This window comes from Streptomyces sp. NPDC001443 (assembly GCF_053597355.1).
The window spans coordinates 1-100486 of sequence record NZ_JBSFIA010000040.1; the positions used below are offsets into that span (position 1 = coordinate 1).

Below are 100486 nucleotides of genomic sequence, written 5' to 3' on the forward strand. Positions count from 1 at the left end.
GGGAGCATGCACCTCTGACGGATGTGCGCCCCCGGCAGACACCCGCGCATTCCGGACCCCTACACGGCTACACCACTCCACGGGACGCGATCCTGCCCAGCATGCCCAGTTCCGGATGCTCCTCGAGCTCGCGAAGCATCCGGAACATGGCCAAGAGAACGCTTCCCCACTGCTTCGTGGCACGCAAGCGGTTTATTCTCATTCCCACGTGAAACAGGACCAGTCCGGAATGACTCTGCCGATCAGGAATGGCTGCCGCATATCGGGTTTTGCGCTCACTCATCTCAGCCTCCCAGATATTGGCCGACTATGAGTCGCTTCATGCAACCCACTCTACTCAGAGCAGTCGCATCATGCGACTCAGGTGGCTAGACTGACGCTCATGCTGGGCAAGGATTTCTCAGACCAGACATGCTCGGTAGCGCGGTCACTCGAAGTGGTCGGCGAGCGCTGGAGCCTGCTCATCGTGCGTGACATTCTGCTGGGAATTCACCGATTCGATGATCTTGTCTCCAGCCTCGGGATCACCAGGACCGTCCTGTCGAACCGCCTGCACCACCTCGTGGACGAAGGCGTCCTGGAAAAACGGGTCTACCAGAATGGCCCCAACCGATCCGAGTACCTGCTCACCGACAAAGGGATGGGTCTGACACCGGTCATCGCCCACCTGATGTGGTGGGGGGACACCCACTATCCCGAGGCAGAGGGGCCGCCACGGGTCCTGCTCCACCACCCCTGCGGGGGCGCGGTGTCGGGCCGGTTCTTCTGCTCCGCCTGCGCGTCGCAGGTGGAGCCCGGCGAAGTGATGACGCGCTCCGGACCTGGTCTCCGCAAGGACCACGGCGACTGCGCCGAGAGGCCGCTTCCTCCCGTGGCTCGGACTGGAAGCGCTGCTGTCGAGTCATGAGCAACCTGGCGCCGGCCGCAGTAAGCAGTACCGTCGGGAGAAGGCCGATCGTGTCGATCACGACGTTCGGCTTGCGGCTCACGCTGTCACCTGAGACCTACTGATCACCTCGACTGCCAGGCCATCGCCGCCCTGAGCAGTCTTGCGTCCCGGCACCCGGTGTCGGAGCGCTGCGCTCGCCGGATGCGCGGGTCCCGCACGCCGACCTGCCCGGGCACCGCCCGCACGTGGACCGACCCGCCGCGCACGACCGGCGCCCTCCGGGATTCGGCTGGACTTTCAGAGGTCGACGATTCGCGCGATGAAGAACGCGGCAAACAGCAACGCCCCAAGAACGATCAAACCCAGCCAGAGATACGGATGCTCCCAGATGCCGCCATCCGGGCGTTCCGGGTGGGCTTCAGCCGTTGATCCCTCAACGGGCGGGGTCTCCGTGGGCCGATGAAGTGGTTCAGTCATGGCACATGCCGCTTTCATATGGCGAGGAACACCTGGGGAGAAGGGGCGCTCCCTTCCCGCTTCGATCCTCGGATGGCCGATCGTCCTGACCGCCAACCCGCCCGAGCCTCTCGGCCAGGTCCTTGGGTCGGCATCTGGGCACCCGCGCATGCGGGCTGAACCGGTGAAGGCGGAATCTCCTTACTCTCGGATAGTGCGCGCGTCGGGCGCCCCACTCGCCTTACCTTCGCGAGTACGTCCCCCGCAGGATGCACATGTGGCAAACCTGCAGTTCGGCTTTGAGAACAACGTCGGGAGCGGTGACCACGCGTGATCCTGCTGCAGGCACCCGATGGCGAGCCTGAGCGCGGGCCGACAGGCCCTGCCCACCCTCTCCCACCTCTGCGACGGCCAGTCCTGTGTCCAGCCCGCGGCCGGTTTCGGGATCGGCGCCACCCTCGTATACCGGTACGCCACCGAAGCCGTCGAGCTCCTGGCCGCCCTCGCCCCGCACTCGCCGAAGCCGTAGGGGCCGCATCGATGAAGGCCTCTGTGATCCTGGACGAAACGCCTCTGCCGATCGACCGGACCGCCGCCGACCGTCCCCTGCGCTCAGGCAAGCACAGGAAACCCGGCATGAACGTGCAGGTCACAGCCGATCCGAAGGGACGCCTCCTGCGGGCTTCACCGGCCCTGGCCGTGCCGTCCACGACATTCGGGCGGCACGCGGGCACGGCATCATCGACGCTCTCGCCGAGGCCGGCATCACCTGCTGGGCGAACCAGGGCCACCCGCCCGGCAGGGATCGGTTCGAAGATGCTGCGCCGGTACGCACGCCTGAGGGACAAGGGCTCACCACCCGGTTACGACGGACCTCCATCAAGCTGCCGCCGGATGCTCCCCTGCTCGACCCAGTCGGCGGCGTGGTGGCAGCTCACGCGGTCGCCGGCCAGCCTCACCAAACGCAGCACCGACCGGCTCACCGCGCTACTGACGGCGCGGCCGAAGCGGCTGCCGTAGCGTTCCTGCGCCAGCGAAAGGACTCATCGCCAGAATCGGATTCAACCTCCAACTGCTCAAACTCGGTTGTTGAAGATCTCTGGTCTGAAATTTTCACCGACCGATGAGTCGTTTCCCTGCCACATCCGTACCGCTGTGCGGCCGGGCCGCCCTCGAGCAAAACCCACGACCAGCAGGAGACACAGTGCGCGCTTCGCCACATTCAATGCTAGCGATCTTCGTGGGCGGCACTCTCAGCCTGACCCTCGCGGCGCTCGTCTACCCGAGCATGTTCGGACTGAATACAACCTCCAGCTCAACGGACCGGGTCATCGCCCAGACCCAGTGGGGCCCGCTTACCGAGAGTGACCGTGATTTCGTAGTCAAGGTGCGGGCGGCTGGGCTGTGGGAATACCCGGTCGGTCAGATCGGTCTGCAGCAAGGCAATTCGAAGGCGGTCATCACCGCAAGCCAGCACCTCATCGACGGGCACGCCGCGCTCGACACCACCTGCCGCAAGATCGCGCCGATGCTGAACATCACGTTGCCAAATATTGCGAGCCCTCAGCAGGAGGGCTTCGTGAACACGCTGAAGGCGGACAGCGGCGCGAAGTTCGACAGCGACTTCGCCAACATCCTGCGGATGACACACGGTTCCATCTTCAACACCGTGGCAAAGATCCGCTCCACCACCAAGAACACTCTGGTACGCGCCCTGGCCGACCAAGCCAACGACACCGTCCTGGACCACATTACCGTGATGGAGAAGACCGGTCTGGTCGACTTCGACCAGACCCTCTTCCAGCAGACCACTCCGCCGAAACTGCCCGCGACCGATGTGACCCCGCCGCCGCCGGTCTTTGGGCAGCCGACAGTGGTGCTCACCCCGCCGCCGACCGCCACTTCCACACCGGTGGCCATCGACGCCATCGCCGACGGTAACAGCGGGACCGGAAGGAGTGCGGCACTCGCCGACTCCAGCCCGACCGTGGGCTAGCTAGTGCTCCAGCAACGCTCCACGATCTGTCCTGTTCAGAGAAGTCGTCGAGAGCGTCATGGTCAGTTGGGGTGTCACAGGGCGGCTTTGAACGGGCAGCCCTGCCGGCGTGTCCGCGCTCCGCGTGCAAGACGGCGCGATGAGCAGTCTGTGATCCACGATGTACCGGGGCACACCGGGACCTCGAACCCGACGCACTCTGCTGCAGGTTCACGTCCAATCTCCCAGGACAAGAGGCCGGCGTCGGATACGCGACTGAATCGGAGGGCTGCTCGGCCGGGCCGCAAGAGCAGCCGGCGGATCGCCGCATGCGCACCCTTGCCGCAGCCGTCCGGCCCTATCCGGTCGAAGCGGCGCCCTGCTCGCCTGTGCGGCACTGCCGGCCCCCGTGCCGCACAGGCGAGCAGGGCATACAACGCATCCCAGGCAGATGATCCGGCCGTGGACTTCGCACAGGTGTTCACGGCAAGGTTGGTCAGCAATCAGCTGCTCCAGGACTGTCCGATCTTGGGCAGGCGGGTGGTGGCTTGTCGGACGAAGAGCTCCTCGTCGTCACGGCCGGGCCGGCGGGGACGCCCCCACCCGCTGGGCACCCAGGCAGGCCAGGCCGGTCGGGGAAGCGAGGGCAGCCGTGTGTTGCCCGACCCGGCACTGCCGTGGGTTCACTTTCGGCGAGGCGGCCGTCTGACTATGTCGCGCAAGAGGTCTGCGGTGTGCCGCTGTAAAGGTTGGCGTCGGCAGTTCCGCTGACGACGCTGCGCAGGTAATAGCCGCAGGTCGGACGGTGAGCGAAGTCGTAGGTGTCACCGGGCGACAGATGCCAGATCTTGTAGTCCCGGAAGGTCAAAGGAGTGCCAGCGCTCGCCTGCTCGGGCTGGTGATCGCCAAGGACGACATAAGCGTCCTTGCCGTAGAGCGTGCTGTGGCCGTCGGCACCGATGAGGAGGGATCCGCCCTCTTCGATCCCGACACCCCATGCCGACCCGTTGCTCGTGAGCCCGTCCTTGATGGCGCGGGCCACGAAGGCCATGGTGCGACCCATCCGGTCGCGTGTCACGAAGTGCGAGTCGTTGATGACGTTCTGGTAGTTCGGCCAGGCGAACATGCCGGTGGTGAAAGTGATGTAGCGGTTGTAGGGGTTGGCGAGCGCCTCGGAGCTGGTGACGCTGCCCTTGCAGGCGTCGTACACGAGAGGGCTGTTGATGTGCAGGCCTGCGCTGCCTCCTCCGGAGCCGCCGCCCTTGGCCACCACCAATTCCACGGACGCTTCGAGGGATGTGCCCTTCCACGCCGCGTAGCGGCACTGGTCGCCACCGGCGAAGTAGACGAACTCCGCGTTGCGTATGTCGGCGTTGACTTGTGCGTTGTTGCCGTCGCTTGCGGCCGTCAGCGTCCAGGTGGTGCAGGAGTTGACGCCGGAGAGCGTCATGATCGTGTCGCACTCCGGGGTCTTGCTTCCTGAACTCGGGGCTGATCCGGCGAGTACCACCACGTCGAGCGAGCCCGATCCGCCCCGGATGTCGTCGAGGGCGCCGGTCATCGAGCTGATCACCACGCTTCCGGAGCCGTTCATGGTGAAAGCGGGTCCGTTCCACGCGGGGCGGGTCACATCCGAGGTGCTTCCCAGACGGATGCGGCTCGCGGCGGCGTCGGCCGGGGGTGCCACGGCGGTGACGGCACCGGCCGCCATAGCCGCGGCGAGCGACCAACGGACCAGGCGGCGCATAGGGGTTGGGGGCATGCGCGCTCCAGGGGGTGAGGGCGGCTGGACCGCCGGGGAGCTGAGGACTGATTCAGAGATGAACCATGTGCGAACGGATGGTACAGATTCCCCCTCGAACCGTATAGATGTAAGACCGATCAGTCGGAGTGGTGGTCGTTTCGCTACTTTCTAGATGGTTTTTTCAGTACAAATCTGGGTGGCTCGCTGGACTGATGGTCGCGTTACTGGAATGTAACGTCTGATAGATCTAGCCAACATGCTGGTCAATCTGTAACTTCCTGGGCTGTCGACCGACGGAACTGTGCGTCGGTAACCATCCTGAGAGGTTCGAGGGCATGAACTCACGCCTGATTAGGTCCGCTGTCGCCTGCGCGACGGGCGCGGCACTGATGTCCGCACTGGCCGGCTGCCAAGAAGACCGTGCGGACGCCGCACCCGCGGGGCCGGCCACGGTTGCCGGCGTTCAGATCAAGCAGGACAAGAAGCTCCACGATGCGCTGCCCGAGGAAATCCTGCGATCCGGGACCGTCCGGGTGGCGACCGACATCCCCTACCCGCCGTTCGAGATGTACGTCAAGGAGGGCAGTCACGACATGACGGGCCTCGACTACGATCTCGGCCAGGCACTGGGGGCGAAGCTCGGAGTGAAGTTCACCTTCACCCCGCAGAAGTTCGACGGTCTCGTCCCCGCCATTCAGGCGGGCAAGTTCGAAGCCGCGATGTCGGCTCTCACCGACAACCGCAAGCGGCAGCAGGTGGTCGACTTCGTCGACTACTCGCAGTCCGGCTCCGGCCTCTTGGTCGCCGAGGGCAACCCGCAGAAGATCACCACGCTCGACGACCTCTGCGGCAAGAAGGTCGCCGTGCAGGCCGCCACCAACCAGCTCAAGCTCCTCCAGGACCACCAAGGCTCCTGCGGCAGCAGCAAGATGGACATCCAGACCTACCCCAAGGACTCCGACGCGCAGCTGGCGCTGCGCTCGGGCAAGGTCGTGGCCCAGGTCCTGACCAAGCCGGCCGCCGGATGGGTGGCGAAGACCGCCGACAACGGCGCCGCCTTCGACCTGGTGGAGGACCCAGCCGCGCCCGGTGGCTACAACGCCTCGCCGAACGGCATCGCCGTGTCCAAGAAGCTCCCCGCCCTGACCGCGGCCATTCAGAGTGCCCTTCAGCAACTCATCGACGAAGGAACGCTCAAGAAGATCTACGACAAGTACGGCGTCGCCTCGATCGCCGTCGAGCAGGCCACGAAGAACGCGGCGGTCGACTGACCGTGACGCACACCTCGACCATGCGCGACACCGCCGGGGCACGCTCCGGCTCCGACGCCCTTCACGTCGTACCTGTCCGACACTGGGGCAGGTGGGCCGGCTCCGCCGTGGCCCTTGCAGCCCTCGCGGGACTGATCGGTTCCCTGGCCAAGAACGACAACCTCCACTGGGACGTCGTAGGCAACTACCTCTTCCAAGGACTCGTCTTCGACGGCCTAGCGACCACCCTGTGGCTCACCGCGGCAGCCATGGCCATCGGGCTGACCATCGGCACGCTGATCGCGGTGATGAGACTGTCGTCGAGCCCCGTGCTGTACAGCCTCGCCACATTCTTCGTCTGGATCTTCCGCGGAACACCGCTGCTGGTGCAGATCATCTTCTGGGGCTATGCCGCCGCCCTGTACAAGTACGTCAAGATCGGCATCCCTTTCACCGACGTCACCTTCATCCAGACGGACACCAACAGCCTGCTCACGCCGGCCGTCGCCGCCCTGCTCGCCCTCGGACTCAACGAGGCCGCCTACGCATCGGAGATCGTCCGCGCCGGCATCCAGTCCGTCGATGCCGGCCAGAGCGAAGCCGCCCATTCCCTCGGCATGCGCCCGGCACTGACGATGCGCCGCATCGTACTGCCGCAGGCCATGCGCGTGATCATCCCGCCTATGGGCAACGAGACCATCAACATGCTGAAGATGACCGCTCTCGTCTCGGTGATCTCCGCTCACGACCTGATGTCCAACATCCAGGACGTGTACGCCCAGAACTATCAGGTCATCCCCATGCTCGTCGTCGCCAGTCTCTGGTACCTGGCACTGGTCACCGTGCTGAGCATTCCGCAGGCCTGGCTCGAGCGCAGATACGGCCGCGGCAGCGGTCACCCCGCGACATCCTCCCCCTTCCAGCGGCTGCTCGGCTCGACGGCCGGACTGTTCAACAGGGCCGACAGCAAGGACGCCGTCCGATGAACCACCCCATGGTCCAAGCCGAAGGCGTGCGCAAGCACTTCGGCAAGCTGGAGGTCCTCAAGGGCATCGACCTCACCGTCCGGCACGGCCAGGTCTGCTGCCTCCTGGGCCCCTCCGGCTCGGGCAAGTCCACCTTCCTGCGCTGCATCAACCACCTCGAGAAGATCGACGGCGGCCTGCTGACCGTGGACGGCGAACTCGTGGGCTACCGCAGGAACGGAAACGCGCTGCACGAACTGCGGGAGAAGGAAGTCGCCGACCGCCGCCGCGACATCGGCATGGTCTTCCAGCGCTTCAACCTCTTCCCCCACATGACCGCCCTCGACAACATCGCCGAAGCGCCCGTCAAGGTACGCCGAACCGGCAGGGCCGAGGCCCGTGAACACGCTCACGCCCTGCTCAGGCAGGTCGGGCTCGCGGACCGGGCGCACCACTACCCGTCCCAGCTGTCCGGGGGGCAGCAGCAGCGCGTCGCCATCGCCCGGGCGCTGGCCATGCGCCCGAAACTGATGCTCTTCGACGAACCCACCTCGGCCCTCGACCCCGAGCTCGTCGGCGACGTCCTCGACGTCATGCGCCGGCTCGCGGAAGACGGCATGACCATGATCGTCGTCACGCACGAGATCGGCTTCGCGCGTGAGGTCGCCGACACGGCCGTCTTCATCGACCAAGGCGTCGTCGTCGAGGCGGGCGACCCGCGCACGGTGCTGAGCGATCCGGAGCAGGAACGCACCCGGGCTTTCCTGTCCAAGGTCCTGTGAGCGCGCCCGCACGGCCCACGGCCCGGCCTGAACAGATGCTCGCCCTCGCCCAGGCACGTATGGCCGACTACCTCAGCGACCTGGCCGATCTCGTCGCCATCGACTCCGGGTCCCACAACCGTGACGGTGTCAACCGCGTGGCCGACTGGGTGCAGCGACGACTGCACCTGCTCGGATTCACCGTCGAACGCCAGAGCCCGGACCCGTGCCGCGGTGCGGCAGTGGGGGACGTGCTCATCGGCCGCAAGAACGGTTCCCGACCCGAGCACCAAGGGGGCAGCAGGATCCTGCTCGCCGGCCACATGGACACCGTCTTCGAGGACGGCGCCGCCGCCGAGCGTCCCTTCCGTGTACAGGGTCATCTCGCCCACGGTCCCGGTGTCAGCGACGACAAGGGCGGCCTGCTGGCCGGGCTGGCCGCAGTCGAGATCCTCGCGGCCCACGGCATCACGGACTATGCGCAACTGGTGTTCCTCGCGACACCCGACGAAGAGATCGGCTCACCTGGAAGCCGCCGCATCACCGAGGCCACCGCCCGCACAGCGGACGTGGCACTGGCCCTGGAATGCGCCCGCGAAAACGGAGACCTGGTGATCTCCCGCAAGGGCGTCGCAGACTTCCGCTTCACGGTCATCGGCAAGCCGGCCCACGCAGGAATCGAACCCGAACGCGGGGCCAGCGCGGCACTCACCGCCGCCCACCTCACGCTGGAACTCCAGAAGCTGAACAAACGCGGGACGAACACCACCGTGAACGTGGGGGTTCTGCGGGCGGGGAACCGCACCAACATCGTCCCGGCCGAGGCCGAACTTCATGTAGAGGTGCGGGCCGCCACCACCGCGGATCTCCATCGCATCACGGCGGCACTGCACCAGATGGCGGCCCACCCCTACGTACCGGGCACAGTCGTCCAGGTCGAGCAGCTCGACCTCTGCCCGCCCATGGAGAGCACACCAGAAGCACGGCAGCTGTTCGAACACGCCCAGGCCGCAGCAGCCGCACTCGGCGTCCGCGTAGGCGCGGCAGCAACCGGCGGTGTCGGCGACGCCAACCTCATCGCCGGCACAGGCATCCCCGTCCTCGACGGCCTCGGCCCGGTGGGTGGAGCGGACCACACCCCCGAAGAATGGCTCGACACGACCACCGTCGCACCGCGGACGGCGCTCCTCGCCTCACTCATCGCCGCCGTCGGCACCCGCCCATGAACACACAGGATCCGACCCTACGAAATCCATCACCCCGGGAGGCACGATGACCCCTCGACCGACCACCCGCCGAAGCGCCTTCATCGCCGCAGGAATCTCCTGCGTCCTCGCCCTGACCGCCCAGACCGCCCACCCTGCCGACCGTCCGTCAGCCGCGAGCGGATCCCTCGTCCTGGTGGGAGGCGGCCTGAGAGCCGACAACGACCAGGTCTACGGCGAGATCATCAAGCGGGCGGGGGGCGGCCAGGCACGCATTGGCGTCCTGACCGCGGCATCCGTACCCGAGAGCCAGGACCCGGATGCGGCCGACCCCGACCGGTGCAGCAACTCCGCGTGCAACGGCGCCTACTACGCCGACCTGTTCAAACAGCACGGAGCGGCGGACGCCCAATGGATCCCCATCGACCTCGACCACATCGCGGCCGCCGACGACAGCCGGGTCGTCGACCAGATCAACCACATGACCGGCTTCTTCTTCGGAGGGGGCGACCAGTACCGCTACATCACCACCCTGCTGCACGGCGCCGCCCACACCGACAGCAAGGCGCTTGCAGCCATCAGGAACAAGCTCCGCCACGGCGCCGTCGTCGCCGGCTCATCAGCCGGCGCACAGATCGCAGCCGGCGCCGACATGGTCACCGGCGGAGAGAGCTACCAGGCACTCCGTGACGGCAGCACACCGGGATACTTCGACGACCCGAACCGACTCGGCTACCTGCCCGAGGGCGGATTCGGATTCCTCAACTCAGGCCTCATCGACACCCACACCGGAACCTCCGGCCGCGAAGGACGCGCACTGCGGCTCGCCGCAGACACGGGCCACGACCGCGTCTACGCACTCGAAGAGAACACTGCCCTCATCGTCGACGATCCAGGAGGCCGGAACGAGTCCATGACCGTCGCGGGACCCAATGGCGTCGCCATCCTCGACCTTCGTAACGCACAGACCGACCAGACTGCCCCCGGATGGTCCCTGCGCGCCGCACGGTACAGCTATCTCACCGACGGAGACCGCTACAGTCCACGCACCTGGCACGCCCACCCCGGCCCGGGCAAGAACCCCCTGCGTCCCGACACCACCACGCCCGTCCCGCCCAACAACGACGTCTTCTACTCGCCCGCCGACCCTGACGGCACGCCCTACTCGCTGCGCACCACGGCCCGGGCCCTGGCCGCAAGCCGGGTCCAGCAGACAGCAACTGCCGCCACGTACGAGCACAATCCACAGTTCGTCGTACAGCTCGCCAAGAGCCGAGCTTTCACCATGTGGGCTGCCGAAGGCGCAGGCGCGCCGAGCCTGGTCGACATACAGATCACTGTCATGCCGCACGAGCTGTACTGACGCGCGGCCTTGCTCGCCTCACTCGGCTGATCGACAGCTGGCCGCCGAGTGCAGCGTGGCAGCAAGGGTAGTTACGGGCATGACAGATGCCCCCGAGTGCCGCGCTCCGCTCGTCGTTGCCGACGCAGGGCCGCGGGTAGGCCCATTCGTCGAGCAGACTGCGGTCGAAGCGTTCAACAATGCCATTGATCTCCAGCCGTCCGACGCAAGGTAAGTTCGCCGACCGCGCCAAGACCGCCAGCCAGGGCCAACCTCCAGGCGCAACTCTTCCGGTAGGGCCCGGATTTGTCGGTCGGGACTGCCTCCAGGCCGCTGACACCCGATGCGGCGAGAAGGACGGGCGGCCCGGCGCAGGCGGCGGACCGCTCGGCGCCGTGGATCTCGCCGCAGGCGCGGCGGGACAGGCCGACGTTCTGGGCATGGCCCAGGAAACCTATCGACTGATCGAGAGCACCGGGAACGTCGGCCGCAGTGCCCACTCCCGCTACAGCCAACGCAGAGGCTGCTGGCTGTCGTGGGAGGAATGGGCCGCCCCCGCCTACGACGTCACGCCCGACCGACTGGCGGCTGCCACTGCGGCGGCTGCGACGTCCCGCGCGTAGGAGACGCTGCTGCGCCAGCAGCCGGGGCAGCATTCGGCTGAGGTGACGGGAGCGACGAGGTACGAATGGTGAAGGAGGAGTCTTTATGCCATCGCACGAGACCATGCCGATGGAGTCGGTGTGGGACTATCCGCGACCGCCTGCTCTGCGCCACGACCCGAGACGGATCGTCGTCGAGTGCGCGGGCGAGATCCTCGCCGATACGACCCGTGCTTGGAAGATCATGGAGACCAGCCACCCGCCGGTGTTCTACGTGCCCCCGACCGACGTGCGCACAGACCTGCTGCGGTCTGCCTCCCACCACACCTGGTGCGAGTGGAAAGGCAGCGCTGACTACTTGGCACATCCTGGTGGGATCCCACCTTCGCGCCCTCGCCGCATGGAGCTACCCCGACCCGCGGCCGCCCTACGAAGACCTCAGAAACCACGTCGCCTTCTACGCGCCGGGAGAGTCGACCGCTGCAGCGTCGACGGCTACACGGTGCAGCCCCAGCAAGGCGACTTCTACGGAGGCTGGATCACCCCCGAGGTCCGTGGCCCCTTCAAGGGAGGAGCCCACACCCACCACTGGTGACCGGACCAACGCCCAGGCGCCTCTGCCACACTGCCCCGGGGCAGCGGCCGCCGGCTCGCCTCCGCAAGCAGCTCGCCGCGTTTTCCGACGTCCATGTCATCGGCATTCTGGTGACCAGTGGGCGCTAACGGTCGGGCGCGGCGGGGAAGAGACTTCGGCATGAGACTGATCAGCGACGGGCATGACCACCGGGGCGAGCAAGGGTGGCGGTGGTATGCCGGGGCCGCCGGCGCTGTGGCCGTGGCCGCGGTAGCGGGTTCGACGGCGGTCGATCCGGGAAGCACCTGGTACCGGGCACTGCGCAAGCCCGTGTGGCAGCCGCCGTCGTGGGCGTTCGGCGTGGTGTGGACACCTCTTTACGCCTGCCTCGCCTTCGCCGGCGGACGGGCGCTCACCCGGACCCACGGCCGAGAACGCGTGCAGATCGCTACCAGTTTCGGGATGAACCTGACGTTGAACGCCGGCTGGAACTGGCTGTTCTTCGGCCTGCGCAACCCCCGAGCCGGGCTGGCCGGCACGGCCTTGCTCGACCTCAGCAACGCCGACCTGGCCCGCCGGATCGCACGGGCCGACAAGATGGCGGGCCGTGCTCTGTGGCCGTACAGCGCATGGTGCGCCTTCGCCACCGCTCTGAATGCCTCCATCGCCCATCACAACCGCTGAGCCATCGCCGGCAGGCCGACACAGATGACCCTGCTGCCGTTCTGCACTCCGGACGACACACGCCGCAAACGGAAGCACTGATCCGCCGAGGGGACACCGTCGCGGGGTTGCGATTGAAGCCGCTCAGTGCTCGGCGTTCTCCACGGCCTGACTGATACCTTCGAGTGCCTCCCGAAGGCCCTGGTCGACTTGCCGGCCCTCGGTGCGGTCGGTGTGCAAGTCGATGCCAAGCAGGCGGGTTCCCCTTGTTCGCCATCCTCCACGTGCAGCCGGCCGCGGTAGTCGTGAGGGCCTGGAGCGCCCCACTCCAGGCTCTTGCCGCCCTCGTGCTGTTGCACGTCAGTCAGCCGCGGCATGCAGGCAGGCAGATTCTGCACGTCCGACGAACAGGAGAAGAGCCGGTCGGATGCCACACGCACGGTGATGCTGTCGCTGTAGTCGCCCATAGTCAGCCAGGTCCCAGGGGCCGATCTGACCAGTACGCATCGCACGGAACGGCCCCGGTGCCGGGCCCGTTGGGCGTGGCGGTGCACACGGCTCGACGTCTTTGGCCCTGGGCAAGTCGCTTCAGCCGATGCGCGAAGCCGACCCGCACGTGGCTGTTGGCGCTCGACTCGGAGAAGTGCCCGGCACGACGCCGACGCGCCCTGTCGCCGATGCGGGTAGGCGACCAATCCTCAGCTCACGCGGCCCCGGATTACACAGGGCTGTTCCGCCCCGCTGCACCCATGGGAGAGCCATTGTGAAGGAACCTGTATATATCGGCAGTAATCCAACTGCCAAACCTGATCTGCAACAGCTGCTCCATGAGGTCGCGCTGGGTGATCAGGAGGCTTTCGCCGCGGTATACGACGCCGTGGCCGGCTCCGTTCTCGGGGTCGCCCGGGCCGTTCTGCGTGATCAGGCGCAGTCGGAGGAGGTGGCCCAGGAGGTGCTGGTGGAGGTGTGGCGCACGGCCCCGCGCTACCGGCCCGAGCGGGGGACGGCCATCAACTGGATCCTCACCCTCGCCCACCGGCGGGCCGTGGACCGAGTCCGCTCGGTTGAGGCCGCGGCGGCCCGTGACACCAAGGCCGCGCTGCTCGATCATCAGCCGGCCTACGACGCGGTGACCGAGCAAGTCGAGACCCGGCTGGAGCAGGAGCAGGTGAGGCGATGCCTGCGCACCCTGACCGAGCTGCAGCGTCAGTCGGTCACTCTTGCCTACTACCGCGGGCTGACCTACCGGGAGGTCGCCGAGGCACTGGCCCTGCCGCTGGGTACGGTCAAGACCCGGCTGCGTGACGGGCTCATCCGGCTCCGCGACTGCCTGGGGGTGACCGCATGACCACGACCGATCTGCATGCGTTGACCGGCGCCTACGCTGTACACGCGCTGCACGGGGAGGAGCGTGCCGTCTTCGAGCGTCACCTCGCCGGGTGCGATGCCTGCCGACAGGAGGTCGCCGAGTTCACGGCCACGGCCGGGCGTCTGGCCCTGGCTTCCACGGTGCGCACGCGCCCCGTCATGCGGGAGGAGGTACTTCAGCGGATCACAACCGTGCGGCAGGTTCCGCCGGGTGCCGCACCGCTGAAGCGAGTACGCCTTGGTGCGCTGCGCGGTGGGGGCCCGGCCCGGTGGGCCCTGGCGGCGAGTGTGGCCGCCGCGGCCGCGTTCGGCGGCACGGCGGTGTGGCAGTACGAGCGTGCCCAGGACGCTCGGCACGAGGCAGCCCAGGTGCAGCGGCACGCCGAGGACCTGGCGGGGGTGCTGGCCGCGCCCGATGCCAAGTCGCGTTCGGCGAAGGTGGCGGGTGGCGCGGGCACGCTGGTGGTCTCCGCCAGCCGGGACCGGGCCGTGTTCGTGGCGTCCAAGATGCCGACGCCGCCGCCGGGCAAGGTATATCAGCTGTGGTTTGCCGATGGCGGGAAGATGCGCTCGGCCGGCCTGATGGACCCTGAGCGCAGCAGCCAAACCGTGCTGATGCAAGGAGCGGTCGACGGCGCCTCCGGGGTCGGCATCACGGTGGAGCCGGCCGGTGGATCGAAGCAGCCGACCCAGGCGCCGGTCGCCCTGCTCGGCGTGCCGGCGTGAGGGTGCGCGTGGGAGCCCGTCTGTGGGGCGGACTCCCACGCGGCTATGAGTGTCGGCGCGGTGGACGGGGAAAGAAACCGCTGGTGCGGGCTGCGTACGCGTCCCAGCCGGGACGGCCGGCCATGTGACGTTCCAGCAGCCGTTTCCCGCTCCCGTTGATCAGTAGCACGCTCATCACCAGCGGTGAGATGACGGACAACGCGGCGGCCTGCCATCCGCCGCATGCGACGAGGAACAGTCCCCACCACACCAGGAAGTCCCCGAAGTAGTTGGGATGCCGGGTCAGGCGCCACAGTCCTCGGTCCATGATGCGGCCCCGGTTGGCAGGGTCCGCCTTGAAGCGGGCCAGCTGGGCATCGCCGACGGCCTCGAAAAACAGCCCGACCGCCCAGGCGGCCGTGCCGACGAAGGCCAGGAGTGACAGCGGCCGCGGCGTGTACTGAGCTGCCTGCACCGGCAGCGACACCAGCCACACCAGTAACCCTTGCAGCAGGTAGATCATCCGTAGGGCGTACAGGTTCCGGTCGCCCCGGGCGCGGGTCAGCATGGCCTCGTAGCGCGGGTCCTCGCCGTGGCCGCTGCCCCGGCGCGCGATGTGGACCGCGATTCGCAGCCCCCACACCACGGTGAGACCCGTGACCAGCAGGCGCCGGGCGGGATCGCCGTGGCCCGCCGAGAGACCGAATGTCACCACGGCCACCGCGGCAAAAGTCAGCCCCCAAACAATGTCGACGACACGGTGCATGTTCAGGTTGAGGGCGATGGCGAAGGTGCCGAGCATGACCATCGCGGCGGTCAGCGCCGCCCATACAAGGTTGGCAGCGAACCCGTCCCAGGCGAACGCAGTCACCGCTGCTCCAGATGCCGGTACCAGCTGGCCGATTCCGCCCCGGTCAGACCACTGCCACCCGTGCCCCCTGGGCGTACGGCGAGGAACTGGTCAACCCCCATGCGCCGCTCTTCAAAAGCCAGGGCCCCGCCGACCAGGTACAGCCGCCACACGCGGGCCGTCTCCTCCCCCACCAGCCGGACGAAGTCCGCCCAGCGGTCCTCTAGCGTGTGGTGCCAGGCGTTGATGGTGCGCACGTAGTGCTCGCGCAGCGACTCCACCGAGCGGACCTCGAGGCCGGCCGCTTCGAGCAGCCCGACGGTCTCCCCCATCGGCCGCATGTGCATGTCCGGGGCGATGTACGCCTCGATGAACGCACCCCCGCCTGGCGCGGTCGCACCGCGGGACATCTGCTGGACCAGCACGCGTCCCTGGGGGCGGACCAGCCGGTGCAGGGCGGCGGTGAAGGCGGGGTATTCGTCGTCTCCGACGTGCTCGCCCATCTCGATGGTGGCGACGGCGTCGTAGGCGGAGCCGGTGATGTCCCGGTAGTCCTGGCACACCACCTCCACCCGGTGCTCCAGCCGCCGCTCGCGGACCTGCTCACGCACGTACACGGCCTGCTCCCGGGCCAGGGTGACGGCGGTGACCTGTGCCTTGTGTTCCTCCGCCGCGTACAGGGTCAGTGCCCCCCAGCCGCAGCCGATGTCCAGCAGCCGGGCTCCGGGCACGAGAGCGAGCTTGCGGCAGATCAGCTCCAGCTTGGCGCGTTGCGCCTCGGCCGGGCTGGCCTCGGGCTTCTCGTACGTCCAGTAGCCGCAGGAGTACGCCATCGTCTCGTCGAGCAGCAGACGGTAGAAGTCATTGGACAGGTCGTAGTGATGGCTGATCGCTGCGCGGTCGCGGGCCTTGCTGTGCAGGCCGCCGCGCAGCCGTGCCTGAGTGGTGGGGGCGGGCGGGCGCGGGCCGACGGCGCCGAGCCGCACCGCCTCGGCAACGGCGCGACTCCAGGCGGCCGGGGAAAGCCGGGGCGCGTGCAGGCCCCGCTCCCGCACGGCGGCCCACATGGCGCGCAGCCCCTGAGCCAGATCGCCCTCCACCTCGAGTTCACCGGTGACGTAAGCCTGAGCAAGGCCGAGTTGACCGGGCTGCCACAGCAGGCGGCGCAGCGCGCGCCGGGAACGCACGACGACCACGGGAGCATCGGCGGGTCCCGTCTCGCTGCCGTCCCAGGTGCGCAGCCGCACCGGCAGCGGCCCGCCGAGCGCGTCCTCGGCGAGGGCGGCGAGCCGGTGCGCAGCGCCGGTACGAGCGGGGGTGCGGGTGGTCGTCATCGCGCCGACCTCTCTTTGGTGAACAGGTAGTGCTGGACGTCGAGGTAGCCGGATCGGAAGCCGGCCTCGGAGTAGGCCAGGTAGAAGGTCCACAGACGGCAAAAGGTCTCGTCAAAGCCGAGGGCAGCGACCTCGTCGGCCTGGTCGGTGAACCGCTCCCGCCACAGCCTCAGCGTTTCGGCGTAGTGCGCGCCGAAGCTGTCCCGGGCGGCCACGTCCAGGTCCGTGTGCTCACGGACCGTTTGTTCGATGGCGTGTGTGGAGGGGATCAGGCCGCCGGGGAAGATGTACTTCTGGATCCACGTGTGGGTGTCACGGCTGGCCAGCATCCGTTCGTGCGGCATGGTGATGGCCTGCAGTGCCGCCCGGCCGCCCGGCGCCATGCGCTCGTCGAGGGTGCGGAAGTAGACGGGCCAGAACTCGGCGCCGACGGCCTCGATCATCTCCACACTGACGATCGCGTCGTACGTGCCGCGGGCCTCGCGGTAGTCACACAGCTCGATCGACACGCGATCGACGTACCCGGCCTCGCGTACGCGGTGCAGCGCCAGCTCACGCTGCTCCTTCGACAGGGTGACGGAGGTGACCTGCGCGCCGCGTCCGGCGGCCCGCAGGGCGAGTTCGCCCCAGCCGGTGCCGATCTCCAGCAGGCGGGTGCCCTCGCGGACGCCGGCCAGGTCGAGCAAGCGGTCGATCTTGCGGTGCTGGGCCGCAACAAGCAGTGACCAGTCCGCGGGAAAGCCCCGGAACACAGCGGCGGAGTAGGTGAGTGTCTCGTCGAGGAACAGCGCGAACAGGTCGTTGGACAGGTCGTAGTGGCGGCTGATGTTGCTGCGCGACCCGTCCGGTGTATTGCGCTGTGCGGGGGGCTGACGTTGCGCCCACAGGCCGCGCAACCGCTGCAGCCGGGGCGGGATCAGGTCGGCGGCGTGGGCAGCGAGCACGGTGAGCGCGCCGACCAGGTCCGGGGCGTCCCACTCGACGGCCATGTACGACTCACCGAAACCGATGAGCCCCCGGGTGCCGATGCGGGCACGGAACGCCTCCGGGTTTCGCACCTCTATCAGCGGGCCGCCCAGGCCGAGGGGGGTGCCGTCGGCGAACCGAACGCGCAGGGGCAGTCGCCGCAGGGCGCGTTCCAGTACACCCTGGGTGACGGCCCGAACCGGCCAGGACGCCCTGGGCACGGCGGCGACATCGGGCCAGCGGTCGGAATCGACGTGTGCGGTTCGATGACCGTTGGGGCGGTGGCGGGCAGCGGGGCAAGGTTCGACTTGGGTCATGACGCACTCTCCGGGGTGCGGCGGCCTGGGCGCGGCTGCACCGGCAGACCCCGCAGAAACAGGCGGATACCGTGGAAGCGGATGGCGGCCGACACTCTGAGGGTCGACCAGGGGTGGCGCAGGGCCACGCGCAGCAGAGCCGGGGCGGTTGCCTCGCGGCGCGTGCCGTGAACAGCTGCCGTGAAGGGCGGGCTGCCGGGCCGCTGCAGCTGTATCGACAGACGCAAGCGCTCACCGGGCGGTGGAAGCCGCATCTCGTAGCGGCCGTCCACCGGATTGAACGGCGACACGTAGAAGTCCTTGCCGACCGTGGCAGTGCCGGCCATGTCGGTATGCAACAGGTAGGCATGGCGCTCGCCGTAAGTGTTGTGGACCTCCGCCACCACACACCGCAGCGCGCCCTCGCGGCCGTGACACCAGTAGAGAGTCAGCGGGTTGAAGACGTGCCCCAGGATCCGGGCGTGGCCGAGCATCAGCACTTGGCCACCGCGCAGGTCGATGCCGTGCTCGCCGAGGAAGCCGTCCAGCGCGGCCCTGATCGACGGGGCACGCCCCGTGAAGTGGTCGCGGGGGCGAAAGCGGGCGAGCGGCCGGAGCGGACGCGGTAGCACGGGCAGGTCGTCGACGTCGACCAGCCACAGGTAGGTGCGGTGTCGCAGGGTGTAACGCTGGGGTGCCCGGCGCGCGTGGGTGATCGTGCACGGGTACAGGGCAGGTGTCCCCGACCGTGCCGGCCGCGGGGCTGACGCAGCGGTCACCAGCGCACCCCCAGGGCGGCGGCGGCCTCGACGCCGCTGCGGCAGCCGTCCTCGTGGAACCCCCAGCCGTGGTAGGCGCCCGCGAACGCGGTGAGGGCCGTGTTCAGTTCCGGCAGACGGCGCTGGGCGGCGACCGACTCGGGCGTGTACACGGGGTGTTCGTAGGTCATGCGGGCCAGCACCCGTGCGGGGTCGACGCGGTCCTGACCGCCGAGGGTGACGACGTACGTCTGCTCGGCGTCGAGGCGTTGCAGCCGGTTCATGTCGTAGCTCACCCGCACCCGGTCAGCCCCGGCCCGGCAGTCAGGCATCAGATAGTTCCAGGAGGCGCGGGCCCCGCTCGCCCGCGGCAGCAGCGAGGTGTCGGTGTGCAACAGGGTGGCGTTGCGGGAGTAGCGGAAGGCGCCGAGGACCTCCTTCTCGTCCGGGGTTGCGTCGGTGAGCAGCCGCAGTGCCTGATCGGGGTGGGTGGCGAGGACGACATGGTCGTAGGAGGCGGTGGTCCCGTCGTCGGCGGTTACGTCCACGCCGTCCGTGTGCCGGAGCACGGACCGTACAGGGGTGCCGGCGCGCACCTCGTGCAGGCCGGACGCGATCAGGTCGACGTACGTTCCCGAGCCGCCGGTGACGGTTCGCCACACCGGTGACCCGGTCACCGAGAGCATGCCGTGGTGGGCGAGGAAGCGGAACAGATGGGCCGCCGGATACCTCAGGGCCGTCTGCGCATCACACGACCACACCGCGGACACCACCGGCGTCACGAAGTGCGCCCGAAAGTACGACGCGAACCCGGCCCGGTCCAGGAAAGCGCCAAGCGTCAGCGTGTCGTCGGCGCCCGTGGCAAGGAGGCGCCGGGCGGCCCGATGAAAGCGCGGCACCTCGGCCAGCATGCGCAGGTACGGCCCGCGTAGGGTGTTGCGCGGCTGGGCCAGCAGTCCGCGAAGGCCACGGGCACCGGCGTATTCCAGATCGCAGCCCTCGCACCGCACGGACATGCTCATCTCCGACTCCTGCGTGGCGACGCCGAGTTCGCGGAAGAGGCGAAGCAGGTTCGGGTAGGTGCGGCGGTTGTGCACGATGAAACCGGAGTCGACGCGATGCGTACGTCCGTCGGACGCGGTCAGAGCGTGAGTGTGGGCGTGGCCGCCGAGCCGGCCGTCGGCCTCGTACAGGGTCACGTCATGGGCTTTGCTCAAAATGTGTGCGGCGGTCAGCCCCGCTACTCCGCTGCCGATGACGGCCGTACGGCGCAGGCTCTCCGCGCGGGTGACCTGCCCGCTCGGGGTCGCCTCGGACGGTCGTTCCATGGTGTTTTCTCCCTCCCCGACGGGTGAACGGCAAGCTCAGAGGGCTGGTATGCAGGCCTTGAGGTCTGCGGACCAGTCCTCTGACGAGGGGCACCCGCCCGGCCCCTGCCGGTGGGGTGGCTGGCGGATGCCCCGGTAGGAGGACGCGCGCCGCCCGAGTCGCTCCCGTCATGGCGACCGGGCAGGCGTGCGTCCTCGGCTCGTGGTGGTGTCAGCTCTTGGGCATCAGGACGGTGTCGATGATGTAGACGTTGGCGTTGGCGGTCTTGACGTTGCCGCAGACGACCTTGGCAGAGTCGTTGACCCTGTAGGACTCGCCCGAGCCGGAGGTCATGACCTTCGACTTCTCCAAGGTCGCGAAGGAGCCGTTCTCCAGGTCCTTGGGGGTGAGCTTCTGGCCGACGACGTGGTAGGTGAGGATCTTCGTCAGCATCGCCTTGTCGTTCAGGACCGTGTCCAGGGTGGCCTTCGGGATCTTCTTGAAGGCGTCGTTGGTAGGCGCGAACACAGTGATGTTCTGCGCGTTGTTGAGCGTGTCGACCAGGCCGGCCTTCTTCACCGCCGAAACCAGCGTGGACAGGGCCGGGTTGTTGGAGGCAGCGGTGGCGACCGGGTCCTCGGCCATGCCGTCGAAGGAGCCGGCACCATTCTTCGGCACGGCGGAACAGGCCGCGCCGAACGGCTGGTCCATGCTGCTCGCGGACGCCGTCGAGCCGCCCATGTCGTCGCTGCTCTTGGTGGCAGGAGCCGACGCCTTGTTCGAGGAGTCGGACTTGCCCGAGTCGCTGCTGCCGCTGGAGCAGGCGGTCAGAGCCAAGGGGAGGACGGCGGCCGCGGCGAAGAAACCGGCGGTACGGCGGATACGGGTGTTCATCATGTTCTCCTGTTGAAAGGTGCAGCCTGATGCGGTTGCGTTCGGGTGTTGCGAAACGGTGGTTCGGAAAGGGCACGGGGCCCTCGTGATGGGGCGGGTGGTGGTCAGTCGACGGTCACGACCACGGAGTGCCAGCCGCTGGCACCGTCGGGGATCGTGCGAGCGCGTTTATCGGTCTGCACGGTGCCGGTGCGGTCGGTGGCGCGGACGGTGAGGGTGTGGCTTCCTTTGGTGGCCTGCCAGGGCAGGGACCACTGGCGCCAGGTGTCGCGGGTGTCCTCGGCGGCCGGATCGGCTTCTTGCCAGGGGCCGTCGTCGATGCGGACCTCGACCTTGTCGATGCCCCGGTGCTGTGCCCAGGCGACCCCGGCCACCATCACCGTGCCGGCTTTCGGCCGGGCGAAGGGCTTGGGGGTGTCGATCCGCGACTCGGTCTTGATCGGGGCCCTGCGGGCCCAGCCCCGTTTGACCCAGTACGGGTCGTAGGAGTCGAAGGTGGTGAGCTCGATGTCCCCGATCCACTTGCAGGCCGAAACGAATCCGTATAGGCCCGGGACGACCATCCGGACCGGAAAGCCGTGGTCGAAGGGCAGCGGCTCGCCGTTCATGCCGAGGGCCAGCATCGCGTCGCGGCCGTCCATCAGGTCCTCGACCGGGCTGCCGATCGTCATGCCGTCCACCGACCGGGACACCAGCTGGTCCGCCGCACCTCCCCGGGACGGAGGCTCGATGCCGCACTCGGTGAGCAGGTCGGCCAGCCGTACCCCGATCCAGCGGGCGTTGCCCGCATAGGGGCCGCCGACTTCGTTGGAGACACAGGTCAGGGTGATGTCCCGCTCGATCAGCTCCCTGCGCAGCAGGTCGTCGAAGGAGTAGGTGCCGGGGCGGCGTACGCCCTTGCCGTGGATGCGCAGCCGCCAGGTGGTGGCGTCCACCTTGGGCACCACCAGCGCGGTGTCCACCCGGTAGAAATCAGAGTTGGGGGTGACGAAGGGACTGATGCCGGGGACACGCAGCCCGGCCCTCTTGGGGATTGGCTGTGCCGGTGACCCAGGAGAAGGAAGCACGAGCTTCTTACGGGATGTGACCGCGCCCTGGCCGCGCGAGGCGTTCAGGGACCGGCCGACCGCGCTCACAGCGGCGGAGGCCGCTGCCGCGGACGCGGCCGCGAGGACGAATCCCCGCCGATCCCATCCGACGGATGCAGGCAGACCGACTCCCGCACCATCGGCCTCAGACCCGGGTGTCGATGCTGGTGACCACCTCACCGTGGTCAGGCGGCCCGCCAGCGTGTACAAGAGCAGCGCTCCTGCGATGGCCCCGAGCACGGACGGGAGTGCGTCCGTAAAGCCGGTGGAGTCGGGTCGGCCGACGGCGGCCGCCGCGCCGACGACTCCGAAGAGAAGGACACCGGCGGCTCCGACCCGCCGAGACCGCACCGCCAGCGCACCCAACGCCAAAGCCAGCACGGTCAGGACGGCGAGGATGCCGAGCTGCAGTACGAGCTTGTCGTTCGTGCCGAAGTGGCGGATCGCCCAGTCCTTGACCGCAGGGGGCGTTGCGTCGATGGACGCCCCGCCCACCGCGATGACCGGACTGGACTGCGGCCGCAGCGATGCGGCGACCAGTTCGGCCACTGCCAGCGCGGCGAAGCCGGCCAGCACCCCGCTCAGCGCCCCCAGCATCACACGGGGCCAACCCGGCTGTCCTCGCTGATCCTTCTTTTCGTCCCTCACGGGGGGAATCCGGTTCTGCCCGCCGGACGGATTGGCCCCAGACCTGATCAGGTGAAAAAAGATCCCGGACCAATCCACGCCGCATTCCGTTACGGATTACCCAGTTGGGCACCGACACCCGTCGCCGTCACGCTGCGCCTGAGGCGGAGTCGTAAGGTGGCCAAGGCGTGCCTGAGCAGGAGCTCACCCACGCCCGGCCCGGCCGCCGCGTCACATGCCGGTGTGCCAGCCAGTGTCGACGCAGGCGTTGCCGAAGGTCGGGTTCAGCAGACCGATCACGTCGACGGTGTTGACCGGGATGTTGATCGGGATTTGCGCCACGTTGCCCGACAGCACGCCCGGCGCCCCGACCGCAGCCCCCTGGGCGTCGTTGTCCGCCGACGCGGCCGACGCACCGGCGAGCACCACCGCGCCCGCAGCTGCCATCAGAGCCGCACTCCGCATCACCCGAGACCGCAGATACGTCATGTTCACGCGCCTCTTCTCCTCGTTGCGGCGGCAGTCGCCGCCGGCTGGCCGCATGCCGCGACCGGACACCGGTAATGCAGCCGGCACCGCACCCGCACCCGCCTCTCCCCCACCGACGTCCCGCGCCTCGCCTGAGGCCACCTCGCGGACGGCGACTCGAGAGCTCGGCGGCCGCCGCAAATGCGGAACGGGTGTCGGTGGCTCATCAGGCGCTGCGGAAGTCGGCATTTATGGTCGGGGTGGTCGTCGCGGCGTTCCGGGGAGCACTTGGAGCGAACCTGGGCGCCGAGGCGGCCGGTCTGTCGGGCGACCTCGTAACAGCGGTACGCGGGCGGGCGTCATAGTCGGCGGGACCCTTGCCAGCGTCTGGCAGTGGCTGACAAGGCTCGTGGAGCTGCTGCCAGGCTGTTGAGTCCGCAGGCCGCTACCCTCACATCCCGATGTGTTCGTCAAGGTGTACTTCACGCCTATCGCTCTATGGTATCGGTGACGCAAACCCTGTTCTTTCGATAAGTCTTCACGTGAGTGCTCTGAACGGCGCTTTAAGGGCTTGGCCAGTTGCCTTGCATCTCCGGTCAGTGCGACGTAACCGATTCCGCCACGCTGCGACTGGACCGACGCTAGGCTGACCACCGCGATCCAGTCGAGCGTCGGCACAGAACCGCACCGCCTCGCCGAAACCGTGCAACTTCCGGGCGCAGCAGCCGGAAGGCGGCTCGCGCCACTGCGCCCAACCGGCTGGACCGCCCTGCACACGACGCCAGCACCGTGTCCGATTTTCGTCGGGCAGCACAGCACCACCCGTTCCGCATGAGCCGTCATGTCGTCGCGATTGGAAGTGCGCGTGTTCGATCCGGATGAGTCCCGCCCCGATACCCCGCACCTGCGATTTGCATCCGACGCGGATCTGTTGCGCCAGCTCGCCTTCGGCGCGCCCATCGCACCGGCGGCCCTGTCCGTGCTGCGGGAGCGGCACCTGCCGGCGCTGACTCGCTACGCGCGGCTTTGTGTGATCGACGACAGGTTCTCGGAGCCGCTCGCGCAGCAGTCCCTGTCCGCAGTGGCCAGGGATGCGCTGCGCGGCCGCCTGCCGTACAGGGCTTTGCGCCCCACCCTGCTGACGGTCGTTCAGGAGTACGCGGCCCAGTGGGGGCAGGACGAGCGCCTTGCCCGGCTCGGCCCCTCCTTCGTGCACTGGATCAGCGAGACGACGGACGGCGGCACGTTCACCCCGCAGGAACGCCTCGCGAACGACGCACTCGCGAGGGCCTTCAACAGACTTCCGGTGAGCGAGCAGGAGATCCTCTGGTACGCGGAAGTCGAGCGCGGCGGCCCGGAGACGGCCCTTCTCCATGCGGGCGGCGACGACTTCTCCTACCGCGTCGAACACGCTCTCAACGGGTTGCGCCGTACCTACCTGCAGGCCTACGCGACCACCAGACCCCTTGCCAGCGAGTGCCGCGGCTCTTTGCGCATCATCGAAACCCGCGCCCGAGGCAAAGGCGCCCCCGTCGGCACGGCCGACGAGCATCTGACGTGCTGCGTGGCGTGCGCTGCGGCCGTCAACGAGCTCACCACCCTGTACGAGCAGCCCCGCGCGGTGCTCGTGCCGGCGCTGATCGGCTTCGCGGGCCAGGACTATCTGCGTGCGGGGGTCGCGCCCAGGCCGCGGGCGGCCGGTTCCCGGAAAGCCGTCGCAGCAGTTCCTCCTGCCGGACGCCGGCTCATCGCCCTTGTGACGGCGACGGGCGTCGTAGCGCTCTTGGTAGCCGGCGCGGCCATCGGCCTGCGGCACACGGGCTACGACTCGTCCCGGCAGCACCAGCAGGCCGTCTCGCCCGCCCCGCATCCGCATACGCCATCCACACATCCCGGCAGGGACCACGACGAGGCACTTCCCGCTCCCAGCGAACAGCCCACCACGGCCGCACCGCCCCAACGGGACTCTCCGGCCGGAAGGCGGCCGTCGGCCGCGTCGTCGGCCGCGCCGGCCTCTGCCGCCCACTCGCCGGCGCCTGCGGCAGTGTGCGTCACTGCCTCCGCAGCATCGGGTGACGCCTCGGTCACCGTCACCGGATCCGGGTCCGTGTCCGTCTCTGCACACCAGCATTCCTCCTCCGGATCGTCCTCCTCATCGAGTTCCGTCTCGAGTTCGTCGGCGGGCGCAAGCGTTGTGGTGACCTGTGCCCGCGGGGATGCTCAGTGACCAGACCGATGCAGCAACAAGCTGTGCGCAGCATTCTCCTTGCCTGCCGTCCGCATGTGCGGCACTTCGTAGCCCGAGGGGGTGTTGCGTCGAGCGCGCAGTGCTCATGGGAGCGCTTACCCGGGGAGATCTTCGAAGTTGGGGTGACGCCCTGGAAGGGGCGTGGCCGGGTGCAGGAACGGGTCACCATGGCGAATGTCGCCCCCACAGCGGGCGTCTCATCGGCAACCGTCCCCTATGTCCTGTCGGGCAAGCGGGCCGTGGCACCGGCAACGCGTGCCGCGGTGGAACGTGCCGTGGCCGATCTGGGCTTTACGGGGAATCCGACCGCTCGCAGCACGCGGACCGGCCGTTCGAGTCTGGCGGCGCTGATCGTGCCCGACATCGCCAATCCGTTCTTCGCGCAGCTCGCCCCCACGCTGCAGGAACAGCTGCGCGGTCCGGGACTGCACCTGGTGGTCCGCGCTACCGGCGCACGCCGTGACGAAGAACGCGCGCTGTCGGCCGAGGCCGTCCAGCAGCGCTTCGTCGGCGTCGTGATCACGCCGTTCGGGCTGCTGCCGGGCTACATGCAGTCGCTGGCCGATGCCGGCATTCCTGCCGTCGTCAGCGTCGACGTCTCCTTCGGTCCGCTCGACCTGGTCACCCCCGACGCGCATGGCGCGATGCGGCAGGCTCTGCGGCGCGTGACCGCCGCCGGAAGGCGCCGCATCGCGATGATCGCGGGTCCTCAGGATGCGACCGGAGGAGACCCCCGTCTCGCGCTGCTGCGGCACCTGGCCCCGCAGCTCGGCACGTCCCTGGCACGGGAGCTGGTGATGCGCGGCGAACACACCGGGGAAGCCGGTGCCGCGGGCTTTGCCGAGCTGATGAACCGGCGTTACCGGCCGGATACCGTGTTCTGCGGCAACGACATGATCGCGGTCGCGGCGATGGAGGCGGCGCACGACATGGGCATCGACATACCCAGCGAGGTGGCGCTGGTAGGCCATGACGATGCTGCGTTCGCATCCCTGGTCCGTCCGGGACTGACGACGATCCGTCACCCCGCACGCGAGGTCGGTCTTGCCTCAGCGCACCTCCTCGAAGAACGGCCGGCGGGGCGCGAAGTGCCCCGCACCGTGCAGGTGCGGGCGCAGTTCGTCGCGCGGAGCTCCACCTGACCACCGTGGCGGGGCACCTATGGGCGGGCGTCGGTCGCAGGGCTGGCCGGGGCCACGGTGGCCGGACGCGATGCGGCCGGCGGTTTGGTGTTGGCCAGGCTCACGTCGCCGTCGTAGTGGGCCAGCAGCCGTCGGTCCATGACGCGGCGCCACAGCGGCGGGATCCAGGCGAGGACGATCATCGCCGCATATCCGGCGGGGAGCTGCGGGGCCTCGTCGAAGTGGCGCAGGGTCTGGTAGCGGCGCAGGGGGTTGGCGTGGTGGTCGGAGTGCCGCTGGAGTTGGAAGAGGAAGAGGTTGCTGACGGTGTTGTTGCTGTTCCAGCTGTGCCGGGGCGCGACGCGTTCGTAGCGGCCGTCCGGGCGGCGCCGGCGCAGCAGGCCGTAGTGTTCCAGGTAGTTCACCGATTCCAGCAGGCTGATGCCGAGGACCGCCTGCAGGAGCAGACAGGGCAGCACCATGAGCCCGAACAGTGCGGTCAGGGTGGCGAAGAGCAGCACCGTCAGTGCCCATGCGGTGAGGACGTCGTTGTGGAAGCTGAAGGTGCCTCGTCCTCGGCGCTGCAGGCGGCGCTGCTCCAGCAGCCAGGCGGAGCGGAGGCTGCCCACAACCGTCCGGGGCAGGAAGGCCCAGAAGCTCTCTCCCATGCGGGAGCTGGCGGGGTCCTCGGGTGTCGCCACGCGCACGTGGTGGCCGTGGTTGTGCTCGACGTAGAAGTGTCCGTAACAGCTTTGAGCGAGCGCCAGGCGGCTGAGGCGGCGTTCCGCCTGCTCGCGTTTGTGTCCCAGTTCGTGGGCGGTGTTGATGGCGACCCCGGCCACCACACCGGTGGTGGCCGCCAGCCCGATCGAGCCGGTGACGCCGAGGCCGCCGCCCGTCCACTGCCCGCAGGCCCAGACGAGGGATGCGAACTGCAGCGGCAGGTAGAGGTAGGTGCACCAGCGGTAGTAGCGGTCGCGCTCGAGGTGTTGCATGGCCGCCTCGGGAGGGTTCTTGCCGTCCACGCCGGTGACCAGGTCGAACAGTGGCACCAGGGCGAAGGCGAAGAACGGCCCCCACCACCAGAACGCCGTGATGCCGGTGGCGTGCACCAGGGCGCCGGCCTGCCAGGGCAGGGTCGGGACGGCGAGCGCCAAAGGCCACCAGAGGCGCTTGGGGTCCCGCCAGGAGACGTCGTCGGCAACAGAGCTCATGTGCCCACTCCTTCGTCGAGAATGCGCGCTTCCGCCCCTTTGGCCGAGGTGGGGGCGGAAGCACGCTGTGGGGGGCCTCAGACTGGCAGCCAACCAGAACGACTGACAAAGGCTGCGCAGTGTAAAAGTTTTGACAGTGCATCAGGCCAACGGAAGGATCGGACAAGGTGCAGCAGACAGGCAGGTCATGGCGGCAGGTTCTGCCGCCCGCACAGTCATCGGGCCACAGCAAGCAGCCGCCGGATTCGCCTCGTGTGGCCTGGCGCAAGGAGATGCGCAGGCGTGTGCTTGACGAGGCCTGGACCCTGGCGGCGAAAACCGGATGGGACCGGGTACGGGTGGCCGACCTCGCCCAGCGCGCCGAGGTCTCCCGCCCGTCCATCTACGCGGAGTTCGGTGACCGCGCAGGCATCGGGCAGGCCTTGGTACGCCGGGAGGCCGACCGCTTCCTCACCGGCCTGGCCGACGTTTTGGACCGCCACCGCACACACGTCGGATTCGCCCTGCAGGCCGGCGTCGGACACGCCCTGGCCGAGGCCGAGCGCAATCCGTTCATCGATGCCGTGCTCAGCGCCGCACGCGGAGGCACCGACGCCCTGCTCCCCTTCCTCACCAGCCGTCCCGAGCCGATTCTCGCCAGCTCCTGGACCCTGGTCGCCGCATGGCTGGGTGACGTCCTGCCCCGTGTCGAGGAGAGCCGGCGCGCCGACGCGGCCGACCTCCTGGTCCGCCTCACCATCAGCCACATGCTGCTGCCCCCACCCGACCCCGGCACCGCGCCGGCGCGGGTGGCACGGGCCGCCTGCGCCGTCCTGGGCATCAGACCGCGTCCGCTCACCGCATGAACTGACGGTTCATCACAAAGTTGACTCCGAGCAGCCTTTGCGGGCTGCCGGTCCCATCTGACATTGTCGTGAACGCACCAACAGCGCGCTTCCGTCGCGTCCCGGGCGGGAGCGACGGAAGCGCGCATGCAGTGAAGGACCCAGAAGCCCGGCACGCCCGGCCGACGACCTACGCCTGCCGTGCCCCCGCCGGCCACAGCCCTGTCACGCCTGACCATGCGCCGTTGACGTCTGCTCCTTCAGTCCCGCCGGAAGGTGAGCCATGCCGCGCCTCCTGCTCCGTGCACTGTCGGCCCTCGCACTGCTCCTCATCGCCCTGACGGGCGCCCCTCCCGCCGACGCCGCCCAGGCAACTCCCCGCCTCGCCGCCTCGGACCCGTCCTCGCAAGGCGCCTATCCCGTGGCCTACACCGACCTCACCGCCACCGCCTCGGGACGATCCTTCAGCGCACGGGTCTGGTACCCGGGCCAGAGCGCCGGAGCCGATGCGCCCGTCGCCGGCGGCGCCCATCCCGCGCTCGCCTTCGGACACGGCTTCTTCCAGAGTGTCACGCAATACCAGAGCCTGACCGAGCACTGGGCGTCATGGGGATTCATCACCGTGGCCCCCAAATCCCAGGGCGGCCTGTTCCCCAGCCACGCGGCCTTCGCCGACGACCTCAACGCGGCACTCACCTGGCTGACCGAGCAGAACAGCACCAGCACCTCCCGCTTCGCCGGCTCCGTGAACACCGATCGCCTCGCACTGGCCGGACACTCCATGGGAGGAGGCGCGGCCCTGCTGGCAGCCGCTCACAACACCGCGGTGAAAAGCGTCTCCACCCTCGCGGCCGCCGAGACCAACCCCTCCGCCGTCACCGCGAGCGGCACCCTGACCGCCCCCGCTCAATACCTGGGCGGCAGTGCGGACTCGGTCGCCGGAGTCGCCGGAAACCAGCAGAAGATGTACGACGCCAAACCCGCCCCCGCCCAGCTGCGCGTCATCACCGGCGGCTTCCACTGCGGCTTCGAGGACAGCTCGGGCTTCGGCTGCGACAGCGGAACCATTACCCGCAGCGCCCAGCAGAAACTGACCAGGGCCATCACGACCGCTTGGCTGCTCTACACCCTCGGCGACGACAAGACGTACTACGACCAGGTATGGGGTGCCGCAGCCGGCACCCTACCGGGCGTCGTCTACTCCGCGAAGCCCTGATGCCCGAAGGAGTCGCGTCGCAGAGGGAGACGCCCCCGCAGCGACCACGCACCGAACGAACGTGCCGTTCATGGTCTACAGCCGGTCGAGCGAGTCATGCGCTAGCCCACGCGGCGTGGGGAGCCTGCACCGTGGTGCACGTCGAACCGCCCCTGCCTAAGCGCTGCTCACATGCCACGGCGTCGTCGCCGGGCGGACGATCCAACGTGCTCGTCAAGATCCAGCACAGCGCGGGCCGAACAGCAGTGGCAGAGTCGTCCCACCGTGTCCCGCACAAGTCCGTTCCGCAGAACGCCCGGCGCCAGCACGCACCGGTACCGGCGCCCTGCGGGCAGACCAGGGCGACGGAACCGTCTCGGCCCTTCCCGCACGGGCGCTCACAACTAAACAAAATACAGTTCATTGCTGAACATTTTTCGATTCAACCTCTTCCTCTCACCTTCAGTGCGCCTCGAATTGTCATGTACGCCACAAAAAATCAGGCGTCATGAACTCCGGAGGCAACCATGAGGGGAAAGAACCTACTTCAAACACTTCTGTCAGCTCTTCTGCTGATCTTGAGCGTGCTCCTGATAGCCGAGCCCGCATCTGCGACCCCCGGGCCCTACGTCGCTGTCGGCGACTCGTACTCCGCCGGCGAAGGCTCGGGCGACTACACGAGTGACAGCGGGTCCTGCCATCGCAGTCCGCACGCCCATCCGCAGCTCTGGGCTTCCGCGAACAACCCCTCGTCCTTCGTGTTCGCGGCCTGCTCCGGAGCGACCACCCAGGACGTGATCAACAACCAGCTCGGAGCGCTCACCTCCTCCACCACACTCGTCAGCATCGGCGTCGGCGGCAACGACGCCAACTTCGCCGGCACCATGCAGACCTGCGTCCTGCAAGGCATCGACGCCTGCCTCTCAGCCGTCGACACCGCCAAGAACTACGCCAACAGCCAGCTGCCCGCGCGCCTGGACCAGATCTACTCACAGATCCGCAACCATGCCCCCAACGCCCGCGTCGTCGTCCTAGGCTACCCACACCTGTACAAGATCAGCGGCTCCTGCGCCTATGGCATCGGCGACACCAGCCGCACCGCCATCGACTCCGCCGCCGACACCATCGACACGGTCATCTCCACACGGGCCGCAGCATGGGGCTTCACTTTCGGCGACGTCCGCGGCGCCTTCACCAACCACGAGATCTGCTCCGGCGACTGGTGGCTCAACAGCACCGTGATCGCCCTCCACGAGAGCTACCACCCCAACGCCAAGGGACAGGCCAACGGCTACCTGCCGACCTTCTCCTCCGGAACGTGATCTGACCTCACCGACGTAACGCGGAGGACGGAGCCTTCCGGTCTCCGTCCTCATGGTTCACCGCAAATGCGCGACAGCAGCCCCACCCACGCAATCCCCCGGCGCCGGAAGGACCCCCGCGGGGGCGGAGGAGAGAGCATTGCACGCCTACCGCCTCCGACAGCGACCTGACGGCCCGTCGGAACATTGACACTGAGTATCCTTTGCGCCGTGACCTGTAGGGCTGGCATTGTCGTCAGCACTTGAAGGTGCGTGCTTCCGCCGGGTTCTAAGCGGTGCCGACGGAAGCACGCCCCTTCAGGCAGCGGGCACCTCACACCCATACAGCGGGTAGCGGGCTCAATCCCGTTCTTCCCTACGCTGCAATCACCGCAGCCCACCCGTGTTCACGCCGAAATAGCCCGGCCACAGAGATAATCCGACACCGGATACGTCTCCCCCTGCCGCAACCGCATCGGATCCACATGCACCCGCTCGGATCCAGCTCCTAGAGCGCCGTGCGACTTCATAACCTTTCGAATTTTTATTAGGACTGTCGAGTCTCGCCCGTGTTTCATGCGTATCGCTGTGCGGCCGAACCGCACGAGGCGGATCCATGAAGGACAGGGGACACGGTGCGCATCACACGGAAATCGATAGGGGCTCTCTTCATAGGGAGCGCCATGGCATTGACCCTCGCGGCACTCGCCTACCCAAGCCTGCTGGGTGACAGCACCACCACAGCTTCACCCGACCGCATCATTACCCAGACCCAGTGGGGGCCGCTCACCGAGTCGGACCGGGACTTCGTCGTGAAGGTGCGGGCCGCCGGGCTCTGGGAGTATCCAGTCGGTCAGATGGGTCTGCAGAAAGGCACCACGCCCGCCGTCGTCACGGCGAGCAGGCATCTCGTCGACGGACACTCCGCGCTGGATACGACGTGCCGCAAGATCGCACCCCTGCTCAACGTCGCCCTGCCCAACGTCGCCAGCCCTCAGCAGCAAGGTTTCGTCGCCACGCTTCAGGGCGACAGCGGCGCCCAGTTCGACGCCGAATTCGCCAACATCCTGCGGATGACCCACGGCTCGATCTTCAACACCGTGGCAAAAATACGCTCCACCACCAAGAACACCCTGGTACGCGCTCTGGCCGACCAAGCCAACGACACGGTGCTCGACCACATCACCGTGATGGAGAAAACAGGCCTGGTCAACTTCGACCAGACGCTCTTCCAGCAGACGACGCCGCCGAAACTCCCCGCCACCGACCTGACCCCTCCTCCCCCACAGCCGGGCGCCCCGATGGTGGTGCTCACACCGCCCGCGAAGGCCACTTCCACGCCCGTCACCATCGACGGGCTCACCGACGGCGGGGGTGGGAGTGGCGCTGTCACCCCCACCCCCGTCCCGAACCCGACAGGAAGCTGACGCGCTGTCTCGTCTTCGCTGCGGGACGCGCTGCGGCGGCGGAAGATCTGGGTGCCGGGCGCGAACCGGTGGCAGAACCCGGAGGGCGATCTGCCACCGGACTTCGAGGACAACCGCGATGTTCACTACGACGCGATCCGCCAGCCGCAGGACCATGGGGCGTTCATTGAGGCCCTTCAGAAGCGGCTGCGCGAGACCCTGACCCGCTTCGACACGGCGCTGGAACTAGGCACCACGGGCGGGGTGGACATCATCAAGAAGCACGGCGAGCAGTGGATCACGGTCTCTCCGCTGAGCAAGCAGGAAGAGCCGGAGAACCTGACGACGCGGGCGCGCCCGAACGCCCTGGCCAACGCGGCCTGCTGAGCGGCGTCGGGGTACAGCCTGAAGGCGTACCGAAGCTGCATGACGATCACACTAGGCATACCGAACCCGTGCCGCCACCGGGAACACACAAGCGCTCCGTCACCGTCACCGGGCACAGTCCGGCTCCGCCGGAACACCACCGCGACGCTCCGCGTCGCCACCACAGGATTCGCTTCACCCCCGGCCTGAAGGCCGGAGCACTGCGAATGAGTCCCGGTAGTGCGCGTGAGTACGCCAGGCTCGGCGCGCCTGCGGGGTGAGCACGGTCGTGTCGTCGATCAGCCACAGGTACAGCACGACACGTATCAGCGACCGTTGCGGGATGCCCCCGGCGGGGAACGCTCTCGAGCTTTGAGAAGTCTGGTGAACAACTCACGTTGCTCCGGGAAGAAGACTCGCGGATCACTGCCGCTACCGGGCATCGACACCCGGCGCGCCCGGGCACCTGCCGCGACTGGCAGGCACCGTCGAAGCGTGGGCGCGGTACCGGCTGGCGGCACAGGCCATCCGGATGAACTGGCCCTACGGACCCGCTGCAATCCACCTCGCAGATAGTTACGGCGTGCGCTGGACCTCGGTGACCTGGACCTCCTCGGTCTCCGGGGCGCCGAAGGGCTCCACGAAGGCGCCGTCGCGGGTGGCGGTGATCTCCAGGACGAGGTGGCCGCCCATGAAGCGCAGGTCGATCCGGGCGCGGGGCTCGCCGGCGCGCTGCGGCATGCGGTGGATGCACTCGGCTGGGTAGTCCAGACCGGTCAGCTTGACCTGCAGCGCCGGGTAGTCGGTGGTGGCGGTGCCGCGGAGGGCGGCGGTGATGCGGTCGGCGTGGGCGGTGCCCTCGCACGCCTCGATCTCGCTCAGCGGGACGTCGCGGGGCGTGCCGGTGCGGCCGGCGGGGGCGGTGGGGGCGGGCGGCTCGGGGGCGTCGGCGGGGAGGGGGACGGCAATGTCGCCGTGGGCGTCGGGGGTGCCGGGCGGGGTCTGGCCCGGCCCGAACCGCGGGGTCTGCGGGCCCTCCCAGCCGGGCAGGTCCTCGGGCCGGGGCGCCCCGTCGCCCGGGTCCTGGACCGGCAGGCCCTGGGAGGCGGAGGCGTCGCCCTTGTCTCCGAGGGTCTGGGAGGCGCAGTGCTGAGCGATGTCGCCGATCAGGTCGAGGAAGCGCATCTGCGGGTCGTCGGCGGCGGGCGAGGCCTCTCGGGCGGCCGGGGCGTGGGCGGCGGCGGGGGCCGCGGAGGCGCTGTGGGTGCCAGCGTCGGTGGGGGCCGGGGTGCCGCAGGCGGCAAGGGCGGCGCAACCGAGGGTCGCGGACAGCAGGGACTTGGTGAGGAAGATCGATCGCATGGCTGAATCATTGGGTCTGCGGCCGTTGCCCCACCTGAGTACCCGTGCTCACCTGCGACCGGGACGGATGCTCAACCCGGACCTGCCGATGGACGTGAGCAGCGTCGGGCAACTCCGCTTTCTTGCACGGGTTCTGGCCGCTTTCCCTGTGCGCGGCTGCGGAACGGCCGGGCCGCGGCTCCGGACTCCGCATCCCGGGCTCCGGACTTCGGACTTCGGACTTCGGCAAGGGCGTTCACGGCGCGGGGGGTCCGGCGGGTTCGGGCGCGGTGGTCCGCCGGGCCCAGGGGGAGGGGCCCGGGTCCGCCGGGTGCCGGGTGCCGGCGGTGCTGAAGGTCCGCCGGTAGTGGCCGGGGGTGGTGCCCAGGGCGGCGCGGAAGCGGCGGCGCAGGTTGACCGCGGAGGACAGCCCGGTCCGGGTGGCGACGGACTCCACCGGCAGCGCGGTCTCCTCCAGGAGGGTGCGTGCCGCGTCCAGGCGTTTGGCCAGCAGCCAGCGGCCGGGGCTGGTGCCGAGCTGCTCGGCGAAGCGGCGGGCCAGGGTCCGTCCGGACACCCCTGCCCGCGCGGCAAGCTGTTCTACGGTCAGGGCGCTGTCCAGGCGTTCGGCCGCCCAGTCCAGCAGGGGCGCCAGGGACTCATCCGCGGGGCGGGGCGCGGACTGGACGGCGTACTGGAGCTGGCCGCCCTCTCGGTGCGGGGCCAGCACCATGCCGCGGGCGACGCGGGCGGCGTGGGCGGCGCCGTGGTCGGAGCGCACCAGGTGCAGGCACAGGTCGATGGCGGCGCCGGTGCCGGCGCTGGTAGCCACGTCGCCCAGGTCGACGTAGAGGACGTCCGGCTCGACGCGCACCGCGGGGAACGCTGCGGCCAGCAGGCCGGTGCGGCGCCAGTGCGTGGTGGCGCGGCGTCCGTCGAGCAGCCCGGTGCGGGCGAGGGCGAACGCGCCGGTGCACAGGGACACGATCCGCGCACCGCGCCGGTGCGCGGCTCGCAGCGCCTCCAGGACGGGCGGGGCGGGCGCCTGCGTCAGCGGCTCCCAGCCCGGCAGGACGACGGTGTCGGCCCGCCCCAGCGCCTCCAGGCCGTGCTCGGCGAGCATCGCATAGCCGGCGGTCGTGGCGACCGGGCCCGGCTGCTGCGCGCAGACCCGGAAGTCGTAGCGAGGGGGGACCTCGGGGCGCTGCGTTCCGAACACCTCGGCGGCGCAGGCGAGTTCGAACGTCGACTGGGGTGCGTTGACCAGGGCGACCACACGGTGCAGGGGCATGGCAGGAAGATACCCATCAGTGTCAACCCGGACACTGGGGCCGAGGGCGGCACCGCGCCACCCTGGTCGCATGGACACCGACCCCGCCTCCGGCGCGCGCCCGCCCGTGCTCGCCCTCCACGTCGACGACCTCCCCGAGCGCCGGATCGCTCCCGGGATCGTGCGGCGCGACCTGCCAGCCACCGGCCGGGCCTGCGGCTGGCTGATCGACTTCGCCCCCGGGTCCCGGTGGCCGCATGTCGACACGCACGACGCGGAGGAGCGGTACTACGTGCTCTCCGGCGAAGTCATCGAGGACGGCCGCCGCCATGGGCCGGGGACCTACGTCGTCTTCGCCCCCGGCAGCAGCCACCGCCCCCGCAGCGAGACCGGCGCCCGCATCCTCGGCATCGACCTGCTCTCCCCCTGACCGCCCGCCCACGCCTCCCCTCCAGCCCGGCAACCGCGTGCGCGGCCGCCACGCCCGCACGCTCCCTCACGCCCCGCCACGCACCCCGGCGACCGCCGGGGTCCACGACGCCCCCCGGAGAACCCGTGACCGCCCCGGCACCGCCGGCACCGGCCGCGCAGGCCCCCCTGCCGCCCCTGCGCCACAACCGCGACTTCATGACCTTCTGGATCGGCGAGACCGCCTCCCTGCTCGGCACCCAGGTGACCAACCTGGCCCTGCCCCTGACGGCCGTCCTCGCCTGCCACGCCACCGACGAGCAGGTCGGGGTGCTGCGCTTCCTGCAGCTGCTGCCCTACCTAGGCCTGGCCCTGCTGTTCGGGGTGTGGGCCGACCGCCGCCGCAGGCGGCCGCTGATGCTCGCAGCGAACGCCCTCCGCATGGTGCTGCTGCTCCTGGTCCCCGTCCTGGCCTGGGCGCACGCCCTGACCCTGCCGACCCTGCTGGCCGTGGCGTGCGCGGTCGGCACCGCCTCGGTGCTCTTCGACGTCAGCTGGATGTCCTACGTGCCCACGCTCGTCGGCGACCGGCGCCACTACGTCGAGGCGAGCGCGAAGATGAGCGTCAGCTCCTCGGCGGCGGAGGTCGCCGGCCCCGGACTCGCGGGGGTGCTGATCGGCGCGCTGACGGCGCCCGTCGCCCTCCTGGCCGACGCGTTCTCCTACACGTTCTCCCTGGTCTCGCTGCTACTGATCCGCACCCGGGAGCCCGCACCCCGCCCGGCAGCGGCCGAGCGCCGCCTGTGGCGCGAGCTGCGCGAGGGCGTCGCCTACGTCTGCGGCCACCCGGTGCTGCGGCCCCTCGCCCTGGTAGCTCCCCTGTGCAACTTCTTCCTGGTGGCCGTGTGGACGCTGTTCCTGCTGCACGGCACCCGAGACCTGCACCTGAGCCCGGCCGCCCTCGGCACCGTCCTGGCGGGCGCGTCCGTGGGCGGACTGGCCGGCGGGGCGCTCTCGCGCCGCGCCGTCGCACGGTTCCGCCCGGGGGCGCTGTACGCCGTGTCGATGAGCGCGGTGTTCGCAGGGCCGCTGCCTGCGGCATTCGCCCACGGGCCTCGCCCCGTCGTGATAGCCCTGTGCACGTCCTCGTTCTTCCTCAGCTACCTCGGACTGGGCGTGGCGGGGGTGGTCATGGTGGCCCTGCGCCAAACCTGCACCCCGACGGCGGTGATGGGCCGGATGACCGCGTGCTTCCGCACCGCACTGTTCGGCGGCGGCTGCCTGGGCGGCCTGTCCGCCGGCGTGCTGGCGGGCCGCATCGGCAGCGGCAGCGCCCTGGTGTGGACCGCCGCCGGCTCCGCGGCGGCGGTCACGGCGGTCCTCTGCTCGCCGGTCAGCCGCCTGCGCGCCATGCCCTCCCCCACCGTGCAGGAGGACTGAATGCACCTCCAGGAGATCTGGCGCTTCCCGGTCAAGTCCCTGCGCGGCGAGCGCCTGCCGCACGCCCGGCTTACCGCCGACGGCGTCGCCGGGGACCGGCAGGTCCACATCCGCGGCCCCCGCGGGGTCCTGACCGCCCGCACCCGGCCCGGCCTGCTCTCCCTGTCCGCCACCACCGGCCCCGGCGGGGACGTGCTGATCGACGGCCACCCCTGGGACGGCCCGCAGGCCGCGGCCGCCGTCCGCGCCGCCGGCGGGCCCGACGCCACCGCGATCCGATACGGCGGCCCCGAACGCTTCGACGTCCTCAACCTCACCGTGGCCACCGACGGGGCCCTGGCGGCCCTGGGGCACGACCCGCGCCGGCTGCGCTCCAACCTGGTGATCGCAGGCGTGCCCGGCCTGGCCGAACGGCACTGGCCCGGCCGCACCCTGCGAATCGGCGACGCCGTCGTCGGCGTGCTGAAACTGCGCGCCCGCTGCGTGGTCACCACCGTCGACCCCGACTCGGGCGTCCGCGACCCCGGCGTCCTGCGCGACATCCACCGCCGCTACGAGGGCCGCTTCGCCCTGGACTGCTGGGTCGCGATCCCCGGCACCGTCCGCTCCGGCGACCCGGTCCGCCTCACCGACGAGGATTTGGACGCTCCTGCACCGGGCGGCTGGATCCTCGGCGCGCCCTACACCCTCCCGGCCGACTGAACACGAATCCGCCGACCGGTGGCCGTGGTCCCCGGGGAGGGCGGCACGTACAGGCGCGTTCCACACCGGGAGAACGGGGTTCTCCGGGGCCGCCCTCGACCCCGCATGCAGCGCGGCCCCGCGGGCGAGGGACCAGTCGGCGCCCGGTGCGGACAGCCCGGGACCGGGCCGGAACGGGCCCCTCACCGCCGCACCCCGAGGGACCCGGCGGCCCGCCGACGACAAGGTCGGCGGTCGGCGGGAGCGGCGGCGTCCCACCAGCCGGGATGGGGACGGTACCAGACGACGGCGTCGGCGAAGACCCGGCGAAGGGGGCGGCGGGGGCGGTAGCGGCGCGGGCGTAACCGGGTTGCCCCCGGCAGCAGTTGGAATTGTGTGACGAAAACCAAAAGCACGCCGAGGGCACCCGCCCGCTTGTCTGCCAGTGCCGCCTGCCGCTGTCCACGCGGACCGTCAACCACCTCGCCGATCTGCTCCGACATCACCTGACAGTGATCCGGTCCAGGTGGCGGATCCTGCCGCCCGGACGGATCGCGGTGATCGTCCTGGCCGTGCCGCGCCACGACCAGCGCCTGGCCGACATGGCCGGCGGCAACAACGTGTCCGAGTCCACCGTCCGCCGCTGGCGCGACGAGCTGATCGCCCTGCTCGCCGCCCAGGCGCCTCGCCTGGACCGCGCCCTGAAGAAGGTCGCCATGCAGGGCGGGGAGGTGGTCCTGATCGACGGCACCCTCATCGCCACCCAGCGCCGCACCGGGAAGGCCGACCGACGCAACTACTCCGGCAAACACCACCATCACGGCCTGCACGTCCTCGCCCTGACCGACGAGCGGGGCCGGCTGATCTGGATGTCCACTGCCCGGCCCGGCCGCGCCCACGACCACGCCGCCGCCCGCCAGGACCACATCCTGGCCCACCTGCGCGACGCCGGCCTCGGGGCCCTGGCGGACCTCGGATTCCGGGGTCTGGACAACGACGTACTCAACCCCGTGATCCTCGCCGGCTTCCACGCTACCCGCACCCACAAGCTCACCGTCGGCCAGAAGACCGCAAACCGCTTCCTCGCTGTCGGCCGAGCACCGGTCGAGCACGGCTTCGCCCACCTCAAGAACTGGCGGATCCTCACCAAGCTCCGCACCGATCCGGCCCGCGCCACCCACCTCCTGCGCGCCCTGCTCGTTCTGACGAACCTTGAGGTCAATCGTTGACAGATGGTGAAGTCCGACTTCCCCGATGGCGTCACACATCGCAGACGGGTGATGTCGGCGAGTTCAAAGGCGCCAAGAGTCCGGCATAGGGCAGCATCGGGATGCTGTCAGCGAAAGATGCAGGTCACACCGTGGGTGCCGGAGGTTGACCCGTTGCCCCGAGCGCACGACTGGGAAGGGGGCCAGGCGCTCAGCCAGGCCATGGGGGCCATGCTGACGGCTGCGTTGGCGGTTGCGCTCAGCCCCTTTCCTCTGATCGGCATCGTCCTGATCCTTTCCGGTGCGCATGGCCGCCGAAGCGGCCTGGTGTTCGCGGCTGGGTGGATCATCGGTCTCGCGATCGCGGCGACACTCGTCGCGGTGGTCTTCAGCGGGGCCGACGACCCCGACAGCACATCATCGGCGATCGCGGACTGGGGACGGGTACTGGCCGGAGGAGCGCTCATCGTGCTGGGAGTACGCAAGTGGTGCAAGCGTCCGCGAGCCGGTGAGCAGGCACAGCCGCCCCGCTGGATGGCCTCGCTCGAGGACCCCACGGCCGGACGGGCACTGCTCCTCGGGGCGCTGCTGTCGGGTGCCAACCCCAAGAACCTGGTCCTGACCGCGTCGGCCGCCACCTCGATCGTCGAGGCTGGTGCCCACGACATCGGCCTCGCCGTGGCAGTTGCCCTCTTCGTCCTCATCGCCTCCTGCACCGTGCTGGGAGCGGTCGGCATCCACTTCGCCGGAGGACAACGCGCCACGGCGTTCCTGGAGGGCGTCAGACAGTTCATGGTCACCAACAGCACCGTGATCACAGTGATCGTGCTGCTCCTGCTGGGCGCAAGCGTTCTGGGGGACGGGCTCTCCGGCCTCGGCCGCTGATACTTCCACGCGATCACTGTCGGTGGTGCCCGCAGCGCCTGCTGGAATGCCAAGCCTTCGGTCACGGGCGCGAAGCGTTGACGGGAACAGACAGACGATCCACTCCTCAAACTTCCGCCCACGACCAGGGTGAGCACCTCGCCAACCGGTCACGTCAGCCCTTTGGCCTGTGCCTTCAGGTTGGCGGAAGCTCAGTGGACCCCCATCGATGTCGTGCATCGCCACTGGATGCAGAACATCATGCGCTCCACCCGGTGAGCGATGCCTGACATCGTCACCACAACCAGGCATTGGAGTGCCGCACCCGGGACAGGGCACGGGCGTCGCGGCGCGCGGCCGCGTTGCCGATCCGGTTCTGCCTGGAGCGGGGCCGGTGCGACTGCGATGCGGCGAGGCGCCGGCGTCCAGCGTCCTGGAGTCGCCGCCGCTGCTTGCTCAGCTCCTGCTTCTTCGCTGCCTTCGTCTTCGGCTTCCGGGGCCGCTTCCAGATCGGATGCCATCCCAGGGGCTCATCGGGCTCGGGCTCCTGGTCCTCGTCGAGCGCGGCGGCCATCTTCGCGCGGGCCACGTGGGCGCGGGCGAGGGCCGCCTCGGGGTTGGGCTGTTCTTCCGGGGTGCTCACGCGACTCCTCCTGTGGTCCGGGCCGGTGCGGGCTGGGTGTGGAATCGGTGCGCTGAGTGATGGGCTCGCGCACCAGTCCGGCCTCCTTCAGGCGAGCCGGTGCGAGGTCGAGGAGACGGTCGGCACGGTCGCCCCCGGCGAGACGATTGCGGAAGTCGGCCAGCGCGCTGTGATGGAATCCGGGATCGTCCAGCTCCATGGCCATTGCATATTTGAAGTCGATGAGCGGTGCCGTTTGTCTCGCGGGCACCCCTGATTCCAAGGTGCTACTGGGATCTGGCCGCGGACGGAATTGTATGAGCTGGAGTTTGTGAGGCTGGTCAGACCGAAGAACGTGCGACGAACTCGGCCTTGATGTGCACCGTCTTGTGCACCTGCCGTCCGTTCAGGCGCTCAATGAGCAGTTGGGCGGCAGCTCTGCCGACGCTGGCCGCCGGATAGCGGATGGTGGTGAGCTGGGGACGTACGAGAGAGGCAAACGATGCGTCGTCGTGGCCGATCAAGGCCACGTCGGCAGGGATGTTGATGCCGAGCTCATTGGCCTTGTCCATCGCGCCGATCGCGATGACATCGTTGCCGCAGAAAATCGCGTCCGGACGATAACGACGGCTCATGAGTTCGCCGAATCCGGCTGCTCCTGCTTGCCTGGTGTGTTCTCCTCGGACAACGAGTTCGCGCGGTAGTGACATGCCGAACTGAAGGGCCAGAGCGTAAAGTTGCTCCAAGCGAGGGTCTCCCCCAGTGGCGTCTCGCGGGCCCGCGATCATGGCGATGCGTCGTCGGTTGGCTGCGGCTACTTCCTTCAGCGCACGCCTGATGGCGTTCCCTGCATCGGGAGTGACCAGGTCGATGGGACCGAAGGAAACGTCGGCACTGACCACGACAGGTATGCCGGCGCCCACAATCGGTTCGAAGTCGCTCGGCTTGAGCCGGAAAGGAGTGATGACCACTCCGGCAAAGCGCTGCTGCGTGGCTTCTGCGAGCAGCGCCTGCTCCTCCGCCCGGCGTGCACGGGTGTTGCAGACCACGACGTGCAGCCCCAAGCCGCGCAGTTCTTCTTCGAGGGTCGCGGCGAGCTGAGCGAAAAAGGGGTTGGCGATGTCGGGCACGATCAGCGCCACCAGGCTGGATCGGCCCGTGCGCAGGCTGCGGGCGGTGGCGTTGATCGTGAAGGAGAGTTCGGCAATGGCGGCTTCCACGGCGGCCCGGGTTTCGGGGGCCACCGGCCGTTTCCCGGAGAGCACGTAGGAGACGGTGGCGGAGGATACGCCTGCAACACGGGCGACATCGGCCATGGTGACCCGCTCCGTCACAGCACACGCTCCCTTCGGCTGCCGATACTTTACTTTACGTTTCCCCTGCTGGTGAGAGCGCTTTCCCGCTGGATCCGAAGGTCTGACCGGGGGTGGATCCCGTGTGGTGCGCTGCCGGCCGATGATGCGGGGGCACGGCCTGCGGGCGCCGCCTCGTCCCCGGCTGTCGGCAAAGCACTACGCGTCGGGGCCAGAGCTGTCGGTCTTGCGCAGACATACCAGAGCACTCGCGCAGTCTCCGGACGGCAGCTCGGGCAGCGGCAGGCCGAAGCTCATCAGGGTTCTTCCGTGCCATTGCTGTCCTGTCTCCTCGTCACGGTACAGGGCGTCCGCCTCCAGCCCGCGCAACCGCAGCGGAAGCTGGTCCAGGCCGAAGAGTGTGCTGGGCCGCCAGACGAGCACGGCCGCTCGATCAGCATGGACATACTGCACAGCTGTCAGCGGCCCTTCACCGGGCGCCAGGAGACGGAACTGCTGTCCCCGCTGGACAACAGGTCGAATGTGCTTGTAGACCCGGATCAGCTCGGCGGCTTCGGCGAGTTCGGCATCCGTCCAGCGCGTGAGGTCTCCCCCGATGCCGAGGACGCCGGCCATGGCACTGTGAAAGCGGAACCGCATGGGTACCGTCCGACCGGTCAGCGGATTGGGGCTGTCGGTCACCCATGCCGACATGACGTTCGCTGGGTAGAGCTGGCTGAAGCCGTGCTGGATGGTCAGGCGGTCCACGGCATCGGTGTTGTCCGAAACCCACACTTGATCGGTGCGGCTGAGGATGCCCGGATCAACCCGGCCGCCACCGCCTGCGCACGACTCGATGCGCAACTGCGGGAACTCCGAGCGCAGGCGGTCCAGGAGGCTGTACAAGCCTTGGGCATGCTCAAGGTGCACCTTCCGTGCGTCAAGGCCACCCGTACGAGTGGCCGCCTCGGTGAAGGAGCGGTTGAAGTCCCACTTGAGGAAGTCGACGCCGTTCTCTCGCACCAACCGGCGCAGCCATTGCAGGGCCCAGTCGGTCACCTCCTGGCGGGAGAAGTCGAGCACAAGCTGGTGCCGCAGCTCGGTGGAGGCACGGTCCGGTACGTGCAGCAGCCATTCAGGGTGGGCGCGGTACAGGTCGCTGTTGGCGTTGACCATCTCCGGCTCCACCCACAAGCCGAACGCCATCCCCAGACGATGTACCTCCTCTGCGAGCGGGCGCAGTCCACGGGGGAACTTTCTTGGGTGGGGGGTCCAGTCGCCCAGTCCGGACCGGTCGTCGTCCCGTCCTCGAAACCAGCCGTCGTCAAGCACGAACAGCTCCGCTCCCAGGGCGGCAGCGCGTCGGGCGAGAGCGATCTGGTTGTCCTCGTCCACCTCGAACGAGGTCGCCTCCCATGAGTTGTAGAGCACCGGACGCAGTTCTCCGGGGTGCGGGAGGACGTGGGCGCGAAGATGGTGGTGGATGGATCTGCTGGCTGCGCCGAAGCCGCCGGTGGTGTATTGAGCGAGACTGACCGGCGTGCAGTGCTGCTGGCCGGGCCGCAGCAGGAGTTCGGAGGCTCCATGTCCTTCGCCTGCCAGGATGCCGGTGCGGCCGGCGGCGGTCCGTTGCGCGGTGATGCGCCAGCTTCCGCTGGTTGCGAGTGCGACGAGCCAGACCTCGCCGTGTTCTTCACCTGTGTCGCCGGGGTCCACGGCGATCCAGGGGTTGGCGTGGTGTCCTGTGTGGCCTCGTCTGCTGCCCAACGTGGTCTCACCGACCGGCAGGGGTGATCGATGCAGGCGGCTCTCGGCCGACCAGCTGCCGTGGACGGCGCTCAGCCGCCAGTGGGGCCGCTGCGGGACGGGCCAGTGAGCTGAGGCGCCGCGGACGAGCAGTATGTCGCCGTCGTCCTCGGCGCCGGTGTGGAAGAACTCCACCCATCGCTGCACGACATCACCGCCGGCAGGCACACGGTAGTGCAGGTACCAGGCCAGCGTTCGGGAGCAGTCCTCTACAGGGATGACGACATGGTTGTCCTGAAGCAGCACTGGATTTTGTACTACGGCCTCGACCGGGCTGCTCCCGTCGGCGAAGCGCACTTCGAAAGCGGGTACGGCGAATCGGGCGCCGCCATCGACCGGGTACTCCTCTGTGCCGTCCAAGAGACCGGCGAAACTGTTGTCGTGCTCGCTCCACAGGGGCAGCGAGACGGCATCGGCGAGAGGAATCGGGAGCCCCCAGTGGACGTGTCGCACCGTTCCTGCGGTGCGGTCCACTCTGAACGCATAAGCGCTGTGGGCAGTGTTGAGGAGCACCGTGCCGGTGGACTCGTCGATCTCCACTGGGTTGGCTGCGACGTCGGAGGAAAATGTTGCAGTGGCGTGCATGGTGTGAGGTGACCGTTTCTGGCAGGTGTGAGGGCGAGGTCAGGCTGAGGCGGCGGTGGGGTCCTCACGTACGACGACCACTCCCCCGGGCGGTACCACGGCATGACTGTCGACCACTTCCGCGCCCGCAAGCCCCACTCCTGTCACCGCCACGCTGACCGTCTCCTGTGTGTGGTTGATCAGAAAGAGGTAGGAGTGCCGATGGCCGGCACGGCGTACCGCCTCCAGCCCGGGCGGCGCGACGACGACTGGAAGAACGTGTGCCTGCTCGCATACCTCGCGGACCACATCTTGCAGCGACTGGGCGGACAGACGGCCTCCTGCGTACCACGCTGTGCCGCGGCCGAATGAGTGGCGGGTGACAGCGGGGCCACCTCGGGCCGGGCCGCCATCGGTGGTGTCGGCGAAGCGCCGTACCGTCGTGCAGCCGCGTGGCTCGATGCGTTCCACCCATTGACGGGCGTACGTGCCGTCCTCGAGCCGGGCCCGATCGGATGAGCGCAGGGGCAGGAATTCGTCCACCATGAGTCCGAGGAGTTCACGCAAGGCGCCGGGGTGGCCTCCCAGGCGTACGCGATCGCAGTTGTCGACGACTCCGCTGAAACAGCCGACGGCGAGATGACCTCCTTGTTGCACGTATTGGGTGATGTTGTCGGTGTCGTCGTCGGACAGCAGGTAGAGGTTAGGAACGATGACGGCGCGATACGGCGCCAGATCGGCGCTGGGAGGCAGCACGTCGCAGGTGATGTTCATGCTCCATAGCGCCTCGTACCAGTCGCGGACGACATCGAGGTAGCGGAACTGATCGGAAGGACGGGCCTGCAGTTCCAGTGCCCACCAACTGTGCCAGTCGAAGAGTACGGCCACATCACCATGTACGCGCGTGCCCGTCACTTCGCTCAGGTGGGCGAGTTCCGCTCCGAGGGCGTTTATTTCCTTCCAGATGCGTCCCTCGGTTCCGGCATGCGGGAGCATCGCGGAGTGCCACTTCTCAGCTCCGGCACGAGACTGGCGCCATTGGAAGAACATCAGTCCGTCAGCGCCCCGGGCCAGGTGGGTCAGGGTGTTGCGTCGGGTTTCTCCGGGTTGTTTGGCCACGTTGACCGGCTGCCAGTTGACGGCGGAGGTCGAGTGCTCCATGAGGAGCCAGGGCCGGCCGGCGGCCATGCCGCGTGCCAGGTCGGCGTTCAGGGCCAGGTCGACGTGTCCGTGCGGGTCGGCCGCCGGCAAGTAGTGGTCGACCGACACCAGGTCGCATTCCGCCGCGAAGGCGTAACCGTCGACCTTCTTCTCGAGCGTGCCCATGACGTTGGTGGTGATCGGAATGTCTGGTGCGATGCGGCGGAGCACGGCCGTTTCCGCGAGGTGCCGGTGCAGTAGCGCGTCCGAGGAGAAACGCAGGTAGTCGAGTTCTTGTCCCGGGTTGCGGAACGCGGTGGTCTCCCGCGGTGGGTCGATCTCCTCCCAGTCGCCGTAGCGCTGGCTCCAGAAATCCGTTCCCCAGCTGTCGTTGAGCACATCGAGGCTCTTGTAGCGGTCCTGCAGCCAGCAACGGAAGGCGTCCGCGCTGTTGTCGCAGTAGCACAGGGCGTTGTGGTTGCCCCATTCATTGTGGACGTGCCACATCGCCAGGGCGGGGTGATCGGCGTAGCGGGACGCGAGTTCTCCGACGAGGGCGTCGGCTGCTTCGGCGTAGGCGGGGCTGCTGGGGCAGAAGACCTGCCGGCTGCCGTGGGCCAGTCGGGTGCCGGAGGCCGTGACCGGGCGGGCGTCAGGGTGCTTGCGGGTGAACCAGGGGGGTGGGGCGGCGGTGGGGGTGGCGAGGTCGACCGCGATGCCGTTGTCGTGCAGGAGGTCCAGTACTTCGTCGTGCAGGCTCCAGTCGTAGGCGCCCGGTCGTGGCTGGATGCGGGACCAGGAGAACACCCCGACGGTGACAAGGTTGACTCCGGCTTCGCGCATGAGTCGGACGTCTTCGTGCCATACCTCTTTGGGCCATTGTTCCGGGTTGTAATCACCTCCGTAGGCGATCCCGCCCAGCCTGCGGGTGACATCGTTCAGGGACTGGGTCACGATTTCACGGCTCCAGCGGCAAGTCCGGCGCGCCAGTAGCGCTGCAGGAGGAGGAAAGTGAGCACGATCGGCACGACGGAGATGAGTGCGCCGACGATGGTGAGGGTCTGCAGTACGGGCAGGCGGCTGGTCTGGGACTGCCAGGTGAACAGGCCGAGGGTGACCGGGTAGAGGCGCTCGTCCTGGAGCATCACCAGAGGAAGCAAGAAGTTGTTCCAGATGACGACGAACTGGAACAGGAAGATGGTCACCAGGGCGGGGGCCATCAGGCGCAGGGCGACGGTGCGGAAGATGCGGAACTCGCTGGCGCCGTCCAGGCGGGCGGCCTCCATCACTTCGTCCGGTACGGATTCGGCGGCGAAGATGCGGGAGAGGTATACGCCGAACGGGCTGACGATGCTGGGAAGGAACACGGACCAGAACGTGTTGGTGGCGTCGGCCTTGGCGAAGAGCAGGAACAGGGGCAGAGCCAGTGCGGTTGCCGGTACGAGGACACCGCCGAGGATGGCGGAGAAGACGGCTTCCCGTCCGCGGAAGGTGTACTTGGCCAGCGCGTAGCCTGCGGCCGCGGCAAGCAGTGTGGCGACGCCCGCGCCAGCGCCCGCGTACAGCAGGCTGTTGAGCAGCCAGCGGGCGAACACGCCGTCCTGTTGCCCGAAGAGGGCGGACAAGTTGTCGCCGAGGTGCCAAGCCGCCGGGAGGAAGCCGGAGGTGTTGACGAGGTCGCTCTGGTTTTTGGTCGATGAGATGAGCAGCCAGTAGACCGGCAGCAGCATGTAGCCGGCGACCGCGATCATGAAGATCGTCGCGGACACGGTCGACGCGGCGGGGCGTTGCCGTCGCGCGCCTGCAGAGGCGCTGGCGTGGGCACCCTGGGTGCGAGTGAGGAGGCTCATCCCTGCCTCCTGGAGGTGAAGCGCAGGAATGCGAACGACAGCGCGAAGGTGACAACGGCAAGGAGGACCGACAGGGCTGCCGCCTCGCTGTAGTTGTCGCCCGAAGCCAGTGAGTAGGCGGCGAGGTTAGGGGTGTAGGCGCTCGTCACGCTCGTCGATATGGAGCGGAAGACCTGCGGCTCGGTGAAGAGTTGGAAGGTGCCGATGATGGAGAACACCCCGGTCAGAATGAGGGCGGGACGGATGATGGGTATCTTGATGCGCAGGGCGATGGCCCAGCCGTCGGCACCGTCCATCCGGGCCGCCTCCCCGATGTCGGCCGGGACGGCCTGCAGGGCGGCATAGAGGATGAGCATGTTGTAGCCGGTGTAGGTCCAGGTCACGACATTGCCGATGGACCAGAGAATCACACCGGGGCCGAGCAGGTCGGCGTGTATGCCTATCGAATTCAAGACGTCGACGAGGGGCGACAGACGCGGGTCGTAAAGAAACGCCCACATCAGGGCGGCCACGACGCCGGGGATGCCGTAGGGCACGAAGTAAACCAGCCGGAAGAACCGTTTGGCGCGTGCCACCGCCGAATCCAGCAGCAGGGCGAGGACGAGAGACAGCAGGAGCATGACCGGTATCTGCACGAGGGCGAATCCGGCGACGCGCAGCAAACTCTCAGCGAAGTAGGGCTCCTGAACGACCTGCACGTATTGGTCGAATCCAGCGAAGACGGAGTGGGTCCGGCCGAACGTGCCACCCGTGCGTTGTGTCTTGTGCAGGCTCTGCCAGAAGGCGTAGCCGACCGGCACGAGGGAGAACAGGACGAACGGGATGAGGAATGGTGCCAAGAACGCGTAGGGGGCGAGCGTGCGGCGCGGGCGGTGGCGCGGCACGGCCGGTGCTGTGGTGGGTTTCACGGGTCAGCCTTTGCGGTGCTGTTCCCTGCCGCACGAGGCGGCAGGGATGACAGAAGGGAACCGATTACTCGGTCACATCGAGTGACTGCTTGCGCAGGGAGTCGGCACTCTGCTTCCCGGTCTCCTTCAGCACGCCGCTTAGAGTGCTCTTGCCCGCGAAGACGTCGGCGGTCCCGTCGCTGAGGAAGCGGTAGGTGTCGGTCATGGTCGGCCCCCAGGTGAAGTTCGTGTCGACGTTCCCGGAAGCCTGGGCGAAGACGTCGAAGATCTTTTGCTTGCCGTAGAAGTCGACCGGCTGCTGCAGCGCCGGGAGCTCAAGGCCGACCTTGGCGGCCGGGTAGAGCCCGCCTTCGCGGTTGAGGATTTCGAGCGCCTTCGGATCGGAATTGAGCCACAGGGCGAACTTGGCGGCCTCGGCGGGGTGCTTGGTTTTGCCCATCACCGCGGTCGTGGAGCCGCCCCAGTTGCCCGCCTGCTGCTGGCCCTTGCCCCACTGCGGCATCGGGGCAACCGCCCATTTGCCGCTCGTCGACTTCGCGTTGTCACGGATGGTGCTGTAGCCCCAGGCAGCACTGATCCAGGTCACCACCTCGCCGGAGTTCCACGCCTTGTACAGCGCCGGCGAGAAGCCCTGCAGGTTGGTGGCGACGAGCTTGTCGTCGATCAGCTTCTGCCAGTAGTCGGCCACCTGTCGGCTCTCGGGCCGGTCTACCGTGACCTTCCACGCGTCCTTGTTCCGCTCGAACATGGTGGCCTTGTTCTGCCACAGCAGGCCCGTGAACCAGTTGGGGTCCGTCTGGGAGAAGTGGGTGATGTACTTGCCCGCCTTCTTGATGACCCGCGCCTGCTCGGCGTACTCGTCCCACGTGGTCGGCGCTTTGAGGCCGAGCTTGTCGTAGATGTCCTTGCGGTAGAACAGGGCCATGGGACCGGTGTCCTGGGGCACCGCCCACACACCGTCCTTGCCGTCGGCTCCGAACTCGACCTGCGACCAGGTCCAACCAACGAACTTGTCCCCTGCCTTGCTGACCTCCGGGCAGGCAGATATGTCTCGCAGTCCCTCTTTGAGCCGGAAGCTGGCCAGGGAGTCGTACTCGATCTGGCCGAGGTCCGGGGCCTTTCCGGCCTTCAGAGCGTTGGAGAGGTTCTGGTACGTACCGGCGTTGCCGGAGGGGGTCGTCTTCAGCCTGACCTGAACGTCCGGGTTCTCCTGGTTCCACAGGTCGACGGCCTTCTGCATGCCGGGAACCCAGGACCAGTAGTCGAGGGTGACCTTGCCCGATGAGGGCTTGCAGGACACGTCGGAACCGCCCCCCGCTTCGTCTCCGCCACCGCCCCCGCAAGCAGCAAGCGCCGTAAGAGCCAGGACCGTTCCGCCGATCACGCAGCGTCTAGCCAGTGTCGCAGGAAAACTCATCGCCATGGTTGCTCCTTGCACCCGAGGTCCGCCCCGATGAGCGGTGGGCAAACGAGACAACAAGAACCAACAGAAGTCAACGCCTCGGGGAAACTTTGTAGGACCTCACACGCCTCCGTAATGATTTCGAAACATTACTATAAGTTACAAATATCCTTTGACCTGCGACTTTAAAGGGCACGCGAACGAACCTCACAAGCACTCTCGTCATGCGGAATCGATTACGCTACGGTAGGCGAGCGCACCGGGGAGAGTTCGTGGGGCGCACATGAGGACGGGGTCCCAGTCCCGAAAGCAGGCTCCTCGCCCTCACACCCACCGCTGCCGACCACGCACCACAAGCCAGTCGGCAACGTGAATGCTCAGCCGCAGCCTGCGGAGCAAGGCCGAGGAGGCCGCAGGACGACACGATCCGCAGACCATTCGACCAGGTGGGGCGCCCTCAGGGCACACCTGATAATCGATGCTTTCGCCACTCCGCCAAACGCTCGACCGTCTGCTGTCGGCGACGGTTGAAATGAGGTTCTGGATCACTTTCCGGGCTCTGTCGCTGATTTGGGGGTGTCAGCCGGTTGATCAAGGTGACAGGAGGATGCGGCGTCGCAGGAGGTCGAAGTTGGGCCGGCCGTACATCTGTCGCTTCAGCAGTTTGATTCTGGTGGCGTTGCCCTCGACTGCTCCTGAGGTGAAGGTGGTGGTCAGAGCCGCGAGTACTGCTGCGCGGTCGCGGCGTACGCCGGCGGCCAGGGTGCGGAGTTCTCATCGTCCTCGAGGCGGATGTCGGCGAGCCAGGCGTCGAGGGCCGGGTGCTGGCTGCGGCGTTCGCGCACCAGCGAGGCCAGTCGCCGGGCGTATTCGGTAGTTGTGGCCAGCGCGGGGCTGCGTTCGCACAGTTCGCCGAGGCACTTGCGTTCGGTGTCGGTGAGGTGTTCGGGCCGGCGCATGATCCAGTTGGTGACCCGGCGGACGGTCAGATGAGGCAGCGGAGCATCCGGCGGGATTGCCCCGGTGCGGTAGGGCCGCAGGTGGCGGCGGACGGTGTTGATGCCGCCGCGGTAGCCCAGCTGCTGGATCTCCCGGGTGAGTGCTGCGGCGTTGGTGCAGCCCTCCATCCAGCGGTGATGCAGATAGAACCGGTAGTCGTCGATCATGCTTGGGCGGTGGGTGGCCGCGAGGAGGAGCTGCTCGACATCGGCGGCCCGTGCGAAGCGCAGGAGGGTGCCGCGGCTGAGGCGTGGTTCACGGGCGATGGCGCGCGGGCTGTCGCCGCGTTCGATGCGTTCGTGGATCTGCTGGTGGCGTTCGCGGGTGCGGGCGACCAGCGGCCGCTGCCGTCCGTGCACGTCGGGTTCGCCCAGGGTGGTGGGACGGACGTCGTCCTGGCCGACCTGGACGGTGAGGGGTTCTCGCAGGTCGGCGCGGTGTCGTCCGACTATGCGCTCGACGGCCTCGGCGAGGTTGTGCAGCAGGTGTCAGGCATCGGCAACTTGCCGGGTCTGCGGTGCACCGGCGTGGGCGCCATCGCGGAAGGAGCCTGCGCGGTCGCGGCAGACTACCCTCACCTCGGGGTGTTCGCGCAGCCAGGCGGCAAAGGTTTGCGCGGTTCGGTCCGTGAGGACGTCGGCAGGGCGGTTGGTGTCCATGTCGACGAGGACCGTTGCGTAGGTATGGCCGCGGCGCACGGCGAACTCGTCGACACCCAGGCATGGGACAGGCTCCGGCTGCGGGAGGGGCAGTGCGCGAAGGAGGCGGAGCAGGGTGTCCTTGCCGGTGGTGACGGCCAGGCGTGCGCACAGACTGGCGCCGGCACGTCCGCCCAGGAACAGGGCGATGTCGGTGAGCTGGGCGGTGAGGGCGTTCGTGCGGCGTGCGTGTCGACGCGTCAGGTCCGGGATCTGCTCGGCGAAGGTTCGACGTCCGCAACTGTTGTTGCCGCACACGAGACGGCGTGCCCGCAGGTCCAGTCGTACCTGCCGGCCGGCAACGGGACGGTCCGCCAGACACCGCTGGTAGTAGCAGTGCACTCGCGAGGATCTCCATCCACATCCCGGACAGGCGGCCGACCCCACCGTGGACCGCACGGCAGGACGGACCTCGGCGTCCCCAAGAACAACCTCTTCTGCCTCGACCCCGGCCCCCTGAAGAAGGAGGTCAGCGAGGCGAACCGCATCCCCACGTACAGGTGATGCCCGCCTGCTCTTGATCGTCACCCACCCCCAAATCAGCGACAGAGCCCAGAACTTGGACCAGACCCCAGATCAGACCGTTAATGCCAACGGAGAGCACCTTGTCCCAGGCGGAGCCGGGGAACTTTTCCAAGGGTCCCCCCATTGGCGTCGGCGTTGTTGAACAGCGCGTGCACACGGCTCTCGCGTTCACCGAGGTAGCCGGCCAGCCTCGACACCGTGGGCGGTGCCGAGGCTGGCCGGCACAGTGTGTACCTCGCCGAGGGGACTCAGCTCTTCGACGGCCGATTCCAGGTCGGCGTCCTTGCGACTGGAGATGTAGACCTTGGCGCCGGCTTCGAGGAGTCCTCGGGTGATCATCTTGCCGATGCTGCGGCCGCCTCCGGTAACGACGGCGACTTGCCCGTCAGGACAGGCGTCTGGGTAGTCATGTGATGCTCCTGTGAGGTGGTGGAGCACTGGACGTGCAAGAACGCGGTGTCCCTGCCCGGCGCCGGGCGGGCGTGCTGCTCGGCAGGGGCGTTTTCGCGCGAATCAGGTCGTGGAGCCGATGTCTACCGGATGCGGCGACCTGACAGGGCGCGGCTGATGGCCAGGCGCTGGATCTCGCTGGTGCCTTCGTAGATGGTGAAGATCTTGGCGTCGCGGGCCCAGCGCTCGACGGGGTAGTCGCGGGTGTAGCCGTTGCCGCCGAGGATCTGCACAGCACGTTCTGTGGTGCGGACGGCAACCTCGCTGGCCTTGAGCTTGGCCATACTGCCCTCGGCGCGCGTGAAGGGCTTGCCGCGCATCATCATGTGGCTGGCGCGCCAGACCAGGAGGCGCGCGGCGTCGATCTCCGTGGCCATGTCGGCCAGGGTGAAGGCGATGGCCTGGTTGTCGATGATCGGGCGGCCGAACTGCTCGCGGATGCCGGCGTATTCCAGGGCGTACTCGTAGGCGGCGCGGGCCACCCCGACGGCCATCGCGCCGATGCCGGGCCGGGTCAGCTCGAAGGTGGCCATGGCCGCGGGGACGCGGACACGGGTGCCTTCGCGGGCTGTGGCCAGACGCCGGTCGAGCGCGTTTTTGCCCCCGAGGACCAGGCCGGCGGGGATGCGGACGTCGTCGAGGACGACCTCGGCGGTGTGGGAGGCGCGCAGGCCGTGCTTGGAGAACTTCTGGCCCTGGCTCAGACCTCGGGTGTCGGGCGGGATGAGGAACAGAGCGTGGCCGCGGGCGCCCAGGGCGGGATCGGTGACGGCGTTGACGACGTGGATGCGTGCGATGCCGCCGTTCGTGGCCCAGGTCTTGGTGCCGTTGATCACCCATTCCTTGGTGGCTTCGTCGTAGCGGGCGTGGGTGCGGATGGCGGCGGCGTCACTGCCGGCGTTCGGCTCGCTGGCGCACAGGGCGGCGACGGCAAGGTCGCCGGGGGTGCCGAAGAAGGCGGGCAGCCAGGTGTCGATCTGCTCCTTGGTGGCGGCGCCGAACAGGGCCGCGGCGGGCAGGAAGGTGCCCAGCAGGGCCTGGCCCATGCCGCCGTCGCCCCAGAAGATCTCCTCGGCGACCACGGGCTGCAAGAGCCCGGTGGGGTCGGCGATCATCTGCAGTGCGAACTCGGGGGTGTACAGGCCGACCTTGGCGGCTTCCTCGATGACCGCCCAGGGCATCTCCTCGCGCTCGTCGTACTCGGCGGCGACGGGGCGTACGTATTTCTCGGCGAAGCCGTGTGCCCACTGGCGGGCTTCGGCGATCTCGGGCGGCAGGTCGAACAGGGAGGGCGGCGTCTTTGTGCTGGTCACGATGGGTCTCCTGACAGGGGTGGGGGCGGCTGGTCAGCGGCCGGTGAAGACGGCGTCACGGCGCTCGATGAACGACTGGATTCCCTCGGCGCCGTCGGCGGTCGAGAACAGTCGTGCGACGTCCGGGCGCAGCCGCTCGATCGCGGCGCTCTCGCCGTGTTCATGGGCCAGGTGGGCGGAGGCGAAGACGGTGCGCACCCCAAGGGGGGCGGACTTCTCGGCGATGAGGGTGGCGATTTCGGTGGCGCGCGCGACGGCGGCGGGCCCGTCGGTGGCCAGTTCCTGCACCAGCCCGATGCGGTGGGCTTCCGCGGCGTCGAACTCCTCGCCGGTCAGGATCCAGCGCATGGCGTTGCCCCATCCGGCCTGCTGGGGGAAGCGGAAGGTGGCTCCGCCGAAGGGGTAGATGCCGCGGCGGATCTCGTACTGGGCGAAGCGTGTGTCCTGGGCGGCCACGCGGATGTCTGCGGCCAGGAGCAGTTCGATGCCGAGCGTCATCACCCAGCCGTGCGCGGCCGCGACGACGGGCTTCGACCACGGTCCGTCCAGACGCCAGGGGTCGCGCCCGCCCTCGGGGGCGTCGAACTTGCCCGACGCCAGTTCGGCGCCCACGTCGAGCATGTCCAGGCCGCCGGTGAAGTGGTCGCCGTGGGCGAACAGAACCCCGCACCACAGGTCGTCGTCGGATTCCAGCAGACCGTAGGCGGCCGACAGCTCGCTGAGCATCTGCTTGGTGAAGGCGTTGCGCTTGGCGGGCCGGTTCAGGCCCATGAGCAGCAAGTGGCCGTCCCGTCCGACGGTGACTGCAGGTGTGCTCTCAGGTGTGGAGATCATCGTCACTCCCAGTGAGTTGCATGATGAGACTCGCTGGACGCTAGTGGGCCGGCCCCTCGAGAACAAGTGAATCTCATAATGAAACTGATATGCTCATCGATATGAGACGGACCTCATTCGACAGCTGGCCCTGCTCGATCGCCCGCACCGTGGACCTCCTGGGCGATGGCTGGACGCTGCTGATCCTGCGCGAGGTCTTCTACGGCGAGTCACGCTTCGACAACTTCATCGACTCGCTCGGCATCGCGCGCAACACCCTCACCGACCGGCTCCGACGCCTGGAGGACGCAGGCCTGTTGCAGCGCCGCCCCTACCAGAGCGAGCCGGTCCGTCATGACTACCTGCCAACGGACAAAGGCCGGGACTTCTTCGGCGTACTCGCCGCGATCAACGCCTGGGGCGACCGATGGCTGGCCGACGACGGCATCCCCGTGGTCACGCACCACACCACTTGCGGCCACGACACCCAGGCCAAGGTCGTCTGCTCCGCATGCGGTGAACCGCTTCATCACCAAGACGTCGCCGTGCGGACCGGCCCTGGCTACCCTGCCCGGCTCCTTGACACCCCTGACGTACAGGCGCGCTTCGCCATGGACGAGCCTCCCGAACAAGTCGCCAACGCCTGAACCGCGCTCAGCCGAAGCAGGAGCAGTCCCCTCCGACCTCGAACCAGCGCTGCTCGCGAACCGGGACGCCCCCTGAAGATGATCTTCCTGCACGAGCAAGTCGAGGTCAGACGCGCACACTCGGTGGCTCTCATAGATGACCGGTTGCGAGAGTTCCGCGAGAGCCCCGAAAGCGATCAGATTTCCCCAGCTTGCGAGGCTGTCGCATGACCTCACCCGGCCGGGAGTCAAGAGCGGGATCGTGTGGCGCTGGTGATGAGTTTGCTGAGGTTGTGGACGGTGCCGAGGAGCTTGATCTCGGCGTCAACGGCTCGATGGCCTCGGTAGGTGAGGTGTCGACCGAACCGTTGGAAGAGCTGGGCGAAGCCCGGCTCGACGAGAGCGCTGCGCTGACGGTACTGGGCCCGGCCGGCCGGAGTCGCCAGGCGGTCGGCCATGACCTGCTGGCTGGCGGGGGCGCTCTGGCGCTTCACGGGGAAGCCTGCCTGGTCGGCCTCGCTGGTGACCGAGACCAGCAGGGGCAGGTCGGCGAGCTCCTCGAAGGACGCGGCGCTGGCGTATCCGCTGTCCGCGAGCCAGAGCAGGATGTCACCCGGCAGCCCCGCCGAGGTCTGGTTTTCCTGGGTCTTCCTCACCATCGGGATCAGTGCAGTGCGGTCCGACGGGTTGTCGTGCAGGTCGATGGCGAGCAAGACCTGGCGGCGTGCGCACACGATCTGCAGGTTGTATCCCTGCAGGTAGCCGCCGCGTTTGCCCAGTTGCAGCCGCGAGTCCGGATCGCTCAGGCTTGCGACGGCGGTCGGGGAGGGCATCGGCTCGGGACTGCGGGCCCGTTTGAGATGAGCGATCGCCTTCGCCAGTCGGGCTCGCTGCCGGATCAGGACCGTCTTGTGCTCCAGGGCCACGGGTGGTCTGCCGTTGGCGGCGCGATGGCCTGCCGCCCGGTCGGCCTCGGTCCGGGCTTGGTAGTTCCTCAGTTTCTCCTGGTGGGCCGCGGTCTCCGCGGCCAGCCTCCGTTGCGCCCGGGCCACGATGCGTTCGGCGGCCTCGACCTTGATCTTTATCTCGGTGGCGAACGGCAGGGCCCGCTGGTAGAGCCTGTTCCGGGCCGTGTGGGCCCGGGCAAGCAGATCGCACAGGCGCGACAGGCGGGGCCAGCCGTCACGCGCCTCGTCATCGCCTGAGGCGCGGTCGCCGGCTTCGGCGCGTCGGGCGTACCCGTTGGCGTTGTCCATGAGCGCGTCGATCTCGTTCTCGCACCGGGTGATGATCGCTTCGAGGCGGTGCAGTTGCTTATTGGAGTCCCGGGAGGCGTTGGCGTCCATCGGCGAGCCGTCCACCGCCACCGCAGACAGGTCCACCAGCCCGCGACGGCCGCACAGGGCCAACACCTGCACGAACAGCTGCGTCAACGCCTCGCGGTGACGCCGGACAAACCGCGCAATGGTGGAGTGGTCCACCCTGCGGTTCGCGGTGATGATCCGACAACCGAGATCGTCCCAGCAGGCTTGCTCGATGCCGCGCGAGGAGCGTATGCCCTTGCTGCAGCAGTAGAAGAGCAGCGCGACCAGGACCTTGGGTGGGAAGGCAGCGCCGCCCTGCCCGTCGGCCCGATAGCTGTTCTCGAAGGCCGACAGATCCAGCTCGTCGACCACGTCCAGAACCCTCCAGCACAAGTGCCCCGGAGGCAGCCAATCCCGGGCACTCCTCGGCATCTCAAGAGCACGTTCGCGGTCGCACGCCAGAAAGTTCCACCCCACCACCCCAGACTCCGGCGCCCCTGTGACGGCCGGAACCGAACACCAAATCGCTCTTGACTCCCGGCCGGGTGAGGTCATGCGACAGCCTCCCACCTGCCCGGCCCAAGCACCAAAACCCTCCCGCCCCGGCCCCGGACGCCCCCCAGGCAGAAAGAACACCAGGCCCACACCCCGCCACGACGTGCACACACCCCGCAAGACACAACCCGCGAAACAGCAAACGAAGAAGTCAACCACCCCACGACCACGCCGCACAGGTTAAAGATCAAGCTAGTAGTACAGCGCAGTTGTACTGATCACCGGGCAGACGCCTGAGGTTGCGGCCGCAGGAGTTGCAGTGACTGATGCGGGCTTGGTGCTTGCCCGGCCAACGCCTGCGCTGCGGACTATCCCTCCGTACGATGCGCCGCAAAGCGCGTCCCCTCTCCCTGGCCCGCATCGTCGAGTTCACCGCCGACCAACTCCACCACGACGCGGACCACACCTACCTGACGATCAACCGCCGCCCCGTCGTCCTGCCGCCAAAGCTCGCCCGCCTCATCGACGACCACCTCAAATGACGGGCCCCGGCACAGCAGCGAAGCGACTACGTATCTCTTGACGGGCCGCGTCCCCGGGCGCCCTCGCAACCCCGCGGGACTGGCCGACAAGTTCAAGCGCTTCAGCCCGCCCGCGCAGCCCGGAACACCGCCATGGTGCAAGCACTCGCCGGCCTGCCACCGGTGCTGATCTCTGACCCGATCGGCATCCAGCCGAGAACCGCGGAACGCTTCGCGGCCTTGGCCGGAGAGAATTGGGCCGACTACCTGGCGAGCCGCCCCCTGCCCGCGTGTGAAGGTCACGAACTGGCGCGGGCGTGCACGCTGTCCCTGCTCAGTTCAGCCACAACTGATCACCGGCGGCCGCGACCTGCGGCTGCCTAATCGATCAACGCTGCGACCTGCTGCTGAACTGTCGGCACCTGTCGACGTCGGTCACCATCGAGCGCCCTTCCACGGCCCCAGGACGGCCCGGGAGGGCGCTCGTGCGTCGGGGAGGACCTGCGTGAGCACCGCTTGAGGAGTTCGATCGCCACTCGACACTGCCGGGAGGTCCCCGGGCCACGGTGGCCGTGCCAGACCGTCTCGGGGTGCTGGCGTCCGGCGCCGTTGATGTCACTCGTGGATGTCAGAACGGGGCAACCGTGTGCGTTCGCCGGCACGATGGTCCCGTGGTTGACCTGGAGCACATCAGGGCAGAGACGGTGGCGTACTACCGGGAGCTCGATGAGGGCGCCGCGCTGCGGCAGCACTTCCGCCACCTCGCAAAGTCCCTGGCCCTGGGCTAATGCGACGCGGCCGCGAGTGCCTCGTCCAGGGTCACGGGCCGGCGGCCGATCAGGCGGCGCAAGTCGCCGGAATCGGTGTACATCTCTCCGCGGCTCATGCCGAGGTCGGCGTCAGCGAGGACCTCCGCCAGCTCGGCGGGCAGGCCTGCGGCGGTCAGTGCCTGGGCGAACTCGGTCACCGGGAGGTCGGCACAGCCAACCTGTTCCCCGGTCGCGGCGGAGATCGCGGCGGCGAGCTCGGCCAGCGTGAAGGATTCGTCGCCGCCGAGCTCGTACACGGCGCCGGTGTGGCCTTCGGTGGTGAGGACGACCGCCGCGGCCTCGGCGTAGTCGGAGCGGGACGCGGCGCTGATCCGCCCCTCGCCCGCGGCGCCGACGACGGCGCCGTTCTGCAGGATCTGCGGCAGTTGGCTGGTGTAGTTCTCCAGGTACCAGCCGTTGCGCAGCAGCACGCGGGGGATCTCGCGGTCCCGCAGGTACTCCTCGGTCTCGCCGTGCGTGGCGCCGATGATGGTGGTGGCCGTGTCCGCGTGCGTCGTGCTCGTGTACGCCACCAGCGACACGCCCGCGGCCACCGCGGCGTCTATCACGCGGCGGTGGTTGGCGACCCGTTCGTGCACGGGGACCGAGGCCGAGATCAGCAGCAGTCTGTTCGCCCCCGCGAAGGCCTCGGCCAGGCTGTCGGTGTCCGCGAAGTCGGCGCGGCGTACCGTGACACCCCTGTCGGCCAGGTCCTTGATCCCGGCGATGTCCCGGCCGGTCGCGATGATGTCCGCGGCCGGGATCCCACGCCGCAGCAGCGCCTCGACGGTGAGCCTGCCCAGCTGGCCGGTGGCTCCGGTGACGACGATCGACATGATGGTCATTCCTTCCTTCCGCACGTACCTGGCGCGACTGTCGCGGTTCGTCCACGGCGGGATGGAATTCAGGGTGGCCTGCGCACTCTCTATTGGGAAGTAGCCACTTTTTGGTAGGGTACTTACCTAGGCGAAAGTGTTGAGGTGAGACGTATGGCGGCTGTCGAGAACGTGACCGGACCCATGCCGTCATTTGATCCGTACGAGCGCGGCTGCCCGTCAAGGGACCTGCTCGACCAGATCGGCAGCAAGTGGGCGGTCCTCGTGCTGGGCGAGCTCGGCCGGAACGGGGTCTCCCGGTTCAGCCGGCTCCGGCAGGCGCTGGCGGGCGTGAGCGAGAAGATGCTCACCCAGACGCTGCGCACCCTCGAACGCGACGGGCTGGTCAGCCGGACCGTCTACCCGGAGGTGCCGCCGCACGTGGAGTATGAACTGACTGACCTCGGCCAGACGCTGCGGGAACCACTGAAAGCGCTCACGGAGTGGTCGGTGCGGCACATCGAGGAAGTCATCACCGCCCGCGGGGAGTACGACGACCGCACCGAGCGCACCCGGTAGGCAGCGACTGATCATCGTCGACTTCGGCGACCACCCGTGCCACCTCGGTCAGCGCCCGTGCCTGCCCGCCGGGGCGGATGAGCGCCCGGCGGCGCGGGCCGCACTGCTGGATGGCACCTGTCGTGAGGCGGCTGGGCCGGTGCCGGTGAACTCGCAGATCGTCCGACGGTGCGGCTACCGGTGCGGAAGGGCGTGGGCGTTTCGGTTGCGGCGCCGGGACGGTGGCCGTTCGTCAGGGTGTCTTCGGGAGCGGGTCGTCCGCCGGACTGCCGTGTGCTGTGCCGGCGGACCCGGTGAGTGAGAGTGCGGCGAGGAGCCGCAGTTTCTCGTCGCTGTCGCTGTCCTTGTCGGGGTAGTAGACGACGAGGATGACGTCGTCGATGGGGAGTTTGTCGCGGTGGAGGCGTAGTTCACCGACGACGGGGTGGTGGACCGTGGTCGTGCCTCCGTCGAGACTGCGGACGTCGTGGCGGGCCCACAGGGTGCGGAACCGCTGGCTGGACAGTGCGAGTTCCCCGACGAGTTCGACAAACCGGGGGTTGTCGGTGTCGTCCCCGATGGTGGCGCGAAGGGCGGCGACGAAATCCGCGGTGGCCTTCGTCCAGTCCTGGTGGAATGCCTGTTCCTCGGGGTCGAGGAGGAGGGAACGCAGCCGGTTCTGGCCGGGCCGCAGGCGGGGGGAGAGTGCGACGGCCATGGGGTTGGAGGCCAGGACGTCGAACGCGCGCCCTTCGACGAACGCGGGGATCTGAAGGTGGGCGAGCAGCTCGTGCACCCGCGCCGGTACGTGCTCGGGCCGCTTGCGGCGTGGCGCCCTAGGACGTGCCGCCGCGAGGCCAAGCAGATACGTCCGTTCGACGTCGTCGAGCCGCAGGACGCGCGCGAGTGATTCGAGGACCTGCGGTGAGGGGTTCTTGTCACGGCCCCGTTCCAGGCGCAGGTAGTAGTCGGGACTGATCCCGGCGAGCAGGGCGACTTCCTCACGGCGCAGGCCCGGCACGCGGCGGTTGCCGCCGGGCGGGAGTCCCGCCTGCTCCGGGGAGACCAGCTCACGCCGGGCACGTAGATAGCTGCCGAGCCGGTTGCCGGGTTCTTCATCCTTCATACCGACACCGTAAGGCGGTGCGCGTGTCTCAGAGGGGGCCCTGGCAGGACCAGGGAAGACGGAGGCCCTGCCACATCCGGCGAACGCCGTCAAGACTGCGATGACACCGTTTCGAAAGAGACAGGGAACATCACTGTCTGCGCCGCGGGCTTGAACTCCGTCGGCGCCCTGGATTGAAGGGAAGATCTCGTGGATCTCTCCAACCGCACCGTTCTCGTCGTCGGCGGGACCTCGGGCATCGGGCGAGAGCTGGCCCGCCGTTTCGCCGCGGCGGGCAGCACCGTGGCCGTTGCCGGCCGCAGCCCGAAGGCACTCTCGGAACTCGCCGAGGAAGGTTTCGGCACGATCAGCATCGACGTCACCGACAGTGCCTCCGTGGCATCTGCCCGTGACGCCGTGCTCGCCCGGTATCCCGAGCTGGACACCGTGGTGACGATGTCGGGCGTCATGCTTCTGGAGGACCTGCGCGACCCCGCGCACTTCGAGGCGGCAGCAACGACGATCGACACCAACCTGCTCGGCACCATCCGGGTCATCGACGCCTTCACCCCGCACCTGGTTCGGCGGGGCGCCGGCACCTTCATCACCGTCACCTCCGGCATCGCCTTCCTGCCCTTCCCGCCCATGCCCAGCTACGCCGCCTCCAAGGCCGCGGTGCATGCCTACGCCGAGGCACTGCGCGCGCAGCTCGACGGCACCGGTGTCGGCGTCGTCGAGCTTGTCCCCCCAGCCGTCGCCACGGCAGGACAGGAAAAGGTGAACCCGCACGCGCTGCCGCTCGACGACTTCGCCGCCGAGGTGATGGACCTGCTGGGGGCCGAGCCCACTCCGCGCGAGATCCTCGTCGATCGCGTCCGGGTGCATCGCTGGGCCGAGCGCGACGGCACCTACGACGAACTGGTGGCCCAGCGCTCGCGGGCCCTCTCGATGCTCCCGAACCGGCAGGGACAGCGCTGAACAGCGGGATCGCACCGGTCACCGCAGGGGTGAGGCCGGGGTGGTCAGTCGGCGACGGTGAGGACGAGTTTGCCGCGGGTGCGGCCGGCCTCTCCGCGGGCGTGGGCCTTGCCGGCCTGCTCCAGCGGGAAGGTCTCTGCCACCTCGACGGCGACCTCGCCGGCGTCGATCAGGCCCGCGATCGTGGTGAGCGCCGCGCCGTCCGGCTCGACCAGGAAAGGAGTGACCCGTACCCCGGCCGCCTCGGCGGCCGCGGCCAGTTCCGGGGAGACACCGGCCGGGACGGCCACCAGCAGACCGGCCGGGCGCAGGACCTTCAGCGAGCGGGTGCCGGTCCGGTCATGGGCGTCGCCCACCAGGTCGAGGACGACGTCGATGTCCCTGGTGGCGTCCTCGAAGCGGGTGGTGGTGTAGTCGATGGTCTCGTCGGCGCCGAGCTCCTTGAGCCACGGGTGGCGTGCGGCGCTGGCGGTGGTGATCACGTGGGCGCCCAGGTGGCGGGCGAACTGGACGGCGAAGTGGCCCACCCCGCCTGCGGCGGCCGTGATCAGGACGCGCTGGCCGGCCTGCACATGGGCGGTGTCGACCAAGGCCTGCCACGCGGTCAGCGCCGCCAGCGGCACGGCGGCCGCGTGCACGTGGTCCAGGGTGGCCGGTTTGCGGACCCACTGGCGGGCCGGGGCGGTCACGTACTCGGCGTAGCCGCCGGCGGCGCGCGGGAACCACGGCATGCCGTACACCTCGTCGCCGGGCGCGAGCCTTGCGGATGCGGGGAGCAGTAGTTCTTCGTCCGGTCGTACGGCACATCGTTGGGACCATCCCCGCGGGTGCGGGGAGCAGATCGACCGGCTGATGGCGCAGGAGTTCTCTGCGGCGCCGCACGGATGTTCGTGATGCGGATGTGGACATGAATACTCCGCCCGACCTGCGTCACCTGCCGCCGCGCGCCTGCGGCCGCCGCCGTGGGGCAGCCTGTCGCGGCAGCGACGGCTCACCGCTCGCCAGATCCGATCGGGGGACTCCTGCGCCCTGAACGGCTCGCCCGATAGTGACCATGACGTCGCCGCCCTAGCCTCGGGTCGTCGGAATAATTCCGAAATGGCCGCATAGTCTTTTATGTCGGCTTCCCTTTGGCGTCGAACGGAGCTTTCATGTCGGTGATGACCGGTGCCCAGCCCCTGCAGCAGTTCGGTCAGCAGGCCGGTGGTACGCAGCAGATCGGCGGTTCGCAGCAGCTCGCGCAGGTGGTCCAGCAGGCGATCCAGCAGGCCTGTCAGCAGGCCAGCCAGCAGATCGCGCAGCGGATGCAGCAGACGCTGCAGCAGATCCAGCAGGTCCAGCAGCAGCTGCAGCAGCAGGGCCTGGCTCAGCAGGCCCACCCGTACCTGGCCCTGGCGCTGCACCACACGCTGCACGCGGGGGTCCGGAGCGCGGTGGAGCAGTCCGTGCAGCAGGCGCTGCCGACCGCGATCCTGACCCTGGTGCAGCAGAGCCAGCAGCAGGGTCAGCAGCAGTGGGGCGGCAGCTTCGGCCAGCAGTCGTTCGGCCAGCCGTACCAGCAGCAGTACCAGCAGCCCGGCTTCGGCTCCGGCTTTATGGGGCAGCCCTTCGGCCTCAGCTGATCCCATCACCATGGGATGCGGTGTGCTCAGGATCCTTGTCCCGGGCACGCCGCATCGCCGTGCAGACGGAAGCAGCCCGTCATCAACAGCGCAGGCACGAAGCGGAACGTAGGCGTGAAGGTGGACGTGATGGTCGAGGACAAGCCCGGCAGCAGGACGCGCAACAGCCGCCGCAGCGCATCCGAGGGCGCGGGAGCCGGCGGCGGGCCGGTCCCCGGGGACAAGGAGCGCAAGCAGACGGCCCCACAGGAGAAGGGCGCACCGTCACCGGTCGAGGTGCAGCCGCGCCGGCAGCGCTACATGATCACGCCGCTGCCGCAGCAGCTGCTCCCGCCGGGATTCACCGAACTGAGCATGGACGCGATGTGTGACCAGCTCGAGGGCATGCCTGATGTCACCGTGGTCCGCCGACTGCAGCCGTCAGAGAAGCCGCAGGCTACCGGTACGCGACCGTCCTGCCCTCAGATCGCGGTCGTCGAAGCCACCGAGGCCCAGCTGCCGGCCATGCGGACGCTGCACGTGCACATCGAACCCGACCTGCCGCTGGCCGACACCACCTCCCCCGCCGTTGCACCGGCTCCGGGAATGCTGCCGCTGCGCGATCCTGGACTGGTCGTGCCGCTGGAGAAGCCGGTGGAGATCTCCCTGCGGGTCTGCGGGCCGGACGGCGAGCCGCTGGCCGCAGCGGGAGTGTTCCTGATCGGAGCGGCCTGGCCGGCCCAGGGTGTCACCGCCGCCGACGGCACGGTCACCCTCACCCTGGCCGCCGGGACCGAACAGTGCGTCCAGTCCCTGTACGTCCGACCCCGAGCCGGCTACACCGACCGCTGGATCCACCGTCCCGACCTGTCTGCGGCACGGGAGAACATCGTCAGCCTCACCCCGCTCGCCAAGGCGTACCCGGAGCTGGAGGAACGCCAGCAGTACGGCTGGGGCCAGCAAGCCATGCGGCTGGACCGGCTGCCTCCCACGTTCCGCGGCTTCGGCATCAAGATCGCTGTCATCGGTACGGGCGTCAGCACCGACCATCCCGATCTGAAGCAGCGGGTGTGCTCCGGGGTCGATGTCGTTCGTCGCACCGAGGAGGGCTGGGCGCACGATCCGGTCGGCAGCGGTACGCACGCGGCCGGGATCATCGCCGGCGCGGACACCGGCCAGGGCATCGTCGGGATCGCGGTCGACGCCGAGCTCGACGTCTGCCAGGTACTGCCCGGCGGCCACTTCAGCGACCTGATCGACGCCCTCGACCACTGCATCGAACACGAAGCCGACATCGCCCACATCGCGATCGCATCCCCCTACCCTTCGGCGCTGGTCTCCCGCAAACTCGCCGACGCCACGGCGGCAGGCATCGCATGCATCGCCCCGGCAGGCGACACCGCAGGACCGGTCGCCTTTCCCGCCTGCCTGCCCACCGTGTTCGCCGTCGGCGCCCTGGGAGCCCTCGGCACCTACCCGCCTGACACCTCCCACGCCACCCACACCGGACCGCAGCTGAGCCCGGAAGGTCTCTTCGCCGCCCCCTTCAGCTGCTGCGGTCCCGGCGTCGACGCAGCCGCCCCCGGTGTGGCGGTCCTCTCCTGCGCGCCAAAGGACAGCTACACGGCCCTCGACGGCACCGGCACAGCCGCGGCCCACATGGCCGGACTCGCCGCCCTCGTCCTCGCCCACCACGAGGACTTCCACGGCCGGCTGCTGCCCCGCGGACCCGGCCGGGTCCAGCATCTGTTCGACATCATCACCGCCAGCTGCCGCCCACTGGCCGCCCCCGGCACTGCAGACGCCGCCCGCACCGGACACGGACTGCCCGACGCACTCCTCGCCCTCGGCCTGGTCCCCGCAATCCAGCTCGCCCCGGCCCTGTTCCCCTTCGCTCCCTCCATGACCGCATAAGCCCTGCCTGCGGCAACCACAAAACGGCACCCGCCCCGCGGGGCGGGTGCCGTTCCGTGCACGATCCGAGCCACTTGAACCCAGACGAGCGCGCGCCGCAGGGGGTGTTCCGGTGACCCCGGTGTTCCCTTCCACCCTCGGAAGGCGCTCGATGCCCAGGACCTGTCCGGCATCGACGGCCAGAGCGTTCGGGCCACGCCGCAGCCGGGCACGGCGCGCGAGTTCCAGAAGCCGACGGAAGCCCCCTGGCCTGCACTGCCTGACCGCCCGCTGCCGATCCAGCACCCCCACCCGCAAACCTCCAGCTCACGAGGTGTTGCGACTACCAGTTGAATCCACCCTGCACTCCGTGATCGGAGTGGATGATGGTGCCGCCCGGCCGCGGGGAGCGGTTACCGATAGCCATGGCCAGGGCATTCACCAGGTCGGGCCGTACGGGGTGGTGGTCCAGGTCACCGCGTGTGCCCCACCCGGCGGAGAAGCGGCGACCGTGCCAGGGGGATCCGGATCGGCCGGATGCAGCCGCTCGGCGAGCTCGCGCCGTGCGGCGGTGGCAAGCGGTGTGCTGCGGGCGGTCAGCCGCAGATGCCCGACCGCTTCGTACCGGGCCAGCAGCAACGCGGCCGGTGAGGCCAGTGCCCCGGTGGATCCTGCGGTCAGCCCCTCGGCGGTGGTGTGGGAACACTGGTGGAGTGTCGGTATTCGAGAGGTGCAGTATTCGCCCGCAGGGCGAGGCGGCACAGCTCTCCCCCAACAGGCGCTGTCTGCGAAGACGCCGCATCAAGCACACAATCCCGGGTGTGAGTGGTTGGGGTACAGGATCCCGGTGAGATTGATCTGCACACCGGCGATCCGCGATTGTGAGCCGCGGGCGTCGCTCTGGCCGCCTCCACGGCCAGCACCCGCAACGACAAGCCGCTGCTGACGTTCAAGCAGATCGCCGTGGTGGTCGCGTGGACCGTGGACGTACGGGTACAGCGGCCGGACGGCGCCGACTACGACGCTCCGCACACGGCCAGCGCGGTTCGCGCCAGCCCGCGCAGCCAGGCGTGGGCGTGGTCGGTGTCGTAGCGCTGATGCCACGACAGGTATATCGGTGCCGACGGCAGTTCGAGCGGGAGGGGGAGCACGACCAGGCCGAGGTCGGCCACCGCTGACCTCGTGGTGGCCTCGGGGACGCTGACCAGGATGTCGGAGCCGCGCGCGAACTCCAGCGCGGCCGCTTCCGTGGGCGCGGTCGCCACCACGCGGCGGGTGAGGCCGAGCCGCGCGAGGGAGTCATCGATGGCATTGCTGAGGTTTCCACGTCGCGAGACGGTGACGTGCTCAGCGGCGGCGTACCGCTTTGCGGTGACGGTCCTGACGCGGGTGAGGGGGTGTCCCTGCCTCACGACGATGACGAGACGGGTCTCGCCCACGTTCTCGGCACGGATGTCCGGTGCGCTCGGGCGGTTGGCGTTCGCCTCCAGGTCGACCTCGCCGCGCCGCAACTCGGGGGTGTCGATGCTCGATTCCGCGACGAAGCGCAATCGCACGCCCGGCGCCTGTGCGCGCACGGCCGCAAGCAGTGCGGGACCGCTCAAGGCGACCAGGGAATCGTGCCAGCGGAGTGTGAAAGTGCGCTCCAGCGTTGCCAGATCGAGTTCACGGCTCGGTGCCAGCACCCCCTGGACCTGGTGCAGCAGCTCGTGCACCTGTGCCCGGACGGCGATCGCATACGGCGTCGGGGTCATCGTGCGGCCGGTGCGCACCAGGATCTGATCCCCGGTCGTGCGCCGAATCCGGCCCAGACTCCGGCTCATCGCGGGGGCGGTGACATGCAGGCGCGCCGCCGCTCCGGCCACACTGCCCTCCTCCAGCAGCGCGTCGAGCGCGGCGAGCAGATTCAAATCCAATTGCATTTGAGTAATCCTAGCCGTGCCTGACATGCATTTGAAGTTAATCGCAGAGCTGCATACCGTGAGGCGAAAGCGCAAGAAGCAACGCGCAGTTCGGCCCCCGACCGGCCTCAGCACCCCTCCTCAGACGGGAACACCACCATGTCCGAAACCCTTCAGACCACCGACACCGCCGCCTCCGACGCCGACCTGCTCGCCCAGACCGCGATCGCCGTGCGTGAGGCGGGTTCGGCGCTGCGCGACCGCTTCGGCGAGGTGGTCCGTTACCAGACCCGCGAAGAGCTCATGCGCGCGCTCGCCGCCAACGACGAAACGGCCCTCGATATCCTGCGCCCCCGCCTCACCCGCCTGCGCCCGGACGCCGGCTGGGTGGAGGACGAACTGGACGGCGGGGCGCTGCCGCCCGGCGAATGGTGGGTCGTGGATCCGGCCGAAGGCAACGTCAACCACCTGCACGCCCTGCCGGAGTGGGCGGTGACCGCCACCCTCGTGCGTGAGAACCAGCCGGTGCTCACCGCGGTCCACCTGCCGTTGACCGGCGAGACCTACACCGCGCTCACCGGCGCGGGCGCCTACCTCGACGGCCGGCCGCTGCACGTCTCCCAGACTGCGGACCTCGGCCTGAGCATCGTGGCCACCAGCCAGGCCCGGCCGGACGAGGACGAGAAGGTCGTGCGCCGCGTCGGCTCCTCGATCACCGCGATGCTCTTCGACGCGCTCGTCGTCCGCGCCGCCGTGCCCGCGACCCTGCACCTGCTGAACGTGGCCGCCGGCCGGATCGACGCCTTCTGGCAGTTCGCCGGTGCCCGCGCGGACCTGCTTCCCGGAGCGCTGCTCGTCACCGAGGCCGGCGGACGGATCTCCGACGCCGAGGGCCGCCCCTGGACCCCGCAGAGCCAGAGCTTCCTGGCTGCCGCACCCGGCGTCCACGCCGAGGCCGTATCCACGCTCTCGCGCTGACCGCGCACCACAACCCGCACGCACGGAAGGACCAGATCATCATGACCACGATCGCAGTTCTCGGAAACGGCCGCGTCGGCGGCAACCTGGCCGCAGCCCTCGCCCGGGCAGGACACGAAGTGACCGTGGCGGACCGCACGCCGGGCGTCGCCGCCGACGCCGCCCGGACCGCCCGGATCGTCATCAACGCCACTCCGGGTGCCGGCTCGCTGGACCGGCTCGCCGCTCTGCGCGAAGAACTCCGGGACAAGATCCTCGTCGACGTCTCCAACGCCACCACCGACGGACCGGACGGACTGCCCGCCGATCTGATCTACCCCGGCTCGAGCCTCGCCGAACAACTCCAGGAAGCGCTCCCCGAAACGCGCGTCGTCAAGACACTCAACACCATGCTCTTCCCGGTGATGACCTCGCCGGCCACGCTCCCCCAGACGCCGACCGCGTTCCTCTCCGGCGAGGACCCGCAGGCCAAGCAGACCGTCCGCGAACTGCTCACCGACCTCGGCTGGCAAGAGGAATGGATCACCGATCTCGGCGGGATCCAGACCGCCCGCGCCACAGAGGCCGCGATCCTGTTCGTACCGCACGTCATCCGGTCCGCCGGATTCACACCCTTCGCGATCTCAGTCGCCCGCTGACTGTCGAGCTGCGCCGGCTGGAGATAGCCGGAGACGGCGCGTGGCATGGATGGTTTCACTGGTAAAGGGCCGTTATTCAAAAGCTGCGCTATTCCCAAAAGGCGCCCCGGTAGTTCGTGACCTTGATCCGGCCGCCGTTGGAGCCTCCGCAGAAGCAGAAGCTCTTGATCTTCTGGGCGTGGTCGAGCTGGGAGACCTTCAGGTCCGGGTGCTCCTCGCCGATCTCCTCTAGCAGGCTGGCGGCCATCTCCAGACGCACCCCGACGGAGATGTCCGGCAGTTCGGTCGGCACCCCGAGCCGCTTCAGCAGGTCGGTGGTGGAGGTGACGCCGCGCCGGCCGGTCGCGAGGACCAGGTGGTAACAGCTCACGCGCCGTTCCTCGCCGGGGCCGGTGCGTACGGTGAGCTCCAGGCGCTGGCCGTGTTCCTTGGCGTCGGTGAGCTCGGCGGTGTGCCACAGGTCGACGTTCGGGGCCAGGAGGTCGTGCCATCCGGCGATGACGGTGGCGAGGTCGCTTTCGCCCAGGACCGCGACCGGGTACTCGCGGATCCGCAGACTGTGGGCGGCGAAGGCGTCGACGGCCCGGCCAGTGAGGTTCTCACCGAGCAGGTTGGGTGTGCGGCCGAGCGATTCGGTGAGCCAGGCGAACGCGGTCTCACACAGCTCGCTCGCGCGGTCCACGTCGAGGTGCGGGAGGAGACGTCGGCCGGAGGGCAGCAGGCTCAACTTGGCGCCGTCGCCGTAGTGCATGGAGCCGCCGAACCCGCTGATGACGTTGCAGATCCCGGCGCAGCCGGTGCAGGCGCGGCCGCGGTCGACGGGGCAGGGGCGGCGCCGGTAGGGGCGGCCGGCCTCCAGGAGCAGGATGTCCGTGCCGGGCGCGGCGGTCAGGATCGCGCGGGCGCAGGCCAGGCCGGCCGGTCCGGCTCCCGCGATGACGACCTCTTTGTGCATCGAGAACCCCCAGGGTTCCTGCCGACCGCGCCTGTGTGAAGGAGCGGATCGGATACCGGTGACCGCGCTGGGCCGTACGGCGGCCTGGCGCGGTGCCCCAGGCAATGTCGCCGGGGCGGGGCATCAGCGAAGCGTCCAGCGCCCGGCTGAGGCGATGTCAGGTGGCCTGGAAATGCTGATGAAATCGCCGCGGTTGACCACGCATTTCCAGCTCTGCGGGCCTGTCGCCGTACGCTCGGGGGCCGCTACCGTCGAAAGGACGGTTCAGCGTGGCTACGGCGCGGGGGTCCCCATGGGAAGACCGAACGACACCTTCCGGCTCTTACGCGAGCAGGAGTGGGAAATGAGTCGCCGCGAGGCCGCCGAGTTCCTGGTGAAGAAGTCGATCGAGTACGGCGAACCGGTCCACTGCGTCACACGGACGATCGCCACATGGGAGGACGGCACCACCGCCTGTCCCTCCCTGCCGTACCAGCGCCTGCTCCACAAGGTCACCGGCCGGACCGTCGCCCAGCTCGGGTTCACCGCGCCCACGCCTCGTACGGCCGGGCGCACAACGGAAAGCGATGTCGACATGCGGCGACGCACCATGCTCGTGGGAACCGGCGCCGCGCTGCTGACCGCCGCCCGCCCCGCCCACGGCAACGGCCCCGCTCTCGGCGGCGACCACATTCAGCAGCTCCACGACGCCGAACACACCCTGTACGCCCAGGACCGCAACCACGGCTCCGCCGAGCTCGGGCGCAAGGCCGCCGTAGCCCTGAACACCGCGTACGTCTGGATCCGGCAACGCCGTTACAGCGAGCCCATGGGTCGCCGCCTGCACACCGCCACCGGGAACCTGTCCGTCGCCGCCGGCTGGCTCGCCCTCGACTCCGGCCGCCCCCACGACGCCCAATCCTTCTACACCGAGGCCCTCGCCAGCGCCCGTCAGGCCGACGACCCAGGCCTCGAAGCCCACGCGTTCGCCTGCCTGTCCCTCCTCGCCCACTCAACCGGCCGTCCCCGCGAGGCCGTCACCACCGCCCAGGTCGCCCAGCGCCTTGTCGCCCCGCTCGGTTCTCCGCGCTGGCTGTCCCTCCTCGCCATGCGTGAGGCCCGCGGCTGGGCCCTGCACGGCGACTGCGCCCTGACCGAGCAGGCCATCGTCCACGCACACAACCTCTACGCGAAGGGCCCCAGCGACGCCGACCCCGAATGGCTCGCGTTCTATGTCCCGGCCGAACTCGCCGGGCTTGAATCCCTCTGCCGCGCCGACCTCGGCCAGCACGAGAGGGCCAGCGCTGGAGCCGAGCAGGCCGTCATGCTCTTCGCCGACGGCCACCTACGCAACCGCGCTCTCTACACCGCCGACATCGCCCTCCACCACGCACGCAAGCCCAGCCCCGACCTGGACGCCGCCGCCGACGCCGCCCACCGCACCCTCGCCTACCTGCCCGACGTCCGCTCCGAGCGCCTCCTGCGCGCCCTGCGCGACATCGCCGGAACCCTCCAGCCCCACAACCGCACCCGCGACGTCGCCGACTACCTCGACACCTACCGCGCCGCCGTACCCGCAGCCTGAAGGAACTCCTGTGACCGACTCCCTCACCCTGCGCCGCTACGGCGCCGGCGACGTCGAACTCCTTCTGGACACGCTCGTCGACGCCTGGGCCGACGCACACGCCGAACACCCCGACGTCGCCGAGGCGGGGTTCACCTCCGATGCCCTGCGCCGTCAGATCACCGGCCACGCCCGCCGCGACGACTTCACCCTGGTCGCCGCCTACGCCGACGGCCACCTCATCGGCTACGGCTACGGATTCCGTTGCACCCCCGCCTACTGGTACGGCGAAACCCTCCTCCCTCACATCACCCCCGAAGACGCCCGCACCACCGACTCCCTCGCCGGAATCTGCGAACTCGCCGTACGCCCCGGCTGGCAGGGTCACGGCGTCGGCACCCGCATCCACCAGGCCCTCCTCGACGCCATGCGCCCCCAGTGGGTATCCCTCCTCGCCATGCCCGGCGCCTCCGCACAACGGCTCTACAGCCAACTCGGCTACCGGTACGCCGGGCCGTACAAGAGGGGACCGGACGGACCGGTACTCGACCTGCTTCTCCTCCGCCGAACAGCCTGCTGACCTCCCACGTCTGCGCCGTGGACTGGACGACCGCCGGCCAGATCGCCTCCCAGCCCGCCGCCAACCGCCCTCTGCCCGACACTCCAGGCCGAGAACGAGGGCAGATACAGCGAATGTCCCGTATGTAACGGATGAGGGGCCAGGCACTTCACGACCGCCTGATGTCCTCAGTGCCCGTTCGGTACAGCTGAGTCACACCCTTCAGCCGTCGGTCTTGCGAGGGAACTTCTCTTTCACTTTTACGTCGACCAGCGAGTGCGTAAGCCGGTAGAAGCTGGGGTCCCCGTCCACCAGGAGCGTGTACGTGATTGCCTCTCCTGTTCCCAGGCGGCCACGGCGGATGGTCATACCGTAGTCGCCCCAGTGGCGTTAACGGTCTGAGAGTTGGGGTCTGGCACAAGTTCCGTGAGCGTGCACTGTGAGTGACGGCTGACTGCGGCTCTGGTCTTGGTGATCAGGGCGTGAAATGCTCGTCCGGTCGCTTCAACAGGCGTCGCCGGGGCGCCCGAGGCCCGAGGGCCGAACCAGTGGGAGTAAGAGGCGGTGCAGGCGGCAGCCGTATGCGTGACTCACGATCAGAGTCCTGAGTAGACCCCACTGGGCCCCGGCATCTCGCTCACGCCAGCAGAACTCGCTTGCGGAGAAGTCGGAATCCAGCGCGGCCGAACATCTGCCGTTTGAGCATCTTGATCCGGTTGACTGCTCCTTCGACTGGGCCGGAGTTCCAGTCGGTGGTCAGTCCGGCGGTCACCGCGTCGAAGTCACTTTCCAGCCCGGCCGCGAAGGTACTGACGCCGGGCAGGTCCGACGTCACCACCTCGGTGATCCACTCGGGGAGGCGCAGTCCGTCGAGTGTGGTGAGCATCTCCGCGAACGAGCTGGTCAGGTCGGCGGCGGAGGCCAGTTCCGGGCAGCGGTCAAGTACGGCCTTGCGGTGCAGTTTCTCCTCTTCGGTCAGGGTGGCCGGGTGCCGGGTGAGCCAGCCGGTCACCTGTCGTACCGACAGCGGGGCTGGAGGCGGTGTAATGCCTTCCCGCTGGGGCAGGTCGCGCCGGATCCAGTCGCAGACAATGGTGTAATGACCGCGGAAGCCCCGGGCGGTGATTTCCCGATAGAGGTCGAGGACGGTCACTTTCCCGCCGGTCTCGGCCCAGCGTTCGGCCAGGTAGGGCTTGAACGGGTCGAGCTTGCTCGGGACCTGCCGTTTGCGGCCCTTGGCCATGTCCTGCCAGTGGGCCGCGCGTGCGTACCTCTGCACGGTGTGCCGGCCCCAGCCCAGATGCTGTGCGACTCCCCGCAGGCTCATGCCCTGGGCGAGGAGTTCGTGAACGAGAGCATGGTGGACACGGGCTCGTTCGGCGAGCTTGCCTGTCGGTGCGTCCGTTTCGTCGATCTGGTTGGGGGCTGCCCCGGTCGGCGTCTCCCAGGCCGGCTCCGGCTCTGGGGCCGACAGCGGAAGGTCGCGCAGGCAGGAGCGGTGGGCGGCCACGGTCTTCTCAACGGCCGAGGCGAGGTTCTGCCAGAGGTGGAACCTGTCGGCGACCTGGAGAGCCTGGGGTGCGGCGGTGTCGGCCGCCTCGGCGTAGGCGCCGGCGCGGTCACGGCAGATGACCTCGATTCCGGGATGGGCCGCGAGCCATGGGACGAGGGTGGCGGCGTCGCGCTCGGGCAGCAGGTCGAGGACCTGGTGGGTCTCGGCGTCGATCACGACCGTTCCGTAGACGTGGCCACGCCGCAGCGCGAAGTCGTCCACGCCGACGGCGCGGGGCTGCGTCGCTGCCGGGTCGGGCAGGTCCATCACCCGCCGCAGCAGCGTGTTGCGGCTGGTCGTGATGCCCAGGTGTGCAGCGAGGCGGGCGCCGGCCCTCCCGGCCAGTGCCAGCCCGACCTTGCTCATCGTCGACCGCAGACGCTCGGTGGTCCGGCCATGGCGCCTGGTGAGTCCCGGTACCTGCTCAACGAACGTGCGCCGCGGGCATTCCGGGGTCGCGCAGACGAACCGGCGGACCCGCAGTGCCAGTACGCACGGCCGTCCGGCACAGGCCAGGTCCGCGGGAAAGCGCAGGTAGGAACCGTGGACTTGAGCAGACCAATCCCCGCAGGCCGGGCAACAGGCGTTGCTCGCGGCGCACCGCGCCTCGATGCGGATCACCTCACCGTCCGTCTCGGCGGACGTGATCACGACGTTCGTGTTCGACGGGAACAGCAGCTCTTGCACCGCAGACGGGTCTTCGTTCACGGCGAGTGAATGTCGAGCACATCAGCCATGCGAGGAGCGAAATCAAGGCGACTTCCGAACCCTCGCCGCAAAGATCAACAACTACAACGAGTAGTCAGCCCACACAACTTGGGCCAGACCCCAATTCAGACCGTTAACGCCACGTGCGCCTGGGTGAGTTGTTCCTGGGCGTGAGCCGCCTGCTCCTGCGCGGTGGCTGCGACGCTGGCAAGCGCGGCCGCTGCGGCCTCTTCAGCGGGCCGTGGGGCGGGCAGATGAGTGGAGGGCGGCGCGGGGTTCTTTGCCTTCTGCCAGAGTGCCAGAGCCTCTTGGCGGCGCATCTCCCGTTCCCGGCGCGGTGTGAGCGCGTCGACGGTCTTGACGATGAACTGCTGTGATGGGAGCTTCCTTCCGCTGAAGAATTCCGAGATCGTGCTGCGGGCCTGCCGATCATCAAGGTGTTGCTTTCGCGGCTGGGGCTCGTTGGTGTCGTATGCGCATCCCGGACGAGACTCGTGAGCAACTTGCCGTGAAGTTTGCGGTGTTGTTCCCACATCTGGACGAGCGGCAGCGACGGCTGCTGATGGCGGCGGAGGCCCGCGGGCTGGGACATGGCGGTGTCCGGGCCGTCGCCCGGGCGGCCAGGGTGAGTGAGACAACGGTCCGCAAAGGGGTGTCCGACCTGGAAGCGGGCCAGTGCTTGCTGGGGCGGGTGCGGCGGCCGGGCGGTGGGCGCAAACAGGTCGCGGACCTTGATCCCGGGCTGCGGACCGCGCTGTTGCGGCTGGTCGAGCCGGACGAGCGTGGGGATCCGATGTCGCCGATGCGGTGGACGATCAAGTCGACCCGCACGCTGGCCGCCGAGCTGACCCGCCAGGGGCACCGGATCGGTGCGGACACCGTCGCCGGCCTGCTGCGGCAGGAAGGCTTCCGCCTGCAGGCCAATGCCAAGACGCTCGAGGGCAGTCAGCATGCCGACCGGGACGCCCAGTTCCGGTATCTCAACGAGCAGGCACGCGGTCACCGGGACGCCGGCCAGCCGGTGATCAGCGTGGACACCAAGAAGAAGGAGCTGGTCGGAGACTTCCGCAACGCGGGCCGTTCCTGGCGGCCGACGGGTGATCCGGTGCAGGTGCGCGTCCACGACTTCGCCGACCCGCAGTTGGGCAAGGCCATCCCTTACGGAATCTATGATCTTGCAGCCGACACCGGCTGGGTCAACGTCGGCACCGACCACGACACCGCCGCGTTCGCGGTGGAATCGATTCGCCGCTGGTGGCACGGCCAGGGCCGCGACGCCTACCCGCAGGCCTCACGTCTGCTGATCACCGCCGACGCGGGCAGATCCAACGGCTATCGCACCCGGGCCTGGAAACTCCACCTCGCCCGCCTGGCCGCCGAAACCGGCCTGACCATCACAGTCTGCCACCTGCCGCCAGGCACATCGAAGTGGAACAAGATCGAGCACCGACTCTTCTCCCACATCACGATGAACTGGCGCGGCCGCCCGCTGACCAGCCACGAAGTCATCCTCGAATCGATCGCTGCGACCACCACCCGCACCGGACTGCGCGTGAAGGCCGAACTCGACACCAACACCTACCCCACCGGCATCGGCGTCGGCGATGCCGAGATGGCGGCCCTGCCGCTGACCCGCCACGTCTTCCACGGCGAGTGGAACTATGCCCTGCATCCCCAGCAGGTCCCCGCCATCCCGGCACCCCGCAACGGCAGAGACCGGCTGGAAAGGCAGTGGAATCCGGCCCTGCTGTCCGATCCGGTACTGACCGGCCTGACCCCACACCAGTTGCAGCAGCTCATCCAGACCCTGGCCCCGCAAGGAGACACACACCGCGGCCGCCCGCCCCGGCTCGCCTTCCCCGACCAGGTTCTGGCCACCGTGCTCCACCTGCGCATCAACCTGGCCGCGGAGCCCCTCGCCGTGCTCTTCAACAGCAGCCGCACCGCCATGCACCGCACCCTGCTGAAGATCAGGCGCCTGCTCGAAGCGCAGAGCATCGCCATCTTGCCGGCCACCACCCCACCGGCCCTCCTGGCAACCCTTCAAGCCAGAGTCGCCGCCCTCAGCAACGACCCCAACCACAAGATCAAGACGACATGTTAATGATCGGCAGGCCCTTAGGGACGACTAGGAATGACTAGAAAATCTGTAGCAGTTTCCACCCTCAGGACTTTTAATCAGCCCTGGGTACCGGGCAGCCCAGCAATTGTTCCCGGTTCGAAGGAATCCGATACAGATCCCCCACGCACAGCAGCCTGCATGGCCAAGGAGCCCTGCTCAGCTACCTGGTGAACGCAGGTAGCCGGCTCGCTCCGCGCCATGGCAGCGAGGTCTTCCAGCAGCGTATCGGCCACCAGCTCCTCGACCACGGCGATGCCGTGCTCCGTCATGGCTTGGGCTATCTCGTGGTCCCAGGGCGCTTCAGTGATGCGTCCGGGGTGAGGGCCGAGCGTGTTGCAAGCGACGGCGGCTCGGTAGTCCGCTGCTGTCATACGCCAGGGGTGCGCCCGTGTCTTGTCCATGACGTATGCGGCAATGCGGATGCCTTCGCCGTCGAAGTCGCCGTGGTAGCGAAGGGTGGCGCCCTCGTCGGCGAGGAGGCGCAGGAGTTGGATCGCGGCGCTGTTGGGCCAGCCGGACGTGCAGACGAGAGGGGGGCAGTCGGGGCCGAAGCGCCGCAGGGCGAGGGCCAAGATGCTGGGGTTTTCCACCACGTGGATGACATGTGGGGCGGGGGTGGGGGGCAAGGTGAGTTCGCCGGGGTTGCGGACCTGGGCGAGGGTGAGGCTGGCGGCCTGGCCGGCCTCGGTACACAGGCGGGTCATTCGGGCGAGTAGGCCGTCGCCGCCGAGGCGTAGTCCGCCGACGATGACGGTGGCGGACAGCTCGTCGTCGGCGATGCCTGCGCGGCTCCACAGGGCGCGTCGTTGCGCTGAGGATTGTGGTGGAGCAGCGTCGTACAGAGTGGCAAGGGCGCGCAGGACGAGTGTGGACAGGGGGGTTCCGTCGTCGAGGATGTGTGCTTGGCCGTTGAGGACACGAGCGGCGAAGACGGGCAGGGGTTCAGCCTGGCTGGGGAGTTCGGCGAGTACCTTGAGCCCGTCGGTGAGTAGCGCACGGGTGCGCTCGACTGAGCCGCCGATCAGGCCTGCGGTCCGGCAGGAAGCGGCCCAGTCAGCAAGCACCGGCTGCGCCCGTAGTGTGTCGTGGTCGGCCAGCCAGGCCCACAGCGTTGAGCGTTCGTCGTTTTGGCGGCGCCGTTCGCTGGCTCTATCGCCGAGCGGTCCGACGAGGAGGGTGACAGCCTCTCGGACGGTTTGGCCGCAGAGTTCGGTGACGGCTTCCTCCACGTGGGCCAGGGTCACGAAGGGGCGGGAGCCTGGCAAGCGGTCGAGGCCGAGGAGATCGGCGAGGGCTTCTTGTTGGGGCTCGTCCAGCGGTCCGAGACGTATCCGCGTGACGGGGCGGCCGGTGGAGAGACGCTCGTGCAGCGTCTGCCACAGGGGCCGGAGTTCGGGGCGGCGCAGGGTGGCTTCGCCGGGGGCGGGTTGTGTGCCGGTCGTGGCGTTGGTGGTGGTCATTGCGCTTCCATGCTGGTGCCGTTCCAGACGAAGCGTGCGCTGGTGACGGCTTCGTCGTCACGGTCGGTGAGGAGTTGATGGACGGCGATGCCGGGCAGCTCGCGGTAGGTGCCCCACTCGTGGTCGGAGGTGATCATGAGGTCGAGGTCGAGTGCGGTGAGCAGGGCGAAGACTTGTCCTCGGTTGACGGTGTCGACGCCGACGAAGACCTCGTCGAGCAGGATCGGGCGGGGCGCGAGGGGCACGTCCTCGTAGTGGGCGGCGACGGCGGCGAACAGCGGCAGGTGCAGGGCGATGGCCTTCTCCCCGCCGGACAGAGCACCGTGCAGTCGCTTGGTCAGCGGTTGCCAGCCGTGTCCGTCCGCCCGGTCGAGACGGACGGTGAAGCTGTGCCAGGCGGTGTAGTCGAGCACCTCGCCGAGGTGCTCCTCCCAGCTCGCGGCCGTGTCGCTGCTCTTGGCCTCCTCGATGCGGGTGCGGAAGAAAGCGTGCAGGGCCTCCCGGTCGGACTCGGTGAGTCGGCCGGGGTCCTTCAGGAGCAGCTGGCGGGCGGTGCGGGTGCTGTCGGGGAGGTCTGGGCGGACGTCCCAGACGAGCTGGACTGCGACGTTGGAGGCGGTTCGGACTCGCTCCAAGTGGCCGTTCATGTGCGCGACGAGTTCGCCGGCCCGGCGGATTCGAGCGGCAAGGTGACGGCGGATGTCACCGGTGAGGATCTGGTCGAACAGACGCCGTTCAGTGGTGTTGATGTCGCCGCGGCTGCGGTCGCGTTCCTGGGTGAGTGTGGTGAGCAGGCCGGTCGCGCCGACGCGTACGCCGTCCAAGCTGGCGGTGAAGAGCTGGACGTCGTCGTCGGGCTCCAGGTCCAGGTCGGCACGGACCCCGAGATGTCCGCGAGCCTCGTGGACGGCCTCGGAGAGACGGGTCGCAGCGTCGCCGAGGTTGCGTGGTGCGTGCGCAAGATTGGGCCACTGGGCTGTGGTGGCGCGGGCGGCCTCCAACGTGGCCTTGGTGCCGTCTGCGAAGGTGAGTTCCGGTTGGAATCCGGCGTCCTCGGCCAGGCCAACGAGGCACAGATGCCGAAAGCGGTGCGCCGCGCTGTCTCGGGCCGCGACGGCCTTCTCGCGTCGCTCGGCATCCTGGCTGCTGGTGGCTTTCAGTTCTCCGATGCGACCTTCCAGGTCCACGAGGAGACCGTTCGCCCGTCGGGCGTCGTCCCTGCAGCGGTCCCGTTCGGCGCGCGCCTGCGCGACGCGGGCGACGATCTGCCGGTAGTCCTCGCCGACGGTCGCCTCCACCGCGTGCAGGCGCGCCGTCATTCCGGCGGCCTTTGCCTCAGCATCAGCTGCGTCCTTAACCCGCTCGTGCGCGATGCGGCGGGACTGGTCCGCTTGCACCGCTTTCTGGCGTGCCCGCTCGGCGGTGGTAGCCGCTGTAAGGCGGGCATCGACCCAGCTGTCGGCGAGGTCGCGAAAACGCTCGATGTCGCCGGACAGGGTCCGCAACCGGTCGCGGTCGGTGGGCAGTCCGTGTTCTGCTGCCCGGCGGCTCAGCACGCGCAGGGCGTCCGCCACGCCGCTCTCACACCGAGCCAGGCGCGTGGTCGCATCGCGTACGACCTCGTCCCGGGCGGCCACCACCTCCTCGGCCCGGTCCCAGTGCCGTCGGCGGGCGTCGAGTTCAACGTGGTCGGGCCGGGCATCTTGGTCGGCATCCAGCCGGGCGGCTCGGGCGTCGAGCTCATGGAGCTGGTCGTCGAGGGCGGCGAGGGTGCCTTCCGTCTCCTCCAGGCGCCTGGTCAGTTCGGCGACCTTGCGTTGCCGGGTCCGCTGGCGGGCGAGAGCACCGATGAAGGCGGGTTCCGGCTTGCTCCAGGTCCCGGTGGCCAGCGCGAGGCGCCAGGCTCCTGCGGCAGAGACGGCCGCAGGATGGCCGCTGGGCAGGGTAGTGCCGTACGCGATGCCGGCGAGGATTCGGGTCACCGTCTCGGCCGGGACGGGGATGTCCTGTTCTGGGTGCAGCACGTCGAGCAGGTTGGGACCCGGGGCGGTCGAGGCCAGGACGGCTTCGAGGCGGGTATCGTGACCCGGCAGCGTGATCTGGTCCACGGGGCTGACCCACGCATCCAACAGACCCGAGGCCTCCAGTGCGGCTTCTACCGCTGCCTGGACGGCAACCGGCACACTTTCGTGGAAGGCCACCAACCGCCACAAGGGCGCTCCCGCCGCCGGGCTACGCACGGTAGTGCGCGTCAGCGGAACAGGCGGTGGCAGGTCGGCCTCGCCGTTGAGCCGATGCACCTGCTCCTCGAGCCTGTCCCGCTCCTCCCCCAGACCTCGGCGCGCGACGTGTACACCGCCTCGCGCGGTGGTGATCTCCTGCTCCAGCGGTCGCGCGGCAGCATCGACCACGGCGCGCACATCCGCTTCGACCGCCGCCCTGGCTGCCAGTTCGCCAGGGTCGGCAATGCTCAGCTCCGTACAGTGTGCAGCCCAGGCCAGCAGCCGTTGTGCCTGCCCGGCGACGGCGTCGTCCCAGGCTGCAGCGCTCTCGTCCCGGTGGACGATCGCCTCTGCGAGCCTGGTGCGCGCCTCGTCCAGCAGGCCCTCGGCAGTGCCCCGGTCACGTACGGCGCGGTCGTGCCCTTCGATGGCCTCGATGATGTGGGTGACCTGCTCACGTCGGGTGGTGACCGCGCCCCGGAGCAGTCGGCGCGCCGGGCGGGCTGAGTCCTGTCGCGGCGTACGAGAAGGGGCAGCGAAATCTTCGGGTCGTTCTCTGCCCGTCCCGTTTGCTGGGCCGTCGCTGAAAGGGGCCGCCAGTTCTGTATCGAGAATCGCCCCCACCTCGTGGTGGACGGATTGCATGCCCGAGGCCCGGGCCGCTCGATGCGCTTCGTCTGCGGCTTCACGCGCGTGCTCATCGAGGGCACGGGCGTGCCCCGCAATCTCGTCGGCGAGCTTTTCGTCCTTGTCCGCTCCAGTTCCGGCGGACTGAGCGATGATATGCCGCTGCTTGGCGGCTGCCACCAGGTCTGCGGTGTCGCGGCGAAGTCGGTCGAGTTCTGTCCCCTTTTGGTAGGCGTCGCTTTCCCGCAGCCCCTCGACGGTCTCTTCCAGGGCGTGCGCCCGCAGCTCCTGTTCATCGCGCAGGATTTGGGTTGCTTCGCGTTGCGTGAGCGCCTCGTTGAGTTCCTCGGCGCTCTGGCGGGCGGCCCGGGTGAGGCCGTCCATGTCGGTCGTCGCGGAGATAAGTCCGGCCGCGCCTGCGCGCAGGACCCGGCGGGCATAGGCGCGCTGTCGGGATGCGACGCTCTCGGCCGCCGCTACTTCGGCATCGAGCCGGTCGAGATGCTCACGCTGGCGGTCCAGACGCTCAAAGCCCTCGGCCAGCTCGGTGATCTCTGCCTCCCCCAGCGGGGGCAAAGCGCGCGACAGCAGGGTGGACAGCAAGGAGGGGTCGAGTCGTTCGGACAGCTTGGGCTGGCGCAGCTGGAGCAGCGCGGAGAGCAGCGATTCGTAACGCTGCTCCGTCATGCCGGCGAACAGGGTGCGCCGGACAGTGCTGCGGTAGTCGGTGGCTGACGGGTGCACCTCGCCTTTGTCGCGCAGCGCTTCGGCGAGAGCGGCTTTGGACAGCGGCTGCCCCGCCTCGTTGACGAGGGATACGCCGTCGTTGTGGGCGATCCGAGAGCCGGTGGTGAAGTACTCAGCGTGTGCCGTGCTGGTGTGCACGCTCGCGTGCAGGCGAGCACCGCAGCTGAACCACTGCTCGATGCCGTCGTCGTCGACGCGGCGAAACTCCATCCACACGTACCCCACGCGCGTCTTGCCGGTGGATCCCGCGCCCAGCATGTTCCAGTGCATGGTTCGTTCCGAACCGCCGAACGTGGAGAGGCGGTTAGGGCGGAGGCTGGCGTCGAAAAGGAAGGGGAGCAGCAGCTCCAGGGCCTTGGACTTGCCGGAGCCGTTCTGGCCGCGCAACAGCAGGCGCCCTTGGTGGAAGGTGAAAGTTTCGTCGTAGTAGCGCCAGACGTTGAGGATGCCCGCACGGTGGGGCTGCCAGCGGCTGCGAGCGGCGTCCGATGCTGGAGCGGGCGGCAGTTCGGTGCTCTCCTCGGGCCGTCCTTGCAGGGGTAGCGTGGTCACGTTCACTGCGTGTCTCCTTGCGCGGCAACGCCCCTGGAAGCGGTTGTTCCTTGCGGATCGTTCTTCGGGCTCGAGCTCGTGGGTGGATCCGTGGTCGGGCTCGTGGTCTGCGTCAAGCGGTAGCGGTATGCGGCCGGTTGTGCGAAGACGCGGTCCCCGGCTCTGTCGGCCAAGCCGACATCGAGCAGGACGCGTACGGCGTCGTCGGCCAGCCGTGCCGGACCGTCCTCGGACTGATACGCCTTGGCCCAGCCCGGAAAGCGGCGCAACTGATCGGCTCCGGCTTCGGCCAGTTGCTCGGGCAGCATCCCTGCGGGCGTTGCACAAAGCGGTTCGAGCAGGAGCAACGCTGCGACACGGGCGGTGGAGGTGTCGTCGGGAAAGCGGACGTCGGTGGCGATGCCATCCGGATCGACGAGGAGAAAACCCTCGGCCCGTTCTTCCAGGAGGAACCCGGCCTGTTCGACCGAACGGCGCAGGATCTGGCGACCAGTCAGGGAGGTGACATACGCGAGCTCGTCCTCGGCAAGGTCAGCCCGGTACAGCACGGGGTCGTCGAAGAGTCGGCGCAGCACCGAATGGCGCAGTTTCAGGTTGCGTTGAGCGTCCGTGGTGGCGCTCTCGCCGGACACCTCATGGGCCGCCCCCTCGCCTACCGCGCCGCCGTAGCGGCGCTCCTGGACCAGGCCGGTCAGGAGGTCCTCAAACCGCGCGGGCACCTCGTCCGGGGGCACGGCGAGGCGGGAGGCACCGACGGGCGCGGCCGGCAGCCGCATCAGCAGCGTGCTGTCCACCCGGTAGAGCACCTTCGCCTCCGCAGAGTCGACGTACGCCTCGGTCGTGCCGTCCACGACACGCAGCACTTCGTACGACTCAAACAGCTTCAGGACGTCGACGAACGCCATGCGCTCCGGGCGATGGACCGGGTCGAACGCCGGTAGTGCCCTGTCGGCCGCTGTAGCCTGAACAACGCGGTCGGCGAGCATACCGATGGTCGTCATCGGCATCGACAGCAACTCGGCCGCGATGACGCAGAACAAGACGTAGCGCCGGCGGTCGAACGGTGCCCGGCCCGACCGTGTCCTGCGCGCCGGGCGGGAACCGTCAGGGCTCGCGCGGATCTTGGCGAGGCGGGCATACCCACGGCGGGGCTCCACGACCAAACTCCAGCCGCACGTGTAGTCGAACCAACGGGCCAGCGGGTCACGACGACGTCGTACCAGTTCAAATCCGGTCGGGTCGGCGGCTTCGGTGAGCAGCGGACGGGCCAGGAGGAGGCGGATGGCACGGGCGACCTCTTCGCGCTCCGCGGAGGCCAGTTGGTTGGCGAGCGTGCTCATCCAGCCGCCTCCTGCCCCGTGGCGACGCCAACTGCCGAAAAAGCAGGCGCTCCGCCCGCGGCCAGGATGTGGACGACGTAGTCCGGGCCCGCCAGCGTCCCCTTCGTGGTGTGCAAGACGGCGGTATGCACGTCGGGCGGCGGCGCCAACGTGACTTCCACCTGGCCGTCCCCGGTCGTGGCCCGCCGCAGACCACCCGCGTCCGCCGGGGCGGCCAGGGCCCGGCCCAACAGGTCCAGCAGGTGGTCGAAGACCGCCGGGTCCAGGGCGCCGAAGGAGGACAGCCGCACGGGGCCGTCCGTTGCCAGCGCCTGCCGGGCGCGCGCGAGTTGCGCCCGCTGCGCACGTGCCCGCTCGGCACGCTCGGACCTCACCGTCGCAACGTCTCTCACTTTGCCGGTGCGGGTGAAGCGTTCGGTGCGTCCACTGGTCCGCAGCAGCGCCGACACCTCCACCGCAGGCGCCTCGCGCCAAGAATGGGACGAGGGGATCAGCTCCGGGTCGGGGTGGGCGAGGTGGGCGTGACGTGCCGGGCCGAGGCCGAAGGCCGTCGACCACAGTCGGTGCAGATCGTCTTCCTCGCCAGCGGCAGCGAACCAGCGCGCCAGTTCCCGAAAGTCCTGTACAGCGCTGGAGGACCGGCGCCGGGACTCGTTGATGCGCTCCAGGACCTGCAGGAGCGAGACGATGGCGCGCCGGGCAATGTCGTGCAGCTGCTCAATCCGGGGGCGCGCCCCGTCATCCGGCAGGAACCAGGCCCGCAAGCCTGTCCAGCGTGCCCGCCGGCTCTCCAGCCAGCCAGCCGCGGGGTCCTCCCCCGGCACCGGTGGCAGCTCCGCGCCCCGCAGGGCCCGCTCGCGCAGCACCGCGATGCCCCGCTCCTCCACACGCGCCACGGCGGCGGCAACCATCTCGCCGCGCCGGTCGAGATTGACCAGGAACTCCTGCAGGTAGGCGACGGTGGCGGCCTTGACTTCACGAAATACGTCCAGGTCCACGCCCTCGGCGCGCAGGAGCCTCTGCAGCTGACCGTTGAAGGCCTTGGTGTTCTCCACCAGGGCCTCAAGATGGCCCTCCAGCTCCCGCAGGGTAGTGAAGATGCGGCGGTCGGCCGCGGCGGTTTCACCAGACAGCACGGTCAGCTCGTCGAGCCGATCGATGATCGCCTCCAGCACCGCGGTCTGCAGCGCCCCCGTCGAGGCCAGCACCTCCAAAGCGTGCCGTAGGCCGGCCAGTGCGGCCTCCCCCCGGCGGGTCAGCGAGTAGGACAAGTTACGCCGCTCATACTCCTCGGCCGTACGGTAGTTCTCGGCATGGTTGTGCACCACATCGAGGAGCCCCCACCCCACCAGTCGCTTCAAGGTGTCATGCAACTCCTCGTCCTCGAGGTCCGCGATCCAGCCCACCGTACGCAGCCGCTCGCGAACGCCATCAAGCCCCAGCGTGGTCTCCAAGTACTCGCCGGCCACCCCGAACGCCTCGAGGACGGCCCCATTGAGGTCTGCCTTCTCCCCCGTGGTGAACCGGAACATCTCCGCCGGAACCCTGCGCATACCCCTACGTCCTCTCCTTCACCGCCACCCCTACGAGATCACGTCCGCTGCAGTGGTGTATCGACGGCCACTCGGTGATCTCGTTTTGAGGCTATACGGAGAGTTCGACCGAAAGGACAGTCCCAGCGGCTTCTGACCGGGATGAGCGCACAGAGCCCATCGGCTCGGACTTCTCACGAGATCTCGGGACGTGGGCCACGGACGGGAGAACTGTCCTGAGCTGTGGGGGAGCGCAACACAACCACGATGGAAACCATTGGGGTAGGAGCATCTGTTCGCCTGCTCGTGGTCCCCATGATCCATTGCTGATCAACTGCGGTTGCCGAAGGAGGACACCGTGGCCGCTGTCCTCCATCAACTCCCACCCAGCATGGAAGAGGACGTAGTGAAGAACGTTCGCCGCGGGGCTGTTGCCCTCATCATCGCCTTCGCCGCCGGCACGGGCATCGTGATACCGACCGGTGCGCAGGCAGCACCGACCTACTGGACCTTCCACAACTTCAGGTTCAACACGTGCTTGACAGGCGGTGACAGCGGGACCGCCTTTGGCACGCTGTGCAACGGTGCCGATCGCCAGGACTGGGACTGGGTCGGAAGTGGCGACTGGAAGCAGCTCAAGAACCGGGAAACCGGGCTCTGCCTCATGACGGACAACAAGACCGACGTCAACGCCGTCTGGACGAGCAGCTGCAACAGTGCCGCAGATGGTCAGCGGTGGTACTACACAGCCAACTTGTTCCGGCTGCAGGGGATGCTTGGCAGCGGCAACGAGTCCCTTGTGCGGACGAGCGACGTGAAAGACGCAATTTACGCCACAGATGGTGGGCAAGTCGAAGAGACCTACTACCAGTGGGACGGCCTTCACAACTGAGGCAGGCAGCCTCGATGCGACTGGATGGCCCGAAGGTCGCCAGCCCCCGTGGGACCAGTGCGGGCGTTGGGCAGCGTGTAGCGCGCGCCGGACGTAGGTGAGAGCAAGCCTGGATTGAGAAGCTGCATCCGCCCGGACGTGCTCATCCTGGACGACTTCGCGATGCGCCAGCTGTCCGCGGCCCAGGCCGACGACCTCTACGAGTTGGCCAGCGAGCGGCAGAGCCGGTCCCTGATCATCACCAGCAACCGCGCTCCCAGCGATTGGTATCCGATCTTCCCCAACCCCGTCGTCGCTGAGTCGCTCCTGGACCGGCTGATCAACACCAGCCACCAGGTCATCATGAACGGCCCCAGCTACTGGCCGGACAAACGCCCCAAGAACCCCGCGTCAGCCGCCGGCGGCCATCAGGAGAGCCGGTAGCCCACTGAAGTAGGGGTGGCATAGGGTCGCAGCCGTGACCTATCCGCTTCCTTCCCCGGCGCTGAAAGAGTTCCTCGCGACACTCCGTCGCGGTGAAGAACGCACGGGGGTGGTCACCGCGAGCGAGACCTTCGGCGTGGTCGTCGACCTTGATGGAGCCCCCGAGCCTTCGGTGGGCTTCATTCCGCCGCCAGAGGTCTACTGGAAGTGGATCTCTTCCTGCGACGAGGTCGTGACGATTGGCCAGCGGGTGACCGCGGCGGTGCTCGCCGTCGACTCCGAGATGCGCGGGCAGGCTGTCCTGTCCCTGATCGCCCTGCAGCCCAATCCCTGGCTGGCCTGGGTTGATCAGGTCGGCAGCGTCCTGCGGGGACGCGTCACGAGGCTGGTCCCGTTCGGCGTGTTCGTGAGCGTTGACGACGGGATGGACGGCCTACTCCACAGCTCCGAGTTGTCGCGGCTCGGCAGCGACCGCGATATCCGGGTCGGTGACGAGCTGACGGCGCGGATCGCCGAAGTGGACCCGGCACGGCGTCGCATCCGCCTCTCGCTCCCGACCGAGCGCACGGCATCGGGCTGACACCATCGGCCCGCCTGGGCCGCCTCAGCCAGCCAGCCCCTGGGGAATTACGTGACCGCAGCCCTGGGGAATTACGTGGTTCTGGCCGCGATGCCGTGAATCCCAGGTCATGCCCGAAGCAGGATGCGGGTGCGGAGGGGGCGAAACGAAGCACGACCATACATGGCTCTCTTGATGGTCTTGATGCGGTTGACGTGGCCTTCGACGATGCCCGAGATCCAGGGGAGGGTGGGGCCGGCGGTGACGGCGTCGAGGTCAAGGCAGAGGTTCTGCGCGAAGGACAGGATCGGGGCCGGCGCGTCGCGTTCGGCCTCGCGTACCCACTCCAACAGTTGATGTCCGCGCCGACGTTGCAGCAGGTCGTGGAAGGTGCGGGCGAGGTCGCAAGCCCGGGCATTGTCGGGGCAGGCCAGCCTCACCTTCAGAAGTTGGTCTTCCTCGTGCGGCCGCAAAGTGCCGCAGGGCAGCATGATCCACTTGGTGATCAGGCGAGGATTGGGGATGGCGCCGCGGGCGGTTTCGACGGTTCCCGTCCTGAGCCCGGCCACGTAGCGACGTACTGGCAGATCGCTTCCCTGGTACCCGCGTTGCTGGATCTCGCGGAAAAGGTCGGTGGGGCTGGCGACACCGTCGGTGAACCGCTCGGTCAGGTAGGCGGTGAACGGCTCCAGGACCCCTTTGGGGCGTCCATGCCGACTGGAGGAGAGCAGCTGGTCGAGGTCGGTGTCGCGGAAGCGGCGGACAGTCTTGCGGTCCAGGTGCAGGAGGCGGGCGATCGCGGAGACGGAGCATCCTTCTGCGAGCAGGCGGTGGATGTCGACGTACCGGTCCCGGGTGCGGACCGCGATCTTCGTCGGCGGCAGTGTCGGCGGTGGAAGCGGATTGATGATCGGCCGGGGCTGTGCGTCCCGTTCGGCTTCGGCCTGTTTCCGCAGGCAGGGACGGTGCTGGTGGCATGTCTTCTCGACGGCTGAGGAGAGGTTGGCGAGCAGGTGCCAGCGATCGGCGACCTCCTGGGCGTCCGGTGCCGCGTCGCGCACGGCGCTGGCGTAGGCACTGGCCCGGTCCCTGCAGATGATTTCCGTGCCGGGATGTTCCCGCAGCCAGTCGGCGAAGGTGACCGCGTCCCGGTCGGGGAGGACGTCCACCACGTGGGCCGCTTCCACGTCGACCAGGACGGTGCCGTAGCGCCAGCCCTTGCGGAAAGTAAACTCGTCGACCCCCAGCACCCGCGGCGCTTGCTCGGGCACCGCCGGGGCGGTGAGCAGACCCAGCAGGTGGGTGCGGTCGGCCGGTAACTGCAGTGTTCGGCACAGGCGTTCACCGGGGCGGCCACCCAGGAACGTGGCGATGGTTCGCATCCATCGGCGCAGGCCGACGCTGTGCCGCCGCTGCCGTTCAGTGAGGTCCGGGACCTGCTCGGCGAAGGTTCGCCGATTGCAGGTGCGTCGCCCACAGAAGAACCGGCGCACCTGCAGCGAGATCACCAATCGCCGTCCCACCACCGGGCGTTCAGCCAGCCGGCGTATATAGCGAGAGTGGATGCGACGCCCTGGACAACCACAATCCGGACAAGATGACGTCCAACCGCAGGCCGACGCCTCGACGACCACCCCCTCCGCGCCGACACGGACCGCCGTGACATGCACATCGATCCCGGGAAACAGCACATCCTCGACCCCCACAGCCCCCATACCTGGGCAATCCCCACGAGAAACGTTCCCGCACTCGCGCCATGACCTGGGGATTCACGGCATCGCAGCCAGAACCAATTACGTGATCGTCCACATGAACGCTTTGCAGCAACTGGGACGACACGGCACAGCCGACCGGCTCGATGTCCGACAGCGACTGGACGGGGTCCCGCTCGCCGAGCCGAACGCGGTGGCGAGGCTGGAGGTCGCATCGGCTGCTCGACTCTTCCCGCGCCAGGGGGCCGAGGAGTCATCCGTGACCGGCCCTCTCCCCGTCCGGGGAACAAAATCAGGCTGCCACGGCTGCCCCGGCGACGCCGATTCCGATGGCGATGAACAGCCAGCCAGTTGCCAGTTCCCAGCGGTGACGGATCTTCGGGCGGGCCAGGAGCGTGCGCAGCCGGGCGGCGACGGCGACCAGGGCGAACCAGTAGGCGACGCCCAGGAAGACATCCAGGGTGCCGAGGAAGAGGATCTGCCGCGTCGTCGCGCCGCGGCCGTGCACGAACTGCGGCAGGATGCTGACGAAGAACAGTGCCGCTTTGGGGTTGAGCACGTTGGTGAGGAAACCCTGGGCGAAACCGGACCGCCTTCGGCCGCGAGCCGAAGCATCCTTCGCGGCGCTTTCCGATGTCAGGCCGTCCGCGGGACCGTCGGCCGCCTCCCGCCCGGCGGTCCGCTCGTGGGCAGCCCGTCGGGCAGCCAGCACCGCCCGGATCCCCAAGTAGACGAGGTAGGCGGCACCCACAAGTTTGATGGCGTCGTAGACCGCCGACGAGCGCGCGGCGATCAGCGACAGTCCGACGGCGGCGGCGAGCATGTGCACGCACAGCCCGGCCTGTGCGCCCAGCGCCGCGGCCCGCCCCTTGGCGGGATGCTCGGTGGCCGATCTCACCACCACGAGAAAGTCCGGGCCGGGCACGACGTACGCCGCCAGCACGACGCCGAGGAAGCTGACGAGGTCGACCGACATCTGTTCTCCCTTTCATTGGCCTCGTGGCCTTCATTGGTTTCGTGGCCGGTTCGCGGCGCGAGGTCACTTCGTGAGCCGCGCCCGCACGACCGAAGGGCAGCCCCCAGGCCAGGCCGCGCCCGCGCGGTGCGGACAGTCCGTTCCGCGCAGACCGTCGCGGCGAAGGCGCGGCGTGCGCACTCCGCCGGCGCTGATCCGGTCCTGTAGCGCACCGTCGGACCAGAGCACTCCCGTGCACGGTATCGGTGACAAATGCCGGGTGTAGCCACGGAAGGTGCCGTTGTGCTCGCCGGGCTTCCACACGTCGTAGTCGGGGCGCAGCAGCGTGAGGGCCATGGGCGTCCCGTACCCGCTGATGGACTTGGACAGGCAGACGATGTCGGGAACAATTCCGGCCTAATACAAAGGGAAAAGATGGTCCGGTGCGTCCGCAGCCCAGCGGGATGTCGTCCACCACCAGCGTGCCGTGCTCCCGTGCCCAGGACGCCAGCGCGCACATCTCCTCCTCCGGTACTCCCGAGGCTGCTACATCGCGTCAAGCAGTTCGGAAGAGATCGTCCGGGTTCGGGGATTTTGAACAGTTGACGACAGACGGCTCGTTTCAGGCGGCGCTGTGCATCGGGGAACGGCCGGGTCCAGCCGCATGCGGATGAGCGTGATGGTGTGCAAGGCACGGTTCAGCTGCCGGTCACCACTGCGGTTGATCCGATGCCGGTGCGTGGGCCACGAAGAAGCCGGAACGGGAGGAACGCCGGCGAAGGACGCGAAGGCTGTCTCGGAGCGGAAGCGGCCCGGGTGTAACCATCTGGCCAGCACCTGGGCTGCGGCGATCGGTCCGACTCCTTGCAGTTCCAGCGGCTCGGGAGCCATCTGACGCACGAGGCTGAGGATCTCGCCCTCGAGGTCCTCGGACTCAGCTTGCAGTGTTTGAACGCTCTGGGCAGTAGATTTCAGCCCCAGGCCGTCATGCGGTGCTCGATGTTTTGCGCTGGGTGGTCCCTCAGCTGGGCACGGCGGTTGATCCGTGCCGGATGCTGGAGTTTGCGCAGTTCAGCGCGGAGGTCGTCGGGTGCCGAAATGATCAGGCCCTTGAGCTGGTTGATCGCGGCTGGGGAGGTGAGCAGGGCACTGTGGCAGGTGACGAGGTGAACCCGCAGGGCCTCGCTTTTACCTTGGGCCCCCTCGGCTCGATGAGGTGCTCACTGGTCAGGGCTTCCTCGGCTGCTCGGACGGCGTCGAGTATGTCGGTCCTGCGACTGCCGCGGGCCGCCGGCCGCTTGGGAGGCAGGGCCTCGACGACCTGTTCGCCGGCCTCGTCGAGGAAGGTGGCCAGCCCGGCGCCGTAACTGCCGACTGCTTACCACGCCAGGCTCGGTGTCGGGTCACCGCTTGTCGAACGCCTTCCTCCCGGCCAGAGCCCGGACGCCCGGTGAGAGCCCGGACGAAACAGGCAGCGGCAGGATCCTGGAACTCGCCCGGGCGGCGATGTCACCCGGATCGGCCACGGCAGCACGGCCGACGCCGCACCGCGAGCCACGGCAGGGGCCCGCGGCCGGGGAACCGCACTGCCCTGCCCCGGTTCGGGCACATGTGACGGACACTGGACGGCAGGAGAAGGGAGGCCGACCGTGCTGACCATGGTCCGTGAGCAGCTGGGCCAGGCCCTGTTCCGTCGTGTCGCGGGCCCCGGCGGGCCGGTGACACGGGCCCGTATCCACAACACCCCCGGCCCGCGCTGGTTCGGACCGCACCGCCCGATCCGTACGGTCCACGGTGATGCCTCGATGTTCATCGGCGGGCTGAGCGCACTGCTGTTGCAGTCCTTGCATCCGCTCGCCATGGCAGCGGTGACCGGGCACTCCGGTTACCGTGGGGACCCCTGGGGCCGGCTCCAGCGCACCAGCACCTTCCTGGCTGTGACGACCTACGGTACCGCCGCGGACGCCCAGCGGGCGGTCGACCGGGTCCGTGGCATCCATGAGCGGATCCGTGGAACAACGGCCGAGTGCGTGCCGTACCACGCGGCGGATCCGCACCTGCTCGGGTGGGTGCACGCCGCCGAGACGGACAGCTTCCTGCGTGCCCACGAACGCTACGGAGCCTGCCCGCTGGACGCTGCCGGCTACGACGCCTACGTGGCCGACGCCGCGCGCGTCGCAGAGGCGCTGGGGGTGAGCGACCCACCGTGCGACCGCCGCGAGCTGTCCGACCGCCTGACCGCCTACCGGTCCGAGCTACGAGCCACGGCCGAGGCCCGGGGTGCCGCCCGCTTCCTGTTGCTGCGACCTCCTCTACCGCTTGCGGTGCGACCCTTCTACGCCGGACTGGCTGCAAGCGCCGTCGCCCTGCTCCCGCCCTGGGCCCGCGGCATGCTGTGGCTACCCCGTGTACCGGTCGTCGAGGACCTCGCCGTACGCGCCACCGGCCAGGCCCTGACCCGGACCATCCGCTGGGCCATGACCCCACCACGACAGTCCCGGCCGGAGTGAGCAATTATCCGGCTTCTCCCTCCCACCGTCCCTGGCCACATGTCCCCCGGCGATGTCCGCGCCCAGGATCGACTCGCCCCTCGGTGCACGGCAGTGTGACCCGCTCTCGCGATCACGCCGCCCTCGCCCGCCGCGCTGTCCCCGCCCGAGCTCCCTCGCGCGCGCCGCCGTCCGCCTTGCATGTCCCGAAGTTCGCTCAACCGCCCGCGCCGGGCCACTTCCACGTGTGGGTACTGAACCACCAGGCGAGGACTTCGGCGAGGACCAGAACGAAGAGGATCATGAGCAGGACACAGCCGCATACGACGGGCAGGACCCGTACTTTCAGACCTCGGTTCTCGAGGCCCGGTCGGCGCGACGGTGGGCTTGCGGTCGAGCCCTGCTCAGAGAGAGGACGTGAGTTCGGCATGAGGTGATCGTCTGCCCCCGGCCCGTGTGCCGCAGCTTCAGTACTCCGGCAGCACCGTGACCGGTCCGTCGCGTCACGCGCTGCAACGGGCAGTTCATCGTCCTGCACCTCGATGTCCGCCCGCTCTCGAGCCGCCACCGCTGCCCCTCAAGCGGCAAGGAGGGTGCGCTGACCTGCGGGTACGGGGCCGGAGCGGACGTCAGTGCCGGACCGGCGCAAAGTTTGCCCTCCGGCCCGCCGGTGCGCAGCGCGCACCCGGCCAGGGCTCCCGGGGCGGTGTCGCACCCGGTGGAGCCGGAGATGCCGGTCGTCCGTCCGGTGTGCATGTGGGGTGAAAGCTGCTACGAATTTTTTAGTCGTTCATAGTCACCTCTGGTCACGCGTCTCGAATATTTTGGCTCTGTGAAGCTTTCGGAGTGGGCGTGCCAGCAGGGGTGAGCTGCCGGACTGCCTGGCGGTGGGTGAAGGCGGGGAAGATGCCCGTGTCTGTCCGCCAGGTGCCGTCCGGGACGTGGATGGTCGGTGAGGTCGGCATCTCGTCGTCCGAGCGTGTGGTGGCGTGCTGTCGCGTGTCGTCCGCGGAGCAGAAACCCGATCTTGAGCGGCAGGCAGCCCGGGTCGTGGCCGGCGCGAACGGGCTGGACCTGGCCGTCGCCGAGGTCGTCACCGAGATCGGCTCGGGGCTGGACGGGCGGCGTCGCAAGCTGCACCGTGTCCTGGCCGACCCGTCTGCCACCGTGATCGTGGTCGAGGACGGTGACCGGCCGGCCCGGTTCGGCATCGAGCACCTCGAAGCCGTTCTGTCCGCGTCCGGGCGGCGGCTGGTGGTCCTCGACCCCACCGAGACCGCTGATGATCTGGTGCGCGACGTCACCGAGGTGCTGACCTCGATGTGCGCCCGCCTGTACGGGCGTCGCTCGGCGAAGCACCGGGCCGCTCGCGCGGTGGCCGTGGCGACCGCCGAGGACGCCGGGTGAAGAAGTTCCGGCCCCGACCCGACTTCGTGGTGCAGGCGTTCCGGTTCGCGCTGGACCCGAACGCCGCCCAAGAGACCGCGCTGCGCTCGCACTGCGACGCGGCCCGCGCGGCGTACAACTGGGCTGTCGGCTGGGTGACCGCTTCGTGGTGGCAGCGCCGTGCCGAGGAGACCTACGGCATCGCCGAGGAGCATCTGACGCAGTGGCGGCCGTGGTCACTGCCCGCGCTGCGCAAGGCGTTCAGCGAGGCCAAGAAGACCGACCCACGCTTTGCCGGATGGTGGGAGGACAACTCCAAGGAGGCGTACTGCACCGGCCTGGCGAACGCCGCCGCAGCGTTCGACAACTACGCGAAGTCCAAGCGCGGACAGCGCAGAGGCAAGCGAGTCGGTATGCCGCGTTTCAAGTGGAAGCACAAGGCGCGCCTGGCCTGCCGGTTCACCACCGGCACCATCCGCGTCGACACCGACGGCCGGCACGTCACCCTGCCCCGGCTCGGCGCGATCCGCACCCACGAGCCCACCGGCAGCCTCCTGGCCCGGGGGCAGGCCGGGACGGCCCGGATCTTGTCCGCGACCGTCCGGCACGAACGCCATCGGTGGTTCGTCTCCTTCCAGTCCTTCCAGACCGAGGTGAAGCGCGACCTGGTGCGCATCGCCCGTCCGGACGTGGCGGTCGGGATCGACCTCGGCGTGAAGAGCCTCGCGGTGATGGCCGACAGCACCGGTGAGATCCGCACCGCCGCCAACCCGAGGCATTACGACCGGACCCTGAAGCAGCTGCGCCGCGCCTCGCGCACGGTGTCCCGCCGCCAGGGCCCCGACCGCAGGACCGGCCGGCAGCCGTCGAAGCGGTGGGAGAAGGCCAACGCCCAGCGGAACAAGGTCCATCACCGGGTGGCGAACCTGCGCGCCGACGCCCTGCACAAGCTGACCACCGCCGTGTGGCAGCCGAGTACGGCACCGTCGTGATCGAAGACCTCAACGTCGCCGGGATGCTCCGCAACCGGCGCCTGGCCCGCAAGATCGCCGATGCCGGATTCGGCGAGATCCGCCGACAGCTCGCCTACAAGACCCGTCAGCGGCATGCGCCGCGCCTTCTCGTCGCGGACCGCTGGTATCCCTCCTCCAAGACCTGCTCCGGGTGCGGCGCGGTGAAAGCCAAGCTGCCGCTGCATGTCCGGACCTACGCATGCGAGGCCTGCGGCCTGGTCCTGGACCGGGACGCGGGCGCCGCGCTCAACCTCGCCGCGCTCGCGGCAGCCCGCACGACTGGTACCGGAGTGGCCGGAGACCAGGACACCGCCCGGCGGTGTCGAAGCCTCGTGGAGCCGACCGTAAGACCCGCGCCACCCGCCCCCGCCGCAAGGCGCAGGCGGGGCGGGCAGGTGGCGCAACCCTGCCGCCACAGCGGCAGACGGAAACGAGAGACCGTCCTCAAACCGAGCCCCTGACGCTCTGGTGAGGTGACGGACCATCCGGGCCGAAATACCCGGAATGCTGAAGCCTGACTACGGCCTCAGCAACGGTCAGGCCGCCGCTGCGCCGAGGAGTTCGCCGATGCGGGCCTCCACGGCGGGCGTCAGTTCGGTCAGGGCGTAGGTGGTGGGCCACATGGCGCCGTCGTCGAGGTGCGCCTGGTCGCTGAAGCCGAGTGTGGCGTACCGGGTCTTGAACTTCGCCGCGCTCTGGAAGAAGCAGACGACCTTGCCGTCTCTGGCGTACGCGGGCATGCCGTACCAGAGCTTGGGGGTGAGGTCCGGGGCTGCGGACCGGATGATCTCGTGGAGGCGTCCGGCGAGGGCGCGGTCGGTGTCCGTCATCTCGGCGATCTTCGCGAGGACGTCCTTCTCCCCGTCCGCCTTGGCCGTGCGCGGGCTGCGGCGCGCGGCGGTCTTCAGTTCCCGGGCGTGCTCCCTCATCGCGTCGCGTTCCTCGGCGCTGAAGCCGTCGTACGTCGTGCCGGCCGTCGCTCCGGCGCGGGCGGGCTTCTGCGTGTTCGTCATCGTGGCTCTCCTCGGTGTATCGGGTGTGCTCGGGGTGATCGGGGGTGCCGCGTCGGGTCAGCTGAGCCAGCGGCTGTCGCGCATGAGGTCGCGTCCGGGCAGTTCGTCGGCCTCGCGCCAGGCCTGGACGCGGCGCGGGGTGACGCGGAACCAGCGGTACGGCGTGGTCTGCGCGCGGGGGTCGAAGCCGGTGCGTGCGGCGAAGCGTTCCGCCTGCTGTCGCGGCGGCGCGTCGGGTTCGAGGACTTCGACGTCGCCGTCGATCACCGTGACGTCGCGGGTGGGGCCGAGTGCCAGCCGGGTGGTCCGGCAGGCGGCCAGGTTGCGGCCGGTCGGGCTGGCGGCCGGGGTGGCCATCAGCAGCGTTTCGCCGTCCCAGTCGAAGGACAGAGGCACCAGGTACGGCGTGCCGTCGGCCGAGGCGCTGGCTACCCAAACGTCGACGTCGTGGGTGAGGCGGTGCTCGGTGTCACGGCGTCGCACCGCCCGGGAGCGGGGTCCGGCGTTCACCGGACGTGCCAGCCGACGGTGTGCGGCACGGCGGCGCCGTGGCGGGCGAACGAGCGGGTCATGGTCGCTCCTGTGGTCGTGGATCAGGGCCAACCCTTGTGTGTTGCACTGGGGTTGACCGGCGTGCTCACAGCCTTTCGCGGGCGGTGTGGGGGGGCGCCTCCGTGCCGACCACGGAGAGCACCACGGATAATGACCCCGTGTCCACTGACGTGATCTCGGCTCGGGAATCCGAAGTGCTCGCGCTGCTCGGGGAGCATCTCAGCAACGCGGAGATCTCCGAGCGGCTGTTCATCTCCGTCCGCACCGTGGAGTCGCATGTCTCCGCGCTGCTGCGCAAGCTGGCGCTGCCGGACCGGCGGGCGCTGTCGCGGCGGGCAGCGGAGTCCGCCCGTGCGGGGCGTTCGCGCCCGGCGCCGGTGCTGCCGGAACCGCTCACGGCGTTCGTCGGGCGGGTGCGGGAGCGCGCGGAGCTGGCGGCGGCGGTGGGGTCGCGTCGGCTGGTGACGGCGGTCGGACCCGGTGGGGTGGGGAAGACCCGGCTGGCGTTGGCGGTGGCACGTCAGGCTGCCGAGTCTGGTGACTTCGCCGACGGGGTGTGGTTCGTCGATCTGGCCCCGGTCGCCGATGCACAGCGGGTGGGGGCGGCTGTCGCGGCGGCGGTGGGTGTGGGCGAGCAGCCGGGTCTCGGTGTCGACGAGGCGGTCCTGGCCGCGCTGGCGGATCGCGGGGCGCTGCTGGTGCTGGACAACTGCGAGCAGATACGTGACGGGGTGGCGCCGTTCGTGGAGCGGCTGCTGGTGGCCTGCCCCGGCGTGCGGGTGCTGGCGACGAGTCGGGCCCGGATGATGGTGCCGTTCGAATGGGTCTTCCCGGTTCCGCCGTTGTCGTGGGAGGGCGGGGGCGAGTCGGAGGCCGTGGCGTTGTTCGTGGAACGGGCGGCGGCGGTCGGTCCGGTGCCGGATCCGTCTGTGTTCGATGAGATCTCGGTCGTCTGTGAGCGGCTGGGCGGGATGGCGCTGGCGATCGAGCTGGCGGCGGCGCGGTGGCCGACGCTCGGACCGGACGGTCTGGCCGCCGGGCTCGGCGACCAGTTGGGGATCCTGGCCGGGGGGCCGCGCGCGGAGGTCCGGCACCGGTCGGTGCGTGCGGCCCTGGACTGGAGTCATGACCTGCTGGAGCCGCGGGATCGGGCGCTGTTGCGCCGGATCTCGGTGTTCGTCCTGCCGTTCACCGCCGGGGCGGCCGCCTCGGCTGCGGCCTTCGTCCCCCTGGATCCGCTCGCGGTCGCCGACGGGCTCGGCAGGCTCGCCGAACAGAGCCTGCTCACCGCGACACCGTCGGCGGCCGGCACCCGGTACCACGCTCTGGAGACGATCCGTCAGTACGGGACGGAACGGCTCGCCGAGGCCGGTGAGCTGGCGGACGTGCGATCCCGCCACCTGGGTTGGTGCCTGGCGGGTGCGACGGCCCTGGCGGACGGTGACGGCACGGATCGGCGCGGGCAGTTCGATGCGGTGGCGGAGGACCTGCGGTCGGCCCTGGCCTGGGCCGTGGGCCGGCCCGAGCACCGGGTGGACGCCCACCGTCTCGCGCTGTCCCTGGCCGGGCTGGCGTTCACCGGCAACCTGCTCGGTGAGGCCCAGCAGCGGTTCGAGCAGGCGGCCACGCTCGCCGGTGCCGCGGCGGGGGCCGCCGCGTTGCGGGAGGCGGCGGGGGTGGCCGGTTGCCGCAGGCTCGGCGACGACATGTTCCGTCTGCACCTCGCCGCCGCCGAGGTCGCCCGCGGCGCCGGTGACACCGTCGCGGCGGGCCGTGATCTGGCGGCCGCCGCCACTGTGGCGTATCGCTTCTCCAGCGAGTTCGCGCTGGTGCCGGCCGTGGACGAGGTGACCGGCGTGCTCGCGGCGGCGCGGGAGCTGTCCGGTGACGGTGACCCGGCGGGTGAGGCGGCCGTCGCGCTGGCCGAGGCGGCTGTGCTCGCGGACGCGTTCGGCGCCGTGCAGGGGGCTGCCGACAACACCGCGGAGCGCACGGTCCGGTACGCGGAACGGGCGGTGGCACTCGCGCGCGCGGCCGGTGACCCGGTGGGCGAGTCCGCGGCCCTCGACGCGCTCTGCGGTGCCCGGACCTGGTCCGGTGACTCCTTCGGCGCCGCGGATGCCGCCCGCCGCCGGATCGGCCTCCTGGCGTCGGTGCCGCATGGGCCGGCCGCCACGCACGAGCTGATGGACGCCCTCGCCATGGCCGCCGGCACTGCCCTGGGCGTCGGGAATCTGGCCCAGGCCCGCCAGTGGGGCGTTCAACTGGCCGACCAGCCGCTGTTCGCCGAGGTGCGCCACCACGCCACGTCCTGGCTCCTGGTCACGGACGCCTTCGCAGGCGACGCCGATGCCGTGCTCACCGGTGGCGAGAGGTTCCTCGACGCGTGGCAGCGCAGCGGCCGGCAGCGGTCGTTCTCGCTCGGTCCCGCCGCCGCGTCGGTCGCGATGATCCACGGCCTGCGCGGCGACCACGACGCCCGGGCGGCCTGGCTCGCGATCGTCGGGCAGGCCGGTACCGCGTCGGAGCACCACCACGGCTACGGCGCGGTGTTCGACGCCATGGTGCTGCTGCACCACGGTGACGCGGAGGCGGCCCTGGAGCGGCTCACGCCGGAGCCGGAGCGGGTGTGGAAGTGGATCTCCTGGATATGGCTGCACTGGTACGTGGCGCTGCGGGCCGAGGCCTCGGTACTCGCCGGGCATCCGGCTGCCGGGGAGCGCGTGGACGCCGGGCTCCGTCTGGTCGCCGGCAACCCGGTCGCCGGCGCCCAACTGCAGCGCGCGCGGGCACTGCTGGAGGGCGACGTGACGCGGCAGCTCGCCACCGCCGCGGCATTCGATGCGTCCGGCTGCCACTACCAGGCGACACGCACGCTGCTGCTTGCCGGAAACGACCATGCCGCCGCCGGGACGGCGGCACTCGCCGCACTGGGCCTCGCTCCCGGGGCCCGGTGAACGCTGCGCCGAGCCTGCGTGCGCCCGGGAAGCGCGGCCATGCGCCGACGGCACCGGCCGCGGCACGCTCTCGCCGTGCGAAATACCTGTCGTGCGGCTCGACTCGGGGGATTCCCCTACGCCCATCAGTGTTCAGTTCAGCCAGACGCTCCTGCAGGAACCGGTGCGTCTGCTCGCTGGTGGCGAGGTCTTCGTTGCAGAAACGCCGTCTTCCCATGACGTCTTGCCGCGGGAGCGGACGCGCAACTCCCCTCCTGTGATCCGGTACCGCCGGTAGTCGCGGAAGTTCTCCTGCACGGTGCCGGACTGCAGCTCGAAGCCATTTTTGTGGTCGAACCCTGCGGAGCGGAATTCTGACATGACGCACGCCTGCCGACGCAGTTCGCAGACCACTTCCGGGGAAGCATCCCGCGAACTCCTGCATCGTCCGCGCGATACGGCAGCCCCCTCACTTCCCAGACCCGGTAGGCATCCGAGAACGAGTGGGACGGGTTCCGGACGCTGGTCTCCGTCGCGCGGGTGACCGCACAGGCCAGACACCGCCCGCCCTCGAGGGTGTGCCGACGGCTGGGCCGCAGCACGGCCTGCCCGCCGGCGGGCTCGTCACCAAACTGCGGGCGCACCTCGGTGAGCCACCACGCCAGCAGCCCGTCTACCCCGTCGATGGCCGGCACCAGGTCTGCGGTGTACGCCGGGGCGCGGTCGACGTCGCCGAGCTCCCGATGGTTCCCGACCTCCCCGACGCCCGGATTGCGTCTCTTTTCAGCCGTTCCCCTATAACGCCCCTGTACGGAAAGGTACTTCCGTACGGGAGTACGCGCCTGACATCTTGCATCCACCACTCGTTTCGTACGGCCCCGCCAATACCCTCAGCGCGGCCGGGCCGTCTCCGGAGGACGCATTGATATCCCACATATCGAGCCGGACTAGACGCACGCTGGCCTTGGCGGCCACGCTCGGTGCCGCCCTGGCGTTCGGCTCCCCGGGCGCCCTCGCGGGCACGCTGCCCATCGACCGCTCCCCCGCGCCGGCCGCCAAGGCGCACGCTGCGGCCGCCGTGCCGGCTTCCCAGAGTGCGGCCTGGGTGGCCGGCACGCGTGCCTACCTCGTGATCACCGCCCCCGGTGACAGTTCGGCGGTCCGCTCCGCGATCGCGGCCAACGCAGGCACCGTCTTCTCGAGCTTCGACGCCATCGGCGTGATCGTCGCCCACTCGGCGTCCAGCGCATTCGCCGCCACCATGCGCGGCGTCGCCGGCGTGCAGCAGGTCGGTGCCACGCGCACCTCGGACGTCCCGGCCGACGCCTACAACCCGGCGCTCCCGGCCAATCCGGCCCAGGCCTCGACCCCGGCAGGAGAGCCGGTCCGGGCCGACATGAGCCAGATCAAGGCCGACCAGGCCTGGGCCGTGAACCCGGGCTCCGCCTCCGTCACGGTCGGCATCCTGGACACCGGTGTGGACGACCAGCACCAGGACTTGGCGCCCAACTTCGACGCGGCCGACTCGGTCTCCTGCGCCTATGGCAAGCCGGACACCCGTGTCGGTGCCTGGCGGGACGTCGACACGCACGGCACCCACGTAGCGGGCACCATCGCCGCGGCCAAGAACGGCAAGGGCGTCGTCGGCGTGGCCCCTGGAGTGAAGATCGCCGCGGTCCGGGTCGCTGAGCCGGGCAACTCCTTCTTCTTCGCCGAGAACACCATCTGCGGCTTCGTCTGGGCCGGTGACCACGGCTTCAAGGTCACCAACAACAGCTACTACACGGACCCCTGGCAGTTCAACTGCCCGGACAACATCGACCAGGCCGCCATCATCGAGGGCGTCAAGCGCGCCCAGGAGTACGCCGAGAGCAAGGGCTCCCTCCAGATCGCTGCCGCGGGCAACGAGAACTACGACCTCGCCCACAAGACGACCGACGCCGCAAGCCCGAACGACTCAACCCCGGTCACCCGCACGATCACCAACGCCTGCCTCGACATCCCGACCGAACTGCCGGGCGTGGTCACGGTCGCGGCCAACGGCACGGGGGTCACCAA

General features: G+C 69.0%; 87 protein-coding genes and 6 pseudogenes. 46 read left to right on the top strand and 47 right to left on the bottom strand.

What is annotated here, in order from left to right; translation table 11 throughout:
- Positions 1-67: 67 nt before the first annotated feature.
- Entirely contained in the window at positions 68-283 is a 216-nt protein-coding gene (locus ACWC24_RS32560; RefSeq protein ID WP_450666496.1) for a monooxygenase family protein, read from the bottom strand.
- 99 nt (positions 284-382) lie between these two features.
- Here ACWC24_RS32560 and ACWC24_RS32565 point away from each other — a divergent pair, with 99 nt between their 5' ends.
- Positions 383-907 (top strand): winged helix-turn-helix transcriptional regulator, encoded by a 525-nt coding sequence (locus ACWC24_RS32565; RefSeq protein ID WP_450666497.1) that lies wholly within the window; start codon positions 383-385, stop codon positions 905-907.
- 279 nt (positions 908-1186) lie between these two features.
- Here ACWC24_RS32565 and ACWC24_RS32570 read toward each other — a convergent pair whose 3' ends face one another.
- On the bottom strand, positions 1187-1366 hold the full coding sequence (locus ACWC24_RS32570; RefSeq protein ID WP_450666498.1) for a DUF6480 family protein: 180 nt from the start codon (positions 1364-1366) through the stop codon (positions 1187-1189).
- A gap of 248 nt (positions 1367-1614) precedes the next feature.
- On the opposite strand from ACWC24_RS32570, the pseudogene ACWC24_RS32575 reads away from it, so the two are divergent.
- Positions 1615-2365: pseudogene (locus ACWC24_RS32575) on the top strand (IS5/IS1182 family transposase).
- A gap of 220 nt (positions 2366-2585) precedes the next feature.
- Entirely contained in the window at positions 2586-3341 is a 756-nt protein-coding gene (locus ACWC24_RS32580; RefSeq protein ID WP_450666499.1) for a DUF4142 domain-containing protein, read from the top strand.
- A 688-nt stretch (positions 3342-4029) separates the two neighbouring features.
- Here ACWC24_RS32580 and ACWC24_RS32585 read toward each other — a convergent pair.
- On the bottom strand, positions 4030-5067 hold the full coding sequence (locus tag ACWC24_RS32585) for a hypothetical protein (RefSeq protein WP_450666500.1): 1038 nt from the start codon (positions 5065-5067) through the stop codon (positions 4030-4032).
- Between the two features lie 332 nt (positions 5068-5399).
- Here ACWC24_RS32585 and ACWC24_RS32590 point away from each other — a divergent pair, with 332 nt between their 5' ends.
- The 11 genes and pseudogenes from ACWC24_RS32590 to ACWC24_RS32640 all read left to right on the top strand — a co-directional run bounded on the left by ACWC24_RS32590 (position 5400) and on the right by ACWC24_RS32640 (position 14520).
- Positions 5400-6335: an ABC transporter substrate-binding protein gene (locus ACWC24_RS32590; RefSeq protein WP_450666501.1), complete on the top strand. Its 936-nt coding sequence runs from the start codon at positions 5400-5402 to the stop codon at positions 6333-6335.
- Positions 6336-6442: 107 nt separating this feature from the next.
- On the top strand, positions 6443-7300 hold the full coding sequence (locus tag ACWC24_RS32595) for an amino acid ABC transporter permease (RefSeq protein ID WP_450666502.1): 858 nt from the start codon (positions 6443-6445) through the stop codon (positions 7298-7300).
- An 8-nt stretch (positions 7301-7308) separates the two neighbouring features.
- A complete protein-coding gene (locus ACWC24_RS32600) occupies positions 7309-8061 on the top strand; it encodes an amino acid ABC transporter ATP-binding protein (protein ID WP_450666574.1) in 753 nt (250 codons plus the stop codon).
- The gene (locus ACWC24_RS32605; RefSeq protein WP_450666503.1) at positions 8058-9266 is read left to right on the top strand and encodes a M20 family metallopeptidase; all 1209 of its coding nucleotides are present in this window, start codon (positions 8058-8060) and stop codon (positions 9264-9266) included. The genes ACWC24_RS32600 and ACWC24_RS32605 overlap by 4 nt, the downstream gene beginning before the upstream one ends.
- Before the next feature lie 46 nt (positions 9267-9312).
- Positions 9313-10608, top strand: a complete 1296-nt coding sequence (locus ACWC24_RS32610) for a cyanophycinase (RefSeq protein WP_450666504.1) — start codon at positions 9313-9315, stop codon at positions 10606-10608.
- Between the two features lie 419 nt (positions 10609-11027).
- A complete protein-coding gene (locus tag ACWC24_RS32615) occupies positions 11028-11210 on the top strand; it encodes a hypothetical protein (RefSeq protein WP_450666505.1) in 183 nt (60 codons plus the stop codon).
- A gap of 109 nt (positions 11211-11319) precedes the next feature.
- Positions 11320-11517: pseudogene (locus tag ACWC24_RS32620) on the top strand (DUF427 domain-containing protein); the annotation flags it as partial.
- A 43-nt stretch (positions 11518-11560) separates the two neighbouring features.
- Complete coding sequence (locus ACWC24_RS32625) at positions 11561-11947, top strand: hypothetical protein (RefSeq protein WP_450666575.1); 387 nt, start codon at positions 11561-11563, stop codon at positions 11945-11947.
- Entirely contained in the window at positions 11944-12447 is a 504-nt protein-coding gene (locus ACWC24_RS32630) for a TspO/MBR family protein (RefSeq protein WP_450666506.1), read from the top strand. The genes ACWC24_RS32625 and ACWC24_RS32630 overlap by 4 nt, the downstream gene beginning before the upstream one ends.
- 742 nt (positions 12448-13189) lie before the next feature.
- Positions 13190-13774 carry a sigma-70 family RNA polymerase sigma factor gene (locus ACWC24_RS32635; protein WP_450666507.1) on the top strand — a complete coding sequence of 195 codons (585 nt, stop codon included), beginning with the start codon at positions 13190-13192 and terminating at the stop codon, positions 13772-13774.
- Complete coding sequence (locus ACWC24_RS32640) at positions 13771-14520, top strand: anti-sigma factor (RefSeq protein ID WP_450666508.1); 750 nt, start codon at positions 13771-13773, stop codon at positions 14518-14520. The genes ACWC24_RS32635 and ACWC24_RS32640 overlap by 4 nt, the downstream gene beginning before the upstream one ends.
- 43 nt (positions 14521-14563) lie before the next feature.
- On the opposite strand, the gene ACWC24_RS32645 is transcribed toward ACWC24_RS32640, so the two are convergent.
- From ACWC24_RS32645 to ACWC24_RS32680, 8 genes are all read right to left on the bottom strand, one after another.
- Positions 14564-15370 carry a DUF1295 domain-containing protein gene (locus ACWC24_RS32645; RefSeq protein ID WP_450666509.1) on the bottom strand — a complete coding sequence of 269 codons (807 nt, stop codon included), beginning with the start codon at positions 15368-15370 and terminating at the stop codon, positions 14564-14566.
- Entirely contained in the window at positions 15367-16683 is a 1317-nt protein-coding gene (locus ACWC24_RS32650; RefSeq protein ID WP_450666510.1) for a class I SAM-dependent methyltransferase, read from the bottom strand. Before ACWC24_RS32650 ends, ACWC24_RS32645 begins: the two co-directional genes overlap by 4 nt.
- Positions 16680-17966 carry a class I SAM-dependent methyltransferase gene (locus tag ACWC24_RS32655; RefSeq protein ID WP_450666511.1) on the bottom strand — a complete coding sequence of 429 codons (1287 nt, stop codon included), beginning with the start codon at positions 17964-17966 and terminating at the stop codon, positions 16680-16682. Before ACWC24_RS32655 ends, ACWC24_RS32650 begins: the two co-directional genes overlap by 4 nt.
- Positions 17963-18724, bottom strand: coding sequence for a DUF1365 domain-containing protein (locus ACWC24_RS32660; protein ID WP_450666512.1), 762 nt, complete (start codon positions 18722-18724; stop codon positions 17963-17965). The genes ACWC24_RS32655 and ACWC24_RS32660 overlap by 4 nt, the downstream gene beginning before the upstream one ends.
- Positions 18721-20031, bottom strand: coding sequence for an NAD(P)/FAD-dependent oxidoreductase (locus tag ACWC24_RS32665; RefSeq protein ID WP_450666513.1), 1311 nt, complete (start codon positions 20029-20031; stop codon positions 18721-18723). Before ACWC24_RS32665 ends, ACWC24_RS32660 begins: the two co-directional genes overlap by 4 nt.
- A 211-nt stretch (positions 20032-20242) precedes the next feature.
- Positions 20243-20905: a fasciclin domain-containing protein gene (locus ACWC24_RS32670; protein ID WP_450666514.1), complete on the bottom strand. Its 663-nt coding sequence runs from the start codon at positions 20903-20905 to the stop codon at positions 20243-20245.
- A gap of 104 nt (positions 20906-21009) precedes the next feature.
- Positions 21010-22590: a molybdopterin-dependent oxidoreductase gene (locus ACWC24_RS32675; RefSeq protein WP_450666515.1), complete on the bottom strand. Its 1581-nt coding sequence runs from the start codon at positions 22588-22590 to the stop codon at positions 21010-21012.
- 261 nt (positions 22591-22851) lie between these two features.
- On the bottom strand, positions 22852-23109 hold the full coding sequence (locus ACWC24_RS32680) for a chaplin (protein ID WP_450666576.1): 258 nt from the start codon (positions 23107-23109) through the stop codon (positions 22852-22854).
- 820 nt (positions 23110-23929) lie between these two features.
- Between ACWC24_RS32680 and ACWC24_RS32685 the strand changes: the two genes are divergently transcribed.
- Positions 23930-25315 carry a hypothetical protein gene (locus ACWC24_RS32685; RefSeq protein WP_450666516.1) on the top strand — a complete coding sequence of 462 codons (1386 nt, stop codon included), beginning with the start codon at positions 23930-23932 and terminating at the stop codon, positions 25313-25315.
- A gap of 188 nt (positions 25316-25503) precedes the next feature.
- On the top strand, positions 25504-26478 hold the full coding sequence (locus ACWC24_RS32690; protein WP_450666517.1) for a LacI family DNA-binding transcriptional regulator: 975 nt from the start codon (positions 25504-25506) through the stop codon (positions 26476-26478).
- Between the two features lie 17 nt (positions 26479-26495).
- Here ACWC24_RS32690 and ACWC24_RS32695 read toward each other — a convergent pair whose 3' ends face one another.
- Entirely contained in the window at positions 26496-27671 is a 1176-nt protein-coding gene (locus ACWC24_RS32695) for an alkane 1-monooxygenase (protein WP_450666518.1), read from the bottom strand.
- Between the two features lie 284 nt (positions 27672-27955).
- Here ACWC24_RS32695 and ACWC24_RS32700 point away from each other — a divergent pair, with 284 nt between their 5' ends.
- From ACWC24_RS32700 to ACWC24_RS32715, 4 genes are all read left to right on the top strand, one after another.
- Entirely contained in the window at positions 27956-28516 is a 561-nt protein-coding gene (locus ACWC24_RS32700; RefSeq protein WP_450666519.1) for a TetR family transcriptional regulator, read from the top strand.
- Positions 28517-28778: 262 nt separating this feature from the next.
- Positions 28779-29711 (top strand): alpha/beta hydrolase family protein, encoded by a 933-nt coding sequence (locus ACWC24_RS32705; protein ID WP_450666520.1) that lies wholly within the window; start codon positions 28779-28781, stop codon positions 29709-29711.
- A 563-nt stretch (positions 29712-30274) separates the two neighbouring features.
- Positions 30275-31012 (top strand): SGNH/GDSL hydrolase family protein, encoded by a 738-nt coding sequence (locus ACWC24_RS32710; RefSeq protein ID WP_450666577.1) that lies wholly within the window; start codon positions 30275-30277, stop codon positions 31010-31012.
- A gap of 662 nt (positions 31013-31674) precedes the next feature.
- A complete protein-coding gene (locus ACWC24_RS32715; protein ID WP_450666521.1) occupies positions 31675-32418 on the top strand; it encodes a DUF4142 domain-containing protein in 744 nt (247 codons plus the stop codon).
- A gap of 320 nt (positions 32419-32738) precedes the next feature.
- Here ACWC24_RS32715 and ACWC24_RS32720 read toward each other — a convergent pair.
- The 3 genes and pseudogenes from ACWC24_RS32720 to ACWC24_RS32730 all read right to left on the bottom strand — a co-directional run.
- Positions 32739-32825 (bottom strand): annotated as a pseudogene (locus tag ACWC24_RS32720) (helix-turn-helix domain-containing protein); the annotation flags it as partial.
- A 514-nt stretch (positions 32826-33339) separates the two neighbouring features.
- Entirely contained in the window at positions 33340-34125 is a 786-nt protein-coding gene (locus ACWC24_RS32725; protein WP_450666522.1) for a hypothetical protein, read from the bottom strand.
- Between the two features lie 235 nt (positions 34126-34360).
- A complete protein-coding gene (locus ACWC24_RS32730) occupies positions 34361-35395 on the bottom strand; it encodes a helix-turn-helix domain-containing protein (protein ID WP_450666523.1) in 1035 nt (344 codons plus the stop codon).
- Positions 35396-35465: 70 nt separating this feature from the next.
- Between ACWC24_RS32730 and ACWC24_RS32735 the strand changes: the two genes are divergently transcribed.
- The 5 genes from ACWC24_RS32735 (at position 35466) to ACWC24_RS32755 (ending at position 39996) form a co-directional block, all read left to right on the top strand.
- Entirely contained in the window at positions 35466-35804 is a 339-nt protein-coding gene (locus ACWC24_RS32735) for a cupin domain-containing protein (protein WP_450666524.1), read from the top strand.
- A 125-nt stretch (positions 35805-35929) separates the two neighbouring features.
- The gene (locus tag ACWC24_RS32740; RefSeq protein ID WP_450666525.1) at positions 35930-37222 is read left to right on the top strand and encodes an MFS transporter; all 1293 of its coding nucleotides are present in this window, start codon (positions 35930-35932) and stop codon (positions 37220-37222) included.
- Complete coding sequence (locus ACWC24_RS32745) at positions 37223-37924, top strand: MOSC domain-containing protein (RefSeq protein WP_450666526.1); 702 nt, start codon at positions 37223-37225, stop codon at positions 37922-37924.
- A gap of 491 nt (positions 37925-38415) precedes the next feature.
- A complete protein-coding gene (locus ACWC24_RS32750) occupies positions 38416-39132 on the top strand; it encodes a transposase family protein (protein WP_450666527.1) in 717 nt (238 codons plus the stop codon).
- A 153-nt stretch (positions 39133-39285) separates the two neighbouring features.
- Positions 39286-39996 carry a GAP family protein gene (locus ACWC24_RS32755; protein WP_450666528.1) on the top strand — a complete coding sequence of 237 codons (711 nt, stop codon included), beginning with the start codon at positions 39286-39288 and terminating at the stop codon, positions 39994-39996.
- Between the two features lie 274 nt (positions 39997-40270).
- On the opposite strand, the gene ACWC24_RS32760 is transcribed toward ACWC24_RS32755, so the two are convergent.
- From ACWC24_RS32760 to ACWC24_RS32820, 13 genes are all read right to left on the bottom strand, one after another.
- Entirely contained in the window at positions 40271-40618 is a 348-nt protein-coding gene (locus tag ACWC24_RS32760; RefSeq protein WP_450666529.1) for a hypothetical protein, read from the bottom strand.
- A gap of 320 nt (positions 40619-40938) precedes the next feature.
- Entirely contained in the window at positions 40939-41913 is a 975-nt protein-coding gene (locus ACWC24_RS32765; RefSeq protein ID WP_450666530.1) for a LacI family DNA-binding transcriptional regulator, read from the bottom strand.
- A gap of 195 nt (positions 41914-42108) precedes the next feature.
- A complete protein-coding gene (locus tag ACWC24_RS32770; RefSeq protein ID WP_450666531.1) occupies positions 42109-44280 on the bottom strand; it encodes an alpha-galactosidase in 2172 nt (723 codons plus the stop codon).
- Positions 44281-44319: 39 nt separating this feature from the next.
- Complete coding sequence (locus tag ACWC24_RS32775) at positions 44320-46353, bottom strand: beta-galactosidase (RefSeq protein ID WP_450666532.1); 2034 nt, start codon at positions 46351-46353, stop codon at positions 44320-44322.
- Positions 46350-47249, bottom strand: coding sequence for a carbohydrate ABC transporter permease (locus ACWC24_RS32780; RefSeq protein ID WP_450666533.1), 900 nt, complete (start codon positions 47247-47249; stop codon positions 46350-46352). The genes ACWC24_RS32775 and ACWC24_RS32780 overlap by 4 nt, the downstream gene beginning before the upstream one ends.
- Positions 47246-48157, bottom strand: coding sequence for a carbohydrate ABC transporter permease (locus ACWC24_RS32785; protein ID WP_450666534.1), 912 nt, complete (start codon positions 48155-48157; stop codon positions 47246-47248). The genes ACWC24_RS32780 and ACWC24_RS32785 overlap by 4 nt, the downstream gene beginning before the upstream one ends.
- A gap of 64 nt (positions 48158-48221) precedes the next feature.
- A complete protein-coding gene (locus ACWC24_RS32790) occupies positions 48222-49457 on the bottom strand; it encodes an ABC transporter substrate-binding protein (protein WP_450666535.1) in 1236 nt (411 codons plus the stop codon).
- A gap of 693 nt (positions 49458-50150) precedes the next feature.
- The gene (locus tag ACWC24_RS32795) at positions 50151-50321 is read right to left on the bottom strand and encodes a transposase (RefSeq protein WP_450666578.1); all 171 of its coding nucleotides are present in this window, start codon (positions 50319-50321) and stop codon (positions 50151-50153) included.
- Positions 50273-50917, bottom strand: coding sequence for a hypothetical protein (locus ACWC24_RS32800; protein ID WP_450666536.1), 645 nt, complete (start codon positions 50915-50917; stop codon positions 50273-50275). The genes ACWC24_RS32795 and ACWC24_RS32800 overlap by 49 nt, the downstream gene beginning before the upstream one ends.
- 129 nt (positions 50918-51046) lie before the next feature.
- Positions 51047-51784 carry an ISL3 family transposase gene (locus tag ACWC24_RS32805; protein ID WP_450666537.1) on the bottom strand — a complete coding sequence of 246 codons (738 nt, stop codon included), beginning with the start codon at positions 51782-51784 and terminating at the stop codon, positions 51047-51049.
- Between the two features lie 165 nt (positions 51785-51949).
- Entirely contained in the window at positions 51950-52219 is a 270-nt protein-coding gene (locus ACWC24_RS32810) for an SDR family NAD(P)-dependent oxidoreductase (protein ID WP_450666538.1), read from the bottom strand.
- Between the two features lie 95 nt (positions 52220-52314).
- Positions 52315-53544 (bottom strand): acyl-CoA dehydrogenase family protein, encoded by a 1230-nt coding sequence (locus ACWC24_RS32815; RefSeq protein WP_450666539.1) that lies wholly within the window; start codon positions 53542-53544, stop codon positions 52315-52317.
- Positions 53545-53577: 33 nt separating this feature from the next.
- Entirely contained in the window at positions 53578-54378 is an 801-nt protein-coding gene (locus ACWC24_RS32820; protein WP_450666540.1) for a crotonase/enoyl-CoA hydratase family protein, read from the bottom strand.
- Between the two features lie 101 nt (positions 54379-54479).
- Between ACWC24_RS32820 and ACWC24_RS32825 the strand changes: the two genes are divergently transcribed.
- Positions 54480-55004 carry a winged helix-turn-helix transcriptional regulator gene (locus tag ACWC24_RS32825; RefSeq protein ID WP_450666541.1) on the top strand — a complete coding sequence of 175 codons (525 nt, stop codon included), beginning with the start codon at positions 54480-54482 and terminating at the stop codon, positions 55002-55004.
- A gap of 227 nt (positions 55005-55231) precedes the next feature.
- Here the strand turns inward: ACWC24_RS32825 and ACWC24_RS32830 are convergent, their stop codons facing one another.
- Positions 55232-56659, bottom strand: a complete 1428-nt coding sequence (locus ACWC24_RS32830) for a transposase (protein WP_450666542.1) — start codon at positions 56657-56659, stop codon at positions 55232-55234.
- Between the two features lie 193 nt (positions 56660-56852).
- On the opposite strand from ACWC24_RS32830, the pseudogene ACWC24_RS32835 reads away from it, so the two are divergent.
- A pseudogene (locus ACWC24_RS32835) lies at positions 56853-57026 on the top strand (NF041680 family putative transposase); the annotation flags it as partial.
- 139 nt (positions 57027-57165) lie between these two features.
- Entirely contained in the window at positions 57166-57324 is a 159-nt protein-coding gene (locus ACWC24_RS32840; RefSeq protein WP_450666543.1) for a hypothetical protein, read from the top strand.
- 763 nt (positions 57325-58087) lie between these two features.
- On the opposite strand, the gene ACWC24_RS32845 is transcribed toward ACWC24_RS32840, so the two are convergent.
- Positions 58088-58957: an SDR family oxidoreductase gene (locus tag ACWC24_RS32845; protein WP_450666544.1), complete on the bottom strand. Its 870-nt coding sequence runs from the start codon at positions 58955-58957 to the stop codon at positions 58088-58090.
- Positions 58958-59101: 144 nt separating this feature from the next.
- Between ACWC24_RS32845 and ACWC24_RS32850 the strand changes: the two genes are divergently transcribed.
- A complete protein-coding gene (locus ACWC24_RS32850) occupies positions 59102-59506 on the top strand; it encodes a winged helix-turn-helix transcriptional regulator (protein WP_450666545.1) in 405 nt (134 codons plus the stop codon).
- A 232-nt stretch (positions 59507-59738) separates the two neighbouring features.
- On the opposite strand, the gene ACWC24_RS32855 is transcribed toward ACWC24_RS32850, so the two are convergent.
- Positions 59739-60611 (bottom strand): helix-turn-helix transcriptional regulator, encoded by an 873-nt coding sequence (locus ACWC24_RS32855; RefSeq protein ID WP_450666546.1) that lies wholly within the window; start codon positions 60609-60611, stop codon positions 59739-59741.
- Between the two features lie 189 nt (positions 60612-60800).
- Between ACWC24_RS32855 and ACWC24_RS32860 the strand changes: the two genes are divergently transcribed.
- Positions 60801-61568: an SDR family oxidoreductase gene (locus tag ACWC24_RS32860; RefSeq protein ID WP_450666547.1), complete on the top strand. Its 768-nt coding sequence runs from the start codon at positions 60801-60803 to the stop codon at positions 61566-61568.
- Between the two features lie 44 nt (positions 61569-61612).
- Here the strand turns inward: ACWC24_RS32860 and ACWC24_RS32865 are convergent.
- Positions 61613-62326: pseudogene (locus tag ACWC24_RS32865) on the bottom strand (NADP-dependent oxidoreductase); the annotation flags it as partial.
- 393 nt (positions 62327-62719) lie between these two features.
- Between ACWC24_RS32865 and ACWC24_RS32870 the strand changes: the two are divergent.
- Both ACWC24_RS32870 and ACWC24_RS32875 read left to right on the top strand, forming a co-directional pair.
- Complete coding sequence (locus ACWC24_RS32870) at positions 62720-63190, top strand: hypothetical protein (RefSeq protein ID WP_450666548.1); 471 nt, start codon at positions 62720-62722, stop codon at positions 63188-63190.
- A gap of 114 nt (positions 63191-63304) precedes the next feature.
- The gene (locus ACWC24_RS32875) at positions 63305-65083 is read left to right on the top strand and encodes a S8 family serine peptidase (protein ID WP_450666549.1); all 1779 of its coding nucleotides are present in this window, start codon (positions 63305-63307) and stop codon (positions 65081-65083) included.
- Positions 65084-65500: 417 nt separating this feature from the next.
- Here the strand turns inward: ACWC24_RS32875 and ACWC24_RS32880 are convergent, their stop codons facing one another.
- A complete protein-coding gene (locus ACWC24_RS32880) occupies positions 65501-65824 on the bottom strand; it encodes a hypothetical protein (RefSeq protein WP_450666550.1) in 324 nt (107 codons plus the stop codon).
- 254 nt (positions 65825-66078) lie between these two features.
- Complete coding sequence (locus ACWC24_RS32885; protein WP_450666579.1) at positions 66079-66984, bottom strand: LysR family transcriptional regulator; 906 nt, start codon at positions 66982-66984, stop codon at positions 66079-66081.
- Positions 66985-67122: 138 nt separating this feature from the next.
- Between ACWC24_RS32885 and ACWC24_RS32890 the strand changes: the two genes are divergently transcribed.
- Complete coding sequence (locus ACWC24_RS32890) at positions 67123-67941, top strand: 3'(2'),5'-bisphosphate nucleotidase CysQ (protein WP_450666551.1); 819 nt, start codon at positions 67123-67125, stop codon at positions 67939-67941.
- 41 nt (positions 67942-67982) lie between these two features.
- On the top strand, positions 67983-68579 hold the full coding sequence (locus ACWC24_RS32895; protein WP_450666552.1) for an NADPH-dependent F420 reductase: 597 nt from the start codon (positions 67983-67985) through the stop codon (positions 68577-68579).
- Positions 68580-68667: 88 nt separating this feature from the next.
- Here ACWC24_RS32895 and ACWC24_RS32900 read toward each other — a convergent pair whose 3' ends face one another.
- Entirely contained in the window at positions 68668-69534 is an 867-nt protein-coding gene (locus ACWC24_RS32900) for a hypothetical protein (RefSeq protein WP_450666553.1), read from the bottom strand.
- A 343-nt stretch (positions 69535-69877) separates the two neighbouring features.
- Between ACWC24_RS32900 and ACWC24_RS32905 the strand changes: the two genes are divergently transcribed.
- Complete coding sequence (locus ACWC24_RS32905) at positions 69878-71098, top strand: hypothetical protein (protein ID WP_450666554.1); 1221 nt, start codon at positions 69878-69880, stop codon at positions 71096-71098.
- Between the two features lie 10 nt (positions 71099-71108).
- Positions 71109-71657, top strand: a complete 549-nt coding sequence (locus tag ACWC24_RS32910; protein WP_450666555.1) for an N-acetyltransferase family protein — start codon at positions 71109-71111, stop codon at positions 71655-71657.
- 616 nt (positions 71658-72273) lie between these two features.
- Here the strand turns inward: ACWC24_RS32910 and ACWC24_RS32915 are convergent.
- Positions 72274-73896, bottom strand: coding sequence for an ISL3 family transposase (locus ACWC24_RS32915; protein ID WP_450666556.1), 1623 nt, complete (start codon positions 73894-73896; stop codon positions 72274-72276).
- A gap of 472 nt (positions 73897-74368) precedes the next feature.
- Between ACWC24_RS32915 and ACWC24_RS32920 the strand changes: the two genes are divergently transcribed.
- Positions 74369-76000: an ISAzo13 family transposase gene (locus ACWC24_RS32920; protein WP_450666557.1), complete on the top strand. Its 1632-nt coding sequence runs from the start codon at positions 74369-74371 to the stop codon at positions 75998-76000.
- 74 nt (positions 76001-76074) lie between these two features.
- On the opposite strand, the gene ACWC24_RS32925 is transcribed toward ACWC24_RS32920, so the two are convergent.
- From ACWC24_RS32925 to ACWC24_RS32940, 4 genes are read right to left on the bottom strand one after another with little or no spacing between them, the layout of a single operon-like run.
- Entirely contained in the window at positions 76075-77478 is a 1404-nt protein-coding gene (locus tag ACWC24_RS32925) for a TIGR02679 family protein (protein WP_450666558.1), read from the bottom strand.
- Positions 77475-81626: a TIGR02680 family protein gene (locus ACWC24_RS32930; protein ID WP_450666580.1), complete on the bottom strand. Its 4152-nt coding sequence runs from the start codon at positions 81624-81626 to the stop codon at positions 77475-77477. Before ACWC24_RS32930 ends, ACWC24_RS32925 begins: the two co-directional genes overlap by 4 nt.
- A gap of 2 nt (positions 81627-81628) precedes the next feature.
- Positions 81629-82966, bottom strand: coding sequence for a TIGR02678 family protein (locus tag ACWC24_RS32935; protein WP_450666559.1), 1338 nt, complete (start codon positions 82964-82966; stop codon positions 81629-81631).
- Positions 82963-84519: a TIGR02677 family protein gene (locus ACWC24_RS32940; RefSeq protein ID WP_450666560.1), complete on the bottom strand. Its 1557-nt coding sequence runs from the start codon at positions 84517-84519 to the stop codon at positions 82963-82965. Before ACWC24_RS32940 ends, ACWC24_RS32935 begins: the two co-directional genes overlap by 4 nt.
- 337 nt (positions 84520-84856) lie before the next feature.
- Between ACWC24_RS32940 and ACWC24_RS32945 the strand changes: the two genes are divergently transcribed.
- The 3 genes and pseudogenes from ACWC24_RS32945 to ACWC24_RS32955 all read left to right on the top strand — a co-directional run bounded on the left by ACWC24_RS32945 (position 84857) and on the right by ACWC24_RS32955 (position 86393).
- On the top strand, positions 84857-85390 hold the full coding sequence (locus ACWC24_RS32945) for an RICIN domain-containing protein (protein WP_450666561.1): 534 nt from the start codon (positions 84857-84859) through the stop codon (positions 85388-85390).
- Positions 85391-85492: 102 nt separating this feature from the next.
- Positions 85493-85813 (top strand): annotated as a pseudogene (locus tag ACWC24_RS32950) (ATP-binding protein); the annotation flags it as partial.
- A 34-nt stretch (positions 85814-85847) separates the two neighbouring features.
- Positions 85848-86393 carry a S1 RNA-binding domain-containing protein gene (locus tag ACWC24_RS32955; protein WP_450666562.1) on the top strand — a complete coding sequence of 182 codons (546 nt, stop codon included), beginning with the start codon at positions 85848-85850 and terminating at the stop codon, positions 86391-86393.
- 107 nt (positions 86394-86500) lie between these two features.
- Here ACWC24_RS32955 and ACWC24_RS32960 read toward each other — a convergent pair whose 3' ends face one another.
- From ACWC24_RS32960 to ACWC24_RS32975, 4 genes are all read right to left on the bottom strand, one after another.
- Positions 86501-88078, bottom strand: coding sequence for an ISL3 family transposase (locus tag ACWC24_RS32960; RefSeq protein ID WP_450666563.1), 1578 nt, complete (start codon positions 88076-88078; stop codon positions 86501-86503).
- 298 nt (positions 88079-88376) lie between these two features.
- Positions 88377-89060 carry a LysE family translocator gene (locus ACWC24_RS32965; RefSeq protein WP_450666564.1) on the bottom strand — a complete coding sequence of 228 codons (684 nt, stop codon included), beginning with the start codon at positions 89058-89060 and terminating at the stop codon, positions 88377-88379.
- Between the two features lie 63 nt (positions 89061-89123).
- Positions 89124-89396, bottom strand: a complete 273-nt coding sequence (locus ACWC24_RS32970) for a hypothetical protein (protein ID WP_450666565.1) — start codon at positions 89394-89396, stop codon at positions 89124-89126.
- Between the two features lie 189 nt (positions 89397-89585).
- Positions 89586-89930 carry an IS110 family transposase gene (locus ACWC24_RS32975; RefSeq protein ID WP_450666581.1) on the bottom strand — a complete coding sequence of 115 codons (345 nt, stop codon included), beginning with the start codon at positions 89928-89930 and terminating at the stop codon, positions 89586-89588.
- A gap of 758 nt (positions 89931-90688) precedes the next feature.
- On the opposite strand from ACWC24_RS32975, the gene ACWC24_RS32980 reads away from it, so the two are divergent.
- The 4 genes from ACWC24_RS32980 to ACWC24_RS32995 all read left to right on the top strand — a co-directional run bounded on the left by ACWC24_RS32980 (position 90689) and on the right by ACWC24_RS32995 (position 94388).
- Complete coding sequence (locus ACWC24_RS32980; protein WP_450666566.1) at positions 90689-91549, top strand: oxygenase MpaB family protein; 861 nt, start codon at positions 90689-90691, stop codon at positions 91547-91549.
- Between the two features lie 825 nt (positions 91550-92374).
- Positions 92375-92935, top strand: coding sequence for an IS607 family transposase (locus tag ACWC24_RS32985; RefSeq protein ID WP_450666567.1), 561 nt, complete (start codon positions 92375-92377; stop codon positions 92933-92935).
- Positions 92932-93906, top strand: coding sequence for an RNA-guided endonuclease TnpB family protein (locus ACWC24_RS32990; protein ID WP_450666568.1), 975 nt, complete (start codon positions 92932-92934; stop codon positions 93904-93906). Before ACWC24_RS32985 ends, ACWC24_RS32990 begins: the two co-directional genes overlap by 4 nt.
- Entirely contained in the window at positions 93879-94388 is a 510-nt protein-coding gene (locus ACWC24_RS32995; protein WP_450666569.1) for a zinc ribbon domain-containing protein, read from the top strand. Before ACWC24_RS32990 ends, ACWC24_RS32995 begins: the two co-directional genes overlap by 28 nt.
- Before the next feature lie 75 nt (positions 94389-94463).
- On the opposite strand, the gene ACWC24_RS33000 is transcribed toward ACWC24_RS32995, so the two are convergent.
- Both ACWC24_RS33000 and ACWC24_RS33005 read right to left on the bottom strand, forming a co-directional pair.
- A complete protein-coding gene (locus tag ACWC24_RS33000) occupies positions 94464-94940 on the bottom strand; it encodes an iron chaperone (RefSeq protein ID WP_450666570.1) in 477 nt (158 codons plus the stop codon).
- 57 nt (positions 94941-94997) lie between these two features.
- A complete protein-coding gene (locus tag ACWC24_RS33005) occupies positions 94998-95450 on the bottom strand; it encodes a pyridoxamine 5'-phosphate oxidase family protein (protein ID WP_450666571.1) in 453 nt (150 codons plus the stop codon).
- Between the two features lie 200 nt (positions 95451-95650).
- Between ACWC24_RS33005 and ACWC24_RS33010 the strand changes: the two genes are divergently transcribed.
- Complete coding sequence (locus ACWC24_RS33010) at positions 95651-98449, top strand: ATP-binding protein (RefSeq protein WP_450666572.1); 2799 nt, start codon at positions 95651-95653, stop codon at positions 98447-98449.
- A 132-nt stretch (positions 98450-98581) separates the two neighbouring features.
- Here the strand turns inward: ACWC24_RS33010 and ACWC24_RS33015 are convergent, their stop codons facing one another.
- Positions 98582-98809, bottom strand: coding sequence for a hypothetical protein (locus ACWC24_RS33015; RefSeq protein WP_450666573.1), 228 nt, complete (start codon positions 98807-98809; stop codon positions 98582-98584).
- A 577-nt stretch (positions 98810-99386) separates the two neighbouring features.
- Between ACWC24_RS33015 and ACWC24_RS33020 the strand changes: the two genes are divergently transcribed.
- On the top strand, positions 99387-100486 hold a 1100-nt coding region (locus ACWC24_RS33020), incomplete at its 3' end, for a S8 family serine peptidase (RefSeq protein ID WP_450666582.1).

Coding starts and splice junctions, on each gene's coding strand:
- ACWC24_RS32560 (WP_450666496.1), bottom strand. CDS start 283: ATGAGTGAGCGCAAAACCCGATATGCGGCAGCCATTCCTGATCGGCAG.
- ACWC24_RS32565 (WP_450666497.1), top strand. CDS start 383: ATGCTGGGCAAGGATTTCTCAGACCAGACATGCTCGGTAGCGCGGTCA.
- ACWC24_RS32570 (WP_450666498.1), bottom strand. CDS start 1,366: ATGACTGAACCACTTCATCGGCCCACGGAGACCCCGCCCGTTGAGGGA.
- ACWC24_RS32585 (WP_450666500.1), bottom strand. CDS start 5,067: ATGCGCCGCCTGGTCCGTTGGTCGCTCGCCGCGGCTATGGCGGCCGGT.
- ACWC24_RS32590 (WP_450666501.1), top strand. CDS start 5,400: ATGAACTCACGCCTGATTAGGTCCGCTGTCGCCTGCGCGACGGGCGCG.
- ACWC24_RS32600 (WP_450666574.1), top strand. CDS start 7,309: ATGGTCCAAGCCGAAGGCGTGCGCAAGCACTTCGGCAAGCTGGAGGTC.
- ACWC24_RS32610 (WP_450666504.1), top strand. CDS start 9,313: ATGACCCCTCGACCGACCACCCGCCGAAGCGCCTTCATCGCCGCAGGA.
- ACWC24_RS32615 (WP_450666505.1), top strand. CDS start 11,028: ATGGCCCAGGAAACCTATCGACTGATCGAGAGCACCGGGAACGTCGGC.
- ACWC24_RS32630 (WP_450666506.1), top strand. CDS start 11,944: ATGAGACTGATCAGCGACGGGCATGACCACCGGGGCGAGCAAGGGTGG.
- ACWC24_RS32640 (WP_450666508.1), top strand. CDS start 13,771: ATGACCACGACCGATCTGCATGCGTTGACCGGCGCCTACGCTGTACAC.
- ACWC24_RS32650 (WP_450666510.1), bottom strand. CDS start 16,683: ATGACGACCACCCGCACCCCCGCTCGTACCGGCGCTGCGCACCGGCTC.
- ACWC24_RS32655 (WP_450666511.1), bottom strand. CDS start 17,966: ATGACCCAAGTCGAACCTTGCCCCGCTGCCCGCCACCGCCCCAACGGT.
- ACWC24_RS32665 (WP_450666513.1), bottom strand. CDS start 20,031: ATGGAACGACCGTCCGAGGCGACCCCGAGCGGGCAGGTCACCCGCGCG.
- ACWC24_RS32670 (WP_450666514.1), bottom strand. CDS start 20,905: ATGAACACCCGTATCCGCCGTACCGCCGGTTTCTTCGCCGCGGCCGCC.
- ACWC24_RS32675 (WP_450666515.1), bottom strand. CDS start 22,590: ATGCTGGGGGCGCTGAGCGGGGTGCTGGCCGGCTTCGCCGCGCTGGCA.
- ACWC24_RS32680 (WP_450666576.1), bottom strand. CDS start 23,109: ATGACGTATCTGCGGTCTCGGGTGATGCGGAGTGCGGCTCTGATGGCA.
- ACWC24_RS32685 (WP_450666516.1), top strand. CDS start 23,930: ATGTCGTCGCGATTGGAAGTGCGCGTGTTCGATCCGGATGAGTCCCGC.
- ACWC24_RS32690 (WP_450666517.1), top strand. CDS start 25,504: ATGGCGAATGTCGCCCCCACAGCGGGCGTCTCATCGGCAACCGTCCCC.
- ACWC24_RS32695 (WP_450666518.1), bottom strand. CDS start 27,671: ATGAGCTCTGTTGCCGACGACGTCTCCTGGCGGGACCCCAAGCGCCTC.
- ACWC24_RS32705 (WP_450666520.1), top strand. CDS start 28,779: ATGCCGCGCCTCCTGCTCCGTGCACTGTCGGCCCTCGCACTGCTCCTC.
- ACWC24_RS32715 (WP_450666521.1), top strand. CDS start 31,675: ATGGCATTGACCCTCGCGGCACTCGCCTACCCAAGCCTGCTGGGTGAC.
- ACWC24_RS32725 (WP_450666522.1), bottom strand. CDS start 34,125: ATGCGATCGATCTTCCTCACCAAGTCCCTGCTGTCCGCGACCCTCGGT.
- ACWC24_RS32730 (WP_450666523.1), bottom strand. CDS start 35,395: ATGCCCCTGCACCGTGTGGTCGCCCTGGTCAACGCACCCCAGTCGACG.
- ACWC24_RS32735 (WP_450666524.1), top strand. CDS start 35,466: ATGGACACCGACCCCGCCTCCGGCGCGCGCCCGCCCGTGCTCGCCCTC.
- ACWC24_RS32745 (WP_450666526.1), top strand. CDS start 37,223: ATGCACCTCCAGGAGATCTGGCGCTTCCCGGTCAAGTCCCTGCGCGGC.
- ACWC24_RS32765 (WP_450666530.1), bottom strand. CDS start 41,913: ATGGCCGATGTCGCCCGTGTTGCAGGCGTATCCTCCGCCACCGTCTCC.
- ACWC24_RS32770 (WP_450666531.1), bottom strand. CDS start 44,280: ATGCACGCCACTGCAACATTTTCCTCCGACGTCGCAGCCAACCCAGTG.
- ACWC24_RS32780 (WP_450666533.1), bottom strand. CDS start 47,249: ATGAGCCTCCTCACTCGCACCCAGGGTGCCCACGCCAGCGCCTCTGCA.
- ACWC24_RS32820 (WP_450666540.1), bottom strand. CDS start 54,378: ATGATCTCCACACCTGAGAGCACACCTGCAGTCACCGTCGGACGGGAC.
- ACWC24_RS32825 (WP_450666541.1), top strand. CDS start 54,480: ATGAGACGGACCTCATTCGACAGCTGGCCCTGCTCGATCGCCCGCACC.
- ACWC24_RS32840 (WP_450666543.1), top strand. CDS start 57,166: ATGCGCCGCAAAGCGCGTCCCCTCTCCCTGGCCCGCATCGTCGAGTTC.
- ACWC24_RS32845 (WP_450666544.1), bottom strand. CDS start 58,957: ATGACCATCATGTCGATCGTCGTCACCGGAGCCACCGGCCAGCTGGGC.
- ACWC24_RS32850 (WP_450666545.1), top strand. CDS start 59,102: ATGGCGGCTGTCGAGAACGTGACCGGACCCATGCCGTCATTTGATCCG.
- ACWC24_RS32855 (WP_450666546.1), bottom strand. CDS start 60,611: ATGAAGGATGAAGAACCCGGCAACCGGCTCGGCAGCTATCTACGTGCC.
- ACWC24_RS32870 (WP_450666548.1), top strand. CDS start 62,720: ATGTCGGTGATGACCGGTGCCCAGCCCCTGCAGCAGTTCGGTCAGCAG.
- ACWC24_RS32885 (WP_450666579.1), bottom strand. CDS start 66,984: ATGCAATTGGATTTGAATCTGCTCGCCGCGCTCGACGCGCTGCTGGAG.
- ACWC24_RS32890 (WP_450666551.1), top strand. CDS start 67,123: ATGTCCGAAACCCTTCAGACCACCGACACCGCCGCCTCCGACGCCGAC.
- ACWC24_RS32895 (WP_450666552.1), top strand. CDS start 67,983: ATGACCACGATCGCAGTTCTCGGAAACGGCCGCGTCGGCGGCAACCTG.
- ACWC24_RS32900 (WP_450666553.1), bottom strand. CDS start 69,534: ATGCACAAAGAGGTCGTCATCGCGGGAGCCGGACCGGCCGGCCTGGCC.
- ACWC24_RS32905 (WP_450666554.1), top strand. CDS start 69,878: ATGAGTCGCCGCGAGGCCGCCGAGTTCCTGGTGAAGAAGTCGATCGAG.
- ACWC24_RS32920 (WP_450666557.1), top strand. CDS start 74,369: ATGCGCATCCCGGACGAGACTCGTGAGCAACTTGCCGTGAAGTTTGCG.
- ACWC24_RS32925 (WP_450666558.1), bottom strand. CDS start 77,478: ATGACCACCACCAACGCCACGACCGGCACACAACCCGCCCCCGGCGAA.
- ACWC24_RS32935 (WP_450666559.1), bottom strand. CDS start 82,966: ATGAGCACGCTCGCCAACCAACTGGCCTCCGCGGAGCGCGAAGAGGTC.
- ACWC24_RS32940 (WP_450666560.1), bottom strand. CDS start 84,519: ATGCGCAGGGTTCCGGCGGAGATGTTCCGGTTCACCACGGGGGAGAAG.
- ACWC24_RS32965 (WP_450666564.1), bottom strand. CDS start 89,060: ATGTCGGTCGACCTCGTCAGCTTCCTCGGCGTCGTGCTGGCGGCGTAC.
- ACWC24_RS32970 (WP_450666565.1), bottom strand. CDS start 89,396: ATGGCCCTCACGCTGCTGCGCCCCGACTACGACGTGTGGAAGCCCGGC.
- ACWC24_RS32975 (WP_450666581.1), bottom strand. CDS start 89,930: ATGGCTCCCGAGCCGCTGGAACTGCAAGGAGTCGGACCGATCGCCGCA.
- ACWC24_RS33000 (WP_450666570.1), bottom strand. CDS start 94,940: ATGACGAACACGCAGAAGCCCGCCCGCGCCGGAGCGACGGCCGGCACG.
- ACWC24_RS33015 (WP_450666573.1), bottom strand. CDS start 98,809: ATGTCAGAATTCCGCTCCGCAGGGTTCGACCACAAAAATGGCTTCGAG.